At 43.8% G+C, this 115,343-nt stretch carries 102 protein-coding genes and 6 pseudogenes; 54 read left to right on the top strand and 54 right to left on the bottom strand.

Annotation, left to right across the window (positions count from 1 at the left end; genetic code table 11):
- Positions 1-291: 291 nt before the first annotated feature.
- Positions 292-1,503: a bifunctional rod-capping linker CpcD/ferredoxin--NADP reductase PetH gene (gene cpcD/petH / locus F6K64_RS06625; protein ID WP_287250785.1), complete on the bottom strand. Its 1,212-nt coding sequence runs from the start codon at positions 1,501-1,503 to the stop codon at positions 292-294.
- Between the two features lie 568 nt (positions 1,504-2,071).
- On the opposite strand from cpcD/petH, the gene F6K64_RS06620 reads away from it, so the two are divergent.
- Both F6K64_RS06620 and F6K64_RS06615 read left to right on the top strand, forming a co-directional pair.
- On the top strand, positions 2,072-3,082 hold the full coding sequence (locus tag F6K64_RS06620) for a phosphoribulokinase (RefSeq protein WP_008179669.1): 1,011 nt from the start codon (positions 2,072-2,074) through the stop codon (positions 3,080-3,082).
- 95 nt (positions 3,083-3,177) lie between these two features.
- A complete protein-coding gene (locus F6K64_RS06615) occupies positions 3,178-3,534 on the top strand; it encodes a hypothetical protein (RefSeq protein WP_287250784.1) in 357 nt (118 codons plus the stop codon).
- Between the two features lie 186 nt (positions 3,535-3,720).
- Here the strand turns inward: F6K64_RS06615 and F6K64_RS06610 are convergent, their stop codons facing one another.
- Positions 3,721-4,308, bottom strand: coding sequence for a TIGR04376 family protein (locus tag F6K64_RS06610; protein ID WP_008179675.1), 588 nt, complete (start codon positions 4,306-4,308; stop codon positions 3,721-3,723).
- 736 nt (positions 4,309-5,044) lie between these two features.
- Here F6K64_RS06610 and F6K64_RS06605 point away from each other — a divergent pair.
- Together F6K64_RS06605 and F6K64_RS06600 are read left to right on the top strand one after the other, a co-directional pair.
- The gene (locus F6K64_RS06605) at positions 5,045-6,553 is read left to right on the top strand and encodes a group II intron reverse transcriptase/maturase (protein ID WP_081431844.1); all 1,509 of its coding nucleotides are present in this window, start codon (positions 5,045-5,047) and stop codon (positions 6,551-6,553) included.
- Positions 6,554-6,597: 44 nt separating this feature from the next.
- Positions 6,598-6,864, top strand: coding sequence for a hypothetical protein (locus F6K64_RS06600; protein ID WP_287265106.1), 267 nt, complete (start codon positions 6,598-6,600; stop codon positions 6,862-6,864).
- Between the two features lie 264 nt (positions 6,865-7,128).
- Here the strand turns inward: F6K64_RS06600 and F6K64_RS06595 are convergent, their stop codons facing one another.
- On the bottom strand, positions 7,129-8,283 hold the full coding sequence (locus F6K64_RS06595; protein ID WP_008179677.1) for a hypothetical protein: 1,155 nt from the start codon (positions 8,281-8,283) through the stop codon (positions 7,129-7,131).
- A 149-nt stretch (positions 8,284-8,432) separates the two neighbouring features.
- Positions 8,433-10,343, bottom strand: a complete 1,911-nt coding sequence (mnmG, locus tag F6K64_RS06590; protein WP_008179680.1) for a tRNA uridine-5-carboxymethylaminomethyl(34) synthesis enzyme MnmG — start codon at positions 10,341-10,343, stop codon at positions 8,433-8,435.
- 243 nt (positions 10,344-10,586) lie between these two features.
- On the opposite strand from mnmG, the gene F6K64_RS06585 reads away from it, so the two are divergent.
- A complete protein-coding gene (locus F6K64_RS06585) occupies positions 10,587-10,763 on the top strand; it encodes a hypothetical protein (protein ID WP_287250779.1) in 177 nt (58 codons plus the stop codon).
- Positions 10,764-10,890: 127 nt separating this feature from the next.
- On the opposite strand, the gene gatC is transcribed toward F6K64_RS06585, so the two are convergent.
- From gatC to map, 4 genes are all read right to left on the bottom strand, one after another.
- On the bottom strand, positions 10,891-11,181 hold the full coding sequence (gene gatC, locus F6K64_RS06580) for an Asp-tRNA(Asn)/Glu-tRNA(Gln) amidotransferase subunit GatC (protein ID WP_008179681.1): 291 nt from the start codon (positions 11,179-11,181) through the stop codon (positions 10,891-10,893).
- Positions 11,182-11,568: 387 nt separating this feature from the next.
- Positions 11,569-12,090, bottom strand: a complete 522-nt coding sequence (locus F6K64_RS06575) for a photosystem I assembly protein Ycf3 (protein WP_287250777.1) — start codon at positions 12,088-12,090, stop codon at positions 11,569-11,571.
- A gap of 1,756 nt (positions 12,091-13,846) precedes the next feature.
- Positions 13,847-13,996 (bottom strand): hypothetical protein, encoded by a 150-nt coding sequence (locus F6K64_RS06570; protein ID WP_158026457.1) that lies wholly within the window; start codon positions 13,994-13,996, stop codon positions 13,847-13,849.
- A gap of 576 nt (positions 13,997-14,572) precedes the next feature.
- Positions 14,573-15,409, bottom strand: a complete 837-nt coding sequence (map, locus tag F6K64_RS06565) for a type I methionyl aminopeptidase (RefSeq protein WP_287251945.1) — start codon at positions 15,407-15,409, stop codon at positions 14,573-14,575.
- 252 nt (positions 15,410-15,661) lie between these two features.
- Between map and F6K64_RS06560 the strand changes: the two genes are divergently transcribed.
- Positions 15,662-16,114 (top strand): MerR family transcriptional regulator, encoded by a 453-nt coding sequence (locus F6K64_RS06560; RefSeq protein ID WP_287251943.1) that lies wholly within the window; start codon positions 15,662-15,664, stop codon positions 16,112-16,114.
- Positions 16,115-16,132: 18 nt separating this feature from the next.
- On the opposite strand, the gene F6K64_RS06555 is transcribed toward F6K64_RS06560, so the two are convergent.
- Entirely contained in the window at positions 16,133-16,780 is a 648-nt protein-coding gene (locus F6K64_RS06555; RefSeq protein ID WP_287251941.1) for a hypothetical protein, read from the bottom strand.
- Between the two features lie 193 nt (positions 16,781-16,973).
- Here F6K64_RS06555 and F6K64_RS06550 point away from each other — a divergent pair, with 193 nt between their 5' ends.
- Both F6K64_RS06550 and F6K64_RS06545 read left to right on the top strand, forming a co-directional pair.
- Positions 16,974-18,200: an urease accessory protein UreH domain-containing protein gene (locus tag F6K64_RS06550; protein WP_044492285.1), complete on the top strand. Its 1,227-nt coding sequence runs from the start codon at positions 16,974-16,976 to the stop codon at positions 18,198-18,200.
- Between the two features lie 152 nt (positions 18,201-18,352).
- A complete protein-coding gene (locus F6K64_RS06545) occupies positions 18,353-18,793 on the top strand; it encodes a hypothetical protein (RefSeq protein WP_287251939.1) in 441 nt (146 codons plus the stop codon).
- A gap of 245 nt (positions 18,794-19,038) precedes the next feature.
- Here the strand turns inward: F6K64_RS06545 and F6K64_RS06540 are convergent, their stop codons facing one another.
- The 3 genes from F6K64_RS06540 to upp all read right to left on the bottom strand — a co-directional run bounded on the left by F6K64_RS06540 (position 19,039) and on the right by upp (position 20,698).
- Positions 19,039-19,287, bottom strand: a complete 249-nt coding sequence (locus tag F6K64_RS06540; RefSeq protein WP_008179693.1) for a YggT family protein — start codon at positions 19,285-19,287, stop codon at positions 19,039-19,041.
- 128 nt (positions 19,288-19,415) lie between these two features.
- A complete protein-coding gene (locus tag F6K64_RS06535) occupies positions 19,416-19,751 on the bottom strand; it encodes a ssl2009 family thylakoid membrane protein (RefSeq protein WP_008179694.1) in 336 nt (111 codons plus the stop codon).
- Between the two features lie 296 nt (positions 19,752-20,047).
- Positions 20,048-20,698 carry a uracil phosphoribosyltransferase gene (gene upp / locus F6K64_RS06530; RefSeq protein WP_008179696.1) on the bottom strand — a complete coding sequence of 217 codons (651 nt, stop codon included), beginning with the start codon at positions 20,696-20,698 and terminating at the stop codon, positions 20,048-20,050.
- A 678-nt stretch (positions 20,699-21,376) separates the two neighbouring features.
- Here upp and crtH point away from each other — a divergent pair.
- A complete protein-coding gene (gene crtH / locus F6K64_RS06525) occupies positions 21,377-22,927 on the top strand; it encodes a carotenoid isomerase (RefSeq protein ID WP_287251936.1) in 1,551 nt (516 codons plus the stop codon).
- Between the two features lie 12 nt (positions 22,928-22,939).
- Here the strand turns inward: crtH and F6K64_RS06520 are convergent, their stop codons facing one another.
- Positions 22,940-23,131 carry a hypothetical protein gene (locus tag F6K64_RS06520; RefSeq protein ID WP_131827021.1) on the bottom strand — a complete coding sequence of 64 codons (192 nt, stop codon included), beginning with the start codon at positions 23,129-23,131 and terminating at the stop codon, positions 22,940-22,942.
- Positions 23,132-23,799: 668 nt separating this feature from the next.
- Between F6K64_RS06520 and F6K64_RS06515 the strand changes: the two are divergent.
- The 4 genes and pseudogenes from F6K64_RS06515 to F6K64_RS06500 form a co-directional block, all read left to right on the top strand.
- Positions 23,800-24,288: pseudogene (locus F6K64_RS06515) on the top strand (ISAs1 family transposase); the annotation flags it as partial.
- A gap of 1,142 nt (positions 24,289-25,430) precedes the next feature.
- Positions 25,431-25,595, top strand: a complete 165-nt coding sequence (locus tag F6K64_RS06510; protein ID WP_154659676.1) for a hypothetical protein — start codon at positions 25,431-25,433, stop codon at positions 25,593-25,595.
- Between the two features lie 1,448 nt (positions 25,596-27,043).
- Positions 27,044-27,457, top strand: a complete 414-nt coding sequence (locus F6K64_RS06505; protein WP_008179705.1) for an Hsp20/alpha crystallin family protein — start codon at positions 27,044-27,046, stop codon at positions 27,455-27,457.
- Positions 27,458-27,590: 133 nt separating this feature from the next.
- The gene (locus F6K64_RS06500) at positions 27,591-27,719 is read left to right on the top strand and encodes a hypothetical protein (RefSeq protein WP_287265105.1); all 129 of its coding nucleotides are present in this window, start codon (positions 27,591-27,593) and stop codon (positions 27,717-27,719) included.
- 94 nt (positions 27,720-27,813) lie between these two features.
- Here F6K64_RS06500 and F6K64_RS06495 read toward each other — a convergent pair whose 3' ends face one another.
- Positions 27,814-28,110, bottom strand: a complete 297-nt coding sequence (locus F6K64_RS06495) for a DUF2470 domain-containing protein (protein WP_008179706.1) — start codon at positions 28,108-28,110, stop codon at positions 27,814-27,816.
- Positions 28,111-28,942: 832 nt separating this feature from the next.
- Here F6K64_RS06495 and F6K64_RS06490 point away from each other — a divergent pair.
- Both F6K64_RS06490 and F6K64_RS06485 read left to right on the top strand, forming a co-directional pair.
- The gene (locus tag F6K64_RS06490) at positions 28,943-30,133 is read left to right on the top strand and encodes a HetZ-related protein 2 (RefSeq protein WP_008179707.1); all 1,191 of its coding nucleotides are present in this window, start codon (positions 28,943-28,945) and stop codon (positions 30,131-30,133) included.
- 253 nt (positions 30,134-30,386) lie between these two features.
- On the top strand, positions 30,387-30,836 hold the full coding sequence (locus F6K64_RS06485) for a hypothetical protein (RefSeq protein ID WP_008179708.1): 450 nt from the start codon (positions 30,387-30,389) through the stop codon (positions 30,834-30,836).
- Between the two features lie 27 nt (positions 30,837-30,863).
- On the opposite strand, the gene F6K64_RS06480 is transcribed toward F6K64_RS06485, so the two are convergent.
- A complete protein-coding gene (locus tag F6K64_RS06480) occupies positions 30,864-31,328 on the bottom strand; it encodes a CAAD domain-containing protein (protein WP_008179709.1) in 465 nt (154 codons plus the stop codon).
- Positions 31,329-31,601: 273 nt separating this feature from the next.
- On the opposite strand from F6K64_RS06480, the gene rpe reads away from it, so the two are divergent.
- A complete protein-coding gene (gene rpe, locus F6K64_RS06475) occupies positions 31,602-32,309 on the top strand; it encodes a ribulose-phosphate 3-epimerase (protein ID WP_287250969.1) in 708 nt (235 codons plus the stop codon).
- Positions 32,310-32,538: 229 nt separating this feature from the next.
- Here the strand turns inward: rpe and F6K64_RS06470 are convergent, their stop codons facing one another.
- The 6 genes from F6K64_RS06470 to F6K64_RS06445 form a co-directional block, all read right to left on the bottom strand.
- A complete protein-coding gene (locus tag F6K64_RS06470; protein WP_287250970.1) occupies positions 32,539-34,020 on the bottom strand; it encodes a family 10 glycosylhydrolase in 1,482 nt (493 codons plus the stop codon).
- 656 nt (positions 34,021-34,676) lie between these two features.
- Positions 34,677-35,081, bottom strand: a complete 405-nt coding sequence (gene psb27, locus F6K64_RS06465; protein WP_008179714.1) for a photosystem II protein Psb27 — start codon at positions 35,079-35,081, stop codon at positions 34,677-34,679.
- A gap of 203 nt (positions 35,082-35,284) precedes the next feature.
- Positions 35,285-36,115, bottom strand: a complete 831-nt coding sequence (gene pstB / locus F6K64_RS06460; RefSeq protein WP_044492288.1) for a phosphate ABC transporter ATP-binding protein PstB — start codon at positions 36,113-36,115, stop codon at positions 35,285-35,287.
- A 97-nt stretch (positions 36,116-36,212) separates the two neighbouring features.
- Positions 36,213-37,121: a phosphate ABC transporter permease PstA gene (pstA, locus tag F6K64_RS06455; RefSeq protein ID WP_287265104.1), complete on the bottom strand. Its 909-nt coding sequence runs from the start codon at positions 37,119-37,121 to the stop codon at positions 36,213-36,215.
- Complete coding sequence (gene pstC / locus F6K64_RS06450; protein ID WP_287265103.1) at positions 37,121-38,065, bottom strand: phosphate ABC transporter permease subunit PstC; 945 nt, start codon at positions 38,063-38,065, stop codon at positions 37,121-37,123. The genes pstA and pstC overlap by 1 nt, the downstream gene beginning before the upstream one ends.
- A gap of 310 nt (positions 38,066-38,375) precedes the next feature.
- Complete coding sequence (locus F6K64_RS06445) at positions 38,376-39,371, bottom strand: PstS family phosphate ABC transporter substrate-binding protein (RefSeq protein WP_287265102.1); 996 nt, start codon at positions 39,369-39,371, stop codon at positions 38,376-38,378.
- 306 nt (positions 39,372-39,677) lie between these two features.
- Between F6K64_RS06445 and bioB the strand changes: the two are divergent.
- Positions 39,678-40,703 (top strand): annotated as a pseudogene (gene bioB, locus F6K64_RS06440) (biotin synthase BioB); the annotation flags it as partial.
- Positions 40,704-40,740: 37 nt separating this feature from the next.
- The gene (locus F6K64_RS06435) at positions 40,741-41,325 is read left to right on the top strand and encodes a biotin transporter BioY (protein WP_008179727.1); all 585 of its coding nucleotides are present in this window, start codon (positions 40,741-40,743) and stop codon (positions 41,323-41,325) included.
- Between the two features lie 31 nt (positions 41,326-41,356).
- Here the strand turns inward: F6K64_RS06435 and F6K64_RS06430 are convergent, their stop codons facing one another.
- Positions 41,357-41,485: a hypothetical protein gene (locus F6K64_RS06430; protein WP_287257428.1), complete on the bottom strand. Its 129-nt coding sequence runs from the start codon at positions 41,483-41,485 to the stop codon at positions 41,357-41,359.
- A 12-nt stretch (positions 41,486-41,497) separates the two neighbouring features.
- Here F6K64_RS06430 and lspA point away from each other — a divergent pair, with 12 nt between their 5' ends.
- Together lspA and F6K64_RS06420 are read left to right on the top strand one after the other, a co-directional pair.
- On the top strand, positions 41,498-42,004 hold the full coding sequence (lspA, locus tag F6K64_RS06425) for a signal peptidase II (RefSeq protein ID WP_287255083.1): 507 nt from the start codon (positions 41,498-41,500) through the stop codon (positions 42,002-42,004).
- 313 nt (positions 42,005-42,317) lie between these two features.
- Complete coding sequence (locus tag F6K64_RS06420; RefSeq protein WP_008179729.1) at positions 42,318-42,824, top strand: ferric uptake regulation protein; 507 nt, start codon at positions 42,318-42,320, stop codon at positions 42,822-42,824.
- Between the two features lie 23 nt (positions 42,825-42,847).
- Here F6K64_RS06420 and F6K64_RS06415 read toward each other — a convergent pair whose 3' ends face one another.
- Entirely contained in the window at positions 42,848-43,867 is a 1,020-nt protein-coding gene (locus F6K64_RS06415; RefSeq protein WP_287265100.1) for an ABC transporter ATP-binding protein, read from the bottom strand.
- A gap of 83 nt (positions 43,868-43,950) precedes the next feature.
- Positions 43,951-44,559: a TetR/AcrR family transcriptional regulator gene (locus F6K64_RS06410; RefSeq protein WP_287255085.1), complete on the bottom strand. Its 609-nt coding sequence runs from the start codon at positions 44,557-44,559 to the stop codon at positions 43,951-43,953.
- 237 nt (positions 44,560-44,796) lie between these two features.
- Between F6K64_RS06410 and F6K64_RS06405 the strand changes: the two genes are divergently transcribed.
- The 6 genes from F6K64_RS06405 (at position 44,797) to F6K64_RS06380 (ending at position 52,574) form a co-directional block, all read left to right on the top strand.
- Positions 44,797-45,393, top strand: coding sequence for a hypothetical protein (locus F6K64_RS06405; RefSeq protein WP_008179734.1), 597 nt, complete (start codon positions 44,797-44,799; stop codon positions 45,391-45,393).
- Positions 45,394-45,454: 61 nt separating this feature from the next.
- Positions 45,455-45,973: a DUF8051 family protein gene (locus F6K64_RS06400; protein WP_008179736.1), complete on the top strand. Its 519-nt coding sequence runs from the start codon at positions 45,455-45,457 to the stop codon at positions 45,971-45,973.
- A 45-nt stretch (positions 45,974-46,018) separates the two neighbouring features.
- Complete coding sequence (locus tag F6K64_RS06395) at positions 46,019-46,174, top strand: hypothetical protein (RefSeq protein ID WP_008179738.1); 156 nt, start codon at positions 46,019-46,021, stop codon at positions 46,172-46,174.
- A gap of 411 nt (positions 46,175-46,585) precedes the next feature.
- On the top strand, positions 46,586-48,994 hold the full coding sequence (locus tag F6K64_RS06390) for an ATP-binding cassette domain-containing protein (protein WP_287265229.1): 2,409 nt from the start codon (positions 46,586-46,588) through the stop codon (positions 48,992-48,994).
- Between the two features lie 591 nt (positions 48,995-49,585).
- Positions 49,586-49,819 carry a hypothetical protein gene (locus F6K64_RS06385; protein ID WP_008179742.1) on the top strand — a complete coding sequence of 78 codons (234 nt, stop codon included), beginning with the start codon at positions 49,586-49,588 and terminating at the stop codon, positions 49,817-49,819.
- Positions 49,820-51,506: 1,687 nt separating this feature from the next.
- Positions 51,507-52,574 (top strand): hypothetical protein, encoded by a 1,068-nt coding sequence (locus tag F6K64_RS06380; RefSeq protein ID WP_008179744.1) that lies wholly within the window; start codon positions 51,507-51,509, stop codon positions 52,572-52,574.
- Here F6K64_RS06380 and F6K64_RS06375 read toward each other — a convergent pair.
- A complete protein-coding gene (locus tag F6K64_RS06375) occupies positions 52,493-53,014 on the bottom strand; it encodes a hypothetical protein (RefSeq protein ID WP_287253611.1) in 522 nt (173 codons plus the stop codon). The two genes, F6K64_RS06380 and F6K64_RS06375, sit on opposite strands and share 82 nt — an antisense overlap.
- Entirely contained in the window at positions 52,992-53,813 is an 822-nt protein-coding gene (locus tag F6K64_RS06370) for an Rpn family recombination-promoting nuclease/putative transposase (RefSeq protein WP_287265099.1), read from the bottom strand. Before F6K64_RS06370 ends, F6K64_RS06375 begins: the two co-directional genes overlap by 23 nt.
- Before the next feature lie 124 nt (positions 53,814-53,937).
- Here F6K64_RS06370 and F6K64_RS06365 point away from each other — a divergent pair, with 124 nt between their 5' ends.
- From F6K64_RS06365 to F6K64_RS06350, 4 genes are all read left to right on the top strand, one after another.
- Positions 53,938-54,273 (top strand): hypothetical protein, encoded by a 336-nt coding sequence (locus tag F6K64_RS06365; RefSeq protein ID WP_008179749.1) that lies wholly within the window; start codon positions 53,938-53,940, stop codon positions 54,271-54,273.
- Positions 54,270-54,551 (top strand): type II toxin-antitoxin system RelE/ParE family toxin, encoded by a 282-nt coding sequence (locus F6K64_RS06360; protein WP_008179751.1) that lies wholly within the window; start codon positions 54,270-54,272, stop codon positions 54,549-54,551. The genes F6K64_RS06365 and F6K64_RS06360 overlap by 4 nt, the downstream gene beginning before the upstream one ends.
- Positions 54,552-54,728: 177 nt before the next feature.
- Positions 54,729-55,265, top strand: a complete 537-nt coding sequence (locus F6K64_RS06355; RefSeq protein WP_287253608.1) for a Uma2 family endonuclease — start codon at positions 54,729-54,731, stop codon at positions 55,263-55,265.
- A 68-nt stretch (positions 55,266-55,333) separates the two neighbouring features.
- Entirely contained in the window at positions 55,334-55,486 is a 153-nt protein-coding gene (locus F6K64_RS06350) for a hypothetical protein (protein ID WP_165691842.1), read from the top strand.
- Between the two features lie 28 nt (positions 55,487-55,514).
- Here F6K64_RS06350 and F6K64_RS06345 read toward each other — a convergent pair whose 3' ends face one another.
- Together F6K64_RS06345 and F6K64_RS06340 are read right to left on the bottom strand one after the other, a co-directional pair.
- Positions 55,515-56,306, bottom strand: coding sequence for a DUF4058 family protein (locus F6K64_RS06345; protein ID WP_287253606.1), 792 nt, complete (start codon positions 56,304-56,306; stop codon positions 55,515-55,517).
- A gap of 122 nt (positions 56,307-56,428) precedes the next feature.
- On the bottom strand, positions 56,429-57,016 hold the full coding sequence (locus F6K64_RS06340; RefSeq protein WP_287253604.1) for a Uma2 family endonuclease: 588 nt from the start codon (positions 57,014-57,016) through the stop codon (positions 56,429-56,431).
- Positions 57,017-57,118: 102 nt separating this feature from the next.
- Here F6K64_RS06340 and F6K64_RS06335 point away from each other — a divergent pair, with 102 nt between their 5' ends.
- Positions 57,119-57,265: a hypothetical protein gene (locus F6K64_RS06335; protein ID WP_287253603.1), complete on the top strand. Its 147-nt coding sequence runs from the start codon at positions 57,119-57,121 to the stop codon at positions 57,263-57,265.
- A gap of 126 nt (positions 57,266-57,391) precedes the next feature.
- On the opposite strand, the pseudogene F6K64_RS38755 reads toward F6K64_RS06335, so the two are convergent.
- From F6K64_RS38755 to F6K64_RS06320, 5 genes and pseudogenes are all read right to left on the bottom strand, one after another.
- Positions 57,392-57,469: pseudogene (locus F6K64_RS38755) on the bottom strand (hypothetical protein); the annotation flags it as partial.
- A pseudogene (locus F6K64_RS38100) lies at positions 57,462-57,575 on the bottom strand (hypothetical protein); the annotation flags it as partial. The pseudogenes F6K64_RS38755 and F6K64_RS38100, both read right to left, overlap by 8 nt.
- Complete coding sequence (rsmG, locus tag F6K64_RS06330; protein ID WP_008179760.1) at positions 57,548-58,294, bottom strand: 16S rRNA (guanine(527)-N(7))-methyltransferase RsmG; 747 nt, start codon at positions 58,292-58,294, stop codon at positions 57,548-57,550. The pseudogene F6K64_RS38100 and the gene rsmG, both read right to left, overlap by 28 nt.
- 93 nt (positions 58,295-58,387) lie before the next feature.
- The gene (locus F6K64_RS06325) at positions 58,388-58,663 is read right to left on the bottom strand and encodes a hypothetical protein (RefSeq protein ID WP_131827056.1); all 276 of its coding nucleotides are present in this window, start codon (positions 58,661-58,663) and stop codon (positions 58,388-58,390) included.
- A gap of 3 nt (positions 58,664-58,666) precedes the next feature.
- A complete protein-coding gene (locus F6K64_RS06320) occupies positions 58,667-59,314 on the bottom strand; it encodes an ABC transporter ATP-binding protein (RefSeq protein ID WP_008179764.1) in 648 nt (215 codons plus the stop codon).
- A gap of 35 nt (positions 59,315-59,349) precedes the next feature.
- On the opposite strand from F6K64_RS06320, the gene F6K64_RS06315 reads away from it, so the two are divergent.
- The 9 genes from F6K64_RS06315 to F6K64_RS06275 all read left to right on the top strand — a co-directional run bounded on the left by F6K64_RS06315 (position 59,350) and on the right by F6K64_RS06275 (position 66,158).
- Entirely contained in the window at positions 59,350-59,553 is a 204-nt protein-coding gene (locus F6K64_RS06315) for a hypothetical protein (RefSeq protein WP_008179766.1), read from the top strand.
- Positions 59,554-59,847: 294 nt separating this feature from the next.
- Positions 59,848-60,795: a Sll0314/Alr1548 family TPR repeat-containing protein gene (locus F6K64_RS06310; protein WP_287253390.1), complete on the top strand. Its 948-nt coding sequence runs from the start codon at positions 59,848-59,850 to the stop codon at positions 60,793-60,795.
- A gap of 482 nt (positions 60,796-61,277) precedes the next feature.
- A complete protein-coding gene (locus F6K64_RS06305; protein ID WP_008179770.1) occupies positions 61,278-61,604 on the top strand; it encodes a hypothetical protein in 327 nt (108 codons plus the stop codon).
- 36 nt (positions 61,605-61,640) lie between these two features.
- Positions 61,641-62,183, top strand: a complete 543-nt coding sequence (locus F6K64_RS06300) for a GIY-YIG nuclease family protein (RefSeq protein WP_008179772.1) — start codon at positions 61,641-61,643, stop codon at positions 62,181-62,183.
- A complete protein-coding gene (gene carA, locus F6K64_RS06295; RefSeq protein WP_008179774.1) occupies positions 62,180-63,337 on the top strand; it encodes a glutamine-hydrolyzing carbamoyl-phosphate synthase small subunit in 1,158 nt (385 codons plus the stop codon). The genes F6K64_RS06300 and carA overlap by 4 nt, the downstream gene beginning before the upstream one ends.
- A 364-nt stretch (positions 63,338-63,701) precedes the next feature.
- Positions 63,702-64,070, top strand: a complete 369-nt coding sequence (locus tag F6K64_RS06290) for an STAS domain-containing protein (RefSeq protein ID WP_044492280.1) — start codon at positions 63,702-63,704, stop codon at positions 64,068-64,070.
- Between the two features lie 177 nt (positions 64,071-64,247).
- The gene (locus F6K64_RS06285) at positions 64,248-64,736 is read left to right on the top strand and encodes a Mini-ribonuclease 3 (RefSeq protein ID WP_008179779.1); all 489 of its coding nucleotides are present in this window, start codon (positions 64,248-64,250) and stop codon (positions 64,734-64,736) included.
- Between the two features lie 14 nt (positions 64,737-64,750).
- Positions 64,751-65,794 carry a 23S rRNA (guanosine(2251)-2'-O)-methyltransferase RlmB gene (gene rlmB / locus F6K64_RS06280; RefSeq protein ID WP_008179781.1) on the top strand — a complete coding sequence of 348 codons (1,044 nt, stop codon included), beginning with the start codon at positions 64,751-64,753 and terminating at the stop codon, positions 65,792-65,794.
- Positions 65,795-65,873: 79 nt separating this feature from the next.
- Positions 65,874-66,158 carry a DUF1816 domain-containing protein gene (locus F6K64_RS06275; protein WP_008179783.1) on the top strand — a complete coding sequence of 95 codons (285 nt, stop codon included), beginning with the start codon at positions 65,874-65,876 and terminating at the stop codon, positions 66,156-66,158.
- A gap of 39 nt (positions 66,159-66,197) precedes the next feature.
- On the opposite strand, the gene F6K64_RS06270 is transcribed toward F6K64_RS06275, so the two are convergent.
- Positions 66,198-66,764: a Uma2 family endonuclease gene (locus tag F6K64_RS06270; protein WP_044492281.1), complete on the bottom strand. Its 567-nt coding sequence runs from the start codon at positions 66,762-66,764 to the stop codon at positions 66,198-66,200.
- 266 nt (positions 66,765-67,030) lie between these two features.
- Here F6K64_RS06270 and F6K64_RS06265 point away from each other — a divergent pair, with 266 nt between their 5' ends.
- Positions 67,031-67,225, top strand: a complete 195-nt coding sequence (locus F6K64_RS06265; protein ID WP_008179787.1) for a hypothetical protein — start codon at positions 67,031-67,033, stop codon at positions 67,223-67,225.
- A gap of 240 nt (positions 67,226-67,465) precedes the next feature.
- Here F6K64_RS06265 and F6K64_RS06260 read toward each other — a convergent pair whose 3' ends face one another.
- The 5 genes from F6K64_RS06260 to F6K64_RS06240 all read right to left on the bottom strand — a co-directional run bounded on the left by F6K64_RS06260 (position 67,466) and on the right by F6K64_RS06240 (position 74,525).
- On the bottom strand, positions 67,466-68,953 hold the full coding sequence (locus tag F6K64_RS06260; RefSeq protein ID WP_287265097.1) for a hypothetical protein: 1,488 nt from the start codon (positions 68,951-68,953) through the stop codon (positions 67,466-67,468).
- Positions 68,953-69,309 carry a hypothetical protein gene (locus tag F6K64_RS06255; protein WP_008179790.1) on the bottom strand — a complete coding sequence of 119 codons (357 nt, stop codon included), beginning with the start codon at positions 69,307-69,309 and terminating at the stop codon, positions 68,953-68,955. Before F6K64_RS06255 ends, F6K64_RS06260 begins: the two co-directional genes overlap by 1 nt.
- 11 nt (positions 69,310-69,320) lie before the next feature.
- Complete coding sequence (locus tag F6K64_RS06250; protein ID WP_502708031.1) at positions 69,321-72,476, bottom strand: CHAT domain-containing protein; 3,156 nt, start codon at positions 72,474-72,476, stop codon at positions 69,321-69,323.
- Between the two features lie 397 nt (positions 72,477-72,873).
- Positions 72,874-73,371 carry a hypothetical protein gene (locus F6K64_RS06245; protein ID WP_287265095.1) on the bottom strand — a complete coding sequence of 166 codons (498 nt, stop codon included), beginning with the start codon at positions 73,369-73,371 and terminating at the stop codon, positions 72,874-72,876.
- Positions 73,372-73,601: 230 nt separating this feature from the next.
- Entirely contained in the window at positions 73,602-74,525 is a 924-nt protein-coding gene (locus F6K64_RS06240) for a DUF4351 domain-containing protein (RefSeq protein WP_287265094.1), read from the bottom strand.
- A 467-nt stretch (positions 74,526-74,992) separates the two neighbouring features.
- Here F6K64_RS06240 and F6K64_RS06235 point away from each other — a divergent pair, with 467 nt between their 5' ends.
- Positions 74,993-75,193 carry a hypothetical protein gene (locus tag F6K64_RS06235; RefSeq protein ID WP_008179798.1) on the top strand — a complete coding sequence of 67 codons (201 nt, stop codon included), beginning with the start codon at positions 74,993-74,995 and terminating at the stop codon, positions 75,191-75,193.
- 510 nt (positions 75,194-75,703) lie between these two features.
- Here the strand turns inward: F6K64_RS06235 and F6K64_RS06230 are convergent.
- The 3 genes from F6K64_RS06230 to F6K64_RS06220 form a co-directional block, all read right to left on the bottom strand.
- Positions 75,704-78,088 carry a tetratricopeptide repeat protein gene (locus tag F6K64_RS06230; RefSeq protein ID WP_008179800.1) on the bottom strand — a complete coding sequence of 795 codons (2,385 nt, stop codon included), beginning with the start codon at positions 78,086-78,088 and terminating at the stop codon, positions 75,704-75,706.
- A 172-nt stretch (positions 78,089-78,260) separates the two neighbouring features.
- Positions 78,261-79,475, bottom strand: a complete 1,215-nt coding sequence (locus tag F6K64_RS06225; RefSeq protein ID WP_008179803.1) for a glycosyltransferase — start codon at positions 79,473-79,475, stop codon at positions 78,261-78,263.
- Positions 79,476-80,667: 1,192 nt separating this feature from the next.
- Positions 80,668-81,897, bottom strand: coding sequence for a glycosyltransferase family 4 protein (locus F6K64_RS06220; protein ID WP_008179804.1), 1,230 nt, complete (start codon positions 81,895-81,897; stop codon positions 80,668-80,670).
- Between the two features lie 241 nt (positions 81,898-82,138).
- On the opposite strand from F6K64_RS06220, the gene F6K64_RS06215 reads away from it, so the two are divergent.
- The 3 genes from F6K64_RS06215 to F6K64_RS06205 all read left to right on the top strand — a co-directional run bounded on the left by F6K64_RS06215 (position 82,139) and on the right by F6K64_RS06205 (position 84,734).
- The gene (locus tag F6K64_RS06215; RefSeq protein WP_008179806.1) at positions 82,139-83,098 is read left to right on the top strand and encodes a glycosyltransferase family 2 protein; all 960 of its coding nucleotides are present in this window, start codon (positions 82,139-82,141) and stop codon (positions 83,096-83,098) included.
- 276 nt (positions 83,099-83,374) lie between these two features.
- On the top strand, positions 83,375-83,590 hold the full coding sequence (locus F6K64_RS06210; protein ID WP_131827057.1) for a hypothetical protein: 216 nt from the start codon (positions 83,375-83,377) through the stop codon (positions 83,588-83,590).
- 427 nt (positions 83,591-84,017) lie between these two features.
- Positions 84,018-84,734, top strand: a complete 717-nt coding sequence (locus F6K64_RS06205; RefSeq protein ID WP_008179810.1) for a biliverdin-producing heme oxygenase — start codon at positions 84,018-84,020, stop codon at positions 84,732-84,734.
- Positions 84,735-85,062: 328 nt separating this feature from the next.
- On the opposite strand, the gene F6K64_RS06200 is transcribed toward F6K64_RS06205, so the two are convergent.
- On the bottom strand, positions 85,063-85,419 hold the full coding sequence (locus F6K64_RS06200; RefSeq protein ID WP_008179812.1) for a Mo-dependent nitrogenase C-terminal domain-containing protein: 357 nt from the start codon (positions 85,417-85,419) through the stop codon (positions 85,063-85,065).
- A 1,574-nt stretch (positions 85,420-86,993) separates the two neighbouring features.
- Positions 86,994-90,881: a transcription-repair coupling factor gene (gene mfd, locus F6K64_RS06195; protein ID WP_008179815.1), complete on the bottom strand. Its 3,888-nt coding sequence runs from the start codon at positions 90,879-90,881 to the stop codon at positions 86,994-86,996.
- Positions 90,882-91,358: 477 nt separating this feature from the next.
- Here mfd and F6K64_RS06190 point away from each other — a divergent pair, with 477 nt between their 5' ends.
- Entirely contained in the window at positions 91,359-92,315 is a 957-nt protein-coding gene (locus F6K64_RS06190) for a GGDEF domain-containing response regulator (protein WP_008179817.1), read from the top strand.
- Here the strand turns inward: F6K64_RS06190 and menD are convergent.
- The 4 genes and pseudogenes from menD to F6K64_RS06170 all read right to left on the bottom strand — a co-directional run.
- Positions 92,305-94,422 carry a 2-succinyl-5-enolpyruvyl-6-hydroxy-3-cyclohexene-1-carboxylic-acid synthase gene (gene menD / locus F6K64_RS38750; RefSeq protein WP_008179820.1) on the bottom strand — a complete coding sequence of 706 codons (2,118 nt, stop codon included), beginning with the start codon at positions 94,420-94,422 and terminating at the stop codon, positions 92,305-92,307. The two genes, F6K64_RS06190 and menD, sit on opposite strands and share 11 nt — an antisense overlap.
- Positions 94,423-94,491: 69 nt before the next feature.
- Positions 94,492-95,715, bottom strand: a complete 1,224-nt coding sequence (locus F6K64_RS06180; protein ID WP_044492296.1) for an RNA-guided endonuclease InsQ/TnpB family protein — start codon at positions 95,713-95,715, stop codon at positions 94,492-94,494.
- A 251-nt stretch (positions 95,716-95,966) separates the two neighbouring features.
- Positions 95,967-97,139, bottom strand: a pseudogene (locus tag F6K64_RS06175) (group II intron reverse transcriptase); the annotation flags it as partial.
- Positions 97,140-97,246: 107 nt separating this feature from the next.
- Positions 97,247-97,600, bottom strand: a pseudogene (locus F6K64_RS06170) (reverse transcriptase N-terminal domain-containing protein); the annotation flags it as partial.
- 1,037 nt (positions 97,601-98,637) lie between these two features.
- Between F6K64_RS06170 and F6K64_RS06165 the strand changes: the two are divergent.
- Positions 98,638-100,590: a zinc finger-like domain-containing protein gene (locus F6K64_RS06165; RefSeq protein ID WP_008187015.1), complete on the top strand. Its 1,953-nt coding sequence runs from the start codon at positions 98,638-98,640 to the stop codon at positions 100,588-100,590.
- 176 nt (positions 100,591-100,766) lie between these two features.
- On the opposite strand, the gene F6K64_RS06160 is transcribed toward F6K64_RS06165, so the two are convergent.
- The 5 genes from F6K64_RS06160 to F6K64_RS06140 all read right to left on the bottom strand — a co-directional run bounded on the left by F6K64_RS06160 (position 100,767) and on the right by F6K64_RS06140 (position 105,440).
- Positions 100,767-100,937 carry a hypothetical protein gene (locus tag F6K64_RS06160; protein ID WP_154659859.1) on the bottom strand — a complete coding sequence of 57 codons (171 nt, stop codon included), beginning with the start codon at positions 100,935-100,937 and terminating at the stop codon, positions 100,767-100,769.
- Between the two features lie 207 nt (positions 100,938-101,144).
- The gene (gene menH, locus F6K64_RS06155) at positions 101,145-101,930 is read right to left on the bottom strand and encodes a 2-succinyl-6-hydroxy-2,4-cyclohexadiene-1-carboxylate synthase (RefSeq protein ID WP_008187019.1); all 786 of its coding nucleotides are present in this window, start codon (positions 101,928-101,930) and stop codon (positions 101,145-101,147) included.
- A gap of 190 nt (positions 101,931-102,120) precedes the next feature.
- Positions 102,121-103,569 carry an isochorismate synthase gene (locus F6K64_RS06150; protein WP_008187020.1) on the bottom strand — a complete coding sequence of 483 codons (1,449 nt, stop codon included), beginning with the start codon at positions 103,567-103,569 and terminating at the stop codon, positions 102,121-102,123.
- 424 nt (positions 103,570-103,993) lie between these two features.
- On the bottom strand, positions 103,994-104,185 hold the full coding sequence (locus F6K64_RS06145; RefSeq protein ID WP_154659860.1) for a hypothetical protein: 192 nt from the start codon (positions 104,183-104,185) through the stop codon (positions 103,994-103,996).
- Positions 104,186-104,243: 58 nt separating this feature from the next.
- Positions 104,244-105,440 (bottom strand): methyltransferase family protein, encoded by a 1,197-nt coding sequence (locus F6K64_RS06140; protein ID WP_008187026.1) that lies wholly within the window; start codon positions 105,438-105,440, stop codon positions 104,244-104,246.
- A 333-nt stretch (positions 105,441-105,773) separates the two neighbouring features.
- Here F6K64_RS06140 and menA point away from each other — a divergent pair, with 333 nt between their 5' ends.
- The 7 genes from menA (at position 105,774) to F6K64_RS06105 (ending at position 113,872) form a co-directional block, all read left to right on the top strand.
- A complete protein-coding gene (menA, locus tag F6K64_RS06135; RefSeq protein WP_044494059.1) occupies positions 105,774-106,685 on the top strand; it encodes a 2-carboxy-1,4-naphthoquinone phytyltransferase in 912 nt (303 codons plus the stop codon).
- A gap of 17 nt (positions 106,686-106,702) precedes the next feature.
- Positions 106,703-107,401: a bifunctional demethylmenaquinone methyltransferase/2-methoxy-6-polyprenyl-1,4-benzoquinol methylase UbiE gene (gene ubiE / locus F6K64_RS06130; RefSeq protein WP_008187030.1), complete on the top strand. Its 699-nt coding sequence runs from the start codon at positions 106,703-106,705 to the stop codon at positions 107,399-107,401.
- Between the two features lie 487 nt (positions 107,402-107,888).
- Positions 107,889-108,821: an o-succinylbenzoate synthase gene (locus F6K64_RS06125; protein ID WP_287265093.1), complete on the top strand. Its 933-nt coding sequence runs from the start codon at positions 107,889-107,891 to the stop codon at positions 108,819-108,821.
- Between the two features lie 98 nt (positions 108,822-108,919).
- On the top strand, positions 108,920-110,413 hold the full coding sequence (locus F6K64_RS06120) for a 2-succinylbenzoate--CoA ligase (RefSeq protein WP_008187034.1): 1,494 nt from the start codon (positions 108,920-108,922) through the stop codon (positions 110,411-110,413).
- 187 nt (positions 110,414-110,600) lie between these two features.
- Positions 110,601-111,623, top strand: a complete 1,023-nt coding sequence (gene dusA / locus F6K64_RS06115; RefSeq protein WP_008187036.1) for a tRNA dihydrouridine(20/20a) synthase DusA — start codon at positions 110,601-110,603, stop codon at positions 111,621-111,623.
- A gap of 236 nt (positions 111,624-111,859) precedes the next feature.
- Positions 111,860-112,816 (top strand): Rpn family recombination-promoting nuclease/putative transposase, encoded by a 957-nt coding sequence (locus tag F6K64_RS06110; RefSeq protein WP_008187038.1) that lies wholly within the window; start codon positions 111,860-111,862, stop codon positions 112,814-112,816.
- A 147-nt stretch (positions 112,817-112,963) separates the two neighbouring features.
- Positions 112,964-113,872 carry an Rpn family recombination-promoting nuclease/putative transposase gene (locus tag F6K64_RS06105; protein ID WP_008187040.1) on the top strand — a complete coding sequence of 303 codons (909 nt, stop codon included), beginning with the start codon at positions 112,964-112,966 and terminating at the stop codon, positions 113,870-113,872.
- Positions 113,873-113,981: 109 nt separating this feature from the next.
- On the opposite strand, the gene F6K64_RS06100 is transcribed toward F6K64_RS06105, so the two are convergent.
- Positions 113,982-115,013 carry a hypothetical protein gene (locus F6K64_RS06100; RefSeq protein ID WP_008187042.1) on the bottom strand — a complete coding sequence of 344 codons (1,032 nt, stop codon included), beginning with the start codon at positions 115,011-115,013 and terminating at the stop codon, positions 113,982-113,984.
- Positions 115,014-115,343: the final 330 nt, after the last annotated feature.

Raw genomic sequence — 115,343 nt, 5'->3', positions numbered from 1 at the left:
GTACCCCAGAATTGGGGGATTTAGGGGGCACTTGCGTAATTCCTGAGTATTTTTGTATTTTTGGTCAATACCTTTGAGGGGTATTGCCACATAACTCGTGATAACACAAGTTATTGTAACGTTATTTTAACTAAATTTAACATAAATCTCATTCTGTGAGCAAGGTAGTTAGAATCAACTCAAATAAACAGTAGCGCGCCTGTGTCCCTCAGCCCTATGGCCAAAAGAAACAGACGCGCTAGTTTGCTCTAAATCCTCCTTTTGGAGGATTTACTTTATACCAGCCGTAACCTAGTAGGTTTCAACGTGCCAGCGATGTGCTTTCTTCATTTGCTGTCTGTATGTAGTCCAATCTACATCCTCCTTAGCAGCTGCAGCAGTCAAAGCCTCATCAATACCACCTTCCATACCTTTTAATCCGCAGATGTAGGTATGGGTGTTTGGTTGCTGCATCAGCTTCCACAACTCGTCAGCATGTTCCGCCACCCTGTGCTGGATATACATCTTGCCCCCTTCAGAATTCTTCTGCTCACGGCTAATGGCATAGGTGAGGCGGAAGTTATCTGGGTTATTCTGCTGCATTTCTTCTAAATCATCTTTGTAGAGGATGTTAGGGGTAGTAGAAATACCAAAGATCAGCCAAGCCAAGCCCTTGAACTTGTAATCTTCGTGCTGCTCTTTAAACATCCGCCATAGGAAAGCGCGGAATGGTGCAATACCAGTGCCCGTTGCCATCATGATGATATTGGCATTGGGGTCCGATGGCAGCAACATCTCCTTACCGACCGGTCCAGTGATTTTAACATCATCCCCTGGATTCATATTGCACAGGAAAGTAGAGCAAACACCGTTTACGGTTTCCCCAGTTTCCGGATGTTTGTACTGCAGCTGTCTGACACACAGGGATACTGTCTTATCATCCAGGTCATCGCCGTGACGAGTAGAAGCAATGGAGTACAGACGAAGCTTGTGGGGTTTGCCTTTGTCATCAGTACCCTCGGGAATAATACCAATACTTTGACCTTCGAGATACCGCAGATCACCTCCAGAAAGGTCAAATTTGAGGTGACGGCAATTACCAATACCCCCTTCCCGGACTAGTTGTTCGTTTGATATACACTTACCAATGAAGGGGTTTTTGGGTCGATAGGTATTGACAGGGATATCATCTTTGGCCTTTTTGGGTTTCGCTTGAGTCATAGGCTTAGTTGTGTTTTCTGACTGGGTAGGCTTAGTTGTGTTTTCTGACTGGGTAGGTTGTGTTTGAGCCACTGACCCATTAGCGGCACTACTGGATAAAGGTTTAATGCTTACAATCTTCCCTCCCATGCGAGCAATACGCTGCATTTCCTGCTTCATGCGGTTATAGGGCACCGTCAACAAAACTGTGCCACTCTGACGAATCGGTCCATTTTGACGAAGACCGACTACCTCATAAAGGTAAGTGCGACTACCAAATTCTGTAACAGTGCTGGAATTAGTAGACTCGCTAGGACTGTACATTGCTTCTATTGCTCCAAACCAAACTGACTATGTATTGCTAACTATGTATTGCTAAGACTTGCCTTGGCACCACAAACAGACTCACGGTCGATGGGTGAGCGGCTAGCTAGTAATAACCCCGAATAATGCCTTATTAGCGTAACATTGTAAAGCTATGCCCAGTAATGTTTTTGGTTTATCAGGGAGAGAATTAGTGTAGAGGCACTGGTAGGCACTACTCTCAAGTTACATGATCAGTAACTCAAAAACTGTAAATCCTGAGTCAGTTTAATTTTTTCTTTAAAAAATGCCCAACAAACCTTAGCATAAGTACTAAGCGAGGTAATGCTACTGACAATCAGCCTTGTATAAGCAATCTGGTTTTGGTAGAATCCACTATGAGCAGCTAGTAGTAAATACTTAAGCAGAGCTTGGCTTTGGTCTTCCCTAGTGGTTAGTACTTAAGCGAGTGGATTTATGGTGGCATGTTATCAAGCACCACTATAAGCGTGTGTCAGATTGCTCCCAGGCTTGGGCTTTGGCTTACTGAAAACTGATTTGAGAATATGTTTTACGTTAGAGGGAAGATATGACCACAGATCTGGAGAGGGTGGTAGTTATAGGAGTTGCTGGAGACTCAGGATGCGGGAAATCAACGTTTCTGAAGCGTTTGACCGACCTATTTGGCCAGGAGTTCATGACGGTGATTTGTCTGGATGACTATCACAGTCTGGATCGCAAACAGCGCAAAGAAAAAAGGGTTACTGCCCTTAATCCTAAAGCAAATAACTTTGACTTGATGTATGAGCAAATCAAAGCGCTAAAAGAAGGTCGGGGCATAGACAAACCTATTTACAACCATGAGACCGGTGAAATTGATCCACCAGAACGGGTTGAGCCAAATAAAGTCATAGTCATTGAAGGTCTGCACCCTCTTTATGATGAGCGGGTGCGTGAGCTGGTTGACTTCGGCGTTTACCTAGACATTAGCGATGAAGTCAAAATCCAATGGAAAATCCAGCGGGACATGGCAGAACGGGGCCACCGTTATGAGGATATCCTAGCGTCGATTGAAGCTAGACGTCCAGACTTTGAAGCTTACATTGAAGTCCAGAAGCAATACGCTGATGTGGTCATTCAAATCTTTCCCACACAGCTGCTTCAGGGAGAGGCAGCTAAGGAAAGCAATCTACTGCGGGTGCGCCTACTTCAGAAGGAAGGGGTGGAAAACTTCGACCCAGTTTATCTGTTTGATGAAGGGTCAACCATCGACTGGAGACCTTGTGGTCGCAAGCTAACCTGTGCTTATCCTGGTCTGAAAATGTACTATGGGCCAGACAGCTACATGGGTAACGAAGTCTCTGTACTAGAGGTAGATGGTCAGTTCGATAACCTAGAGGAGATGATTTACATCGAAAGTCACCTCAGCAAGACCTCAACCAAGTACTATGGAGAGATGACCGAGTTATTGCTCAAGCACACCGATTATCCTGGCTCTAACAACGGTTCTGGGTTGTTCCAGGTTCTCGTTGGTCTGAAGATGCGGTCAACTTATGAAAGCTTAGTATCTGGTGAAGCCAAAGTAGCAGCCAAGGTGTAGTATGGTCTACAGGAGCTGATGGATAAATGTTTGCGTGACTCCAATTCCATCAGCTTCCTCAGACGGAACAAACCGAATCAGAGCATAAGATTGGCATGGTATCGGATAGAGTTATAAGAATTTGGATAGCCAGTGTTTTGGTGTTTTTTGTTATGGTGGAAATCTACCAGTGGGTTAGACACGTAACTCTACCACTACCGGTGTTTATCTTAGCAGGAGCCTTATTAGCGATCGCTTCTAACTATGGCAAGCATCCAGGCTGGATTTTTCGCCAGCCTTCCTTCCCATCTGATTCATCTGCTCCTAATCTAAGCCAAGACAGCCAAGACCAAGACATTGCCAATACTGCTAAATTAAACGCTACAAAGCAGTCCTTATTTCCTACCTTGCCTCTCCCACAAAAATCAATTTCTTTTATTATTAATCGTCCTTTTGAAAAAAAGAATGAATGAAGAATTCATGTCATCTTTCAGCCGTTGGGCTTTGTCTCACCCTAAGCGATCAGCTTTGTGGATCAGGCTTCTAGCCTGTGAAATAACTCAGATGAAACGAATGCTTACCTCTTTGATTCAAAAGCTGATAGCTGATAGCTGATAGCTGATAGCTGATAGCTGATAGCTGATAGCTGATAGCTTAGATCAACCGTTCATATTCCGCTTCATTTGCTCCAACTCTTCATCCATTTCCCAGCTTTTAAACTGTTGCTCTAAAGGGTCTACACCAGAAGGGATATTGTATTGGTTACTGTTGGTAGTCTGATTCCAGGCAAATGTCTGGGAGTTCTGCTTAGGCTGAGAACTTGCGCGAGCTGCTGCTGTATCTCTAGCTTTAGCCTGCACTTCAGCGCGATGGTTTTTAATCTGTTCTTGGAGTTCCTTGGCTTTCGTAATTCGCTGTTTAACCCCTTCCATCTGGCCCCAAAGCTGATTGCCTTGACGTAACAGAGCTGCTTCTCGCTCTTGAGCTGCTTTAGCCCAATCAAATCTGTTGTGGGACTTCGCCTTGTCAATACGCTCATGCCAACGTTGAATGTCTTTGGCAACGGCGAGAATTTGGTCTTGCAACCGCTTTTCCTGTTGCTGTAAGTCAATAATTAGCCGCAGTGTGTCTTTTTCTTGCTCGCGCAACTGCTCCTCTAGTGCCTGTAACTCTAGATGAGGATTGTTGCGGAGAAATTCTTCTAGACGACTTTCTAGAAATCGATTCAGGTCTTCAAATAGTCCCACTGCACCACTATCCTATATCCTATTAGATCATATATTTTTAACTCTGTTATATCAACATATCTCAGCTTATCTGAAATAGCTACAGGAATGGTATAGCAGAAGTCAGAAGTCAGAAGTCAGAAGTCAGTGCGGCTTGTTCCTACTAGGAGCCTCTAGAAAATAGAGGGGTATGAGTAGGGGACTTCGCGAGGAATAAAAACCTCAAAAGTCTAACTGTCTAACGGATGCGGGTGAAAACCCCGCCCTTCAGGAGAGAAGTGACTCCTTATCTGGCCACACCGAGCAGGCGGCAACCTCGCAGAGTGAAGCTGGCAGCAGGGCGCAATCAGGACTGAAACAGGTAGGTTCCCCGGCGCTAATAGGGAGGTGACACGGGTAAACAGATTCTAAAAAAGTGTCTCATGACAAAGCCACAGCCTGGGAAATGTGTGGACTTCATCCTCTCATTCTCGCAGCATATTGCTTGATAGCTGCAATCTCCGAGAAGAGGGTAGGCAAACTGAATCACCCTAAATCACCAAAACAATCCAAAGGACGGAACAAGTAAAAACGACAGCAAACGGTGCGACCCCGTAATTTAATTCGTCAGTGGAAAGCGCACCAGCAGAGGTCTGGGGAAGGGTCGAAACCCCGGTAAGTTATGCCAAATCTAATCCCTCCTGTCGGGTAGGATGTGACCGGAAACTGGTCACGGGTATCTAGAAAACACAAATCAATGAAGAGCATAGTTAGACACATGGTAAAACATAGTGAACTCTGGAAAGAACAAAACTGGAAAAAACTCCGGCAAAATTTATTCCGCCTACAGAGACGAGTGTTTAAAGCAGTTCAAGATGGTGACCTCAAGAAAGCTCGGTCATTACAAAAACTGATTCTAAAATCCCGTTCAGCCCAACTTTTGGCCATCCGTCAAGTGACACAGCTCAATAAAGGTAAAAGGACAGCCGGTGTTGATGGAAAGGCATCCCTCTCCTACCGAAAAAGATTCGAGCTTCTTGAGGAACTCAAAGATTATGCTTTTACCTGGAAGCATAATCGACTTAGGGAAATCCCAATACCCAAGAAAAATGGTAAAACTCGAACTCTCAAAGTCCCTACAATTGCCGATAGAGCATGGCAATGTCTAGCCAAATATGCGTTAGAACCAGCACATGAAGCCACGTTCCACGCCCGAAGTTACGGGTTCAGAACCGGAAGAAGTGCTCACGACGCTCAGAAGCTGATATTCCAGAATTTATGCTCAAATAAAAACGGCATCAACAAAAGAATAATTGAGCTAGATATCAAGAAATGTTTTGACCGCATTTCCCATAAATCCATCATGGACGGGATAATTGCACCATCAGGCTTAAAATACGGGATTTTCAAATGCTTAAAAGCAGGAGTCAATCCTGAATTCCCTGAGCAAGGAACCCCACAAGGAGGTGTCGTCAGCCCATTACTTGCCAATATCGCACTTAATGGAATAGAAGATATACACAATAGCATTCGTTACGCGGATGACATGGTAATAATTCTCAAGCCAGAAGACAATGCAGAGGAAATTCTAGATAAAATCAAGAGCTTCCTCGCCGAACGTGGAATGGAAATCAGCGCTCGAAAGACTAAGCTAACTAAAACGACAGACGGATTTGACTTCCTGGGCTGGAATTTTCGAGTCCAGAAAAACGGAAAGTTCAGAAGTTTCCCCTCACCGGAAAACTATAAAACAACCCGAAAGAAAATCAAAGCCGTGGTCAGCAACTCGAATTATGGTGCAAAAGTTAAGGCAAGAAAACTAGCCCCCATTGTTCGGGGCTGGAGAAACTACCACCGGTATGGCAAGATGGACGGCTCCCGAAATAGTTTATGGTTTGCAAATGAATCAGCACGCCGTAAATTCATAAAGGAAAAGAAAATCGACAAACACGAAGCCGTAAGGTTAGTGAACAAAGCATTTCCGGCGGTACCTTATTCAGAGAACAAACATGTCAATGTTAAAGGGACTAAGTCACCCTATGATGGTGACCTAGTTTACTGGAGCAAACGCAATAGCAAGCTCTATGATAATGCTACCTCCAAAGCCTTAACTAAGCAAAACCATTCCTGTGGACAATGTGGACACAAATTCCTAGGGGAAGAAGTCGTACACTTACATCATATTGATGGAAACCACGATAACTGGAAACCAAAGAATTTGCTAGCAGTTCATCACAGCTGCCATCAACTAATCCACGGAAGCAGACCGAAAGGTCAGGATATCTAGGAGCTGGGTGCGGTGAAAGTCGCACGCCCAGATTTGAAGGAGAGGTGCCCTGGGTAATACCAGGCATCGACTCTAACGAAGTCAGAAGTCAGAAGTCAGAAGTCAGATGTCAGAAGTCAGATGTCAGAAGTCAGATGTCAGATGTCAGAAGTCAGATGTCAGAAGTCAGAAGTCAGATGTCAGAAGTCAGAAGTCAGATGTCAGAAGTCAGATGTCAGATGTCAGATGTCAGATGTCAGATGTCAGAAGTCAGAAGTCAGAAGTCAAACTCTTGCGCTTACAAAGGGTGTGAGAATTTTGTCATCTCCTAACTGCCCTGGCGACTGCTATAACTATAGTTAGTTATGAATAGTTAATTTAAAATTGGGCATTGGGATTTGTGCGATCGCGATCGCACAAATCGGGTACGCGATTGGCCTTTGGCCACGCTACGCGTACGCATACATAATATAATCGACTATAAAATACCATTGGCAATTGGCAACCGAGCCATCCTGTTGTTAATTTCCTTAGAGCGTTAGAATTTGTTTTTTAAATTCGATATGGTGATTTATTACAGTCATGATCTTACATAACTAAAAATGTTGTCCAACGTAAATTGAACGAACTTCACCATTGCGTCGAATCACTGCTTCCTGATTATCTACAGAGACTAGAGTCCAACCGCTATTAGCAATTGCTTCCCCCAGCTTAACCCGTTGGGTAACACCATCAATTTTAAACAAAGCAGCAGATTGTTCTCCTAGCTCCAGTAATCCCACCAAGGTATGTTTGATGGCAGGTGATGAGGGTGGGGGAGGTGGGGGCGGAGGGAGTCGGTCAAGAGTAGCGGTGGGCAGGGGGTCTGGGATTGGTGGTGGCGGTAATTCTAGAATAGTTGGTGGTGGTGGTTCTAGAACAGCATTTGACGGTGGTTTCGGGATTGGTGATGGTTTAGGTGTAATTTTAGGGGTGGTAGGAGGGGATGGTTTAACTGGCGCTGATGGCGCTGAGGATGCTATGGCAGGATCAGGGGTTGGAACCTTTTCAATCGGGATGTAATAAACTCGTTCTAAGACACGTTCTTTGACAGCAGTTGGTGGTGCAGTTGGTGCTGAATTATGAGCTACCGGACGATTGGGAGGCGTGGGGTTTGGTAATGATTGGGCGATCACAGGCTTTTTGATAGCTTTTGCTTTGCGGTCAATCACTTCTAGCGATCGCAACATATAGTTAATAAACTGGGCATCAGGTTCTGAGACTTTGCCTTGTTGAACTGATCCCAAAGCCACTAAGTTGTTCAACCATGACCAAGTTAGCTTTCCCTGGCTAGTCAGCCACATCATTGTGATTGCTGATAGGGACAGTAAGGCTAAAGCCCATAGGAGCTTGTCTAAAAACTGACCAGAGTGATCGGCGACAGTACTAGAGTTAGTATCTGCCGTTGTCGTTTGCAACTCACTTGAGGTGGTTTCGGCTAACTCCTGTGTTGAGGGGAGTGGGGATTCCAGAAACGGAATGATTGCCCCTGGTATGGGAATTTTCGGGATTGCTATCGGTTCCAAGGAGACATAGTCTGGCTCAGGGGGTTCTGTCGGCAACTCGCAGCCGTTCTCAATCATTTGGTACAGATCCCCAAATAAATCATCCATTAACCTATCGGCTTCAGCATCTACCGACCATGGCTGAATGGGAAGGGGAGGGTTCAACCGCTCTGTTGATTTTTCTTTGGTAATCACATCCTGAGACATCGATGGTATCTCTCGTTACTATGACTATGACTATATCTTTCAGAAGATTATCTTCCGAGACCCAAAACTAGACTTTTCTATGGGAAAAATCCTCCCATGGTTGGATATCCCGTCTGGTGATCAACCAGGGAGCAATAACGAACCTGAAATTAGGGAGCCACAACAGCAGTGAACTTTCGTTCCCGCACCTCTAGATATACCAGCAAGGCATTGATATCTGCTGGATTAACCCCGCCAACTCTGGATGCCTGACCAATAGTCATAGGTTTGACCTGGCTAAGCTTTTCACGAGACTCCTTGGATAGAGTTTCAATAGCAGCATAATCCAAATCTGGTGGTAACTGCCGATTAGCTTGCCGAGAAACTTGGTCAATTTGCTTTTGCTGACGCTTAAGATAACCATCATATTTTAGATCAATTTCTGCTCCTTCCCGTTCCGACTGATTCAGGTTAGGGTCACCGAGTCCATATTGGTCTAGATTGACATAGTGGAAACCAGGACGACGTAGTAACTCAGCTAAGGTAATCGAGTTTTTGATCTTTTGCTGGGTATCGGATGCGATCGCAATTCCGATTGGATCATGTTCCTTAATCCGTACCGACTGGAGTCGGGCTTTTTCTGTGGTGATGTTTCCCTGTTTTTGTTGATACAGCTGCCACCTACGGTCATCAATCAAACCCAGTTTCCGTCCTAAAGGAGTCATACGGCGGTCAGCGTTATCGGACCGCAATAGTAACCGATACTCCGAACGGCTAGTCAGCATTCGGTAAGGTTCCCGCAGGTCTTTGGTACACAAATCGTCAATTAACGTGCCGATATAGCTTTCTTCCCTAGGAAACACCACCATTTCCTGATGGCCTACATAGCGCACTGCATTAATTCCCGCTACAATCCCCTGAGCTGCTGCTTCTTCGTAGCCAGTGGTACCATTAATTTGTCCAGCGCAGAACAATCCCTCAATTTTTTTAGTCATCAGTGTTGGATAACACTGAGTCGCTGGTAAATAATCATACTCAACCGCATAAGCAGGACGGAGCATAGCGCAATTTTCTAATCCCGGAAGAGTTTGCAATAGCTGCAACTGCAAATTCTCTGGTAATCCAGTAGAAAATCCCTGGATATAGAGTTCTGGAATATCTCGTCCTTCTGGTTCAATAAAAATCTGGTGGCTTTCCTTATCAGCAAAGCGCACAATTTTATCTTCAATACTAGGGCAGGAACGGGGTCCTTTAGCCTCCACCCAGCCTCCATAGATTGGGGATAGATGAAGATTGTCCCGAATCAACCGGTGAGTCTCAGAAGTCGTACGGGTCAGATAGCAATACATCTGCTCTCGTTCGACCCACACATCTGGGTCAAAGCTAAACCAGCGCACCTCCTCATCCCCTGGTTGAGGTTCCAAGTTGCTGTAATCTACGGAGCGCTTATCTACCCGTGCGGGGGTTCCCGTCTTGAGTCGTCCCGTTTCAAAGCCTAAGCGGTTAAGGGTTTCAGTCAACCCAATTGCCGCAAATTCCCCAGCCCGTCCTGCTGACATGGACTTGTTTCCCACCCAGATCCGTCCACCCAGGAAAGTCCCAGTTGTCAAGATTACTGCCGATGCTTGGAAAGCCACACCGAAGTAAGTCTGAACACCTATCACCTGATCATTAGCCCCTAGCACCAAATCCGTGACCATGGCTTCCCGGAGAGTCAAGTTTTCTTGATTTTCTACAATCTCCTTCATCACAGCCGCATATTCTCGCTTATCCGTCTGCGCTCGCAAAGCCCAAACCGCTGGTCCCCGTGAACAGTTCAGTACCCGCTTTTGCAGGTAGGTACGGTCAGCCATTTTGCCAATTTCTCCACCCAAAGCATCTACCTCATGGGTGAGTTGAGACTTGGCCGGTGCTCCCACTGCTGGGTTACAGGGTTGCCAAGCAATTTTGTCTAGGTTGAGGGTAAGTAGGATAGTACGACAGCCCAACCGTGCTGAAGCTAGGGCGGCTTCACAACCAGCGTGTCCCGCGCCAACTACAATCACATCAAAGGCATCTTGGAAATCTACTTGGGAATGCATGGGTCTAAGGAAGGATCAGAAATCAAAGCTGAGGAATTCACTACCATAAAATGGTGTGTTTTTTATAGTTTAATTGAAAAATTTATGGTTTATTTTGATAGTTAACCCTCAACCGTCAACCATCAACCATCAACAACAAACTATTAGTTAACCCTTTCAACCCCAGTTATCCTTCAGTGTAAGCATTCAGCGGTCAGCGGTCAGCGGTCAGCTTAAAATCAACCCAGCGTAGCGAAAAGCTTTGTGGCACAGGCTTTGGCCTTGGCCTTTTGGCCTTTTGGCCACGCTACGCGAACGGCCACGCGTGCGCGTTTGGCCACGCTGTGCGAACGACGCTGTGACTTAACTCAGATTAAACGAATACTTACCTATTGTAGTATTAACGGTTTCCTCCTCAATCATCGTGCCCATAGCACATAAGCTGTTCGCGTAGCGTGCGCGTAGCGCTAATCGCTGTTCGCTGATAACTGATAGCTAATAGCTGATAGCTGATACGCGACACGCTGATAGCTAATAGCTGATAGCTGATACGCGACACGCTGATAGCTTACCCTTCAGTGATAATTTTTGGCACTCTGAAGAAATCACCATCCTGCTCAGGAGCTTCCCTGAACATACAATCCCTGTCAGTATAGGGTTTGAGAGTATCCAGTCGAGTCACATTGCTAATATCAATCGCCCGTGTAGTGGGCGGCACATCCTCAGTATCTAATTCACTCAGCTGTTGAAAATATTCGAAAATACTACTCATCTGAGCTGCCAATTTCTCCTCTTCCTCTGCTTTCAGTTCTAAACGAGCAAGATTGGCAACTTTTTGGACTTGTTCGCGGTCTATCATAATTTGGTTATAAAAAGGCTTAGCCGAAATCAAAAACTATAAAGACTATCGTAAGCATATGCGCTACAGATGGTGCTACTTGAGGTGCGGTCAGCTGTCAGCTATCATGTTTAAAATAAAGCTAGTTCCCGTAGCATGGGCATTGAGCAAACGGGATAATTTAATAGTTCGAGATTAATGATAATTCAAAGTCTGGGGATTTGCCCATCAGCCAAAGACTATGAATCCCTGGCAGTAGAGATAACAAAGATTAAACGAATGCTCATCTGTTTTATTCAAAAGCTTTCCACTTAGCCTGTGCTTAGAGCATTAGCTGATAGCTGATACGCGACACGCTGATAGCTGATAGCTTACAGACTATCAAATTTATTAACTAGAAGCTAGCCGCTAAAAGTAAACATCCATCGTAGAACGACCTGTAGTTTTCAGCCAGTTTTGGGCTTCAATGTAGTTATTAGGAGCAAGGCGAATAGCTCGTTTCCAATAATCAGCCGCTTTGTCATACAAAGCTTCTGCCCCCTCACTATCCCCAGCTTCCTTAGACTGTTCACCTTGATAATGGTAAATTACGGCTACATTATTAAGGGCCTGAGGCATACGGGGGTTGATATCAAGAGCCTGATGATAGAGTTCTAAAGCACGCTCATGCTCACCATTACTGGCTTGAATCAGCCCCATGTTGTAGATAATAAAGCTGCGGTCGTTGGGGTCTTCCTCCAGTTCCAACGCTTTTTTGTAATTATCCATAGCTTCAGCATATTCCCCATCCGCTTGAGCTGACATACCATCTCGGTAATAGACAAAAGCTTCCTTGGCTTGCTTATTGGTAGGCAGAACCTTTAAGAGGATGTCTGCCATCACCGTAAAGGTTTTATCGATAAAGTTATCGTTGCGTTGAGTGCGTGGCATAGTTACGTGGGTCTATAGTCTTCACCTTGTAGATCATCCTATCTCGTCATGTCAGCATTTAGCTATGAACCTCTCAGCAGTTAGCTCAACAATCCAGGAAAACTTAAGCATTGATTGGGCTAACTGCCGCAAGTACATGATTTACCTTGAACACCCCTCAATAAGCTGATATAGCGCGTAGTGCTATAGCTCAAGTCATGCCTGTGTTATAGCAGTCGCCAGGGCAGTTAGGACATCGACATTAGTCTCACACCCTTTGTAAGCGATGCAGAGGTGCGACCCGTGGCGAATTTAATTCGCCAAGGTCAAGCGCACCTAAGCGGTCTTGGGGGTTTCCCCCACTCGCTATTGCATCAAGAAGCGCAAGAGTTTGACTTCTGACAAATGACTTCTGACAAATGACTTCTGCTATACCTAGAGCGTCAACTGACTTACTGTTATAGAACTTCATTAACACATCTATTTATATATGTCAATAAAAATATGTGTTAAAATATCAGTAAAATCACTTAGAATAAAAGCATGGTAGATGAACCCTGATAATTATCCCCGGAGCTCCAGTTTCCGGGGTTTTCTCTAGGGGTCTATTGATAATTAATACAACTTTCGAGGAACGGTCTTGCCGCTAGTCGTCAATCATCCCCTGCTAAACCTTCCGGATAGTGGAGAAGTAACTCAGAAGAAAGAAATGGTAGATGCACCCTAATAATTACCCCCGAAGCTCACGGTTCGGGGGTTTTCTTTGGTAGATGCTGCCATAGACCATAACTTGGCTGTCAGCTAAAAGTAAAGTCCTCTCTAGGTTTAGCAATCATATAGAATCTTTAGCCATACCTTAGCTTCCGGATTTCAGTAACATCACTCAGAAGAAATAAATGGTAGATGCACCCTAATAATTACCCCTGAAGCTCACGGTTCGGGGGATTTTTTTTGGTAGATGTTGCCATCAGCTCCTCAGCTGGCTGTTGGCTAAGAGTAAATTTATCCCGTGGGTTTTGTGATTGATTGACTAGTAAATTGACTAGTAATCCTTCCGGATATCAATCCCATCAATCAGAAGAAAGAAATGGTAGATGCACCCTGATAATTACCCCTGAAGCTCACGGTTCGGGGGATTTTTTTTTAGGTGCGCTTTCCGGATTAAGAATTAAATTCGCCACGGGTCGCACCTGTAGATGTTGTCATCAGCTCCTCAGCTGGCTGTTGGCTAAGAGCAAATTTATCCCGTGGGTTTTGTGATTGATTGACTAGTAAATTGACTAGTAATCCTTCCGGATATCAATCCCATCAATCAGAAGAAAGAAATGGTAGATGCACCCTGATAATTACCCCTGAAGCTCACGGTTCGGGGGATTTTTTTTTTTAGGTGCGCTTGCCGTTGGCGAATTAAATTCGCCACGGGTCGCACCTGTAGATGTTGCCATCACCGCCTCAGCTGGCTGTTGGCTAAGAGCATATTTATCCCGTGGGTTTTGTGATTGATTGACTAGTCAATTTACTAGTAATCCTTCCGGATATCAATCCCATCAATCAGAAGAAATAAATGGTAGATGCACCCTAATAATTACCCCTGAAGCTCACGGTTCGGGGGTTTTCTTTTTTAGGTGCGCTTGCCGTTGGCGAATTAAATTCGCCACGGGTCGCACCTGTAGATGTTGCCATCAGCTTCTCAACTGGCTGTTGGCTAAGAGCAAATTTATCCCGTGGGTTTTGTTAGCCATTTAGTAGTCATCTTTCCGGATATCAATCCCATCAATCAGAAGAAATAAATGGTAGATGCACCCTGATAATTACCCCTAGGCTCAACGGTTTGGGGGTTTTCTTTTGAAACAGCTGTCGAATCCCTATCAAAGCTAATAGTTACCAGAGACATTCCGGCAATTTTTTCGACTATTTGATTGGTCATAGTTCCGGAGATTAGTAAAGTAACTAAGAAGAAAGAAATTAGATGCAACCTGATCAACACCCCTGAGATCTGATCGGGAGTTTTTTAGCAGTAGATAGATTGCGGTCTATGTAACTAGTTACTAGAAGCACCGTCCAACAATATTTTTCACCCATTTACTTTTCTGAGTGGGGTTGCGATGTGGATGCTCTCACCGCCTAGAGGAAACTTCCTTATTATAAGGCTACATTGATTGGGTGATGATGATTGCTCAGAAAAGACTGAGTGCCAAATAAATTAGCGCGTTAATCGTTTTTAATCCCAGCTCTGACGAGACTGGGTTTTAAAACTTCGCGCTTACTTGCGATCAAGTATCCCGGCTGTTAACAGCCAGAAATTTGGTAGTTTTTAGAAATAGTCCCAACCCAATATATCATACCTAATCTGGTAAGCAATAGCTATGGCTTGGGAGAAAATGGTACACCTAGACCATTTCCCCTGGAGTAGGAGATGCTCCTCTATTCACGCATACCGACTACCCACTGATAAGTTCCATGTGCCAGCAAGTCTTTCACTAGTTCATAAGTAACGCTATAGTTAGACCTTGGTACGGTCAGTCAAGATTTCGTAGCCATCAGTTGTTACCAAAACAGTATGTTCAAACTGAGCGGATAGAGAATTATCGACCGTAACGACTGTCCAACGGTCAGATAGGGTGCGTGTGAACTTAGTACCAGCATTCAAAATTGGCTCAATCGCCAAAGTCATCCCAGCACGCAGCTTGACATTCGGCAATTCCCGGGTGCGGAAGTTGAACACTGAGGGGTCTTCGTGTAAATTTCGCCCCACACCATGACCCGTATAATCCTCCACGATACTATAGCCATAAGTTTGGGCATGGTCTTCAATCGCACCAGCAATGTCTAACAAGTACTTCCCTGCTTTAACCTGTTCGATGCCCTTGTAGAGGGTTTCATTTGCCACCCGAATTAATTGACTCGCTTCTGGTTTAACCTCTTCAATCGGAATAGTAATGCATGAGTCTCCGTGAAATCCCTGATAGTAGGCACCTGTATCAACTTTCAACACATCACCACTGCAAATTACTTTCTTGGCACTAGGAATACCATGAACTACTTCGTGATTAAGGCAGCTGCAGATCGACCCAGGAAAGCCGTAGTAGCCTTTGAAACTTGGGGTTGCTCCCATCTGACGGATCCGCTTTTCGGCATAGGTATCTAAATCCGCTGTGCTCATTCCTGGCTCAACCATTTCAGAAATTTCTTTGAGTACTGTTGCCACAATAGTTGCCGCCTGCCGCATGATCTCAATTTCACGCTCAGATTTGATTTCAATCCGTCGGCGTTTTTTCTTGGGACGGGAGGGATTAGAGGGATTAGTGACTCCTGAAAGCAGGTTACTTAGAATGTTCATTTGATAATTATTAGTTAATTAAGAATTATTAAAGAATTATTATATCTTTCGATTTTCTTTCTATTTTCGGTTCCTAGCTCTATTGAGTAAAAATTCCTAGCAGGATGGATCCCAACACTTCACTAAGAATAGGATAAATCCCCTCTTTCAACAAAAAGTTATTCCAGTTAAGCACAACTTGACATTAATGGTCGATTTTCATTATACTACATATGTCGGAATAGTTAATCAAATCAAGTTTAGAGTTAACTGATGAACAAGTGCGTTTGTACTACTGAAGCAGCATCTCTGTTAGGAATATCTTCTAGACGATTGAGACAACTCCTCCAAGACGGTCGCGTCCGGGGTGCCTATAAAAGCGGCAAATTCTGGATTATTCCTCTGTTCAATCATTTACCGCAAATCATCAAGGGCAGCCGTGGCCCAAAGGGCAAGTGGCGTAAAAGTCGTCCTCCGGCTCTAGCTAAGATCAATGTCAATCGCAATCGCATTGGTAGCAACAAAACTAAACGTCCCGAAGAGCGTCAGCCAGTGATTTCAGTGAAACGAAGCGGCAACAATCTATACGGCAACCAGGTCGAAATTCTTGGTCCGTGTCGGATTGTGTATCAACCGGATCACCCTCTTGATTGTGGTGCTCGTCTGTGGATCGAAACCTTTAGTGATATTCACTTTATCGGTGGTAGTTTTCCCGCCACTGCCTAGTAGAAGGTAGGGTTATATTTACTTTTTTCCGGTTGCCTTTTTCCATAACAACACACTTCCTATACCTAGGATGAGTAAGGCAAAAATCCCTATGGGCAACCACCACTGTAATAATTGAGGCTCTGATGGTGCAGTATCCTCGAAGGATTCTGAAAAGGATTCTGAGTGCTGGTTAAATTCAGGTTCAGTGGTAGGACTTGGCACAGTCGCAGTTTTTTTCCCAGGAGTGACTGTAACGTCGTACTTGATCTCAAATGGCTTAAAACTAGCTCCTGATTTAGGAGTACCGCTTAAGACTAACTCATAGACTCCCGCTTTAGGAAAGACTAGATCAGCTCCAGGAATACCAAGGTATTTTTCAGCTGATATAGCTTTGAGCTGTGGCTCAAGGATAGGGGAATTCCCTTGGTCTGATGAGGATTTAGAATAAACCACTAATTGACAGTCACATTGCTCTAGGGGAATGAGTTGTCCCCCTTGGCGAGTAAGGGCAAACCATGCTAGAGCAGGTTCTCTAGCGCGAGGATTGTGATTGGGTTCAATGTGGAAGGTAGCACCGACATCGGCAGAGGTTTTAATGTTGTGAGAAATTATCGGAAAATACTGCTCAGTTCTGAGTGCTGAGTTTTCAGTAGAGGAAATGTGGGATCGCAGTTGAATGGTCATGGGGGTTAACTCTTAATGCTAAGATTTCTTCAAAGATGCTCTTAGCTCCTAACCAGAAAATGCCGGAGATACAGAGGATATCGAAGATCACACATGAATCTTTTGATTATAAATTGCTATAAGTTCACAATAAGGATGAATGGCTGATGATAATATTTACCATAGTCTTATAGCTAAGGAACATAAGCACGGAATGGTTTTAGATTTGCTGCTGGTCATGACCCTAGGGTTTCTGGGCAGTTTTGGTCACTGTGTGGCAATGTGTGGACCTCTGACAGTGGCGTTTTCCCTATCTCAGCAGCAGGAAAAGTCTCCAAAGTGGCTCCATCAGCTGGGTTTTCATAGTCTCCTTAACCTAGGACGAACAATTAGTTATGCTCTTGTCGGAGCTGCACTTGGGGGTATGGGTTCGGTCTTGATTGCTAGTGGTCAGTTGGCTGGGATTGGCAGTGGATTGCGCCAAGCCATGGCAATTCTGACTGGTTTAATGCTTATTTGGTTTGGCTGTGTGCAGCTTAAACCCGATTGGATTCCCCGTCTGCCCCTATTACACCCCCTATCTAAAGGGATTGGGCATCAACGGCTGACGGTCGCGATGACTAAATTGTCTGGGGAATCTCAGTGGTGGACACCAGCCCTTTTAGGAGGAGTCTGGGGTTTGATGCCTTGTGGATTCCTGTATGCTGCTCAGATTAAAGCAGCGGAAATGGGTAATCTTTGGTGGGGAGCAGCAACGATGCTGGCCTTTGGACTGGGAACGATGCCCATGATGCTAGGAGTGGGTGTATCTGCATCTAGACTCAGTGTTAGCAAGCGCAGCCAGCTGTTTCGCCTAGGAGGCTGGGTTACCCTCACGATTGGTATTTTAACCCTTCTCCGTACCGATGCTATGGTGGATTACACCGGTCATGGGGCGCTGCTGTTACTGATGTTAGCTTTGATTGCTCGTCCGATTAGTCGTTTGTGGGCTGGGCTGTTACGCTATCGTCGGGCTTTAGGAGTGGGGGCATTTGTGTTGGCGATCGCTCATACATTTTTTAGGCTAGACCATGCCTTGAACTGGAAGTTAGATGCTATGGGGTTTATGCTACCGCAGCATAAGTGGGGTCTGTTAGCAGGAATTTTAGCCCTCGTGTTGATTACCCCAGCGGCTCTCACGAGTTTTGACCACTTACAGAAGGGTTTGGGCAAGCTTTGGCGACGGATTCATTTATTGAGTATCCCTGCTTTAGTCCTAGCTGCAATTCATGCCGTGATGATTGGTTCGAGCTACCTGGGACAGTTAGCTTTGACTGGAAACAACCATCTCAGAGCTGTCAGTTTGGGAATAATTACCTTAGGAGTTTTGCTAGTGCGATCGCGTATTGTTTGGTCAGGGTTATCCCTAGAAAAGTTCTACCTTCCCCCCAAATCTTGGTAATGGTTACTGATTTTACACTGAGCTTTTGACCCATCCACTTCAGTGTTAGCTATTCAGTATTACCTATAGTTAACAATATTTTCTCTGCTTCAAGCTAAACCCTATCCAATTTACATGTAAAGTAGCTATAAGGTTGATTTTTTGTTGGCTTTATGGGATTTCGAAATTGGTTAACTGCTACTGCTGTAGCTTGTCTGATTTGGGTGATCAGCTCGGCATTTGCTCCCCCTGCGTTGGCTGTGATCCGCATTAAACTCTCCAACTTGTCTTCCCAGGAGTGTCCCTTAGAAATTGGGAAAGGCAGGGTGATCAGTGGTGGGGGTTCGGCTAGGCAGGCTAGTTGCTATCTGATCAAGGGTAAAGCCAAGAATCCCACTGGCAGAAAGGTGTTTGATGCTGATGTTTTTGGTCGTATCTTGGATGCCAATGGCAATAATACCTTCCCAAATCGGGGTCGCGTGGGGTTAATTGATGAAGTGGAACCAGGAACCAGTGATTTTGAAATCCAGGTTACGGTTCCTGCTAATGTAAAAACGCCTCTGATCCTTAAGGGTTTTAAGGCATCCGGTTTTAGGAACAGAATTGGTCGTTGACTGGTTCAGGATTAAGTGCTGTCGCCCCTGTCTTGATGCAGCGCCATCTTGGTAAGGTCACCTCACCAAGACGGCTTAGGTGCGCCTGACCCGTAATTTAATTCGCCACGGGTCGCACCTATGCATCGTTTTCCCATTTATCCTTTACCTATTCTAGATAAGCTAAATTTAGAGCACGCTAATTTGATACTGTGAACAAGGATTAGAACTTACTATTCTGATTACAGCTGTTGATCACGGCTATGCTAAAACAGCCCAGCTACAATTTGTAGAAGAAAAATCGCCACTATGGGGGAAAAATCTATACCTCCAAGGGGTGGAATGAAGGAACGGAAAATATTCAGGTAAGGGTCAGTAATTGGACTTAAGACAGAAGCGACCTGATTCGCCCAATCCATTGTTTGAAACCAAGTTAACAGAATTCGGACAATTAATAGAACTAGATAGATTTGGATAAAGCTCTGGAGAGTGCTGGTGAGCAGTTCTGTAGCCATAGATTTATAAGCTTTCTTAGTAAGTTTGTATGAGTGTTATGCCTTGATGTTAAGTTTAACGGATTTAGATCACCCTGTGCCTGAAGACCAATGCAGTACAGCTTTAAAATGCCTAAAACAGAATTATTTCATGGCTCAAGCACCCGTTCATGTGTATTTGCCTCAGCTGTACCTTTCACTGTGCTGACTTGTTGACGTACATCGTCAATGGCTGAATTGAGCTGGGCAATTTTGTCTTCCAAACTCTGACGTGCCGCTTCAATGCTTGCTTCTGCCTTTAGTTCGCGCTTTCTAGCCCTAATTGCCTTAGGGTCTGAGCGCTCAGAATTTAACATAGACCGATCTTCCTCATCCTTTTGATTACTTTTACCAGCAGTAACCAAAGCGCCGATTAATCCACCTATCAATCCCCCGACTACTGCTCCAGTCAGGAATCCACTTGCAAAACCATCTTGCTGACTCATGTTGCTCTGTTGCCCTTGATTTGAAAAATGCAGCTTTTATCCAGATTAACCCATCAAGTTTGAGAGGATCTTGCTGATTAGACAAGGGGTTTGCTACCAGCCCTTAATTCATAATATCGTATCGGAAGCGTTTTAGACAAAGCTTTGAAAGCCCGGTCTGGTGAGCGAACCGGGAATGTGAACCTTGGAACCATGATCAGGAAGTCTAGGTAGAGGTGTTCCAGGCAACACCTCTACTATCAATTGGATTTGCTGTCTAAGTCTGTCAGGGTAATAGGGGCTTGTCGCGGTTTCGGTCAAGTTCCAAAAGCGCGATCGCCTGCATCACCCAAGCCTGGTACTATATATCCCTTACCATTGACTTCCTCATCAATCATGCCAGTGTAGATGGTCAAACTAGGATAATCTGCCCCCAACTTTTGTAAGGCTGGTGGTGCTGCTACCACGCTAATAATCCGTGTTAAATCTGGTGTTGCGCCTCGTTTTTTAAGTTCTGACATTGCCAACATCATTGTGCCACCAGTAGCCAGCATCGGGTCGAGAACTAGGACTCGTGTATTTGGGTCAAACTGATTGGGTAAGGTGTTCAGGTAAAAATTGGCTTGTAAGGTTTCCTCATTTCTGACCAGACCAAGGTGATAAACCGATGCCAAGGGCAGCAAAGTTTGGGCTCCATCTAAGAGCGCTAGTCCAGCCCGCAAAATTGGCACAACTACTATGGGTACTTCTGGATTCACCATAGTTACCTTGCACGGAGCTAGGGGAGTTTGCACTGTTAGTTCTTCATTCGGCAACCAATCCCGCATTGCTTCATAGGTCAACCAGCGTCCCAACTCGGTCATAGCGCTTTTGAACAATGGAGGTGGTGTCGAGGCATCACGGGCAACCCCTAGCCAGTGCTTAACTAGGGGATGGGGTGGAACATAGACACGTAGTTGGAGAGTCATAACAGCTAGTAACTATAAGAATTAGTGATAAACAAATTAGGTAGTGTTAGAGGAATTGGGCAGTAGGGTTTTTCGGAATAACCACAAGTCTTAATCTAGTTGATGATAGTTTCAAGTTTTACATTGATGAACACAGTATTAAGGAGTGTTTGCTTGATTCAAGCAAACCCTATACAAGTTGTCAAAATAGAGACAGCACTCAAAGGGTTTGCTGATCCTTGTAACTATGCCAATAATACTGTTAAGTCGTCAATTACAAGCAAAAAAACCCCGTCAGCTCAGATATACATCTGAGGGGGTCACCGGGTGTGGGCTGGGGCGGGGGACCCTGGTGTAATGATTGCCTTAGTTCCCAAAAAGTTTTCCTTACAGGTTCGCCCACACCCAGTAAGGCTAACAAGGCTGCTTGTTAGCCTCCCCGGTGGATGGTTACCTAACACTCCCGACACTCCCGACACTCCCCTTTTCGGGAAAATGGCTCCCTAAATGTTGACATTTTTTATCAACAAGCTTATAGTAGTAATAAGTGTTCTCCTCTCATTAAGGATAGGCGGGTGGGACCGGTACGCAGCAGCAGGCTGGTGCCCACTTTTTTTTTTGCATTGGTAATGAACTCCTATCTCAACAAGAAACGCTAAACTCAGATCCATCAGTTAATCTATTTAAATTGCTAATTCCATGACTGCTGGATCCCAACCTTGCCCATCAAGCAATCAATCCCATACCATTTCCAATCAATCGGTATTTGATACTATTGTGATTGGCTCTGGTATTGGGGGGCTAGTAACCGCAACTCAGTTGGCAGCAAAGGGAGCGAGTGTGCTGGTGCTAGAAAGCTATATCATTCCTGGTGGTAGTTCGGGTTACTTCGAGCGAGAGGGGTATCGCTTTGATGTGGGAGCATCAATGATTTTTGGGTTTGGCACCAAGGGGACAACCAATCTACTTACCCGAGCCCTTGAGGCTGTCAATGTCAGTCTGGAAACAATTCCAGATCCAGTACAGATTCACTATCATCTCCCTGGTGGTCTAGAGCTAAAAGTCCATCGAGAGTATGAGAATTTTTTGCAAGAACTTACTGCTCACTTCCCTGACCAACGCCAAGGGATTCGCAAATTTTACGATGAATGCTGGAAGGTCTTTAATTGCCTGAATGCGATGGACTTACTGTCCTTGGAAGAACTTGGCTATTTGACCAGAGTATTTTTCCAGCATCCCTTGGCTTGTTTGGGTTTAGTGAAGTACCTACCCCAAAATGTGGGAGACATTGCTCGTAAGTATATTAGCGACCTTGAGTTGCTGAAATTTATAGACATGGAATGTTATTGCTGGTCTGTGGTACCTGCTGACAAAACACCGATGATTAATGCTGGTATGGTGTTTTCTGACCGACATTACGGTGGGATTAATTATCCGGTAGGAGGTGTAGGAAAAATCGCCCAAAAACTAGTGGAGGGATTGGAGAAAGCTGGAGGTCAGATTCTTTATAAAGCTCGAGTGGGGAAAATTCTGCTGGAAAAGGGCAAGGCAGTGGGTGTCCAGCTAGTCAATGGTAAAGAGTATCGAGCAAAACGAATTGTTTCCAATGCTACCCGTTGGGATACATTTGAGAAATTGCTGCCAGCTGACCAAATGCCAAGAGTTGAGCGGAAATGGCAACAGCGTTATCAGAAATCACCGGGTTTCTTGAGTTTACATTTAGGGGTAAAGGCAGATGTTTTACCACCTGGTACAGAGTGTCACCATATTGTCCTAGAAGACTGGGAAAATATGGAGGATGCGGAGGGGACTATTTTTGTTTCGATTCCTACCTTGCTTGATCCCAATTTAGCGCCAGAAGGCTATCATGTTTTCCACACCTTTACCCCGAGCTGGATGGAAGATTGGCAAGGGTTATCCCCTCGTCAGTACGAACATAAGAAGGAAGAGGCAGCTGGAGGCTTAATTGAGCGACTGGAGAGGATTTTTCCTGGCTTAGATGCTGGATTGGATTACATGGAGGTGGGAACACCACGCAGTCATCGACGATTTTTGAACCGTATGGATGGAACCTATGGGCCAATTCCCCGCCGCAAATTAATGGGATTGTTGGGAATGCCGTTTAATCGGACTGCGATTCCAGGGCTTTATTGTGTTGGGGATAGCACCTTTCCGGGGCAAGGTTTAAATGCAGTAGCGTTTTCGGGATTTGCTTGTGCTCACCGTATTGCTGTGGATTTGGGATTCTAGGTAGAATGCTTCTTAGGGAACAGCGGGGGAATAGGCAATAGGGAACAGGCAAGCTAGCAATAGGCAAGCTAGCAATAGGCAATAGGGAACAGGCAAGCTAGCAATAGGCAAGCTAGCAATAGGCAATAGGGAAAAAATCCTGTGTACGTCATTAATATGAGAATCGCTATAAAATATAGCGGTTTGCGACTTTGTTAAGTACATATTTATGGTTTTTTATAGAACAGGGAACAGCGGTTCACCGGAACAGGGAATAGAGCAATTGGCATCCAATCTAAGTTATTTATTATTGCCAATTAAGAAGTGGAATTTATCTTTTTTGTCCCATTTTCATAATTAACTTATCTGCAAAGGGCTATAAGTATTCAAACGCCAATCAGATCACACTCGCCACAGTTCCCAAACCTCCTTCTGTTTCCCTATTCCCTGGGTGCATCTCACTTGTGCAAAAACACTCTTCGGCAATAGAAAGCTAATATCATTTTATGACAATTACCTTTAATAAAAATCTCCCCCATCTCCCCACCCTCCCAGGGTTATTTCATTCTGGATCTAGGTAACGAGTTTACAGTCTTTCAGCCATCACTAACCGGAATTATCGAAGGCTGAAAAGACGTATCCTCGTAAATGCATAAAATATTGCAATTTAGAATGAAACAGCCCTGCCACCCTCCCCACACTTACCACCCTCCCCACACTTCTTTTAGTTATAGATTTACAAATATGAGATGCACCCTATTACCTCAGGGTAAGCTCATATAATTTTGTATAAAATGTACTTTACAAAACTATTCAAGTATCCTCCTAGACCAAAAATTAAAGTCAAACTATAATCAAGTTTTAATCTGAGTTTAAAAACGGATAAATAGCAAATGATTAAGGGTTTTGTTTCTCAATTAAAAACCCAAATAAACTTTGAATGTAAACAAGTAAAAAGCCAACAGTTAAACTCCATCAATGCTATCGAATCTAACTTATTAAGTTATGTCGAATATATCGAAGAGCCTAGAGTCCAAAGAACTCAAAAACACCTCCTAAAAGATATTTTAGTAATCGCTATTTTAGCCGTCATTGGAGGTGCAGAGGGCTGGGAGGACATGGAAAATTATGGGATTGCCAAACAACAATGGTTAGAATAATTCTTAGACTTACCCAATGGTATCCCCAGTGATGATACTTTTCGACGAGTTTTTGTTCGCGCAGCGTCTCCGAAGGAGAAAAGAATTCATCCCGATGCTTTAGAACAATGTTTGGCTAAATGGCTTCAAAGTATGCTCGGTTCGATTGCTGGATAGATTGTTCCTATAGATGGGAAAAGTCTCAGAGGTTCTTATGACCGTAATCAAGGAGTAAAAGCCCTGGGGGGGCGACAAGCGCCCTGTAACCCTTGATATATCTGAAATTGAGCGAATTATGGTAAAAAAAGATAGGCCATAACTTGTCAATACGACCAATAAGATTGAAAATGCTACCATAATTATATCAAAAACATCTAAAAAATCTACTTTCTAAATCTCAATTATTGTTTTTTTACCTTATAATAAGAATTAGACAAGACCCCAAAAATATCAAAATTAAAAAAATTGCAGAGTCACTCCCTTTACCCATTCAATTTAACTCACGACGTAAAAAACTACAGAGATTTTTATCTTTGCAAGTATTTGAGGTCAAATATTTGTGGTTTCCAATTATTCGAGAATGGATAAATCAAACATGTACGTGCATAGCAAAAAATCTATTTAGCTATCGATAGAACTAATTGGTTTGAAGTTACCGTAAGACAGTTGAGCCTTTAATGTCGGCAGGCTATGAGTAAAAGGGTTAAATCTTGTAAATAAGGCTCAACGTAATCAGGTTTCGTCCGGAAAAACTATAATTTGTTAATGATTAGTATCATTTATAAAAACCGAGCAATTCCTAAGGTGCGCTTGACCTTGGCGAATTAAATTCGCCACGGGTCGCACCTGTTTATTTTGAACTTCTATCAAAGTTGGTATCAAGCAATATTTCAGAGACGAAACCTTGAACAGGGTCGCCTTATTACAAAAGAGTTAACCCTTTTATGCATAACCGATTACCCATAAATGCTCCACTGTTCTACGGTAACTTCAAGAGCAAAAACAAATAATTTTAAATATTATAGGGCTATTTTATAACTATCAAATTCTGGTTTTAGGAGACCGAGATTTTTGTTCGGTTAAATTGGCTCAATGGCTAGATACACAAGGGTTGATTTTTTTTTATACTAAAATAATCGTGATTGAACTAAAAAATTCTGGTTTGTTTTCCTTAAATAATTGTGGATAAAAACCGGTAATATCTTTATTTATTGAAAATGTAAAAGTTACAAATGCCAAAAAAGTTAAAGGATTTAGTGTCGCCTGTAAATGGAAAAAGAGTTATCGAAAATATGTGACAAAAGAAGGTTGGTTTATCCTAACAAACATGAACAGTAATTGTGAGGCGATTGCTGCCTATAAAAAGCGATGCAGAGGTGCGACCCGTGGCGAATTTAATTCGCCTACGGAAAACGCACCATTACGGTCTTGGGGGTCTCCACGGGGCAAACAGCGGTGCGGACGCAGGTTCCGCACACAGACCCAAAACCATGAGCGACTGCCGTGGTTCCCCCCACTCGCTATTGCATCAAGACAGGTATGAGAGCTAGGTCGCTTATACAGTCTACTTTTTAGCTCTAATGTCGCCCCCCCAAGATGTCTACAGACCTACTTTTTTTAACCATAAAATGGTACAACCTTTACATAGCAAGCATTTGAGCCTGTTTCGTCACCCCGTCAGCGATTTTCCCAGATGATTCCGATGAATGTCATGATTTTCGGGATTTTCGGGATTCTCAGCCTGAAGAGTTTCAAAAGCTTTGGTGAACCGAGTTTGGGAAGATTCCTGGCTGGTTGGAGAAGTCGGGAATCTCAACCAGGGTAAACGCCTATAATTTGGTATAAATTGTAACATAAAAAATTTAATTAACTCAATTTTTTTTTAAGTCGAATAAATCGAATCCTAAAGCAGTTTTTTTGTTCTATTTCAACGAATTTTCCGCTGACTTTGAACAAAAATCACAGGAGCATTTGCTTACGCAACGAGGGAGCATCCCATTTTGGAAACAATATTACCCAAAGCAACGATATTTCAAGGGTTTCAGCCCCCTAAAAAGAGCTAACGTGCCAAATTGGGATGCTCCCCGCAACGAGAATTTCCAGATCTCTCAAATCCACCAAGGATAACACGGCAAATAATTGAGCAATGTTTCGGGCTTGTTGACAATCAACCGATCGATTATAGATTTTTGATACTATTGTTTATTTTTTTGATGTAATTTTTGATACAAATTTTGAGGCGTTTACCCGGGAATCTCAACCCTAGTTGCGAACGCGCCCCGCTTGACCTACGGTCAATCGCTTTTAGCGTGGCCTACGGCCAATCGCGCAGCGGCTTGGAGCATCGCATTTCTCTAGTTTTATCTGCCACAGACAAGTGACAGGATCCGCAATTTTAGGCATTTGGGGAAATCTTTGAGTATTTCATTTAGCGGTTCTCATATTAATGCGGTACACAGGATTTTTTTACCTATTCCCTATGGCGTATTCCCTATGGCGTATTCCCAACCCATGCCAAGTTACCTGATCCGAAGTTCCTTATGCCCTGTCTTGATGCATCAATAGCTAATTAGGCCATGATAGAGTGTTTGATCAAGGCTCTGATTATTAAAAATATTAAATTAGTATTAAAAATATTAAACAACTTTGCCAAAGCGTCCAGCAGTTTTCATAAGATTAAGTTATAATAGAGATATTATAAATAAATACTCATAATTAGATCTCAAAAAATAGATCTCAAAAATAGATAGATCTCAAAAAAGTAGATCTCAAAAGAGTAAAATCTGCTCACCGCAGCCCAAACAGTAAAATCAGATACTAAAATCAGCACCCCGGTTGTGCATAGACGGGGCTTCCAAACATCCCAAGATTTTCTGTGAATCAATTCCTGCCAGTCTGGAACTTTCTTCTATCTAGAGTGTGGCTAGTTGGGCAACAATAAACTGGGCGGAAATTAGAAGTGAAGGTTAAAAAAACTGGATAGTTGGAGATAACCATGATGGCTATTACTCGTTCGGAACATCTGCCAGATCTAGAAAGTGTGCATCGGGAACTCAACCGCCGACTCACCCATTTCATGAATAGCGGCGAGGGAGGATTTCCAGGGATGACGTTTATGCCCTATGCAGAGATCGAGGAAACTCCTAAAGCGGTTTACCTGACACTAGAAATTCCAGGCATGGAAGCCAAAGACCTTGATGTTGAACTGACCGAAGACTCTGTTTGCATCAGTGGCGAGCGCAAGTCAGCAGCTAGGACTAAAGGAATAGGTATGGTACGCTCGGAACTACGCTATGGGAAATTCAAACGGGTTATTCCAATACCAGCCAAGATTAACAGAAATCAGGTTGAAGCTGAATATCACAACGGCATGCTGAAACTCACCCTGCCTAAAGGGTTAGTAAACAGCTAGAGAAAATGTTGCAGAGTCTACCAAAAACTCTTATTATTTGTTAGAATTAAATTAGGGTAACACCGACAGGGATTATTATGTAACTTAAATTAAACCCGAAAACCAAGGGTTTAATAGTTGCGCTGTAATCCCGGTGGAACGAACTTTTTTGACATTTTTATGGCGCTCGCGGGATATTCCTGAGGGCTTTGGGAGATACCCCCTGGATGCGATCGCATCTTGCATTGGCGAGCTAGAGTTTACCTTTGGTAGATTATGGTAGCTAAAAAGTATCGGTAAGCGTAAATCTTCAACCTTTTCAGGGAGTGAAAGTCAGTGACCTGAGGGGGTGAAAACAAGCCTAACAATGGTGCTTGTCACCCCTTCAGGTTGCTTATTGACTGCCTTGCCTGTTTGATCATGTCAATTAAGGTGTAGTGAGCATCTTCAGAATCTTTAAGTACATGATCAAACGTAATGCGCACAGTGGAAGACTCCCCCTTAACTTTTGTGATGATCGTCATGCCTTGAGCATCAATGGAAACCATTTCTGCTTCTTCTGTATCAGGGGAATTACCGAAAGTCTGAGCATACAGTGCCACAGCATCAGCATGATCATCGTTCATGTGCTTACAAATGCGATCGCTTACCTCAGGAGACAATGGGTCAGACATGATTAACTGAACAAGTATAGTGATCAAAACAAGTATCTTTATCAAGATATCAGGTTTCCCTTCTCAAAACAGTCAGGAATTACCCAGCTGAAACGAAAAATTAAGGTTTTAGGCAATAGGTAACCGCCAACGGCGAACGGGGATATCAGAATTACAGACCTTTGACAGGTCTGGGTGGATATACTGTCTATGGGGAACTCCTGATTTCCTTATTAGCAGTTGACTAGCTTGGAGGATAGAATTCATAGGCACAGCGGTAATTCCAACCTGTGTAAAATTCCGAGGGTGCCTGTTTCAGCATCAAGTTAGCTGATCTGATGGGTGTTTTCTGATATATTCATTATTAGGTATGAGCATTTCCTCTGATTCAAGAAGGTATGTTAAATAGTAATCCCTAAGGTCAAGAGCTACCGGGATATCGGGTGTACTCAGCTAAATCGTCAGGGTTAGATTATCAGGGTAGACGACTCAGTTAAACACCTTTACACTAAAAGCTTGATAAATACTTATGAAGATACTGTGACGGTATATCAATTGGCTGCTATCAGCATAATTCATATCATTCTCAGTGATATCTAAATAGTGGTGCTTACCCTAGTTTACGAAGGTAAAACTTGCTGGGTGTCCCAGAAGTATATTTAGGGCTTGTGATCTAGAACACATCTAAAAGACGATCTAGATCTCCAGACAGGCGTGCTATCTATCATCCTACTGGTGTGACTTTTGTAAGCGTATTTATGGGAGTTTGATCACTTCCAATACCTAGGAATTAGTGGTCAAATAGAAAGCAGTCACTACCCACTTCGAGTGAGTAGAAACAGGGAGGGTTGTCATGCAAACTTTAAAACAGGGATCCAAGGAGTGCAATGTCATGGCAAAGTTGGCGGACAAACTGGAAAGAGAATGGCAGTCGCGCTTGTTGAGTGACTGTCCAAACCAAAATCCAGCCATCAGCTCCAGTATTGTACAGTGGTTAATTGGAGAAGATAAAGAGGGGTTTGACACTCTCACTCAGAGCAAACTGGCAATCGCTGTCCAAGCCATGGAGTATCGTTACAGAATTTTGCAACAGCGTTACTTGGGGGTGCCACCAGAACGTTCCTATCGCAATTTGACCACCCGCTTAGCCAGTCTAGTTACCTTACGCAATAAAATCCGCACTTGGGTGTCCCTAAGTCGCGATCGCCAAAGGGCTGTGGTGGATGTTCTCCAAGAAGTGATTCAGGAATTATTAAATAGCGATCGCTATATCCAAAAGCAAATTGCCTGGATTAGACAATGTACCTTCGAAGAACCGCTGCGCAATGCTTTATTATTAACTACTCTTGAAGAGTATTGTCTGCGCCCGATTCGCAACCAGCCCTTAGTTGTCTATCGGTTTGTCAACTTTCTGCGTCGGTCTCAACGTGGCGGTATGACCCATGTGCCGGAAGGAGACATGGTACGTTTAGTGTCAGAGTCAATCAATCCGGAAGGGGAAACCGATGCCCCAGTGAGTCTATTGGATAACCAAGCCATTACTAATTATCAACATAAGCAGGCTTGGGAAGAGAAACAAAGCCTAAGGATGTCCGTATCTAAGGAATTTGAGGCTTACTTAGAGAAAAACTTAGGGTCTGAGGCGGCCCTTTGGCTGCGACTTTACTTGCAAGGTCAATCTCAAGAGGCGATCGCTCGTCGCCTAAATTGGCCGATCAAGAAGGTCTATCGTCTACGGGAAAAAATTAGTTACCATGCCATTCGTGTCTTTTCCATCAATGGGGTAAAAGGCAAACCAGACTTAGTAGCAAGTTGGCTGGAAACATCCTATACTGAGCACAGTTTTGGACTAACCCCAAGGCAATGGCAAGAATATCAGCAAAAACTGACCCCTGAGCAACAGCAGTTGCTGGATAAGTTGAAAGCTGGTCATACCTTCGAAGCGATCGCTAACGATCTTAACTGGAGAAGTAACCAGGTGATGGGTGAATGGAACAAACTCTATCTAGCAGCTCAAGCCCTGCGCAGTGCTTCGGCAAGTTGAGGTTTGAATTTTATTATCCAATAAATCGCGCTAATTTATAAATAAGTGATAGGTATTAATTAGTATAGCTACAAGGAGCTACAGCCAAAAAACACTAATTTACTGTCATCAAAAAAAATGGGTCTGAAACCCCGTCCTTCTAGGAGACGAAACCTTAGGGAGTGGAGCCTTATTACAAAAGACTTAACCCTTTTACCCATAGCAGACTAACCATAAAGGCTCAACTCCCTTACGGTAACTTCAACGGACGGCTTTGTGCTATAATAGCAGAAGACGCAATGACCCGAAAAGGAAGGGTGAAACTCCCAGCAGTGGGACGCCTTGGTTAAATGGTAGTTACTCGAAATGGGGACTCGGTCTAAGACTCCAATTCCAGCCCAATGCCACGCAAGAGGCGCGACCCCGTAATTTAATTCGCCTAGGAGGCGTGCGCCTGAGTCTTTTTGGAAAGCGAATCAAAGTACTTAAAAAAAAAGTAGACTCAATGACATTTCTGTCGGAGAGAGTAGAGGCAATTGGCACCGCCAATTGGACTATCAACCCCATGTTGGTAGTTGTTACGAGCAATGCCCCAAAAGGGTACCTCCGCGCTTTGAATCCTCGCGCCTTTAGGCCGGGGAGTGTCAAACTAATTTACTGCAATAGGGTATGGAAACCAATTGAGACGATTGTCCATGCCCTATTTTTTTTACTCCTCACCTGACAAGGGCTAATGCCACCACACTAGTTATCACTTTTTAGCTATAAACTGACCTTTAAGGGATTGAATCTCCCCTGATAATTCTTGGCGTGTTTCGACTTTGAGTAGATAACGAGCTACAAACCAGATAGTATAGCCAATACCCACTAATTCAAACAACGGTGCCATCAGGGGAATATCGTTAATTGCATCCAGCACCGCCAAAGTGATCTTAACAGTCATGAACCCAGCGAGCAAAAGACCAATGGTAAGCAAGGGTTTTTGGTAATTGCTAACAAATCCGCCGATATATTCCGGCAATTGTGACAAAATGTCTGTAAGAGTTTGCAACCATTCCTGCCACGGTTGGGTGAGTTCTGGCTCAGGAGCAGTGAGTTTGGCTATAGCACCAGGTTGATCAACTTTGAGGTCTACTTTCAGCTGTTTTTCATCCTCAAGGGTAGTTTCATTGGTGCTGCTTTGAGTATATGCAGATGCTTGGGGATTTGACGTCATATTTCCTCCAAAATTCTATTAAAGCAGGATATTCTATCGTTTGAGTAAGGCAGCTGCATAAGAGTACAGACTGACTAACTGTTGCCCATGTTATCAAAAGTTTCATAATGACCTGCTAGAGGTAAGCATCCGTAGGTATGGGGTGATTTATAGCCAACTGGTCACCATCCCACTGGTCCCCAAATAGCTCAGCAGCACAACAACTGGTTAGGGAAAATCTAAAGATTTTGTTAAAATACTGAAAAATAAGCTTCCAGGAGAACACCTCCAATCATGAGCAACACCCTATCCCAAAAGCAAGTTGTTATTTCCCCTTCTATCCTGTCAGCTGATTTTAGCCGACTGGGAGAAGAAATTAAGGCTGTGGATGCCGCAGGCGCTGATTGGATTCATGTTGATGTCATGGATGGTAGATTTGTCCCTAACATCACCATTGGTCCTCTAGTTGTTAAAGCCATTCGCCCGATTACCGAAAAGCCACTGGATGTCCACTTGATGATTGTGGAACCAGAAAAGTATGTGGCAGACTTTGCTCAGGCAGGCGCTGACATTATATCTGTTCATGCTGAACACAATGCTTCACCCCATCTGCACCGCACTCTGTGTCAGATTAAAGAATTGGGTAAGCAAGCAGGTGTTGTACTTAACCCCTCCTCATCCTTGGATTTAATTGAGTACGTCCTAGAAGTCTGTGACTTGATCCTGATTATGAGCGTCAATCCTGGCTTTGGTGGTCAAAGCTTTATCAAAGAAGTTGTGCCAAAAATCCGCAAACTGCGTCAGATGTGTGATGAGCGTGGTCTTTCTCCCTGGATTGAAGTTGATGGGGGACTCAAGGTTAACAATACCTGGCAAGTGCTAGAAGCCGGAGCGAATGCGATTGTGGCTGGCTCGGCTGTATTCAAGGCACCAGATTACGCAGAGGCAATTAGCGGTATTCGTAACAGCAAGCGTCCTGAACCCGAGTTAGTAATTGCCTAATCGGAACGATCCCGATTAGGCAAATCTTAATCAGAGGTCGAGGGGCTGATAAGAGTAGGTTTTTAACAAAGACTTGAGTATAGGGTGTAGGGTGTGTCGAAGCGATTCAGCGCCTTCATGAGGGGGTTGGGGTTGGGTTTGACCCTGATCTAAAAAACCTACTCCCCACTCCCTACTCCCTACTCCCTACTCCCCTAAGGTCATAAGTACCTCAGCCAATTGAGAACTGCTATAATCTGCAAAACTTTCGCTCGCGGTCAAATTCTGGATTTTGCCAAGAGAAGGCAAAATGGCTGACTGAGTTAATTTGTGGTGTCACTCGGCGCAATGCCTGCATCTGGTTTTCTAGGGAAGGACGATTTTTTATAGATCTTCCCCAAGTTCCTGCTAATGCTGGTTTTACGTCTGTTTCCGACGATGCCCACTTAAACACCCGTTTGACTAAATTAGCAATACAACCGGTGTGACCACAAACACCATAAGACATGGGATGCCATTCCAGGGAACGAGGAAAATGTTCCCAAGGCTGTAGTCGGGAATCATAACCCATGCGACCTACAACTTGGTTGCCATCGGGGAAAAACACTGCACCGGCTTGTACCCCAGCTCGCTCTGCTGCTAATTCGCCTAATTTGAGAAAGTCTAATATCCCCTGAGCCGCGTGAGCAACACTTAGTTGCCACAACTGCCATTGTATAGTTCGAGTACTCTCTCTTGGGGAAGGAGTGCGACCTTGCCAGAGGGGGGTTTGTTCATCAGGGTAGAGCTTTTTGACAGCTTTTATATCCCTAGTGCTAATGGAACCCTTACTCAGATAGCGCCGAATTAGCTCCTTACCTTGATTGTTACCAGCCCGTTGATATAGGGCTTGCTTAGCTGCATCACTGTAAATCCAAAGATCCTTGACACTGCTGGCCACAGACTGGGAACCTGAACCACGGGGATAGCGAATGTAGTCGAATAAAATCCCATCGGGGCGTCGCTTTAATACACCCTTAAGCATCTCATAGTAGTCTACCTGGGCTTGTCGGTTGTAAGGGTCGATAAATACTTGAGAGCCATCCTTAACTACAGACAAACTTGTCTCTCCTCGACCATTGCGGGCAAGAATCTGTTGGCGCTCGGCACGATGACCGTAGGTATAACCAAAATTCATCGTAAACATCCAGGCATATACCTGCAAACCCCGTTCACGACCTTTTTGAATCGCCTGGGCTAATAAATCTACGTTCTCAGTCCCCGGTTGTTGTATGACTGACGGCCAAGGAGTACGATTATCTGCCTTTGGTAACAGGACGCGACCATCGTAAAATACTTCAACGTAGACTTGATTGTAGCCTTGGTTCACAATACGGTCTAGGGTTTCCTCAAGGGCTCCAGGACGAGCATCACAGGGATATAAGCGCACCCAAATTGCTTGATTTTGCGGCCAGGTTTGGGAACGACACTGCTGTAAGAAACTGGCGTGTGCCTGGATAATGGTTTGGTAGCTGATTTTAGAGTCTGAGTTATTCTTTAAGGAATTAACTCTTAAGCTTTCTTTTTGAGCGATCGCTTCCTGAGTAAAGTGGCAATAAGCTTTTGTTTTTGCCTCAGCTGTTGGTACCAACCAACACTGACTCAACAGACTACTTCCTACTGCAAGGGCGGCAATCAAGCTACGATGTAGACCTTGCCGGTGTTGCCTCCGTTTACCAAAACTGTTATACATTCCTAGAAACACTACAAAAGAACAGAAAGTTAGCCAAAAGCCAGCTAACTCATCCCCGATTGGTTCAATATCTTTGACATCTCCCCCAGGTGCAGCATCAGGGATTCTAAACGGATACTACGAGAGGGTCAGCAAGTCACTAACTCGTTTTCATCCCCGCCGTTATTGCACAGGGGTTTTTAACTATGATTTTTTCTAAAATTAGCTTTAGCTAGTTATGATCTAGTTTAGGGATAGAAAGGGAAACACCAAGGGAGGGGGTAGAGGTAAATCTATAAGTAAATCTATATCGTTTTATTTGATGCATATATCATTAAATTTGTCAACTTTAGATTATACTCCATTAATTATTAGTTAACTAAAGCCCTAGTAGTGATCAACCCTATAATAATTAGTCTAACCCCTAACCGCTAACGGCTGGCATTACCTTTAAAGGTTTTCAGCTCTCTTAGCAACTGTTCCGGAAAATTCTTACTGATTACGAGAGTTAGGGTAGGAGCAGGGAAAGAATTGGCCAATAGTTTTAGATCATCGATAATCCTACCCTCCCTTGCCTGGGATGTTCTCAAGAAACCTGAAGATAGGACAGGTTTATACTGGCAATTTTTTGTTCACCCGGCTTATGCCTCGCCTACAATAGGCGAGGTGTGGACAGCTTAAGCGCCCCGTTTGAGAGAACGCTCGACTTGGGAAAATTCCTGCTCTAGACGATCCTTCACCTTTTTCGGTAAAGGGCGATTGGGATAGGAACTGTAGTAACCAGCCAAGGAATTGACAGCAGTTCGCATGGTAGTGAAGGAATTGAGGGTAGACACAGATCTATCTCTGCGGTAGCGCGAGGCATAGTCATTCATCAGTAGAGTGGCTTTTTCACGAATTGCCGTCTTATCTGGTGAATCTTCTGGTAATTCAAGGGCTTGTCTTAATTCTTGTAGAGCAGTTATTGTATCCTGACGGTAATCTCCTGTTAAGCCTGTACCACTTGAGGCACAACCAGTTAAACCGATAACCATAACCAGTACCAGGGCAATAAAACCTGATAAGTAGCGCTTTATTAGCATGATTGACATCAAATCCAATTTTATAATCAGATTTGATCCTATCTTGAATTGGTACTGGGGGGAGCATCCCCATCAGAAAAAAAAATCCCACGGGCGTGTTGCCATGGAATGTGTAGTCTCAGATCAAATCTGCCACGAGTTGGGTTTGAAACACAAGGTTTCGCTACATTTCGCCCCATTTTAGGGCAAAATGTGAGGGGGATTTAGCCGAAACGCCCACTAACATAGTCCCTGGTGGCTTCCTGCTGAGGATTTTGGAAGATGACTTCAGTTCTATTGAACTCTACTAAATAGCCTTGTTTACCACCTGTTTCCGTTGCCCTAGCGTTATAGAAAGCTGTCATGTCTGCTACTCGGGTAGCTTGTTGCATGTTGTGGGTAACGATAACAATGGTGTATTTTTCTTTCAGCTCGTGCATTAGTTCTTCCACTTTGAGGGTGGAGATGGGGTCAAGAGCGGAGCAAGGTTCATCCATCAACAACACTTCTGGCTTAATGGCTAAGGCGCGAGCAATACACAAACGCTGTTGTTGACCGCCAGATAGAGACAGACCACTCTGTCTTAGTTTATCTTTGACTTCATCCCAGAGGGCAGCTTGTCGGAGACTGCGCTCCACTAATTCATCCATGTCCCCTTGATAGCCATTAATCCGGGCTCCGAAGGCAATATTTTCATAAATGGATTTGGGAAAAGGGTTTGGCTTTTGGAATACCATGCCAATGCGGCGACGTACTTCTTCAATGCTGTTGTCAAACTTTTTATCATAGAGATTTTCCCCATGGAAGGTTATTCTACCTGTCACCCTTGCTCCCGGAATCAGGTCGTTTAAGCGATTAAAACACCGCAACAAGGTGCTTTTTCCACAACCGGAAGGTCCGATAAAGGCAGTAACTTGGTTTTTCGGAATATCTAAATAGACATCTTTGACTGCTAAAAATGATCCATAGTAGACGGAAACTTTTTCAGCCCGTAAAACCGGTTCTTCTACTTCTAAATAAGAACTTGTGGACTCGATAACTTGGTTGGTATTCATAGTTAAATCATCTGTGTAATTGTTAACTTTTGAAATCAAAACTGAAAACTTTTCCATTCCTTTGAATCGGTATTTTAATAGTGGGTATTGTAAATTACTATCTATTGGTTTGAAATTTATTGCGCAGGAAAATTGCTCCGGCATTCATGACCAACAGCACTACCATCAACATCACAATTGCCGCCGCCGCGTTAGTGTGAAAGGCTTGTTGGGGACGGGAGATCCAGTTGTAAATTTGAATTGGCAGTGCAGTAAATGGATCTTGTGGGTTCATTGGCGGCCTGGTAATGAAGCTCAAAGCTCCGATAGTAATCAAAGGAGCAGTTTCCCCAATTGCCCTTGACAGTGCCAAAATCGTTCCTGTCAGGATACCAGGTAAAGCCAGAGGAAAAATATGCTCTCGAATCACTTGCCAGCGAGTTGCTCCTAAGGCATAACCCGCTTGACGCAAACTATTGGGAATTGCCCGTAGACTTTCACGGGTGGCAACAATAATGATGGGCAGAATTAACAACGACAGGGTTAGCGCACCAGTTAGTATGCTCCTACCATTAGTAATGGGAGCCAACCACCGGACAAACACTTGTAAACCCAACAAGCCGTAAATAATTGAAGGTACAGCAGCTAGGTTAGCGATGTTGATTTCAATAATCTGGGTCAACAGGTTGTCAGTGGCATATTCTTCTAAGAAAATCCCTGCCCCTACTCCCAAGGGAAAAGAGACCATTGCTGTTATCACCAACAGCCATACACTACCGATTAAGGGAGGAAAAATACCAGCTTGGTCTGGTTTACGGGAGGGAGGACTGCTGATAAATTGTCCATTAAGCCGGGGCAGACCATCGAGAAAAACATCAATCAGCAATACTGCCAGTATCACTAGCCCAAAAAAGATGGCAACCCAGGCAGCAATGGCGAAGATTTTATCAAAGTTATAGCGCTTGGGTAGCGCCAGGTTGAAGTAACCTGGGGAATCGTCTCCTAGAGGTTTTAGGTCTTGTGCCATTAGTCGTATTTCTCCCGAAAGCGGCGGACAAACCAAAAGCTAAAGATATTTAGGGCTAAGGTAAGTAAGAACAGGGTCATGCCTACAGAAAAAATAGTTTTGTAGGCTAGGGAACCTGCTGGTGTATCTCCTAAGCTGACCTGAACAATATAGGCTGTCATGGTCATCACTGGTACTAGGGGATTTACTCCTAAGGTGGGATTTTGACCAGCAGCAATGCTAACAATCATGGTTTCACCCACAGCACGAGAAACCGCTAGTACGAAGGAAGCAACAATTCCAGATAATGCTGCTGGTATGACTACTCCGATGATGGTTTCTCGTTTAGTTGCCCCCAAGGCATAAGCACCTTGTCTTAAACTATTGGGTACAGCATAGATGGCATCTTCACTGAGGGAAGCTATCATAGGAATAATGGCTATTCCTAAAACAATTCCAGCACTTAAGGCATTGAATCCTTGTAACCCGGGAATCAAATAATCTCTTAAGAAGGGGCTAACTAGCATCAGGGCAAAGTAACCAAATACCACCGTAGGAACCCCTGCTAATATTTCTAGGGCAGGTTTGAGCCAGCGACGGACACCACTAGATGCATATTCACTCAAGCAGATAGCTGCAAGCAATCCCAGGGGTAATGCCACCATCAGCGCGATTACAGAGGTCAGGAAGGTGGCACTAATCAACACGAAAATGCCAAACTGGGGATTAGCAAACAAAGGAGTCCATGCTGTATCAGTCAGGAATTTCCAGAGTGATACTTCTTGGAAAAATCCTACTGTTTCAAATATTAGGGTTAGAACAATGCCGATGGTAGTTGCGACAGAAACAAAGGCAAAGGTAGCAAAAAGTATTTTTACTACCATTTCTACCCGCTTGTTTAACTGCCGGTTTGGTCGAAACATCTCAGAGTCTGATGACTCAAAAGATGACGGAGTGGTAGTCATCAGTAAAGTATTACTTGTGAAGGATCAAGTGTGAAGGATCAAGTGTGTTCGCTTGATAGCGTTCTGTAAGGGTAGGATGCAGTGCGAAGGATAAAGGATAAAGGATGAAGGATAAAGGCTAAAGGATGAAGGCTCAATTGTGAGAAATTAAGTGTGAGGAATCAAGTGTGAGGAATGAAATAATTCTACTTATAGATGTACTGCTGATATCTATTAAGGTGACTGACAACGTTACTTAGCCACTTTGTTTTTTCCACCCTTCAGCCTTCATCTTTCATCCTTAAGTCTTTAAGACATCCTTTACTATTGTTTACTTCTCTAATAGCTGTTTCACTTTGGAGCCTTTAGGAGCATTAGCAAAGACTGAACCAACTGTACCTTCGCTAAAACGCTTTCTCACCAGCATCATAATGTCTTCTGGCATGGGAACATAGCCAACTTCGGAGATTAATTTGGAATTTGCTGCTGCCAACTGATAGTCTACAAAGGCTTTAACTTCAGGTCGAGTTGCCGCCTCTTTCTTGACGTAGATAAACTCTGGGCGAGATAGAGGTTTGTAAGTCCCATCGGCAATAGTTGCTGTGCTAGGGGCAACGCAACCACTTCCTCCATCAATCTTTACCAGTTTGAGTTTATCTTTGTTTTCTTCGTAGTAGGCGTAACCAAAGAAGCCTAGTCCACCCTTATCAGTAGATACCCCTTGCACAATCAAATTGTCATCTTCACTAGCGGTATAGTCGCCCCGAGAGCCAACTTTTTTACCAACTATGTTTTCCATAAAGTAGTCATAGGTTCCCGAGTCAGTTCCTGGACCATAAAGTCCTAGTTTGAGATTGGGGAACTTAGGATTAATTTGCTTCCAGTTCTTGACTTTGTCTTGAGCTGCTGGCTCCCAGATTTTTTTGAGTTCAGCGGTTTTTAGGCAGCTAGCAAAGTTATTTTCTTTGTTAACTACTACAGAAAGTCCATCAAAGGCGATGGGTAATTCGATATACTCAATTCCTCCCTTCTTGCAAAGTTCTATTTCTGATTCTTTGATCGGACGGGAGCCGTTGGAAATATCCGTTTCTCCAGCACAAAACTTCTTGAATCCACCACCAGTACCAGAGACACCGACAGTAACTTGGATTTCCGGATTGGCTTTCTGGAACTCTTCCGCCATTGCCTCAGAGATGGGAAATACTGTACTGGAACCATCTACCTTAACTTGAGCTGTGGGGGCTGAACCACTACCACAGGATGTAATGCCCACGGCTAAGGTGGTGATCAATGCTATTGACAATAAAGAATTCTTTTGAGACAACATGGAATTGGCTTAATTTTTTTAGGCGTCACAGCCGGAGTGTAGCGCTCTATCCTAAAGACTAGGTTAAGCATTAGGTTAAAATTTAATTAAGAAAAGGTTAAATTTATAGTTGGTGTAGTAGGTTTCACTAGCTAACTTACTCTAAGGTGGTATAGTGAGGGGTGCCTTTAAAGCTGATATTATGTGGGAGATACTGTGGTTCAAGCACCTTTGTCAACTGCTGTAGGTCTATCTGTAGATTTATCAACTACACCAGCAAGTACACTAGCAAGTACACCAGAACAATGCTTAACATCCCCAGCATCCCTGAATCAGTGGCTACAAAAGCTAACTGAGGGGATTATTGCAGGCGATCGCATTACTAGAGAGCAAGCCTTAGCCCTGACCAAACTCGAAGGGCAGGATAATATATTGCTGCTGTGCCAAGCAGCTGACAAAGTGCGCCAAGCCTGCTGTGGTAATACCGTGGATTTGTGTAGTATCGTCAATGTCAAATCTGGCGGCTGCTCAGAAAACTGTGGCTTCTGTGCCCAGTCGGCTCACCATCCTGGCGTTGATTCCCCGATTTATGGTCTTAAGTCTAAGCAAGAGATTATGGCTCAAGCTAAGGCAGCTGAAGCGGCTGGAGCCAAACGTTTTTGCCTAGTGAGTCAGGGACGTGGACCAAAGTACAGTAGTCCTAAATCGAAAGAGTTTGAACAAATTCTGGAAACGGTACGGGAGATTATTGCCGAAACCAGCATAAAGCCTTGCTGTGCTTTGGGAGAAGTGACCTCGGAACAAGCCCAAGCCCTGAAAGAAGCTGGGGTAACTCGCTACAACCACAACTTAGAAACCTCAGAGCGGTTTTTCCCAGAAATTGTCACTACTCACAGCTGGCGCGATCGCGTCGAGACGATCCAGAACTTGAAAGCCGTGGGGATTCAAGCTTGCACTGGTGGGATTATGGGCATGGGAGAAAGCTGGGAAGACCGAGTGGATTTAGCTCTATCCCTGCGGGAGTTAAAGGTGGAGTCAGTACCCCTGAACTTGCTCAATCCTCGGTCTGGAACCCCTTTGGGAGAATCTGGCAAGCTAGATACCTATGAAGCACTAAAAGCGATCGCAATTTTCCGGATGATCCTACCTGAGCAAATCCTGCGCTATGCTGGTGGGCGAGAAGCCGTGATGGGCCAATTGCAGGCACAAGGGCTAAAATCCGGAATCAATGCTATGCTGATTGGACACTACCTCACCACTCTGGGACAGCCACCAGAGCAAGACCACGCTATGCTGGACTCTTTGGGTCTAACCGGTGGTGAAGCTCCGATTCCCGGAGAATATAACTCTTAGAATAAATAGCCAGAATAAATAGATTATCGATGTAACTGTGTCTGCTCCCAATGAGATTTTGTGGGCCATAATTGGTTTGCTGCTGACAATCGGCGGCACGTTTCTAGAAGCCTTCTTTGTCTCCAATCCACCCTGGGATTGGTCAACTCAAGGTGTTCAAACTATATCCTTAGGGGTTACCTATCAGATTGGAGCAGTCCTACTAGCTGCTTGTTTAGGAGGCAGAAATGCTGGTGCTCTTTCTCAAATTGCCTATGTTGTGATCGGGTTGAACCTGCCAGTCTTTACTCAAGGTGGAGGTATTGGCTATATCAAGGAACCCAGCTTTGGATACATACTAGGCTTTATTGCCGGAGCCTGGGTGTGTGGTTTTTTAGCCTTTCGCGTACAACCACGAGTCGAAACATTGGCATTTAGCTGCCTATGTGGTTTACTAACCATCCATGCCTATGGTGTCGGCTATTTGATGATTTTCCACGGCATCAATTGGTCAGTGCTTGGGGCTGAGCCTCTCATGGAAGCCATCATGAAATATACCATTTCACCTTTACCGAGTCAGCTAGTGGTAATTTGTTCTGTCACCGTTGTGGCATTTGCTCTACGGCAGTTGATGTTTTATTGATAGTCATTGGTCAAAATAAATTTGTTAATTGCTAAGGTTTAATTAACAAAAGACTAATCACTAGATGTGTAAAACGGCTTTGACACTCCCGACTCCCGACTCCCGACTCCCGACTCCCGACTCCTAGTAAGTCCCTCACCCAATCAATAAATGCTATCATGACTAATGACTAATGAAAAAAAACCGCCTGTGTTGGTTTGCTGCTGCTATTGGTCTGATTCTGGATCAGCTGACTAAATATTGGGTGGTGCAGAATTTTGAATTGAAAGAGACTCTACCCCTGTGGCAAGGGGTGTTTCACTTTACCTATGTCACTAATACTGGTGCCGCTTTCAGTCTCTTTAGTGAAGACGGCAGCTGGTTGCGCTGGCTGTCCTTAGCTGTGAGTCTTGGTTTAATCGCCCTAGCTTGGTTTGGACCAAAGCTGATTAGGTTGGAACAGCTTGGTTATGGCTTCATATTGGGAGGAGCATTGGGTAATGGCATAGACCGTTTTTTCAACAGTTGTTTGGTAGATAACCAGACAGTAACGGGTTGCGTTGTGGATTTCCTCGATTTTCGGTTGATTAACTTCCCGGTATTTAATGTGGCCGATGTGTGTATCAACGTAGGTATTGTGTGCTTGCTTATTGCAAGTTTTAAGCATCAATCACCAAAATCTAGGGAGAGGGGGCAATAACATAGTCATAACTTACAAGCCACAAGGCACAAGGGTTATGGCCAATCTGCTTCCATAAGCCTGTTCCCTGTCTTCCCTCTGTGCCCCGTCTTTCCATTATTCGCCCTTTTCCTAACTTATTTGCCAAATCCGGATCGTGCTGGATTTGGTATTTTCGGCGTATCCCTGTATCCGAGCTCGATCCGTGCCTGCCCTATTCTCAAAAGTAACCAATAATCCTTTACTATTTATTCTCAATTAGAAAATTTTCTTGCAAGTGAGAGAAATAATTATTTAATATTGTCAATAATGGCTCGTTTTTGAGAGGGTTACCATGGCTAACTATACAGCTGCTTCACTCAAGGCCGAACTCAATGCTCGAGGTTGGCGTATGACACCACAACGGGAGACCATTCTCCACGTTTTCCAAAATTTACCGAGAGGAACCCATCTCAGTGCTGAGGAACTTCACGAATTGCTCGAGCAACGAGCAGAAGGAATCAGCTTATCTACTATTTACCGTAGCGTTAAGTTAATGTCACGGATGGGCATCCTGCGGGAATTGGAGTTGGCAGAAGGGCATAAACATTATGAACTCAATCAGCCTTTTCCCCATCATCACCATCATCTGGTGTGTATTCAGTGTAACCAGACCGTTGAATTCAAGAATGACTCAATCTTGAAACAAGGGATGAAGCAGGTGGAAAAAGAAGGCTTGCAGCTGATTGATTGCCAGCTGACCATTCATACCATTTGCCCAGAAGCCCTGCGCATGGGATGGCCTTCGGCTCTACCGAGTAATTGGCGTTGCTCTCGATCCATTGCGATGCACGAACATTAGTTTTGTGAGTGGTTGTCGTTTTGTCAATGAACTAAATGACAAGCAACATAATGTCCTCTACCTGCATCTTTAAACTCTGGTTCTGGGTCTTGCCGACAAGTATCCATTACCATAGGACAGCGAGTGTGAAACCGACAACCTTTGGGGGGATTGCTGGGGCTGGGTACATCACCTGTTAGGATAATACGTTCCCGTTGACGCTCAAGTTCAGGGTCAGGAATTGGTACGGCTGAGATTAATGCTTGGGTATAGGGATGCAAGGGGTTCTCATATAAACAGACGCGATCTGCGAGTTCTACTATTTTGCCTAGGTACATTACTGCCACCCGGTCAGAAATGTGGCGCACTATACTTAAATCGTGAGCAATAAATAGATAAGTTAAACCAAATTCTGCTTGCAACGACTGCATCAAGTTAACGACTTGGGCTTGAATGGATACATCTAAAGCAGCAATCGGTTCATCACATACTATAAAGTCAGGGTTTAAAGCTAAGGCGCGAGCAATCACAATCCGCTGACGCTGACCCCCAGAGAATTCGTGGGGATAGCGATTGATAAACTGGGGATTGAGTCCTACCACCTCTAGTAAGGACTGGACTCGTTCTTGTTTTTGTTTACCGATGGCTAACCCATGGATTTGCAGGGGTTCACCGACAATACTTCCTACGGTCATCCTGGGATTGAGAGAAGCATAGGGGTCTTGAAAAATCATTTGCATCCGGCGGCGCATCTGGCGCAGGGATTCAGCCTCTAGCTGGGTTAGGTCGATATTTTCAAAGTAAACATGACCAGCTGTCGGACGGTATAGTTGTAGGATCGCTCGTCCGGTGGTACTTTTGCCACAGCCAGATTCTCCTACTAAGCCTAAAGTTTCGCCACGGTTGATATCGAAGTTGAGTCCATCAACAGCTTTGATGGAGCCAATTTGCTTTTGCCAGATGATTCCTTGGGTGATGGGGAAGTGCATCTGTAGGTTTTCTATGTGTAAGAGACTTTTGTTTTGTGGGTTGGGCTTGGGGTTGTCTAGCTGTGGTGCTGTCATGTGATTGTTTAATGCTTAATCGCAATCATATTAGCCGTTCACATGCCATTGCTTTAATGTTTGACAACACCAACTTGTCTTGATTAAGGATTACCGGAGCCAGGGATAGGATGGGTAGACAGTAACTCGTTAACGTAGCGCCGAATTACAATCTGCTGCTGGTCAGGGCTAAGGCGTTTGGCTTGAATCAGGGAGTCGAGGCTAACCCCATTGACCAGGGCTAACAGGGCGTTGGCTTCTAACTCTGGCTCTATGTTAGGTCGAATCAGTTTGGCTGACTGTAGAGCTTTCAACTCTTGAATAATCACCTGACGGAGCTGAGCAGCACTATGTTGATGCTCAGCCATCAGGGATTCTCGTCCAATGGCATACCCCAAAAAGGCCACCCAGACCTTGAGAATATCTTGCCGTTCAGTGTCTAGTGGCAAAAACGCAGATAGCATTTCTACCAGTCGATCGACTCCCCTAGCGTGCTCTGTTGCAGCCTGCATGGTTTTTTGCAGACGCTGAGTTACTTGATTAAGGGCAAACAGAATAAGCTCCTGCTTATCTCGAAAGTGGTGAGTAACAACTCCGGTGGTGCAACCCAGCTCTTGGGCGATCGCGCGCATACTGGTGCGATCTAACCCCTCTCGGACAATAACTCGCCAGGCGGCTTCAGAAACTTCAAGGCGGCGATCCTGTTGGGACATGAGCATTAAAGGGAACTATAGCAGAAGTCAGAAGTCAGAAGTCAGAAGTCAGAAGTAAAACTATTGCGCTTACAAAGGGTGTGAGACTAATGTCGATGTCCTAACTGCCCTGGCGACTGCTATAACCAGATAACACCAGATATAAAGTGGGACATAAACAAAGTCTCAATGCCTATTGACAGCTTATCATAACAGTTGTTATATTATTAGCATAACAACTGTTATGAGGTTAAGCTAATGCACTCTGAGCTGACTTGTCCCTCCCCTCGCTCTGGTCTCAAAGGTTGGCTTGATCGCTTCACCGGACCAGGGGCAACCCAAGCTGAGTTGCTGATACAATTTGTGCCGTCGCTGGTGGCTTTGGTAGCAGCTCCAACCTACGCGCTGACCCTCCCAATACAGTGGAGCCCGTTGCAATTAGGACTGATTGCTGTTCTTGGCCTTGATTTAGTGGGGGGTCTCCTCACCAATGCCACTTCCACCGCTAAGGGTTGGTATCACCGACCGGAACAGGGTTGGCAGCAGCATTTAGGATTTGTGTCTGTTCATGTGATCCATGTCTTGTTAGTGGCGCTGCTCTTTCGTGGGGGAGATTGGGGGTTCTTGATCGGTGTGTCCAGCTACCTGTTGGGGGCATCAGTGTTGATTTTGCGGTCTCCCCTCTATCTTCAACGTCCAGTAGCCCTAGGGCTTTACGGGTTAGGGCTGTTGGGCGATCGCTATCTATTTTCCCCAATGCCTGGTTTGGAATGGTTTCTCCCTTTGTTTTTTCTAAAAATATTAGTCAGTCATTTGCTTAAGGAAACCCCTTATCGCCCTAGGGAAACGCGATAAGATTTTCTGGTACTGATTTGTGGTGTTTGACAGGAATAATTCTAGTTGTGAGGTAATTACAATGACAATAACTATTAGACATCTGGTATCTGCACTCTTGGTTTTATCTTTTGGATTGTTGGGGTCTCTAATTCCTGGTGGTTCAATTGAAACAAGGAGTTTCTCACACATTGACCCCTTGATATTGGGGGCATTTAATACCTTCTTAACTTCCCTAGAGATAGTCAGCCTTTTAATTATTTACTTTATCTTCAAAGATTTAAAGTGGGCGTTCATTGTGTCTAGCTTATGTGCTATGTCCTATTTTATCGTATACGCCCTAGACTTAGGAACACTCTTTCCAGTTTCGCCAGATCCCATGCCTCAGGCGCTATTTGTAATTGAAGTATTGGGAATGATTGTTTCTCTTCCTTTACTATTTCTTTCTGTTCGCGGAGCTATGACGAGTAACACTAGTGGCAAGGAGCAAGTAATAGAAAGCAAACCCTATTCAAAGACGTTTGTATATTTCGCTTTCTTTTTGGTTATTGTTGGTGTTGGCATTATTACCTTTGCTACGAAATCTGCTATAGGTAGCTAACAGTGCCTAACATTCGTAAGTATTCAGCTGTCAGCTATCAGCTTTGTGGCACAGCGTCGAAGCCTGTACCAGGCTACGGTAACAGCTATCGTAAGCTATCAGCTATCAGCTATCAGCTATCAGCTATCAGCTTATGGCTTAGATCACAGCGTCGAAGCCTGTGCCACCCTACTTGAGGTGTTTTTGAATAAAATCAGCTGACCACTGACCACTGACGGCTGACGGCTGAATGCTTACCAGGTATCAGCTTATGGGCATAGGGCAAGCTACACCGAACAGCTTTTGAATAACAAAAATAACCATTAGTTTAATCTGAGTTAAGGAAAGCTGACCGCTGACTGCTGACCGCTGAATGCTTAAGAATTAGAAGGAATATGTTTGCTTTTTATATCAATCCTATGTTTACATCTCAAATAAAAATTATATAGCGTTTATCATAGCTATGAGGTACATTCAAGGTTCTTACCGCTGCTCCGTTCGCGTTTGGCCGTAGGCCACGCGGGGCGCGTTCGCGCAGCGTCTGGCAAAGCCAGTAAGCGTGGCCCACGGCCTTAGCTCCCTAAAACCCTAAGGGCGAGGTACCTCATCCGATTGAGAGTGCTATATATGACAATGATATATCTAGAGCTAAACAATCAAGGTCAAGTACTTCGTTTTTCTCTTGAGAAAGGATTTTATCGATTAGGACGCGATCGCACTTGGTCAGATTTCGATATTCCTGAAACAGGCTGGACTATTGTCTCCCAACGCCATGCTTTTCTGCTTCAAGAGGGAGAGGATTATCGGATTTTTGATGGTGATGGGGCAAATCCAAGTACTAATGGACTATTTGTTAACCACACTCGCATCACTGATGGGTATCTTCTGAAACATGGCTTAGAGTTGACCATTGGACAAAATCCTCGGGATTACATTCGCCTCACTTACTTTAATCCTGCCCATAGTCAACCAAGGGTGACGCCAAATAAACGGCAGCTTTCCTTGGCAAGTGTGCAAAATTGGCCACTGCAATTGGGTCGTTCTCCTAATCCTGAACTTTCCCACTGTTGGCCATTAGATGCACCGACAGTTTCTTCCCTTCACGCTACCCTGATCAAGATTTCCGAAGGCAATTATCAGATTAATAATTATAGCAGAAATGGTACCTTTATTAATGACAAATTAATCCATAAACCAGTTTTACTTAAGGATGGGGATACGATTCGGATTGGTCCGTTTATATTACTGTTGAGGCAGGATACTTTAGAATTAGTTGACCAAGGTAATCAAATTCGGATTGATGCTGATAAATTGCTGCGCGAGGTTAATTATAAATTAGGCAAAAAACGCACTATCCTGAATCAGGTTTCTATGCCGATTGAACCAGGTCAGTTAGTGGCTTTGGTAGGAGGTAGTGGCACTGGGAAATCTACGTTACTGAAAACTCTATTAGGAATTGCACCAATTACTAAAGGTACTGTATTTATCAATGGCCAAGATTTGCGACAGCATTTTAATCAGTACCGCTCACAAATTGGCTATGTTCCCCAAGATGATATTGTGCATCGGGATTTAACTGTAAAAGAAGTATTAACCTATGCCTGTGAATTACGATTACCACCAGATACTGATGTGAAACAGGTGGTGAAGCAAACTTTGTCACAAGTCAAACTGGATTTTGTGAGAAACACGGTTGTGGGTAATCTGAGTGGGGGACAACGGAAACGAGTCAGTATTGCTGTGGAATTATTGGCTGATCCGAAACTGTTCTTTCTGGATGAACCTACTTCTGGTCTAGATCCAGGACTGGATAAGGAAATGATGCAGCTATTGCGAGAATTAGCGAATCAGGGACGAACTGTGGTGCTGGTGACTCATGCTACTGCGAATATTGACGTATGCGATCGCATTGCCTTTATGGGTCGGGGTGGACGGTTGTGTTACTTTGGTCCTCCCACAGAAGCGATGGACTTTTTTAAGATGCCATCTCCAGACTTAAGATACTTCCCTGATATTTACCTGAAGCTAGAGCAAGGGGAAACACCGGAGGAACTTGAGCAGAATAGTGAACACTGGCATCAGCGGTTTCTCAGCTCACCTGGTTACAAGACCTACATTTCAGCACACCTCAGTCCTGGTCAAAGGTTGCTATCGACCTCAATCCCTAGCAAAAGTGCTGGTATTCCTGTTTTCAAGCAACTCAAGCAACTGCTGTTGCTCAGTCAGCGCTATCTACAACTAGTAGTGCGGGATATGCGAAGTCTTGCCCTAGCCTTACTAACTGCTCCGATTGGGATTAGTTTGATTATTCTGACGTTGTCAGGGAAAGACCCCTTAGCTCAACTGAAGTCTCCAGAGATAACCCAAGCACCTCTAGCGCTACGAGTATTGTTTATTTTTACCTGTGCTGCCCTGTGGGTTGGACTATCTAGTTCACTGCAAGAAATTGTGAAAGAGTCCAGTATTTATGCGAGAGAGCGACTGGTTAATTTAGGGTTATTTCCCTATCTCGGTTCCAAAGTACTGATTCGGTCTGGCTTAGCTATTTTACAAACTATCTTGATTGTTACTATTGTGCTCTATGGGTTTAAGCCACCTACCTCTGAACTACTGGATTGGAAAATTGGCTTGGGAATCACTACTTTTTTAACCATTATCGCTGCTACCAGTTTAGGTCTGATGGTATCGACATTGGTTAAAAATGAAAGTGAAGCCAATAATACTATACCATTGATTTTGCTACCCCAGATTATTTTTTCTGGAGTTATTTTTAAACTAAAAGGATTAGCCAGTACACTATCTTGGCTGATGGTAAGTCGTTGGTCAATGGGAGCTTACGGTGCCCTGGTAAATGTGAATAGCATGGTACCAGAACAGTCTTCCAGGTTTGGATTGAAGCTTCCTCCTCCTCCCTTTGAAGCAACACCCGTTTATGATGCCACCTGGCAAAATTTGATTCTTAACTGGCTACTACTGTGCTTACACACCGGGGTTTATTTAATAATCGCCTTTAAATTACAGAAGCGGAAGGATATTTTATAGGAAATATGTAGGGTGGGCAGTGCTTACTTTGATCATTGTCAGGTTTTAAATTAGTCTGAGGCACTGCCCACCAGAGAATTAATTTTATAGTTAATTTACTGTCGGTGGGCAGAGAAATATAGAGTAGATGTAGGGTGGGCAGTGCTTACTTTTAGGATAGTCAGGTTTTAAATTAGTCGGATGCACTGCCCACCCTACTATTAATCTGTCGGTGGGCAGTGCTTACTTTTAGGATAGTCAGGTTTTAAATTAGTCGGATGCACTGCCCACCCTACTATTAATCTGTCGGTGGGCAGTGCTTACTTTTAGGATTATCAGCTTTTCAATTGGTTTTATGCACTGCCCACCCTACTATTAATCTGTCGGTGGGCAGTGCTTACTTTTAGGATTATCAGCTTTTCAATTGGTTTTATGCACTGCCCACCCTACTATTAATCTCTGATATTAACACAAAAAATCATCGGATATCTTTTCTTTCTAACCTCTCCACAATCTCCATATTTCGTAATAAAAAAAATTACTAAACCCCTTGACAATAAATTAATTTATAAATATATTAATAATATAAGCAGTTTCAAGGAGTCATTACTGATGACTAAAAACTTTCCACCTAACTCTGATGACAATATCACCCCTGAAAACGAAGGTCGTAAACGGAAGAAAGCCAAGCTCGTTTTGATCGGTTCTCCTGAAAAGGTTCGCAAAACAATTAATGCCATTTATTCCCTTAAGTATGCTTACCCAGACGAGTGGAGCACTCCCGAGCCTACTGGAAAACCGGGTGAGGTTATGACCTTTTTGATTCGATATTTTTACGTAGACTAGGATAGTAAATTGCCAGGGCAAAGCCCTGGCGACTATGAATGGTGAACGTTTTTTGTGGAGGGATATAAATCAGGATGAAGGATGAGTTAGAATGTGGTTGCTTTCGAGCAGTTGCTGACTAATTCGATAAGAATGTATTAGTTCATCAGTAGCGATGCAGCGCGGTCTTGGGGAGGCAGCGCGGTCTTGGGGGTTTCCCCCATGAGCGACTGCCGTGGTCCCCCCCATGAGCGACTGCATCAAGACAGTGATTTAGAGTTGAGTTGAGCTCAGCTTTACAAAAGAATTCGGTCAAGACTTGGGGTTAACCAGAGCTTGACCGATTTTTTTTTGTTATAGTTAGAGGAATTATTAATTGGGTGAGTTCGTAGGGTGCGTTAGGGACGGGCTTGCACTCATTTTATCGGTCGTCAATGTTGGGAAAGTCCGTCCCGTAACGCACCACCGGGTCAAACAGTAAAAATGAGATGCACCCGAGCAGCAACGCCTCTTAAGTTGTCTCATCTCAGCCGTCCCAATTTGCCCACCCATTAGCAGGATATCCCTTTCAAATGGGGAGAGATGGAATTAGCGACAAAGTTCAGCCAAGGCAGATGTATCGGAGCCAAATTATGTAACGCTTTGTGGATTTTTTTAACCTTCTATGTACTTTTATAAATAGTTACAAACTGGCTCGATTTCTTGTAACAGATAACTATAATTACTATGATACCAGTTGGTTAAAGTTTGGGGTGCCATGTCGCGCTCCTAGAAGACGGTGGGATCGAGTGCATCTCATTTTTGCCGTTTGGGTGGTGCGTTACGGGACGGATTGTCCTAACACTGGCTACCAAGAAAATAAGGGCTCCCCCGTCCCTAACGCACCCTACGAACATTTACAAAAGTGAGATGCACCCATGTGATCGACTGGTATTGTTTTCTTCAAGGGTACAAGGTAAATAGAACTAGCTATGCGGACTCATACCTATAAACCGAAATATTCTAACTCTACCTCTAGGACAATAGCTCAAAAAAAGAAAGACTCCAGAGTGATTGGTTCTAGAAGAAGATTGGATGCAGGTGCGGCTCGTTCCAGCTAGGAGCCTCTAGAAACTAGAGGGGTATGAGCTGGGGGAATCGCGAGGGTTAGTAAACCGCTAGAGAAAATGTTGCAGAGTATACCAAAAACTTTTATTATTTGTTAGAATTAAATTAGGGTAACACCGACAGAGATTATTATGTAACTTAAATTAAAACCGAAAACCAAGGGTTTAATAGTTGCACTGTCTATCCCGGTGGAACCAAATTTGTTGACATTTTTATGGCGCTCGCGGGATATTCCGTAAGAGCTTTGGGAGATACCCCCTGGATGTGAAAGCATCTTGCATTGGCGAGCCAGAATTTGCTTTTGGTAGATTTTGGTAGCTAAAAAGTATCGGATACACCCTCAAAATTTCTAACTATCTTTTGGATGTGGGTGAAAACCCCACCCCTGAGGAGACAGGTGACTCCCTACCTGGCCACACCGGGTGCATCTCATATTTGTAAAAAAGATCTCAAGTGTGGGGCCCGGGCGCGGGGAGTGTGGGGCCCGGGCGCGAGGAGTGTGGGAATTTTATGCCGAATTTTTGCCTAATTGCAAAACTGAGATGCACCAGGCAAGCAATGCTTCTCCTTCATACTTTTATTGTTCATCAGGATTAAGCTGATGTTGAAAATAACAAAATATATTTTTACCCTCGTTGTTGTAGTTTTGTTTACTGCATTCTACGCAGTCGGGAATGCTCAGGTTGACACACTTGAATGGGGATTTATACCTCCTGGGACAGCAGAAACTTGTAAAGCTATTTCTAGAATTGGTACGATTGAACCATTTTCGGGAACGTATCAACAGTGTGGTGATCGATGTGCTGCAATTGTGAACTGCGGAGCTTGGAATTTGGATTCGGTAAATCAAAAATGCCGTGTATACACGTCAGAATGTTCTGAACCAGACCCCTCCGGTGGATGGGGATTTATACCTCCTGGGACCGCAGAAACTTGTAAAGCTATTTCTAGAATTCGTACGATTGAACCATTTTCGGGAACCTATGAACAGTGTGGTGATCGATGTGCTGCAATTGTGAACTGCGGAGCTTGGAATTTGGATTCGGTAAATCAAAAATGCCGTGTATACACGTCAAAATGTTCTGAACCAGACTCCATTACTGAAGATTTCACCGGTGGGACCTTTGATTCAGCAAATTTCGAGATCGGAGGTGGAACCGGGAATGCCACTGATGCTGGTTGGGCAAGTGTGACTAATCGCGGAACCCTTCGTACTGTAGCATCTAATCTCAAACCGAGTATTGACAATCCACTCACAATTGAGGCAGACATTACTTTCACTCCGGCTAACGAAATTGCTTTTCTTCAAGTTCGTGGTGACGGACTTCCTTCTGGTTCCTTTGACGAACCAAGTAACGGAATATACCTGCGATTGCATAACTTCCAAAATGGCCATACTGGAGTCTCATTCGGTGGCCCCTTCATGGAGTTTTTCCGTAAAGATCCACCGGGAGGAGATAGTTTTTGGGACGACCCAGTCCACCTGCTTCTCACCGATGACGGCTCTACAATTTCAGTAACTTTGACAAACACAGTCACCAATGTTGTTAACGCCTTCAGTATCAATGATATGCGTAGCTCTGGGGGTTATGTTGCCTTCTCCACATCGGCCAATGGTGCCCGTTGGGACAACATCTCTATCACCCACAATAACCTGACTGGCAAGTAGACTCGGTTACCGAACTTCTGACAATTTTGGTGCGAGCAGGTTTTCTGTAGTGCGATCGCATAATATACTATATGTAGTGCGATCGCTCTGATATTGTAGGGTGGGCAAATCGACAGGATAACTGATGAAATTGCCAAACTTTCATTATTTGCCCACCCTACCCTACGGCATGCGATCGCCTCTGTTGTTTGTTGGGTAAAAGTGCGATCGCTCTTGTGGGGTGGGCAAATCGACAGGATAACTGATGAAATTGCCAAACTTTCATTATTTGCCCACCCTACCCTACGGCATGCGATCGCCTCTGTTGTTTGTTGGGTAAAAGTGCGATCGCTCTTGTGGGGTGGGCAAATCGACAGGATAACTGATGAAATTGCCAAACTTTCATTATTTGCCCACCCTACCCCTGATAGCTTACCCTTAGCCTTCTCGCAGCTTCTCAATTTCCTCTACAGGTAAGCCAGTAGTCTGACTAATTGTTTCATTATCTAACAAAGGCAAAAGCTGCTGTGCTATTTCTTGCTTAGCTTGTTTCTCAGCAAAAATCACTAGCCCTTGTTGGTCATGAATAAACATCTCTCTTTTTCCTAATTCCTCCAAATCCTTCCTGCTTAAATTCGCCTCAGAAGCAATCCCAAATGCCTGTTGAAACTCCGGTATTTCCGCCATTTGCGGTGGCACCGTCTCTAAGGAAGGCGCATTTTTTAAAAAATACATCCACAACTCATCGAGTTGCTCTAAATCCTCCAAGTGCTTCTCAAACTTCGGTAGTTCCACAAACACTAACTCTAAGTGATTTTCGATGTAGTTGATGTTGGTAGTCTCTTCTCGTAACTTGAAATTAGAAATTACCTGATTATGCTCAGGAAACATGACAAAATCCGTAATCGTCAGAGCAATCACTGGCTTGAGATAACGATAGCCTTCTCCTTTACCTAACTGTAGAGAGTAAGCTTTAGTAGCATTGTATAAAACTCGTCTAGCAAAGGATTCTACCTGCAAAACCTGCATTTCAATAATCACCAAAGAACCATTACTCAGTTTGGCCTTCACATCGAGGAAAGAGTCTTTGAGGATTGGAAGAGGAGAAGACTGATAAGGGTCAATAATTTCCAAATCTTGGATCAGAGGTTGATTGTGGTAGACAAGAGCATTGAGAAAGCTAATCAGAATCGGTTTACTTTCCTGGGAGGCAAAGATTTTTTTGAAGGCAAAGTCGGTTTTAGGGCTGATAAATGTCATTACTTAGCTCTCCACTAAAAGTGGTATACTCTAAGTATATAGCAATCCTATCTGATTCATGAAAGAAATGGGCTGCTTTAAGTGCGATCGCTCTTGTAGTAGGGTGGGCAAAGGGACATGATTCGTGATCAAATGGCCTTTCTTTAATTATTTGCCCACCCTACCCCACATTCATTATTTGCCCACCCTACTCCCTGCTGATTTTGATAAAATAGAAAAAACCGGAAATCATCTTGAAAGTATGCTCAAAACCTCAGCCTTTCAGCAAGCGATTGAAACCGTTGAAAAATTGTCCTTAGAAGAGCAAGAGATATTACTCGATACTCTTCTCAAAAGATTCCATCTACAACGGAGAGAAATACTATTGCAAGAAATCAAAGAAATTCGCCAAGAATTAGCGGAAGGTAAAGTAAAATTTGGCTCAGTTGATCAATTCTTAGAAGAACTCGATCAACCATGAAAATTGCTTGGACACCCCAATCACTAAGAGGTTTAAAGCGAATACTTCGTAAAAGACCAGATTTTAGACCACTAATTGAGAAAACCGTGCGTCAGTTAGCAGAAGATCCATTTCATCCTAGCTTACACACCCACAAACTTAAAGGCGATTTATCCAATATCTGGTCATGTTCAATTGACTACAGCTACCGTATTTTATTTGAATTTATCGAAAATCCTGAAGATTCTGAAGAAGCTATTTTGTTGCTTAATTTAGGTTCTCATGATGAAGTATATTAGCTGACGGCGAGCTTGTAGAGTAGTGCCTACGCTCTTGTCGGGTGGGCAAATGGACATGATAAGTGATCAAATGGTGTTTCAAAGATTATTTGCCCACCCTACCCCTCGAAGCGCAAGACGAGCCATGAAATATTTGTTGGATAGGGATCATTTAAGCATTATTCAGCTAACTTAATTATGCAATCACCTAGCATTACTAACTCCTTAGACGCTTTTCTCCAACAACCCAACATAGAAGCTTCTCCTGCTTGGGAATTCATCCATGGACACCCGAAGCAAAAACCGATGCCAACATTGTTTCATTCCCGCCTCCAGCGTAACCTTGTAAACGCCATCAACAATCAAACCCATGCTTGCGTTGCGATTCAAGAACTCCGGTGCATCATTCCTCCCTTATCCCCTGTACCAGATATTGTGGTTGTTAAACGCGATCGCATCCGGGATCAAGATCGCCCCCTGCAAGGTTCACCAGACTGGTTAATTGAAATTCGCTCCCCTGACCAAAGCACATTAGACCTACAGAACAAAATTCTGCACTGCTTAAGCAACGGGACTAAGCTGGCTTGGCTAATCGATATTCAGCGACAGCAAATCTGGGTTTGGGAAAACCAGGAACTACCACTGGTGTTTGCCGGAACTGATATACTCCCCACCCTTGACACTATCTCAGACTTTACAGTGGAAGCAGTAATTGCCATGACCCGACAGCGATAACTGAGGGGGATTATTCGCTCTTGTAGTGCGATCGCTGATCTTGTCGGGTGGGCAAATGGACATGATAAGTGATCAAATGGTGTTTCAAAGATTATTTGCCCACCCTACGCCTGACTGCTGACCACTCTTGTAGTGCGATCGCTGATCTTGTCGGGTGGGCAAATGGACATGATAACGGATCAAATGGTGTTTCAAAGATTATTTGCCCACCCTACGCCTGACTGCTGACCGCTGAATGCTTACCCCACCCTAGTGCGATCGCAATTCTCGCTCCGTTAACCATGTATTAACCCAAACCCGATCCTCTTCCGACAATTGCGGTAGTGGTTCTTGATTATAATCTATGAGTAAATCATAACTGGCTTGATCGTAGATATTATTCAATAATAACTGTAAATCTACTAATGGTTCTGTATCTCCAGACTTCAGCGGTAACGGAAATGAGGGGATAGGAGCTGGTAAATTAAATCCATACAAATCAGCTTGAGGACGACGGTCTCCTCGACTGACTAAAATTCGATAATGGGTTTCAATATTGCTGTGATAAACTGGCATTGGTTGTCCCTTACGCAGTAAATCAATTTCTACTAAATGAGTGAAACTGCCTAAGACTTTATTTCGTTTACTTTCATATTGCTTGCGTCCTTCTCCAGAACGTTTATTAATGGGAGAGAGTATTTCAATAGCTGTTACTACTTCCTTGGTAGCTACCTCTCGCACTTCTAAATAACCTTGTTTAATAGTTTCAGGTACAGGAACTTGTACCGTTTGGGGTTGAGTTGGAGCTTGTGCAACTGCAACATTAGTTATTAGTTGTTTAGTTGTCACCTGTGAACCTTTGACAGTTAAATCCGGAATGCCAACGAGCAATGATTGTTCACCAATAGTTTCATACATGCGCACTTCAACACCAACTCTGTATTTTGGACGCAGTTGAGGAGAAAGGAATTTAGCCAGCTCGCCAATAAGTAACAAATGTATTCCTGGCCAAACTTCTGGATGTTCTAGGTAAGGGTTCATCCCTGGAAAAGGGGAAGGCATAAAATTTCCTCCTCGGTGGTTAGAGGGTTGAACTTAGAGCATTCAGCATTCAGCTTTTAGAACTTAGCTGACAGCTGATAGCTAACGGCTGATGGCTAAAAGTCTATGACTTATTACTTATTCTAAAGCGCACCATTCAACACTTGCTGTGCCGAAAGCTGCAACCCCGGAAAAATAGTTGATTCAATCAACTCATCCCCCACAAAAACCGTTTCCTCATAAAGATCATCCACCAACTGCAACACCACAACCTGCTTTTTGAGGGGATCGACAATCCAATATTCGCGAATCCCCAGCAAGTTATACTCCACTCGTTTACTGCGATAATCCGTCGTCCGAGTCGAATCGCTAACCACTTCAACCACCAAAAAAGGTGGCGATTCGTTGAGACGAATGATCGCCTCTCGATCCAGCATTCCCTCCCATTGCTCCAGTGTTGCCACCGTCACATCTGGAATCCGCGCTGTATCCCAACGTCCCCCACGGGGCGACTCGATTGCAATAAACCCTTGCTTAGAAACCCAGGCTAACCCCTGAACCTGAATTTCAGCCCGATATTGATCGTTGAGAAACTCAGTAATTGCACCATGTTTTCCTTTGGGTTGAGACATGGCAATCAGTTCCCCATTCACCAGTTCATAACGCCGATCAGTGCCATCGTTGTAGCTTAAGTAGTCTTCGAGGCTAAGCAGTGCAGTAGTGGCAGTCATCGGAGTTTTCCTAAGAAGCCATTTTTTTGATAATTCTAGTGTAAGCATTCAGCCGTCAGCCGTCAGCCGTGAGCTAAAAGCTCACGCTACTTGAGGTGCCTTGTGGCACAGGCTTTGGCCTTGGCCTTTCGGCCACGCTACGCGAATGGCCACGCTGTGCGAACGACCCTGGGAGGTAACTCAGCATTATTCCAATGCTTACTTGTTTTATTCCAAAGCTATTCCCGTAGCGTAGCCGTAGGCCTTTAGCTGAGAGCTCTCAGCTCTCAGCTCTCAGCTCTCAGCTAATGCGGTACAGATGGTGCTTTTGAATAAAACAAATAAGCATTGGTTTAATCTCTGTTACATCAGCTGACGGTTCCATAGCGTGAGCTTTTAGCTGAAGGCTGACCGCTGACCGCTGACCGCTGACCGCTGACCGCTGACCGCTGACCGCTGACCGCTGACCGCTGACCGCTGACCGCTGACCGCTGACCGCTGACCGCTGACCGCTGACCGCTGACCGCTGACCGCTTACAAAAAATCTATCTTCTAATTCAAAGGGTCTTGTGCTGGTAATCCTACAGCACGGGGAAACTTAGCTACTGTTGGTGATAATACTTTCAAAAACAAACAATGACGAACACTATCACTCAAAGGCGTAGTAAATTTTTCAACTGATTCAATTCTTCCACCTAACTTTTTTACCGCTGGCTGTAAAGCTTCGGTTTCTTCATCTGTCCAATGACCACGATAGAGAATCGCCAAACCTCCCTGTTTCAGAAGTGGTAGAGCATATTCAGCACAAACAGAAGGGGCACTAACAGCACGAACTAGAGCAATATCGTAGGAGTGTCGATGCTGCTGCTTCTGTCCAATAGCTTCTGCTCTGCCAACTAAGGTTGTAACATTATTGATTTCCAACTGGGGGATTAAGGTTTGAAGAAAAGTAATTTTTTTGCGAGTGGAATCGAGTAAAGTAATAGCAGTATTAGGAAATGCGATCGCAACTGGTAATCCCGGAAATCCCGCCCCCGTTCCAATATCAATAATTCTCTGTCCTGGAGTTATAGACTGCCATATTGGAGCCAATCCTACCAAAGAATCCCACAGGTGCTTTTCCCAAAACTCCTCGGGAGCCGTAATCCGAGTTAAATTCAACTGGCGATTGCCTGACAAAATCCCTTCATATAGTTTCTGAAACAACTGTTGTTGTTCTGGAGCTGGCTGCCAATTTAGAGTTTCTTGCCAAACCTCTGTCATCTGTGGCAGCAATAAAACATTTTGGTCATTTGTCATTTTTTACTTTTAAAACTACTCAACACGTAAGCTTTCAGCTTTCAGTTATCAGCTTTCAGCTTTCAGCTTTCAGTTATCAGCTTATGGGTTAAGTCACAGCGTCGAAGCCTGTGCCACGCTACTTGAGGTGCTTTTGAATAAGCGATGCAGAGGTGCGACCCGTGGCGAATTTAATTCGACGACTGTAAACGCACCATTACGGTCTTGGGAGTTTCCCCCATGAGCGACTGCATCAAGACAACAGGTAAACATTCGTTTAATCTGAGTTACGTCTACTGACCGCTGACCGCTGACCGCTGACCGCTGACCGCTGACCGCTGACCGCTGACCGCTGACCGCTGACCGCTGACCGCTGATAGCTGTTGGCAACACTCATAACTCAGCACTAGCTAAATCAACAGCTTTTAATTCCCCTTGCTTAAGAGTCCAGCAGCGGTCAGCAATAGGCAGTAAATCCCTAGCATCGTGAGTCACCACTAGCAGTGTCCAGTGGGTTTTGAGTTTTGCCAGCAGATTAACTAACTGTCTTCGCATAGACCAGTCTAATCCAGCTGTTGGTTCATCCAACATCAGTATATGGGGTTGACGAATCAGTTGTACTGCCAGAGCAAGGCGTCGCTGCTGACCACCACTCATAGCATGGGGTGAAGTATGCAGGGGGAAATCAGCCAGTCCCACTTCCCCCAAAGCATCATAAACCCTCTGTGACCCCAACTCTGGATGTCCCATCCGCAATTCTTCCAGGATAGTCTTACCACAGAAATGCCGTTCTGGAAACTGAAACACTAATCCTGCCAGTTGGGGTAGGTGGTCGTTGGTGAGTTCAGTTTCTCCCCAAAAGATTTTTCCTGCCGTCGGCTGGGCTAATCCTGCCAAAATTTCCAATAATGTGCTTTTACCAGAACCACTAACACCAATCACTAGTCCTAATTCTTGTGGTGCTAGCTCTAGATTCAGACCCTTCAAGATCGGGGTGGAGCTAGCTGGTGGATGATAGGTTAAGTCTCTAAGATATAGCATTCCGTTCTGCCCACTCTTTCCCTTCTCCCAAAATTTTGGAGGTTTCAAAATTTCATAAACATTACTATCCTAACCACTCAGCTATCAGCTATCAGCTATCAGCTATCAGCTATCAGCTATCAGCTATCAGCTATCAGCTATCAGCTATCAGCTATCAGCTATCAGCTATTAGCTATCAGCTATTAGCCTTTGGCCTTTGGGGCACGCTACGGGAATGGCCACGCTACGGGAATGGCTGACGGCTGACTGCTGACTGCTGTTCGCGTAGCGTGCGCGTAGCGCATATGCTTACTTAGGGAGTAGCCAAAAAATAAAATACCAGATTTTAGCTTGTAGGGTGGGCAAAAACATTTTGGTTCAAATGAGTCTTATAGATAAGATAACTTTGCCCACCCTACTTTAATTGGTATTTTTTTTACATGCAAGTCCCTTACTATCTTATGCCCCAACTTCCGGTACCATGGAACCTGGCATCAAGTGCAACGTCAGTACTGAGGTTAGTAGCATATATTTTTAATATTGCCAGAATGACGATGAACCAACGGTTTCGAGCACCAAAACAGATAGTTAAAGCCTGCGTCAGCACAGCAGTTGTATTAATCGGTTTATGGGGAATGCCCACCTTGGCAGCTGATCCCTTTCGCGACAGTAATCCTCGGGACATTGATAACACTGTTCAAGATGCTTTTGACTTCTTCTTCAAGGAGGGAAACTATAAAGAGGCCGAAGCTTATCTAAAAAAATCGGAATCTAGGCAGTCTAAAGAACCCATGACCTATGCTATGCTATCATCTCTAGCTTACTTAGATCAAGATTGGGAAACCTTCAAGAGCTACGGAACTAAAACTCTTAATAAGGCTAAGGAAATGATTGCCTCTGATCCCTTGCGAGGTAATCTTTACACAGCAGTAGGTTATTTTTTGGAAGGGGCTTACGATTTTGAAAAAGAAGGTCCCATCAGCGCCTTGACTAAATTGCAGAAAGTTTTTGAATATCTGGATGAAGCCAAAGAAATTGATCCTAATGATCCAGAGCTAAACTTGATTACAGGCTATATGGATTTAATGTTAGCAGTTAATTTACCATTTTCTGACCCATCTCAAGCCATTGACAAGTTAGAAACCTATGCTTTTCCTTCTTATTTAGCCTATCGAGGCATTGCTGTAGGATATCGAGATTTAAAGCAATATTCTAAGGCAATAGACTATGTAGACCGGTCAATGGAAACAACACCAAGCAACCCAGATGTACTTTACCTTAAAGCACAAATTTTGCGAAAACTGGGGCAGGAAGAAAAAAGTTTATATTTTTTTAACAAAGCTTTAGAAAAACAGAATCAACTCCCAAAACGTCACGCTGCCCAAATTACTTACGAGCAGTGCAAACTTGAAAATAAACTCACAGATGGGAATAGGAATTGCTCGAAGGAACGGAATCGGATCCGGAAGCGGGGAACAGACGTGGCTCACAAGGATGACTAAGTTTACTGTTGAAGGTTTAAGGTTTAGAGGTTGAAGGTTGAAGGTTGAAGGTTGAAGGTTGACTAAGTTGAAGGTTGAAGGTTGAAGGTTGAAGGTTGAAGGTTGAACGCGATGGACGAAGTCCCGCTTTCAGCGAACCCGTGGCCTATTGGCCAAGGTTGTTCGCCTTTAGGGTTCGGTATAGGGTAGGTTGAAGGTTAACTAAGTTGAAGGTTGAACGCGATGGACGAAGTCCCGCTTTCAGCGAACCCGTGGCCTATTGGCCAAGGTTAAAAGTAAACTGTAAATAGTTAACTGCATTTTTTTCAAAAAAACAGTAGGGGCATTCGTTGTGGGTGCTCCTATGGCAATCCTATAGGATTAGTGAACAGTGACAGGTCTTACTCAGAACTCAGCAGTATATTTAAGGGAAGTCTTGTTCACGAGTGAATCTTGATCAGGTATAATCCCTGTGTTAAAGAATTCGGGATTGTCCTTGACTTATGGTTCGCCTCAAGATAATTAACAAGTTCGATAGCAGTTTTGTCCTAGCTCCAGAAGCCCGAGACCAGTTATTTGCTTTACTAACCGGGGAAAACTTCTTGGCTCAAGTAGCTGAAGCGGCTCAAGCTGAAAGGGTTGAGTTTACTGAATTACTGTTTAAACCAGTTCCCTACACCACTTCAACCCCTAAGGGAATGCCAGCGGAATATGAGCAGTATCAAGAATCTGATGATTATATCATCATTAATGTACCTCCTAACTTCATGTTCAAAGCCAAAATCTTTAATCCCAGTCGCCTGTGTGGGATTTATCGCAAATTTCAATAAAATTTAGTTTTTAATCTTATTTTTTAATCCCATCCCATGCTCACCTCTGATAATCAAATTCCATCTCTGAAGGATTTAGAATTTATTCCCTATCTGGATGAAACGGGAAATATACCAGAATTTTTACAAAAAAAGATTGGTGTATACGCAATTTTTGACCAAGATAAAACGCTGAAATTTGTGAATTATTCCCGAGATGTATATATCAGCATCAAACAACATTTAGTTCGTCAGCATCACTCCTGCTATTGGCTAAAAGTAGAAACGATTGAAAAACCTGACCGGAGTCGATTAGAAACGATTCGTAAGGCATGGATTGAAGATAATGGTGTGATCCCGGTGGGAAATGGAGAGCAGGAAAATCTGTGGATCCAGCCCATTGATGCTAAAGTGACAATGACTGAAGCAGAGCAATTAGACTATGAGCAAAGTGAGGAATTAGCAAAAATTAAGATTCTCAAGAAAATTGCTCGGAGAGTTGAAGCTAAAATTAAAGATGAGCTAGAATCCCGAGGGGTAAAGACTGAAATTCGCTTCAATCCTAAGCTTAAAGAAAAGGGTTTACTTGACATAAAATGACTATCTCAACGGCTCATCCAGCTCTGCTAGTTCTCGCTGATGGCACAACTTACCAAGGCTGGTCTTTCGGAGCGACTGGTACAACCATTGGTGAAGTAGTGTTTAACACTGCCATGACGGGTTATCAAGAGGTGGTGACAGACCCCAGCTACTGCGGTCAAATTGTGACCTTCACCTATCCAGAATTAGGCAATACTGGTGTTAACCCCTCCGATCAAGAATCTGCTCATCCTCAAATCCGAGGGGCAATTGCCCGTAACATCTGCTACCGGCCCAGTAACTGGCGCTCTACCCAGTCCTTGCCCGATTATCTTGCGGAACACAACATCCCAGGAATTTACGGCATAGATACAAGGGCATTAACCCGCAAAATACGCTCCATTGGTGCGATAAACGGTGCCATTTCCACAGAAATCCTTGACTCCGCTGAATTATTGTCCGAAGTGCAAGGGGCTCCGAGTATGGCAGGATTAAATCTAGTTAAAGAAGTGAGCACTCACAAGGTTTACCAATGGTCTGATCCTACGGAAGCCAATTGGGAGTTCGGTCCTGGGGTTGATGGAGTGGAAAAGGACAAGCCTTTGACAGTTGTTGCGATCGATTTTGGGATTAAACGTAATATTCTCAAGCGTCTAGCGAGCTACAATTGTCGGGTAATTGTCGTCCCTGCTAATACACCGCCAGAAGAAATTGCTAAGTATAATCCCGATGGGATATTTCTGTCCAATGGACCAGGGGATCCGGCGGTAGTACTCGAAGGCATCTCAACCACCAAAGCCTTATTGGAGCGTCAGCAACCTATTTTTGGCATCTGCATGGGACATCAGATTCTTGGTCTTGCCCTAGGAGCCCAGACCTTTAAACTTAAATTTGGTCACCGAGGTTTGAATCACCCAGCCGGTTTGCAGCAAATGGTGGAAATTACTAGCCAAAACCATGGTTTTGCTATTGATCCCGATACCTTAGGCACGGAGGTGGAAGTTACTCACCTAAATCTCAATGACCGCACTGTGGCAGGGTTGCGTCACAAATCCTTACCGTTCTTCTCAGTACAGTATCACCCAGAGGCTAGTCCTGGTCCTCACGATGCTGACTATTTATTTCAGCAGTTTGTCGAGCTGATGCGTTCGCGTAGCGGCGACCCAGGAGCATAGCGCCCAATAGTCAATGCCAAACCCCAACTGTAGGGTGAGCGGGTGTGGGGCTATAGAATAACCCCTGCATTGCCAGCAAACCAAGAAATCTGCTTCAGTTATAATTAATCGGTTACAATTGCGGCTGGCTTAATTTTACCCTACCGCTACACCCGGTTACCCTACCCCCATTACTCTGATACTGTTGTATAATCTAATATTGACGTTGTTTTAGCCCCTTGAGGTGCTAACCAACAAAAAAAGGTATGGTGATAGGGCGCGTGTATCAACGGTAGCCAAGTCATCAATCTACTGTCACAGTAGTCAACTTGACAGTAGAAGTATTAAATTATTGATATTTATCAGCTATATCTAGGAGGGTGTTATTCCTGAACAACTAACCCTTACAGTCAGTTTAAGGGGCACTCGCCAAGTCGAGTCAAATTATCAAATTTTCCGCCTTACTGGATTGCTAGATGCCTTTTCGGAATCTACTCTCCGTAACGTTATTGGCAAATGTATTGATGAAGGTCCAGCGCATATTATTCTGGACTTATCTAAAATTGATTTTGTCGATAGCTCTGGTTTGGGTGCTTTGGTGCAGCTAGTAAAGAAAGCTCAAACTGCTAAAGGAAGTCTACAAGTCGTGACCAATCCCCGGGTGACTCAAACTGTGAAACTAGTGCGCCTAGAAAAATTTCTCTCCCTGCAAGATTCTCTGGCGGTAGCTGAGGAGAACGTCAAGGGTAAATGACAAAATCGTTGGTGATGGCGGGGACAAAACCCGCCATCACTTTCTCAGCAGTGGGGAATCGGTGAGAGTTGAGTGTGATTAACTTGCCTTTTAGTCAATGTATTGAATACTCGAAGCAGAAATTGTGGAAGGATGTCAAATTTGCTCTAATAAACAAAAGACCGTGATACCCCAAAGATGGCTCAAACAGATGCACAATTAGACCCCTTGGAAGAGGATAGCCATGGCGGTGGAACTGACTCTATAGTATTGTGGACAGAGTTTCGATTTAGGCAATTCATGGCGAAAGTTGATCAAATTGCCAAAATTCAACAGATTTCCCCAGCATCCTTGGCATATATAGGAGATGCTGTTTATGAACTTTACATCCGAACCCACTATCTGCTACCACCGAGGCGAATCTGTGACTATCATAACCAGGTAGTGGCTCATGTGAGAGCAGAAAGCCAAGCTAAGATTTTGCGATCGCTTGAACCTTACCTAACTGCTTCTGAAAAAGACGTTTTACGGCGCGGACGGAATGCTGCCACAAAGACCCCCCGGCGTCTCAATCGAGAAATCTATCAACAAGCTAGTAGCTTAGAAACCTTACTGGGATACCTCTACCTTACTGATACTCAACGGTTGACCCAGTTATTGGCTCATCTAAAACTCGACAGCCCATAAACCCTTATTCTATTATGGCTAATCAAAACCCCTCCTCTGATTCCTCCTCTGATGCTTCTGGCCAGATCAAGTTAGGGAAGTCCTCTGATCGGCAAGGTGAGAATAAAAAATTATCTCCTTCGACCCCAGGCAATTCTCAAAAGAACGGGAAACCCCCTCGAAAGAACTACCACTCTAGAAAGCCACGGGCAAAACATTCCCATCACTCCGAGGAAACTCAGCCGAAGCAGCATGGGTACCCTAAGTCAAAACTTGTAAGTAGCACAGAAGAAGAGAGTGACTTAATCTACGGGCGTCATTCAGTTATAGCAGCTCTCCAAAACCAGCACCAGCTAAACCGAGTTTGGATTATTTCCCAGCTGCGTTACGATCCTCGCTTTCACTCCTTACTGGTTCAAGCCAAGGCCAACGGTACAGTAATTGATGAAGTAGCACCAAAACGCCTGAGCCAAATTACTAAAGGTGGTAACCATCAGGGTGTGGCAGCTCAAATAGCATCTTACAACTACATAGATTTAAATGACTTAATTGACAAAGCAAAATGGGCAACTGAGCAGCCAGTTTTATTGGCTTGTGATGGCATTAATGATCCTCAAAATTTAGGGGCGATTATTCGTACGGCAGAAGCTCTAGGGGCTCAAGGCTTAGTAATACCCCAACGTCGAGCTGTTGGTGTCACCTCAACTGTGAGGAAAGTGGCAGCAGGAGCTCTAGAAACCTTTCCTATTGCCAGAGTTGTCAATCTCAGTAATGCCCTAGAGCAGTTGAAAACTGCGGGCTTTTGGATTTACGGAACTGCTGCTGGCACTGGTAAACTTTTACACAAAGTTGATTTGACTGGTTCAGTAGTATTAGTAATAGGTTCAGAGGGGAATGGTTTAAGCCTAAGGTCACAAAGCTGCTGTGACATGTTAATTTCAATTCCATTACAGGGTAAGACCCCTAGCCTCAATGCCTCAGCAGCAACTGCTATGGTGTTATATGAAACCTATCGGCAGCGTTGGTCAGATTTACTGTATATCGATAGTACTTCCAATGAACAGATTGTAAAACAATAAAACTAAAGTAAATGGAGGATAAAAAGGTTTAAAAGCCGATTAAATTAACAGAGATTATCCTTGAAACTAGGTAGATTTCATGAAAGAAGCCTTAATCAAAATCTTCGACGTCTTAGGGTTAGCGTTTTGGGTGGAAATCATCACCGAAACCCCCAAGTGTACCTACTACTTTGGACCCTTTGTTAACCAGCAGGAGGCTCAGGCTGCCAAATATGGATACATTGAAGACTTAGAAGATGAAGGAGCTCAAGGCATTATAGTAACTCTCAAACGCTGCAAACCCACTAGACTAACAATTTTTGATGAGTTGCCAGAACAAACTGAGCTAGACGATTTGTCTAGCTTGAGTAAGCCGATTGTTTGAGAAAGGATGATTCCGCAGTTACTAACCTACTGAGGTCATTTAAAGCGGCAAAGCTAACTCAAAGTTAGGCAGAATAGTTTCCCCTGACAAAGTAACAGGAAATTTAGCAGTTTCAACAGCTTGATTGGGACGATATATTTCAACCTCTTTGCTCTGGGGGTTAATTAACCAGCCTAAACATAAACCACTGTTCAAATATTCTTGCATCTTTTCCTGTAGAGGCTTGAGGGAATCAGTGCGAGACCGTAGTTCAATTACAAAGTCCGGACAAATGGGGGGAAATCCCTCCTGTTGTTCAGGGGTTAAACTTTCCCAACGGTCTAGCCTGATCCAAGCAGCATCAGGGGATCGATCTCCTCCATTGGGTAAGCGAAAAATAGTTGAGGAGCTAAACACTTGACCTAGTTTGGTTTGATTATTCCATAACCACAACAGACTGATTAGACTTGCTTCTCGATTTCCGCTACATCCGCCTACAGGTGGCATGATGATTAGCTCTCCTTTGGCATTACGCTCAAGTTGTAGATTTTGATTCGCCTGACATAGATTGTGGAATTGTTGATCGCTTAGGTTGACTCTCTCTAGGTTAAGAACAACAGGCTGCATCATGACTGTCTCCTTAGTGGAATGATTAATATCAAGTCAGGTTGAATACCCATAATTACAGGGAGGCTGGGAAGTGTGGGGAGATGGGGAGATCTCATAAGGGTAGGTTTTTTACAAAGACCTCAGGTGTGGGGCGTGGGGTGTAGGGTGTGGGGTGTGGGGGTTCCAAGTATAGTTAGCATGTGATGGAAATTTGGTATACAATTACGTGGAGTTTTTAGCAAGCAAAAATACTTAGTATAAAGATGTTAACTTCTTCCGATCATATGACAGATTTATCCAATGCCCACTGGCAGAGCAATTCCCGTTCTGTTGTCACTGCTGACCCCCAGGTGAAGAAATTGATGACATCAGTTTATGGGGTTGACCAGCAAGTAAAGTACCTTCACTTACAGGCAGAAGTTGAATCCCTCTGGCAGCAGCAGCAACTACTTAAGCAACAACGGTTGGTTTTGAGTTGAACAAACTTCGCGGCATTTGCCCACCAGATCTAAAAGTAGGGTGGGCAAAGTTAATGGCTCTAGAATTCTCACAATAACCAAAGGGCATTTGCCCACCAGATCTAAAAGTAGGGTGGGCAAAGTTAATGGCTCTAGAATTCTCACAAGAACCAAACGGTTTTTGCCCACCCTACAAGCTAAAAACTTTCTGTTTATTGAGCAAGAAAAACTCCCTGCTCCCTGCTCCCTGCTCCCTGCTCCCTATTCCCTGTTCCCTCCTCCCCGATGCATAATTCGACCCAAAATTAACGCAGTGACCGCACCAAATCCAACACCAACCAAAACATGAAATAGCACAAACCAGAAAGTGTAAGTCAAGCAAGGCTGGAGTTCAGCTCTAGGGCACTTTTCTATCGATACATTGGGGTTTAGTTTAATCAAGATCGCTTCTAGAGGTTTAGCATCGGTTTGGGAAGAAATACCACTGACCGCTAAACCAATACCGACCGAAGCAATCCAACGTTCTAAACTTTTTTCTCGGGCTTGATCAGCCTTCTCCTTATCTCTTAAGGCTTTTTCCAAAGCGCGATCCCTTTCTGCCTGGTCAATTTCTACAATGCCTCGGATACTACCAAGCATCTGGTCAAATAGTTGCTGACCCGGTTTGAGATAATTGAGGTTGGTTTGAATCTGATTTTGAAACTGCTTGGTTCTTTGATGGAGGAAGTCTTCTAAAAACTCGATATTATCGTCTTCGAGACTATATTCACTGATTTTTTTCAGCCATGTGTCATAGTTGCTGGCATTGGTAGCGATCGCAGTTTTGTGATCCTCCATGTCTCGCAGATAACCAGCATAGTCAAAGGTCTTTAGTGGCATCTCAGTCAGTTTCTGCTTCAGTTGCTCTAGCCTTGTTTCTGGATCCCTTGGCAATTCCTTGAAGCCTTTAACCTCTTCTTCGAGTTGCCCATAGAGTCCTCTAGTTTGACGATAACACCAACGGGCTTGATCATAAGCAAACAGGATTTTACTGCGACAGCACAATAGATTGAACAATGACAAAGACGTCTTTTCAACCAGGTTTAAGGTTTCTGGGTGACGGTTTAACCAGACCAGAAGGTGACATTGCTCCGTTGGTTTCTCTTTACCGTTGTCATAGGCAAAAATTGGGCTACCAAATAAGTGCCCAGATGCGCTAAGTTCGGGTTTTTGGTCGGTTCCCTGGAAAAAAGCATCCACACAGGCATCGGCTAACTTTCTATCCTCCTCGGGAGTGCCCACTGGTTCCCCATAGAGCACTAAGGTTTGTCCCAAAGAAGGTTGAATATTGCTGGCTAGGAGGCACCCTTGGGGATTTAACCGACTAAATTGACTGGCTGGAACGGTGACATTTTGGTAATACAGAGTTAGGTCAAGGGCATAGGTGTCATGAATTTTAACGGGATAGACCTCTACTGTTAGGGCAGAGCCTTCTATTTGCAGTGGTGCAGTATAGGTTAAGCGACCATGATCAGGTAATAGTTCTATGTAACGGCTTGCGATCGCGGTTTGGCTGGGAGGGGATTGTAATTTTTCAGGTAAAGATTTCAGGTCTGGGATAGCTAGGGGTTCGCTGAGCTGAGCACAGTGTTGCCACAACTGATCCGCATCCTGTCGGAACTTTCCCGGTTCTTGACTTAAGTCTTGGCACAGATGGAAGGCATAAAGGGTGACGCTGGGGTTTTTGATTCGCAAGGCGCTGTCAGTCATCAGCCTTTGGGAGTGTTGGGTTTTTCGGTTTCTTCCGTAGAACTCTTGCGGAGGGCATTGAGTAGTTCTTCTTTCACGTTCTTTTCATAGTCAGCTTTGGCTTCAGGAGTGGCGACAGTGCCTCCAATTCCTTTTTCACGAATTGGTTGACTACCCACTAAAACATTTAGAGCATCGTCAATAACTGGATTAGATTTACACCAGTTCTCAATCTTATCTAATAGTCCCTCCACATCATGATTAGATAGCGGAGTAATTATCGCTTCCAGTTCATTACGATCCTGTTCAGAAAAAATATCTGGTTGGCTGTTGATTAGCTTGATAAAATTTCCTATTTCTTGAATCTCAGGTTTCATAGTTTTAACTCCTATTGACCAATTGCACAAAATGCTGCCCAATGGTAAGGTTTTTCAAAAGGCTTATCGCTGGGTCTTAGATACTTAAAATCATCATTCTTCAAAAGGGGAGCACTCAAACGCCGCTTTTGATAACTCTTTATAGATAAGCTTTCAATCCAGAGTAATAAATTTTCCTTTGTTACATCCCGCAGCCAGAGTTGGGCTTGGTTAAGAGCAACTGCTAAGGACATTTGGGAGTTTAGCAAATTATCATAAAATTTAATCATTAACAATGCTGTCGATAAATCGTTTACCTTCCACAAGCTACTAACCACTGCTGGACTCCCCGCCACTAGGAAACCACTGGGTAACCCAATGTATTCATCGCTGATGTTGGTGTAATCAATCAATCCTGTTTCACAAGCAGAAAGGGTGACCAGGCGACATTGTTTTAATTGTAGGTCAAAGACTTGATCGATAGTCAGACATTTCTCTAGGTCAAATACTTCCTCCTCACTTATCCGTAAATAGCGCTCCGAATTGGGTTCAGCAGAGGTCGATTTATGGGCATTGGCCAGAATTAGAGCGGATTTTCGTGGTTCTTGGTAATTAAAGTAACCGTGACAGCTAAAATGTAAACAGTGGTAACTGTTGAAAGCTTTGCTATCTATAGCAGCTTTGGTAGCAGCGTTTTCCACAAGAATTTCTGTATCTGGTGGGGGATTGAAGTAGCCTTTAACTACGTCTACCTCGATAGGAGTGTAATCTAAATCACCACTGGGGTTTTGAACCGCAAACAGGTGGGTAAACTCTTCTGGGCGTTTTCTGGTTTGAACAAGTTGCAGTAGTTGACAGCTAGGGGCGTAACTTACCCCTGCTGGAAACCGCTCCATGATAATTTTAGGGTTACCTTCTCCCTGCTGACTGGTAATCGGTAAGGCATGAAGGGGGAATAAATGTAAAAACCGATGGGGGATTAAAATTAAGCGATCGCACTCTGGGGGGATTTGCTGAATGATGTCATCAATGAGTAAAATTTGTGCCAGGGAATGTAGACGGGTAGTAAGGTGCTTTTCGTAATGGTATTTTTTGGTGGAGTAGGCTTTTAAATATCCATTTGCCCAATCTACCAATTTATCTAAGTCTTTTAACTGAGAATACCAAACTAGATTACGGGTGAAGACGAACGTGACCAGCTTATTCCGTGTAATGTAAAACTCGACAATGGCAGTGTGGTGATCCAACTTGTTCTGAAATTGCTCAAACTGAAAGCCAGAAGCAATGGGGAAATAGCGGTTTTTTAATTCATTATGCTGCTGTCGCAATCCTTGAATACGTTTTGCTAAAGCTGTTGTTTTTTTAGCTTTGCCATTGTGAATTTGCTTTTGACCTCTGGCTATTTTATTTCTGTATTTTTTTAGTTTAGTGACAACATTTGCAGGAAAGATGCTTTTCAATTCACGGCTGATAATCTCTTCAACTATATAGCGATTTTTGCTTTGTTCAGCATAATCCAGTGCTTCAGTAATCTTACCTAAGTCTACGCAAACTTCTACCATTATCCTATAAAGTTTGTTCCATTTTTCACGGTGTCTGCGCTTGCTTTCCTCTCCAGAAACCATTTCCTCCTGCAAAGATTCTACCGTAGCAATGGCAGAGTTAAAGGTTGTGTAAGCTAAGAGAGACTGCTGACTGTCTTGGTAAGCTATCCCTAGTTGGAACAAAGTGTCAGCATGGTCTTCGGGAAAAGCCTCACGGGTGCGTACTTCTAAAGCCAATTGGTAGCAAGCGATGGCTTTTTCTAGGTTTTGTGCCTTATGACCTATGATTCTGTCACCGTAAGCATTACCGAGATTATATTGTGTCGTTGCCCAATCATAAGGAAATGCCTCAAAGGTTCTGACTCTTAGAGCCTGTTGTAAACAAGCGATGGCTTCTTCTATATTCTCTGCTTTCTCACCTTTGATTCGCTCACCGTAAGCAGCACCGAGATTAGTTTGTGTCAATGCCCATTTTTCAGGAAATGCCTCAAAGGTGCTGACTCTTAGAGCTTCTTGGAAACAAGCGATGGCCTCTTCTATATTCTGTGCTTTCTGACCTTTTATTCGGTTCTTGTAAGCAACACCGAGATTATTTTGTGTGGATGCCCAATCATAAGGAAATGCCTCAAAGGTTCTGACTCTTAGAGCCTGTTGGAAACAAGCGATCTCTTCTTCAATATTCTGTGCTTTATCCCCTTTTATTCGGTCTTTATAAGTAAGACCGAGATTAGTTTGTGTCGATGCCCATTTTTCAGGAAAAGCCTCACGGGTGAAAACTCTAAGAGCCTGTTGTAAACAAGCGATCGCTTTTTCTATATTCTGTGTTTTATCCCATTTTATTCGGTTACAGTAAGCATTACCGAGATTATTTTGTGTCAATGCCCAATCATAAGGAAATGCCTCAAAGGTTCTGACTCTTAGAGCCTGTTGGTAACAAGCGATCGCTTCTTCTATATTCTGTGCTTTCTCTCCTTTTATTCTGTAATAGTAAGCAAGCCCAAGGTGGAATTTAGTATTTGCCCAATATTCAGGAAAACCTTCACGGGTGCATACTCCTAAAGCTAATTTGTAGCAAGCGATCTCTTCTTCTATGTTTTCTGCCTTCTGACCTTTTATTCTGTAATAGTAAGCAATACCAAGGCTGAATTGAGTCATTGCCCAATCAATAGGAAAAGCTTCACGGGTGCGTACTTCTAAAGCTAATTGATAGCAAGCGATCGCTTGTTCTATATTCTGTGCTTTCTCTCCTTTTATTCGGTTACGGTAAGTAATACCGAGATTATATTGTGTATTTGCCCAATTACTAGGAAATGCTTCACGGCTGAAAACAGTTAGTGCGACTTCATAGCCAGTAATGGCAATTTCAATAGTGCTGGCTTTTTCACCCAAGGGGAATTGCTGAATTAGATTGCTGAAAAGGAAAATAACTGCTGCTACGTATTTTGCTTGATCTGCTTCCGCTTCCACCAGCTTACTTGTTGCCCAAGCCCGCAATTTTTCTGCTAAAGTCTGATTAAGTTTGTCGATATTTGCTTCCAGTAATTTCTCAACTACCTGCTGATCACCATTACTGTCTGCAATTGCTTGTAGCACCTCTAAGAGAAAGTCAACTTGGCTATCAGATGTATTGTCAGCCATTGCCATCCACTGCTCTACAATAGTTATTCAAAAAATAGACTTATTTAAAGCACCCTGGATTTATCAATCTTCATATAAAACCTCATAGATTATAGCATTTCTAAGAAGTCAGAAGTCTGAAGTTAGAAGTCAGAAGTTAGAAGTAGAGTGGGCATCCTGCCCGCCCGTCTATTCCATATCAGTAGAGTCGGCATCCTGCCCACAGCTCTATTCCATATTCAGTAGAGTGGGCATCCTGCCCGCAGCTCTATTCCATCTCAGTAGAGTCGGCATCCTGCCCGCAGCTCTATTCCATCTCAGTAGAGTGGGCATCCTGCCCGCAGCTCTATTCCATCTCAGTAGAGTCGGCATCCTGCCCGCCCGTCTATTCCATCTCAGTAGAGTCGGCATCCTGCCCGCAGCTCTATTCCATATTCAGTACAGTGGGCATCCTGCCCGCCCGTGTGATCAATATCAGTAGAGTAGGCATCCTGCCCGCAGCTCTATTCCATCTCAGTAGAGTCGGCATCCTGCCCGCAGCTCTATTCAATATCAGTAGAGTGGGCATCCTGCCCGCCCGTCTATTCCATATCAGTAGAGTGGGCATCCTGCCCGCAGCTCTATTCCATCTCAGTAGGGAGCAGGGGAGAGGTTTGTTCACGAGGCTCTGAGGCTCAACCACCAGACTCAAATACTCAACGTTGAGACTCTGAGACTCGTCCACGATATTCAAATACTCGTCCACGATATTCAAATACTCGTCCACGATATTCAAATACTCGACCACGAGACTCAAATACTCAACGTTGAGACTCTGATATTCGTTCACGAGGCTCTGAGACTCAACCACGGTATTCAAATACTCACGGTCGAAGTTCAGATACTCGTCCACAAGGTCCAGATACTCAAGGTTTATATTCAAATACTCAAGGGAGAGGTTCAGAAGCCACTCGATCAGGTCTTGATAGCATGGCTTTTGAATGCAACACCTAACCGGATGTTACTTATTTGTTATAGCACTACCCATTAAAGTTAAGACATTGATACAAGCTGAAAAAGGTGCGACCCGTAGCGAATTAAATTCTTAATGGTAAGAGCGCACCTATTTTTTAGTAAACTTTTGCCTCTTGCCTCTTGCCCTTGCGCGTAGCGCTATAACTGGTTCAACCAATTGGTCAAATCCACTTCGGTTTCAAAATCTAACAACGCTTCTCCTAAATCTTCCAACTGCTGAAAGGATAATTCCTCAATTTTATTTTGTAATTGGGGATTGATTTCACCTAGGCGACGGCTAATTTGACGCTTAATTAAATTAAGCTCATTGCGCTTTCCTTGTTCTAATCCCTGTCCTAATCCTTGCTCTAATCCTTGCTCTAATCCTTGTTTTAATCCTTGTTTTAATCCCTGTTCTAATCCCTGTTCTAATCCCTGTTCTAATCCTTGGCGAATAATTCGTTGATAAACGACTGACTCTTGCATCATATCCTCCCGAAAATAAGCTTGAATTAACTGCTCATCAAATTTCACCCCAGCCAACAGTTGCACGCAAGCAGATAAATTACGCTGCTGTTGTCTATCTTCAATCATATCTATTCTGGCTGCTACTTGGGATAGCAGGTTTTCTGGCACTTCCGCTTGTGCTAATACTGCCAAGGGTAGTAACCCCGGTGTTGTTAGTAAAGGTTGTGGATCACATTCCCAAATCCGAATCACCCGGTAGCGGAAGGATAGGTTCCTATCGGTAAATTGATTTACAAATACTCCGGCTAATCGGGTTGGTTTCAGGAATATTATTACCTGTTCAATATCACAGCGATACTGACGATATAACCTTACCCAATAATCCAGCATCCGCAGGGGTAACGGAGGTTCAGATTGGGGTAAGGTTTGAAATTCCAGATGCAATATAGCATCAGCAACTCGCACAAAAAACAAGGCATCTGCCCGAATTGGTTCTGTGCTTAATTCGGTGTTGAGAATTTCGATATCCTCTGCTGGTTCTTGGTTAAACAACCAACGAGTAAAGGCTTGGGGATATTTTTCAACTAAATATTTGAGGGTACTGTCGTAAGTCATTAGACATCTGAAGCAACTAAGTAAATTCTGGTGAACTAATCGAAAAGAGGGTTAAGAGCCACAAATTCGACGACTCGAACCTATCCCAAATCATCTTTAAGAAAGTCATGGGAAGGTCTGTCGGAAATATTGGCCACTTAACTAACTCTTGAAATTCCCAGTAAACCCCGACAATCATTAACGGTAGCTCGGGTGATAAAAACCAGGTAAAATGAGTGCTATTGTTGGTTAATATAATTAATATTATCACATTTTAGCCATATTATTGCTCGAATTTTTAACTACAAATTAATTTAAACAAGTTAATATTTGTCTACAATTAACGTTAAATTATGCTTTGTAAAGCCTATGCAATAGCTTTTTTATACAAACCCTAAAATTTCCCAAAAAAAATTTTAAAAACCCTTGACAATTAAAATAATAATCATTATAATAAGCAATGTAAACCCAAGTTAATTTTTTTCACAATGTCAGAAAAATTTACTCGCAATTTCAAGAAACAACCGACTCAACACACTCTCAAAGGTACTCGTGAATCAGTAATTTATAGTATGCAAATGTTTTATTCCCTAGGCTATGCCGAAATCGCGGAGTGGACCCCTCTAGAACCGACCGATATTCCAGGTGAAGTAATTACTACTATGACCAAGTATTGGTTGTTGCCATAACACCTTAAATTTTGGGGGGGTTTCCCCCCCTTGGCCTTGGGTTTCGGAAATTTCTGACATATGTGATTGACATAGCCGTGGATAGTATTTCTACGGCTATTTTTTTGGCGTTCCTGAATAATAGAATGAATGTGCGATAATTTGGTTTTATTAAAGCCCCCTAAATCCCCCGAGCGAGCAATCCCTCGCTCGGGGGACTTGTCTTGATGCAGTCGCTCATGGGGGAAACCCCCAAGACCGCGCTGCATCGCTTCATAGTTTTGTTCCCCCCAGAATTGGGGGGCTAGGGGGGCAAAACCATACGCATAATCAGGAACGCCATTAAATTGGTGTTGCTGAATAATAGAATGATGTTAAGAGTAGGTGCGCGCCTCCAAGGGCGCGAGGCATTGCTCGCGCCCTTGGGTCGCACCTGTAGAATGGGCATCTTGCCCGTTCGAGATCTGGTAGAGCGAGCAGAATGCCCACTCTACTGCTATCCATTACTTGACTGACGCAACGCCTATTTAATTATTCAAAACGCTGATGCTTGGCTGACCAACGCTTAAAGCTATAGTTATTCGGTTCATCAATGACTATAGCCGCAGGACCGCCATCCCCTAAATCCGCGATCGCAGTCATGGAAGTGTTGGCATCTTGGGAAAATTCGCTGTAGAGTAAGGCTCCTGCGTCAGAAAAAATCATGGTGCGGGGTTTGTAGATAGTAGTTGCCCTTTCTGTATCTATCCCGTCATTATTACTATCCGATAGACCGACCTCGCTAGATTCTGAGGTAACTGATATTTCTTGATATAAGGTTATGACCGCTTCTGGCTGGTTGTTGCCAGTCAGCTCGATCGGTCTAACTGACCAATGCCCAATCTCCTGAAGCATCATTGGTAAGCTAGGAATGGGTCCTGAGGAGAATTGACCACTGTTGATTAACTCCTGCCAGAGTACTGGCAGCATGGCTGACACCGACTCAGGGTTAAGGTGGTAGAGTGCTGACAAAGTGATCGCACTTGGGTCTAACCAGCGCAGTCCCGTATCGGTGTGTGCTAGCAGGTGCTGATTAGAGCCATCAACAGCTAGGGCTTCACTAGGGAATTTCCCACCTGCTGCCAACAGCTTAATCACCCCTTTCTGGTAGGAAACCCCCTTGACCGTAGCTGTAGTTGATTGCTGGATACCATTCTCACTCCAAAGGCTAATCCGAATCTGGGGGTCAACGTCTAAGCCCAAATATCGCCACAATCGCTTTCCCTTGGTCAAAGTGGGCAGCCGTAAATCAGAAAAGGGCATCCACCGCCAACCCTGACCATCGTGAAATGCTTTTACCTGTACTTGATACCAAACTTCCTCGGGGTTTTTTTGTAGAGTGACGGAGACAGATGGACAAGGGGACAGGGGTGAAACTGCTATACTCTCTTCCTCTGCTACAGAAACCAATTCAGTACTTTCCTGTTGCCTTTGGCAGTGCTGTTCTCCTATTCCCCCATCTCCATCTTCCGGTTGCAACCAATCCGTTGCGTTGACAGTTTGAATTATTTCTGAATTGCCAACCAGTTGACTGAAGTGCCTGACAATAGCTGGAACTGGGTTTAAGGCATTTTCCATATGGTTGAGGAGTTGGTAAACCTGGGGATTAGTTTGGGGTAATTCCTTCACCCATGCGATCGCTTTTTGAGGGTCTTCCTGGGCTGCCAAAATCAACCCTCCCCAAGCTTGTACATTGCTGTCATCAGGATTGACCTCTAGTGCTGCTTCCACCCGCTGCCACAATCCCCCAGAATCGCTCTTTAGCATGGTGATAATATCCCCCAACTGAGCACCATCCACTGCCGTCTGAAACACTGTTTTTGCCTCCCCCCAGCGACCATCCAGGAGATAGGCAAAGATAGCGGCACTGGCACTTGCCCAAATTTGATTTGCCTGAGACTCGGTGACCTGAGCGTGCAGTTTAACCAAATCCATTTGGGCTTGAGCCTCTGCTGACCAGTGTTTTGGTTTCTGTTGGTTCAACCATTGCCAAGCATCAGACCACAAACCATGACGGGCTAGGCTTAAACCATTGCGATAGAGTTTAGTATCTATCGCTGTTTGGGTCAGGGAAATTTCCTCTAGATAAATCGGGTTGGGAACAAAAGACCGAGGTTGAATTTGGTAAACCTTGAACTGGGGTTCCAAGCCTACAGTATGATTAACCACTAATTCTGGACTAGCACCACCGGTCACTTCCTGCCAATAGGGAGGACCTTCATTAGGGCTTGTCCACTCCAACATCATACTCAGGTGTGTCTGGTCTGGATTGTAGTGAATAATTTGTCCATAGCTCTCTGGTGTATTTTCTGAGACCACGTTACCCGAGAGGTTGAACCAAAACCCTTCCTCTAGAGCTTGTTCATCGAAACGATCGAGTTTGGTTAAAGGTAGTGAACGGGAGACACTAGCATCATCCGATCCTGTGTTCACTTGGGTAGACAGCACAAAATATTCGACCGGGGCAGTGATAGGCAGCTGACTAACTAGCTGATAATACTGCTGTTCGCTGTTGCTTTGTTCAAGGGGCTGATAGACTCTGAGTTCCACGATCTGGTCACAATTACTTTGGCATGATGGTGGTGATGCCAAAATCGGTAGCAGCAACTCAGAGTGAAGGGCAAGGGGTGTGCTCGCCGTTAGTCCATTTTCACGAATCTCCCCTTGAATTTGGGCAAATGTCTTGGCAGATGAGGGAACAATCTGGGGGATACGAGCCCAACTCGGCAAAATGTGATTGATCCATACAATCGAATCAGGATCAATTATTAACATAACCGCCACCCAGATACTACCGGCAATGATACCGCTAGTGGTGATTAAGGCAGCGATCGCGCCCAAGGTTGTTAACCAACCACCTCTACTAGACTTTTGCACTGATGTTTTAATGGTTTATCTTTCCAGTTTTTTCCTAGTTTGAAAAAAATCTTGGGGGCAATAGATAGATAGTAATTAGCCAAATAGTACAGATTTTTGGACTTAAAGGCTAATTTTCCATGTCTTTGTCATTCCCCCTTGCTCAATCTAAAACAAGTGCACCCTAAACCCTTCAATCTGTGATTACCTGCTCATACAGCTCACCAGCACGTTCCCAAGTATATTTCTGTTCAATATACGCTCGCCCATTTTCCGACAGTTGCTTACGGAGCTGGCGGTCTTCAAATAACCGACTAATGCCATAAACATATTCTGTTGTATCATTTGCTCGCAATGCCCGCAAAGGGACATCCCCGCCATCAACTATCAAGCCCTCCAAACCGCGATCGCTTCCCACGACCGGTACTCCTGCTGCCATCGCTTCCAGAGTTTTATTTTTTACGCCAAATCCACTTTGCATTGGCACCACAAATATGGTTGCCTTATGAAGGTGGTCTACTAAAGAAGGCACCGTGCCAGTTACACTAATCCCTGGTATATCTTCTAACTCTAGCACCGCCTGCACCGGTTTGGGTCCGACTAATTCTAGCTTGGTATCAGCATAGCGCTCTGTAATTGCTGGGAACACGTCTAGGCTAAAATAACGAGCTGCTTTGATGTTTAGTGGGTTATCCATCGCCCCAGTAAATACTAATCTGTGTCCACCAGGATCAGAGATGCGCCGGGGAAATGTATTAACATCAACCCCATTAGAAATCAATGTAATTTTACTGTCTAGCTCAAATGATTCTATTTGCCGTCTATCTTCTGCTGTTGTGACTACAATGTCTGTAAACTTAGCACAATATTGCTCTTCATAGCGACGTAATAGGGGCAAATTCAACTGGTCTTTCAGCTGATTGTCTGATGTTTTGGTTTCCAGCTTGTCCAGAGATTTCCGGTATACAGAATGATGAATATTCACCACAGTTCGCAGCTGCTCCCGCCACTCTGGTCGCACATAAATCTCATTGGTACTGTGTTCACAGGTAATCAGGTCAAATTGTCCCCCCTCTACAGCCTGATCCAGCCATTGCTGCATTGGAGTTGAGTAGAGTTGGAGTACTTTCTGGGGGGTTCCCTGTTGCAAAATGGTACTCCAGCGCTGTAATTTCTCCTTTATGCCTTTCTCTTGTTCTGATGGCTGCGGTTGGGGAAACATCACCAGTTCTTCCACCCACTGCTGCAATTTTTCTACCTCGATGTCCTTGATCTCCTCAGAACGTTGAGTAACCAAGGTTATAGCATGACGCTTACTCAGGTACTTGAGTAAATTAAACGTCCTGACCTGAGTTGCCCCCCGCGTTGGCGGATAGGGAAAGGTTGTGGAGATCATTAGAATCTTCATAGGACGTTACTACTTTGAGCAATAAGTGACCACAAGGAAAGGACAGGCAATAATTCATGCTTATAGCAGTCGCCAGCGATGCAGCGCGGTCTTGGGGAGGCAGCGCGGTCTTGGGGAGGCAGCGCGGTCTTGGGGGTTCCCCCCATGAGCGACTGCCGTGGTCCCCCCCATGAGCGACTGCCGTGGTTTCCCCCATGAGCGACTGCATCAAGACAGGGCAGTTAGGACATGACAAAAGTCTCAAACCCTTTGTAAGCGCAAGAGTTTGACTTCTGACAAATGACTTGTGACTTCTGACTTCTGCTATATCTCACTTTTTACATGAGTTAAGGATTAATTTATTTATACTTTTTGAAAAAAATCTAAACTTTTATTAACATTTCGTAATTTTAATTTACTCCAACTTCTTATTGTATAAAATACGTGATAATCGATATTGCCAAGGTTGGGGTTTTTGATAATTCTGATTACTGCAGAGTAATTCCCGATTACCTATTACCCAAAACCCAAAAAACAACGACAAATAACACTACCGAAAAAATCGGACAGTATAAATGTATTATATCTTCATTCCAATACATTTATACTAATTGTGAATTTTCCTCTAGAAAATATAGTTAAAAATTCAAATTTCCCGATTTACCAAACACCAGGTATCCTAATCTCTCTATGACTTCCAGTCACAGTGATTTATAGGGGTTTGCCACCGTTATAGCAGAAGTCAAAAGTCAGAAGTCATTTGTCAGAAGTCAAACTCTTGCGCTTACAAAGGGTTTGAGACTTTTGTCATGTCCTAACTGCCCTGGCGACTGCTATACGGAGTTTCCCTACTCTCGGAGGTTTTAGCTGTCCGGCAAAAGAAGCCCCACACCTAATGCGTAGCATAGGTGTGGGATGAATTTTGCACAGGGTATTATAAAATTGCTATAATATATGTACTGATAAACAAAGCCGTTCGCGTAGCGTGGCCTACGGCCTTAAATGCTGGTTTGTCAGCCACTTACGTGCCTAAAAAATAGAACTCATTGTATTGTTCCGGTGGGTCGGGGCATCCCGTGTCGTTAATAAAGTAACCCGTGTATCCGTTCGCGCCCCGCGTCGGCGAAAGCCGATAGTGATGGCTGGAGTTGGTAAGAAGCCCACACTGTAATCTTCGATTCAGTGTGGGAGTATGTCACATGAACAGATTTCACTAACCCCTAACCACTGACTGAGTTAAGGCTTGTTCGTAGCATTGACCAGCCCGATCCCAGGTGTATTCATTCTCGATCAATGAACGCGCGTTTTGAGACAACTTTGCTCGCAGCTGTGGGTCTTCAAACAAACGAGTGATGGCACTAAGATACTCATTAACATGATTTGCCCGCAATGCTCGCAGGGGTGTATTGGCACCATCAACCGCCAGTCCCTCCAAACCGCGATCGCTTCCCACTACAGGTACCCCAGCCGCCATTGCTTCCAGGGTCTTGTTTTTAATGCCAAAGCCAGTCCGCATCGGTACCACACAGATAGTTGCTTGATGGAGATACTCTACCATTGATGGCACACGACCGGTGACCGTAATTCCCGACAATTCTGCCAACGACCACACCGAAGGTACTGGTCTTGCTCCTACCAGGTCCAGCTTAGCATCTTGATAGCGTTCTTTAATGGCTGGAAAGACCTCCAAGCTGAAAAAGCTTACAGCATCAATGTTGGCTCGGTTATCCATAGCTCCAATAAAAACTATGCGATGTCCCCCTGGGTCAGCAGTGCGTTCGGTAAATTGAGTCAAATCTACCCCATTTGGAATCACCACCATTTTACCCGATGGCTTGTAGGCAGCTATCTGGCTTTGATCCTCCGGTGTTGTGACCACAAGACCAGTAAATTTGGCACAGTATCGTTCCTCATAGCGGCGCAACAGGGGTAAATTTAACTGGTCTCTCAGCTGATTTTCCGAGGTTCCTGTTTCCAACTGATTACGGAACGTACCATACACAGAACTGTGAATATTCACCACCGTTCCCAGCTGCTGTCGCCATTCTGGTCGTACATATATTTCATTTACACTATGTTCACAGGTAATAATGTCAAACCTTCCAGCCGCCACAGCTTCATCCACCCATTGCTGAATGTCCGGGGAGTAGAGATGTAGCACACTGGGGGGGATGCCTTGGCGAATAAAATTACTAAATCGCTTTACTTTGCCCCAGATTCCTCCTGAGGGATCACAAGGCTTTGGTTGGGGGAAAACCACCAATTCATCTACCCATTTCCCTAGTTTTTCCACTTCCTGATCCGTGACATCTTCTGAACGTTGAGTAATCATGGTGATATCATGACTTAACTTAAGATGTTTTAGTAAATTAAATGTCCGAACCTGAGTTCCTCCCCTAGTGGGGGGATAAGGAAAGGTGGCAGATAGCATGAGAATTTTCATCATATCTTCAGGTTAGGTAAGAAAGCGATGCAGCGCGGTCTTGGGGGTTCCCACGGGGCTTACAAGGTGCGGACGCAGGTTCCGCACACAGCCCCTCCCCATGAGCGACTGCATCAAGACATTGCTATAAGTCATATCTAGTTCGTTGTAACCGGACTTGATATCAGGTATCCAAGAGGATAATTTAATGTCAAAGAACCAATGAATTGAGTGGCTTGATAGTTTCATCTATAACAATACAATGATTCAACGAGTCCCCAAGGTGAGTGTGTGTATTCCTACATTCAATCGCGTGAATTTACTTCCTTATGCGATTGACAGTGTTATTAAACAAACGTATCAAGACTGGGAATTAATTGTCTGTGATGATGGTTCAACTGATGACACTCCTGAGTTAATGTCCCAGTATCAGGATAGCCGAATTAACTACATCCGTCACCCCAAAAATATTGGCAAAAGTAATAATATGCGCTCTGGATTTGATGCCGCATTGGGGGAATATTTTATTAAATTTGATGATGATGACCGGCTGACACCTGAATTTTTATCCAAAACAACGGCTATTTTAGAGCTAGACCATAGTCTTGATTTTGTTGGGACAGATCATTGGGTAATTAATATTAATAATACTAGGGATGAATCAGCTACAAAATTCAACTCTCAGAGGTGGGGAAGAACTAATTTAATCGAAGGTATTGTTGATAATTTAATTGAGGTTGTTTTTATTCAGCAGAGCTTTCAAATTGGCGCTACATTATTTCGAATGCAGGCGTTTAAAGACTTGGAATTTATGCGTCCTAATATCCAAAATTGTGAAGATAATGATTTATTTGTTCGGCTGGCTATTGCGGGAAAGAAAGCCTATTATTTACCCGAATTATTAATGGAATATCGATTCCATGCCCAACAGCAAGGGATTAGTCGAGCAATTCCGTATTTAAAGGATAAACTGCATTATCTAGAAAGTTATAACTTTGAGTCAGAAATGTTGGAGACAGTTAGGCGATCGCGCCTGACGGAAACTAAGCTACTACTAGGATTGCGGCTGATTGAAATTGGACAAACATCAACCGGACGTGAATTAGTTTGGTCAGGAAAAGCTTGCTCCCCCTCAAAAGCTTGGGTTGCTTTGGTGTTGTCCCTATTGCCAGAAGGGTGGCGTTCTCAGGCGTTTAGTGTGTTGCGTCAATTCAAGGAATAGACTCTCTGGGAATTCGGGGCTAGAAAAAATCTGATTAAACTGCCAAGGCATTGGCAGCCTCACCATGGTGAAACAAATTTCCACTCTCTTGGTGCCCGTTCCCTTGGCGAGGTTCCCTTACGCCTTGTCGCACCCCCTTTCACAAGACTGCTTGTAAGCATATGCGCTACGCGCACGCTACGCGAACAGCAGTCAGCAGTCAGGCGTCAGCTTATTTTATTCAAAGCACCTCAAGTAGCGATGCAGTCAGCCAAAGGGGAGGCAGAGGTGCGACCCGTGGCGAATTTAATTCGCCTACGGAAAACGCACCATTACGGTCTTGGGGAGGCAGAGGTGCGACCCGTGGCGAATTTAATTACGGGTCAAGCGCACCATTACGGTCTTGGGGAGACAGTGCCGACCTGCGGGGGTTCCCCCCATGAGCAACTGCCGTGGTTTTGGGTCTGTAGACCCAAAACCACTCGCTTTTGGATCAAGACAGCGTGCCCGTAGCGCATAAACACCTCAAGTAGCGTGGCCACAGCCCAATCGCTGAGAGCTCAGAGCTCTCAGCTGATGGCTGATGGCTGATGGCTGAGAGCTGATGGCTGACGACTGCCTAAGTATTTTTACTTAAATAATCCTGGTGTCTTGCTAGTTTCTAGAGTTTTTTGGATGGTTGCGACAGTTGAGCCTTTGAATCTAGCATACAACTTCTCCCTTCCCCCCTCTGTGTACTGATCAAACCGTTGCTAAACTGATCAGTTTCAGGATCTATGAACTTGCTCTCTGACCGTGGGGGAGATAGAATCTCGGCTTGACGTAAGAATTCTTAACAAAATTTTTCATTAAATCAGTTTACTCTAATAATTTGGAAAGATATTCGCTTGTCTGTAAGTAGTAATACAAATACCGTCAACTTTAGGAACAAAAATAAAGAATGAGTACCAATTTAGCCACCAAGTTACGTGAGGGGACAAAAAAATCCCATACCATGGCAGAGAATGTGGGTTTTGTCAAGTGCTTTTTGAAAGGAACCGTTGAAAAAACCTCCTACCGGAAATTAGTATCCAACCTTTACTTCGTCTATTCCACGATGGAAGAAGAGATGGAGCGCCATCGGGAACACCCCATTGTTTCAAAAATCTACTTCCAAGAGCTTGATCGGAAAAAGAGCCTAGAGCAAGACCTATGCTATTACTTCGGTTCTAACTGGCAACAGCAAGTAGTACCCTCAGTGGCCACTAAAGAGTATGTCCAAAGAATTAAAGATATCTCTGAGAAGGAACCAGAACTATTGGTTGCTCACTCCTACACCCGCTATTTAGGGGACTTATCTGGTGGACAGATTCTCAAAAAGATTGCCCAGCGGGGGATGAATTTATCAGATGGGCAAGGTACTGCTTTTTATGAATTCAAGCAAATCTCTGATGAGAAGGGATTCAAAGCCACGTATCGGCAAGCCATGGATGAGCTACCCATTGATGATGCCACAGCGGATCGGATTGTGGAAGAAGCTAATGCTGCGTTTGGCATGAATATGAAGATGTTCCAGGAACTAGAGGGTAATCTGATTAAAGCCATTGGTATAATGCTATACAACACCCTGACCCGTCGTCGCGTTCGTGGCAGCACAGAACTGGCTACAGCTGAGTAAGCTTATTGCACAAACTGCGATTAGCACCAAAGATGGGTGGCGACTAATCACCTTAACTAGAAATCAAGGCGATTAGCTTTCGTCTCCTGTGATTAGTTATTAGTAGTTAGTAGTTTTGAGGTAAGCATTCAGCCTATCGCTATCAGCGATTAGCTTATGCGCTAGGTTGAATGCTTACGTTTTGAGTACTAACTACTAAGCACCGATAGCAGAATTAATTACCTAGTCCCAATCTCTGTAACCCTGACATTGTAAGCCTTTGAGTTTTGTGAAATGTGTAATCAACTTTGTGTATTTGCTTAGCCGAAACAGAGAAGGTATACCCCTCTCAAGCGTAAAATTCAATATCCTCTCCACACTGATCCACTAGGTAACACAGAGCCCGAAAACGTAGGCTAGCTAATTGCTCGTAGAGAGGGTTGAGCTTACATAGGGGAGGGATGTGTAGTACTAAGTGACCGAAAAGTTTTAAATCCCGCTCAAAGGGACATTGACCAGGAATAATTTTGGAGAGGAATCTAGCTAGGGTTTGATCTGTAATTTCTATTTGATCCAGCCATCGGCGCACAGGTTTTAGTAAATCAACACGTTTGTTGGGCAGTGGATCACGCGGAGTTAGACTGGTATTGAGATCAGCTACCTGTGAGAGGGATGGATTGGTACTTTGCTTGTTAGTTCTGAACATGGCTATACATCTCTAAATTTAATCAATAAAGTCCTCAGCTAAGGCATTCCTATAGGTGCCCTTGACCTTGGCGAATTAAATTCGCCACGGGTCGCACCTGTGGAATGGCTTTTGCAGAGTTCTAATTAAGTAGGTAGACATCAAGTAATCAAACACGATTACTATTGAGCTGTATTGCCATATTGGCGGTAATTTATAAAAATTTATATAGCTATAATTCATAGCATGTCCGGTCGCCTAGGTATTGTAAAGCTTGTGTAATTAGTAATAGGTAATTGGGATTACTCCCGAGTTATTACCTATTACCACAAATAACAACTATAAACACTACCAAAACAACCGGACATGAGCTCAATTGTTACCACTTAACTTATTAGGTAAGCTTTCATCATTCAGCATTCAGCTATCAGCCATTCTTAATCAGCTTTCAGCTCAAAGCCATAATAAATAAGCTTCTTGAACGCGCACGCGTGGCCTTTTGGCCAGGGTTTTCCATTCTTAAAAAGCTGATATATTACCTTATTTCAAGCATAAAAATACAATGGAAAAGTTTGGTAAAGGTTAAAAGAAGAAAGACCAATCAAACTATGAAATTTTGATAAAACTAATTGGTTGACTGTTGGCTGTTGCTGGTGAACACTCAACAGCCAACATCTTATGACACTACCAAAACAACTGCACAGGAGCTCAAGTGTTACCACTTAACTGATGAGCTAAGACTTCAGCATTCAGACTTGGCTAAAAGCCACGCTACTTGAGGTGTTATCAGCCATTCTTAATCAGCTTTCAGCTCAAAGCCATAATAAATAAGCTTCTTGAACGCGCACGCGTGGCCTTTTGGCCAGGGTTTTCCACTCTTAAAAAGCTGACATTACCCTGGGTAAGCTCATCTAAATTTGTATCAAAAACTACAGATAAAGGTTTAAAGATGGTATTATAATTATAATTTAATTTTAATTAATGTTAACAAACTGCCTATATTCTCAATAATCCTGTTATTTCTTCTGTGATTTGAGAAAGCTGGAAATTTTAATTGCGATTCGACATTACCGACGCGGGGCGCGTGCCCGACGACTTCTTTTTTTCTTGCTCAAAGTAAGCCAAGATATTGGACTCGATAGGACTAATATACTGGTTTTTACCGACGCTTTTACCAACTTCAATGAAAATAGGTTAACTGCTTATTTTCAGTTACAATTTATACTAAATTCTATGAGCTGACCATCACAGCTTACCTGATTTCAAGGACAAAAATACACAACAAAGGTTTGGTAAAGTTTTAAAGAAGAAAGACCAATCAAACTATGAATTTTTGATAAAACTAATTGGTTGATTGTTGACTTTTGCTGGTGAACACTCAACAGCCATCATCTTATATGATCTCATACCAAGTTGCGCTCAAACGTACAACTTTCTCTTCCCCCAATCTTCCCATCTCCCCATCTCCGGATCTACTATCTTTGAATGCAACTCGGTATCAGGATAATTACCCTTAATAAAAACCTCCCCCATCTCCCCATCTCCCCATCTCCCCACACTCCCCAGTTACCAATTACTGATTAGGGAGTGTGGGATTAGGAATTAGGGATTGGGGATTGGGGTAACCCAACCACAGTCGGTTCTGGCAGTGCGCCTTGCATCTTGCCTAACCAGTCAATCAGGCTCTCTAGCTGTTTATTCGTCTTGAGCAGACCTAAACCACGAACCGTAACTTTACCAGGAGAATAGACAAAACGCGATCGCAAATGTTGGGGCAGGTTCTCTTGCAGTAACTTCCAGGCTGGTTCCTCCATGGGTGTTTCTAGGAGAATGTGTTGTTTACCCTCAGGTCGAATTCGGGAAAATCCCAAAGACTTCCCTAACTGTTTTAGCTCCATCACCCGCAGTAATTGCTCTGCCACGGAGGGAATTGGACCATAGCGATCGCTCCAATCTGCTGCGATCTGTGCTAACTCCTTTTGGGAGGCTGCTGCAGCTACTCCTCGATAAGCACTGATTTTTTGGTCTATATCTGGAATATAGTCAGCGGGAATAAAGGCTGTAATCTGAAGGTCAATCTGAGTATCATCTACTTGGGGAATTTCTTGCCCTTGAATTTCCTTAATCGCTTCTTGCAGCATTTCCATGTAGAGGTCAAAGCCAATGGCTTCCATCTGACCGGATTGTTCTACACCTAGGAGATTCCCCACCCCTCGAATTTCCATATCCCGGGTTGCTAACAGATAACCTGACCCGAGTTGAGTGAACTCCTGAATTGCTCGTAAGCGTTTCTTGGCTGCTTCTGAGAGTACCTTCTGGTTAGGATAAAGTAACCAAGCGTGGGCTTGAATCCCCGCCCGACCTACTCGTCCTCGCAATTGGTAGAGTTGGGCAAGACCAAATTTGTGAGCATCTTCGATCACAATGGTGTTGACTCTAGGAATATCTAGCCCAGATTCAATAATCGTAGTACACACTAGGATATCTGCCTCACCGTTGCTAAAGGTGAGCATAATTGACTCTAATTCTGCTGGGTCGAGCTGACCGTGAGCAATGGCGATTCTGGCCTCAAGGATCATTTCCCTGAGTTCCGCAGCAACTTCTTCAATCCCTTCAACGCGAGGTACGACATAGAATACCTGACCGCCTCGGTCAAGTTCCATACGAATGGCGGTGCGGACAGCTTCTGGTTTATAGGGAGATAAGTGGGTTTTAATGGGACGCCGTAAGGGTGGTGGTGTAGTAATTAAACTCATTTCTCGTACCCCCGATAAGGACATATAGAGGGTACGGGGAATGGGAGTAGCGCTGAGGGTCAATACATCTACCTGAGTTTTGAAAGATTTAATTTTTTCCTTCTGGTTGACACCAAACCGCTGTTCTTCATCTATCACCAGCAGCCCTAACTCTCGAAACGTTACACTTTTCCCTAGCAACTGATGGGTACCTACCACCACATCTAACTCCCCAGTTTTAAGGCGTTGAAGAATATCACGCTTTTCCTGGGGGCTACGAAAGCGGTTGAGTAGACCGACATTGATGGGGTAGGGAGAAAACCGTTCTTTGATGGTATGATAATGCTGCTGAGTAAGGATAGTGGTTGGGGCAAGGAAAGCTACTTGCTTGTTAGAGGTCACAGCTTTAAAAATAGCCCGAATTGCCACTTCTGTTTTACCAAACCCCACATCCCCACAAACTAAGCGATCCATAGGGCGATCGCTCTCTAAATCCCGTTTCACATCCTGTATCGCCTTGAGTTGGTCAGGAGTAGGTTGGTAGGGGAAAGAATCTTCTAATTCCTGCTGCCAAGGGGAATCCGCTGGAAAGCAATAACCAGACTGCTGTGCTCGCTGGGCATAGAGCTTCAGCAAATCCACCGCTACTTTCTTAATACTTTTACGGACACGATTTTTGGTTTTCTCCCAGGTTTTACCAGACATCTTGTGGAGTTGAGGCAAACCCGTACCTGTATGTCGAAACCGAGATAGTACTCCCAACTGATCCGCTGCCACCCGGAGCAAACCATCAGCGTACTTGATCACCAAATACTCACGAGTTTCATTATTTATGCTTAATTTTTCCAGCTTGAGGAACTGACCGATCCCATGATTCTTGTGAACCACATAATCCCCTGGACGTAGCTTATTGGGGTCAACCTGTTGGGAGGCAGCACGGCGGCGCTTACGGATATAACTGGGAGTTGCCAAGGTATGCTGCCCAAAGAACTCCCGGTCAGTCACAACCACGATGCGGTAAGTAGGGAGGATAAATCCCTCTAGTTCGGCTAAGCCCGAATACTTGACCGCTACCGCTGTCCTCTGGATATTTAATTTTTCAATAGCTGGGTAATCCCGAGGGTTGGGGACAAACTGGGCAGGACAATCATGTTCTTGGAGCAGGGCAACGGAACGACTAGGTTGGGCAGAAACCAGCCAAATAGAGAAACGGCGATCGCTCTGCTCTCGGAGTACTTCTGCTAGTTTGGCAAACTGGTGGGGTGTTACTGGTACAGAGCGGCTAGCCAGATTAACGGCATTTTGGGTAGTTTCTTCCACCAATTCTGATAAATACAGGATTGGTGGAAGGTTAGTAGGTTGTTCGCGTAGCGTGGCCTTTTGGCCAAGGTTGGCTGGTGGAAGGTTAGTAGGTTGTTCGCGTAGCGTGGCCTTTTGGCCAAGGTTGGCTGGTTGAAGGTTATTAGATTGTTCGCGTAACGTGGCCTTTTGGCCAAGGTTCGAACCTTCAACCTGAAACTGGTTAACCTTCAACGGTGGTGAACCTTCAACCTGAAACTGGTTAACCTTCAACGGTGGTGAACCTTCAACCTGAAACTGGTTAACCTTCAACGGTGGTGAACCTTCAACCTGAAACTGGTTAACATTCAACGGTGGTGAACCTTCAACCTGAAACTGGTTAACCTTCAACTCTAGAGCATGATCAAAATAACGATGGAGACAGGGCAGGGAATGATTCAGTTCCTCTAATTGTTCTTCGGCATGTTCCACCCAGCGATCGCAATGGGCAGCACACTGTTCTGGTTCATCAATGACAATTAAAGTATTTTCTGGCAGGTAATCTAGTAGAGAGGCTGGCTGGTCAAAGGCAATACCCAAGAAACGGCGGCTACCCTCTAAAGACTGACCTTCCTCGAAAGATTCTTGCTCCTGAGGTGAGAGATAAGATTGGATTAGTTCAGCCTTTGAGGTTCTCAGCACTTGGCTAATAATGTGACCAAAATCCGTGGGGGTCAGCACGATGCCGTCAATTTTATCCAGGGAACGCTGGGTTGCGGGGTCAAACTCCCGCAACTGCTCTAACTCATCCCCGAACCATTCCAGTCGCACTGGCAATTCTAAGGCTACCGGGAAAACATCTACAATATCACCCCGCCGACTCCACTGACCTTCTGTTTCCACTAGGGGAACCCGTTCATAACCCAGCTGTGCCAACTTTTGATCAAGGTTTTTGCCATCCCAAGTCATGCCCTGGTTAAGGGTAAGGCAGTAGGGCTTAAAGGCATCGACAGGGGGCAAGTGGGGTTGGAGTGCTGCTTGAGTGGCAACAATAGCCATCCCATGAGTTGAACGTTGAACCAATGAAGGTTGTAAGTCCGAACTTTCAACTGGCAACCTGTCAACCTTCAACCTTTCGACCAAATCTGCCAATACTTGCATTTGTCCCCAGGTCATTTCCGACTCTGGGTCAAAGGGTTCATAGGGGGATGCTTCTGAGGTGGGGTATAAGTGGACTGTATCCCAACCCATGGCTTCCAGTTGGGTTGCCCAGCGACTTGCTTCTTCTAGGGTGCTACAGACTACGAATAGCAGACGTTGGTCTGCCTTGGCCAGGGCTGATGCTACTAATCCCTTTGGCAAACGGGGAATACCATTCAGAGATAGAGACTGTTGGCGATTGAGTTTCGTGAGTAGTTCACTGGTGAGAGGGGAGTGCTCTAGTGTCCGAATGATCGAGGAAAGTGCCATTAGTTCAGTGGGTACTTGACAATAGGGCTTCCAGGATAGCTGTTTCTCTCATTTTACTAGGAATAGCAATGCCTGGGGCAAATTGACTGTTGTTGAATAGGTTAACTTATCTCACCACTGGCATTACCACTGGATGCAGGAGTGTTTCCAAGTCCGTCGGTCTACATTAATTTATTAGGACTTACGCAAATACCTCAATTTTACTCTACCTGTAGGGTGGGCAATGTTTTGCCCACCCTACAGGTAGAGTCTGTGCGTAAATCCTGTTTATCTTGAATAAGGCGAAATCCTTTTTAGGTCAAGGATTCGGCTATAACAGTTTCAGGGGTTACGACTTGATTGTTGACTAATCTTTAGAAGATTTAATCCTCTTAGGTTAGATTAAACAGATATTACCGATCAAAATTTCAATTAATTTCTAGCCAAGATAACCAAGAGCTATCGATAAGAAATACATTACTGACTCAAGCAGCAATAATGGATAATACTGACTTGAATAACTTTAATAATAAAACTCCTCAGGTTCTCGTGGTTGATGATGAGAAGATCCTACGCTTGGTGCTACGTCGTAGCTTGACAAAGGAAGGATATAAAGTCATTGAAGCTAGCAACGGTGAGCAATGTCTGAATATCTGTGAGCAAAAATTGCCAGACATTGTGCTGTTAGATGCCAGAATGCCCATACTTGATGGGTTTACCTGCTGTGCTAAATTGAAGGATAACTTTGGTTCCGAATGTCCTCCTATACTAATGATTACAGCACTCTATGATGAGCAATCTGTAGAACGAGCGTTTGAAGCCGGTGCGACGGATTATATAACTAAGCCAATTCACTGGCCAGTTTTGCGACGAAGAGTACGTCGTTTGATTGAATCAAGTTGGACAATGATACAGTTAAAAATCGCCAATAAAGAGTTGGAACGCCTCGCTACTATCGATGGCTTAACCCAAGTTGCCAACCGCCGAGCCTTTGACAAATATTTTAACAACGAATGGTATCGACTGGCACGGGAAGAAAACCCCTTGTCTTTAGTATTGTGTGACATTGATTTTTTTAAGCGTTACAATGACACTTATGGACACCAATCAGGAGATGAGTGTCTTAAACAAGTTGCTCAAATCCTTGGTGAAGCAGCAAAGCGTCCAGGGGATCTGGTGGCTCGCTATGGGGGTGAGGAATTTGTGGTAATTTTGCCGAGTACTGATATACAAGGCGCTATTCAGGTAGCAGAGACAATTGAAACTAAACTCTACAAAAAGGCGATCCCTCATTCTGGTTCTCTGGTGAGTGACATTGTTACCGTCAGCCTGGGGGGTGCCAGTACGATTCCCTCAGTAAAATCATCCCCAGATAATTTATTTTACGAGGCTGATAAAGCACTATATAAGGCAAAAACTGCCGGTAGAAATCGCCTGGTTCATGTTAGTTACTAATGAAAAAATCAGTAGTCATTAGACTTAAAATATTTTGACGCCAACTAGCATCTTTTCTACGGTCAGTAGGCAATTCTAACACTCTAATGCCTTGGCTAGGAAGTGGGTTTAAACCTTGCTTGAGCTGCTGCAATGATTCAATCAGCTGGTGCTCTACTCCATAAGTCAGACACAACTGTGAAAAATTGACATCTTGGGGTGTGGCAAAGAATTCTTCAAAGGGTGGGTCAAATTTGGCAATGGGCAACATCTCGAAAATGCCACCACCATTGTTATTAATTAATATAATGGTTAAATGACCAACAAACTTGTTTTTAATTAGGAAACCATTGCTGTCATGCAAAAATGCTAAGTCACCCGTTAGCATCACACTACTTTGATTACGATGAGCAATACCTAAAGCTGTTGATAAGGTACCATCAATCCCATTAGCGCCCCGATTAAACCAAGGTCGAATCCTCCTGTTACCAGGTTTCCAAAAGAACTCCACATCTCTGACTGGCATGCTGTTAGCAATAAATAGAGGTGTTTCCGGTGGTAGACATTGGGACAGTAACCAAGCCGCTTTCCCTTCAAACAACTGACTCATTTTAGTCATTGTTTGGTCAACCTTTGCCCTGACCTTCGCTTCAGCCTCACACCACTTTTTTAGGTAAGGTTGCAGGTTATCAGGTTGCAGGTTATCAGGTTGCAGGTTATCAGGTTGCAGGTTATCAGGTTGCAGGTTATCAGGTTGCAGGTTATCAGGTTGCAGGTCATCAGGTTGCAGGTTATCAGGTTGCAGGTTATCAGGTTGCAGGTTATCAGGTTGCAGGTTATCAGGTTGCAGGTTATCAGGTTGGAGGTTATCAGGTTGCAGGTTAGAATCGTCAACCTTCAACCTTTCAACCTTCAACCTGTCAACCGTCAACGATGGTGAACCTTCAACCGTCAACCTGTCAACCGTCAACCTGTCAACCGTCAACTTGTCAACCTTCAACTGGTTAACTTTCAACTCCTTTACCCATATCCCCAGTTGTTCTACACTCATCCGCAGATGAGTTGTTTTGCCATGGAGGGGGTCGAGGTTGTGGTGGCTAGGGTCAATCACCCAACGTCGCGGTTGACATTTATCCAACCAAGCACGCAGTTCTTTGCTAATCGGTAGTTCACCAATGTGAATAACCATTGTGGGTTTTAGCTGTTGCGCTAATCGTGGATTACGCAGGATCAAGTCATAGGTGGAAATTAGATTGGGGTTGAGGTCGCAATAGTTTCTTACCGGTGAGAGCCCTTCTGCTAGTACAGGCCATCTTAAGGTTTTGGACAAGGATGCGATCGCATTACAATAGTCTTTGGGATTTTGGGGTTGAGCTGGACCAGCGATAATTATTCCTTGCTGGGATTCTTGCCACTGTTGTATGACTTTCGCGGTTGCAGGTTGCAGGTTGTCAGTTACAGCTTGCAGGTTGTCAGTTACAGCTTGCTGCTGACAGTGAGCGAAGAATTCTTCTGGTTGTAATTGGGATTTTAATGGGTTAGTGGTTGTGTCGGGAATGGGTGGGAGGGGGTCACGGAAGGGTAGATTTAGGTGTACTGGACCAGGGGTAGGAAAATGTGTTAGCGGAGTGCTGCCAAAGGAGGCTCGCTCCCAAGCATGAACTACGGTTTGCCGTAGATAACGGAGCATACTGATATCAGCTTTAGGGACCGCTAGGGTACTTTGCCAGTTGGGATAGTTGCCGTATAATTTGATTTGGTCAATGGTTTGTCCGGAATGACAATCTTGGAGTTCTGGGGGACGGTCAGCAGTCAAAACTAATAGTGGTACTCGGCTTTCTCTGGCTTCAATCACAGCGGGATAGAAATTAGCCCCAGCCGTGCCAGAGGTACAAACCAGGACAACTGGTTTTCCTGATTGTCGAGCAATGCCTAAGGCGAAAAAGCTGGCTGAACGTTCATCTAGAACTGGAATCGCCTCGATCTGTGGGTGTTGAGCAAACGCAACAGTTAGAGGGGTTGAGCGTGACCCTGGACAGATGATTGCTGTGGTCAATCCCAAGCGCTGTAGGGTTTCTACCAGGATGGAAGCCCAGAGGCTATTGGTGTTGCGAAAATCAATAGGCATTCAATTATGTTAATCAACATTTAATTCGAATATTGTGAACTACCCCAACCTACTTGGCCTATGGCCACGCTACGCGAATGTAGAGGTTGGGGCTTCCAGCTTCACGGAAGAATGCCTCAACTTGGACGGACGTCCACGTCTTGGTCTTACTTCTTCTCCACTGGCGTTAACCTCCCCCGTCCCAGAGGAGGATAGCATTCTGATACCTTCTGCTCTGATATTATTTGCCGCATTACCATCTCTGTCGTGATGAGTTCCACAACTTGGACAAGTCCAAGCCCTTACATCAAGCGGTAACTCCTTGATTTGATAATGACAATTAGAGCAGGTTTTAGAGCTGGGGAACCACCGGTTTATCTCAACCAATACCTTTCCTTCTTTTTCACACTTATAAGAAAGGAAATTGACAAAGATTCCCCAACCCAGGTCAGATATTGCTTTAGCTAGTTTATGGTTACGAACCATGCCCTTGACATTTAGGTTTTCGACTACCACTACTTGATTCTGATCAACTATTTTTCTGGATAGCTTATGCAGGTAGTCTTGGCGGACATTTCCAATCCGTTCGTATACTTTAGCTACAATTTTTCTGGCTTTTTTTCGCCCGTTACTGCTCTTCTTCTTTCGAGCAGCGATACGTTGCTTTTTGGCTAATTTTTTTTCGTATTTAGCTAGATGCTTGGGATTACCAAATTTAGAGGTCTTTTCGCCGTCGTAGGTGATCGCAAAATCTTTGATGCCCAAATCAATCCCGATAACCTTTCCTTCTGTGGAAGGCTGCCTGTCCTCTGATTCATACTCCATCAGCACAGAAGCATAGTATTTCCCAGACGGAGTCCTGCTGACGGTAACAGTCTTGATTTCTCCATCTAATGGTCGGTGTATTATTGCCTTGACAGTTCCCAGTTTTCCAGGAAACTTAAGGCAATCTCCTACGCGGCATACGCGCTGTGGATATTGGATTGATTGGCGATGATGATATGACTTGAATCTAGGATATTTTGCTCTACCCTCAAAAAAATTTTGATATGCACGGCTAAGATTTAGACTCACAGCTTGCAACACCTGAGAGTAGCAATCTTTTAGCCATTCAGTTTCTTTATCTTTTTTGAGTTTTGGCAACATAGCATTGAGGGCAGCGCGAGACAACCCTTTACCGGTTTCTTTGTAGGTTTCTATGCACTGATTCAATGCATAATTCCACCACCAGCGGGCACAGCCAAAGTGCTGAGCAAGTATATGAACTTGTTCTTGAGTTGGATAGATCCTGACCTTGACTGCTTGATGTCTTATTGCTTTGACCTCATTTATCGACATATGTACCATTATATATATTTTGTGGTACATCGTCAACCCATCGCTAAAAGTTTTTGTTCGCTTAGCGTGGCCTACGGCCAAGGGGCTATCCATCCCCACCCGTCGCAGGGATGGGGAATTTCGCCCCCTCAAACTCCCCTGTTACGGTCGATGCCTGGTATTACCCAGGGCACCTCCGCTTCAGAACTGGACGTGAAACTTTCGCCTCATCCAGCTCCTGAATATCCTCAACCTTTCGGTTTGCCTTTCGGCTTGCTCCAGTGGATTTCTTGGTGGCAGCTTTGATGGACTGCCATTAGATTCTTGCGTTTCCAGTTGGCGTGGTTTCCATCGACGTGATGAAGGTGTACAACCTGGTCGTTCAAGAATTTGTGTCCGCAATGTCCACAGGAATGGTTTTGCCTTTTTAAAGCCTTGGCGGTAGCATCATCGTATAGTACGGAGTTTCGCATGCTCCAGTAGACTAAGTCTCCGTCATAAGGGGACTTGGTTCCTTTTACGTTTACGTGTTGGTTTTGTTTATACCCGACTGCTGGGAAGCTTTTCTTGCATAGTTCGTTGGCTTTGTACCGGTTTACTTTCTTTTCCTTGCGGAACTTACGGTTTGCGGTCTTATTCAAGAACCATAAACTATCTCGGGAACTGCTCATGTCACAGCTTTTGTGGTAGTTTCTCCAACCACGTACGATGGGGGCTAATTTTTGGGCTTTTATTTTGGCACCATAATTCGAGTTGTTGACCACGGTTTTTATCTTCTTCCGGAAGTTTCTATGGTTTTCCTCTGAGGGAGTGCATCGGAACTTTCCGTTTTTCTGGACTCGGAATTTCCAACCCAGGAAGTCAAACCCGTCTGTCGTATTGGTTAGTTTGGTCTTTTCTTGATTTACTTCTAAGCCGCGTTGAGCTAGGAAGTTCCTCACTTTTTCTAGAATTTTCTCAGCATTATCTTTTGGCTTAAGAATAAATACCATGTCATCCGCATATCGGATGCTAGAGTGTATATTCTCTATTCCGTCAAGTGCAATGTTGGCTAGGAGTGGGCTGACTACACCGCCTTGGGGCGTTCCTTGCTCCGGGAATTCCGGATTGATGCCTGCTTTTAGACATCTGAATATCCCCATCTTCAGACTTGCAGGAGCTAGCAATCTATCCATTATGGAGCTGTGGGAGATGCGGTCGAAACACTTTTTGATGTCTAGTTCTATTACTCTTTTTGTGATGCCGTTAGAGTTTGATTTTAGATGTAGGAACAGGCGTTTTTGTGCGTCTTGGGCACATCTGCCTGTTCTGAATCCGTAACTATCGGCACTGAACGTAGCTTCATGGGCTGGTTCGAGAGCATATTTTGCTAAACATTGCCATGCTCTATCTTGGATTGTTGGTACTTTTAACATTCTTGTACTCCCGGAGACGAAACCTTAGAATAGGGCAGCCTTTATGGTTGGTCGGCTATGGGCAAAAGGGTCAAAACTTTATGATTAAGGCTGCCCTATTCTTGCGGTAACTTCTGACCGTTTTTATTAGGTATTGGTATTTCCCTCAACCCTTGATGCGTCCAATTTTCCGCACGGTCGTTTAGTTTTCCTAGTACCTCGAACCGTTCTTTGTAGCTTAGGGACTTTTTCCCATCTACTCCGGCGGTTTTCTTTCCTTGATTAAGCTGTGTCACTTGGCGGATTGCCATTAATTGAGCTGAGCGGGATTTCAGAATCAGTTTTTGTAAAGACCGCGCCTTTCTCAGGTCACCATCTCGAACCGCTTTGTACACTCGCTTCTGTAGGCGGAAAAGGTTCCGGCGGAGTTGTTTCCACTTTTGGCTTTTCCATAGGTCACTATATCTATTTGACATGTGTCTACCCATGCTCTCCATTAGTTTTGTGTATTCTGGATACCCGCCACCAGTTTTGGGTGGCATCCTACCCGACAGTGGGGATTAAGTCGGCATAACTTACCGAGGTTCGACTATTCCTCAGACCCATACTTGCTGTCGTTTTTACTCGTTCCGTCTGTCAGATTGTTTTGGTGATTTAGGGCAGTCCAATTTGCCTACCCTCTTCTCAGAGATTACAGCTATCACGAAAAGAATGCTGTGAGAATGAGAGGGTCAAGTCGCACACTATTTACATCTCAGATTGTGGCTTCATTCTTAGACACTTTTCTAGGACTAGTTTTACCCTTGTCACCTCCCCGTTAGCGCCAGTGATACCTATCTGCTTTGGTTCTGCTTGCGCCCTGTTGCCAGCTTCACTCTGTGGAGTTGCCGCCCACTCGGTGTGGCCAGGTAGGGAGTCACTTATCTCTTCAAGGGGTGGGTTTTCACCACCATCCGAAAGACAGTTAAGAATCTTTGAGGGTGTTTCCTCGCGATTCTCCTAACTCTTACCCCTCTAGAAACTAGAGGCTCTTAGTTAGAACGAGCCGCACCTTCGTTAAATGTTGATTTGATTTTGTTGACCGTTGAGGGTTGAGAGTTGACAACCGAGGTTTTACTGCCCTAATGTAACTTAAACATAAATATGAGTTAAAATCGGATATAATCTATGTATAGAAGCTATTTCAGGTTAAAATATTCGTCTCTAAGACAGACAACTCCTGACTCAGAAGGAAGAAGGTAAATTTTAGGTAAGCATTCAGCTGACCACTGACCGCTGACCGCTGAATGCTTACTGGTCTTGAAAGTTTCCTGCATCATTCTTGGTGATTAGCCCAATAAGTATATAGATACTTAAAAATCAGCTATTAGCACTCAGCATTCAGCAGGTAGTGCCTTAGCTGAATGCTTACAATTTTAGATGGGGCCCTTATCCCCATCTAAAATGCAGCCACCCAGAATTTGTGGGGGATTCTTTCACGATCACAAACATGGAACATTTAAGGATTGAATACATCGCCAGGGTCATGAATTGGGAAGCTAATTCTATGCTTGAAGCAACGCTATGGATACTTACCACGCTTTTTATAGGAACTCTTATATCTAGTCTTTTTCATCGCTTCAGGTTTGGTGCAACAGTTGAGCAACTAATCGAGACAAGATTTTACGAGGTTTTACCAGTACGTAGCCTTTTTTGGGCTTTATTTTGTGCTTTTGGTTACGGACTAGCTTTTACCTCGTTCGCTGCTTTGACAAATATTTTTCAATTAGTTTTTAATGAATCACGATCATCTGAAACCGCATGTAAATTACTTTTAAGCGGAGGATTGGCATTTTTATTTGCTATTACACTTAAATCTTTAAAGTATGCTCTTCTGAGAATTCCAAATCAGAAGCCTCTACCTGTCAAAACAGATGGAGTATCAGTTCGTTATGGAATTCATCCTCGCTTGTTAAAAACTTTGGGTTTTGAACGATTTCCTAATGAAAAATCTCCCAAAAATGTTGAAGAGCGGATAGTTAGATATTTAATTGCTGTGATAGGTGTAACATGTATAGGATTGATCTTTTTTATCCTATTCAAAAATAATGAATACAATTTTGAAATAGATTTTACCACTTCAATACAGGATGTTTTATCGCAAATACCTTCTATTCAGACATCTTTTATATTAACCACTATTGCCATTATTCCTACGCTAATTGTGTTGATAATATTCAACAATAGGGATTACACATTCCTGAATTTAAATCAATCTTTGCTTGTTAAAGTTGGGATTGTTTTTTTGAGTATCTTTTGCCTTAGGTATTTAAATTTAAAATTCTACACGACTGTAGTTATAGTTGCAATAATCTTGTCTTTATATGGGCTGCGAATGATAGCAGACTTAATCTTAGAATCGTCGTATACAAGAGTTAAGCGAGTATATAATCCCATTGCAGAAAAAATTAAGCATTACACCTCATATCTTGAGCAAATTTATATTGACCCACAACTAAAACTAGGTTCACTACAGAAAAATCAACTGGCAGATCGTATCAGCAGGGGTTGTAAGAATTTAGAAGAGCGAGGAATCTTTGTTGTTCGGAACTTGGCAAGATTCTTGAACTTGGTTGAGGTTCAATATGAGGAATTTGCCGTTGCTATGCTACGTTACCTCACTGTACGGCGGTATATCACTCTTGGTGGTGCTTCTGGCACCTATCGCCCACTTCAGCGTCCTGCTGTACCCATGTGGGATTATGACCTATTTCCTCTTCATCCTCCCAATGGCTATGTGAATTGGATTGATCCGCTCTGGCTTCCTAGCCAATGGGACGTTGTAGAAACATGCTGGAGGTGTGGAGGAACAGGGCAAGTTATGACAACTGTTACTGAAACTGATTCAGAAGGTAATACAAAAACCCGTAGAGAATATGAAACTTGTGGTACATGTAGTGGCAGTGGGCGGTTAAAGCACACTCAAATTCTTAATACCCAATGGCAAAGGATGATGCCCCTAGTTACATATCCTAGTATTCCTATACCTGAACTGGTTGAGGATGCAGAAGAGAAAGTTTTCTACCGTCAACCAATCACAGAAAACTTTGTTGCAGCAACTGAACAGGCAAGAGCAGCAAATGCCAACAATCTTATCCTACAGAAAATGTATCAAACTGGAAGTGAGCTTAAACAGCTTCACAAGCTTCATAAATCAGAGGTAGAAAACTTGCATAATGGCTATCTCTATCGTGCAGATTTTCAAATTGCTTCTTTTCGGATGATAATGATTGAGTTTGTGAATTTAGGTAGACGTTTTGGATGGTTCTTTGGACGACGACCTGAATTTTACTTCCCTCAACTACCGCTCTCTTATAGTGCGGTTTTTACCTTGATGTTGCTGCCTCCTCTTGGGTTGGCTCTCTCGATATTTCTTTTTAGATTTTCAACAAAAATTTTTCCTTTGCTAATTTCATGTATTAAGGTAGCTTTATCTTGAATCCCCAACGTGGTTTTACCTTGGCGATCGCTACTTACCGAAAGTCTCCAAATGCCGATATGCCCTTAAATAGCATGAGCAGACCACTTATTAAGATAGCAATCGCCAGCCCACCAGCCACTAAATCCAATAAGTTAGTATTTTCCAATTAAGGAGCCTCTCACCTTGATCAAATGCTAACCCAAAAGTCCCCAGTCCAAGTCATCTCTCATGCTGTCACTGAAGCAGGCATCTACCAAGTACAGCAGGGCTACCGAGTAGAAGTCAGCAGCACCGAGACTTAGTTTTACTGGCATCCAGGTATCTTTCGGGTTGTGCAAGAACTCAGGGAGTGGTTGCGACCTCAAGTCCACGTTTGTGGAAACGTTGGAGGCTTTTCGGACAGCAATGTCTTTTGGTTTTTGGCGATGGATCCAAACACAAACGAACGTATTGGCAGCTTAAATCAAGGATTTAGGCTTTGTTTGGGGCTAATTTCTTTTAAGTCCCGCTAATGCTTAATCCCTAATTCCTACTCCCAGATCCGCTGTTACCTTTGCTATAATTCCTAATCCCTAAAAAAATTGTCTAACATTTTTAACAAATTCATTGACGTTCTCAAAATGGATGTTATGTCCACAATCAGCAATGACGTTTAAATTAGCTTCTGTACAAAGTGTTACTATTTCTGAGTTAATCGATTTAAATTTATGATCATACTCTCCAACTAGCAAAAGCAAAGGAACTTGATTATGTTGGAGTGATTCCCACAGAGATGGTTGGCATCCTGTACTGATATGACGCAGAGATTTAGCTAATTCCAGAGGATTATTTTGTTGTCGAATCTTGATCATCTGTTCAAATTTAGGATGCTGCTTGAGGGAGCTGAACAGAGGCTGATTGTACCAATTTGATAAGAAGGTCAATAAATCCCCAGTTTCCAATTTTTCGGCAATTTGCAAATCTCGCTGACGGCGCTTTAATTGTTCTGCTTGAGTCTTTAGCCCTGGAGATGCTGATTCGAGTACTACTTTACTAAAACATTCGGGGAAATGAAGGGTCATGTAGAGAGCCAATCGACCTCCCATAGAATAGCCAACTAAAAAGCATGGTTCAAAGTTTAACTGCTCTAGTAATTCCTTTAAGGCGTGAGCAGTGTTTGGCATAGTGTAGCACTCATCCCCACCTAAAACTTTGGTCTTACCATGACCAGGTAAATCAACAGCTAGACAACAAAATTCCTCACAGAGTAATGATATTGCTTCATCAAATTCCTGGCTGCTACCCATGAATCCATGGCAAAAAAGAATCCGTGGTTGCTCTCGATTTCCTCTTAACTCATAGTGAAACTTATATAGCATTTATCAAATATAAGCGCGTTAATTGCAGTTATGAGGTACGCTTTTTAACCTCAAAGTCCCCCTTTTTAAGGGGGATTTAGGGGGATCGCTTTGTACCTCATAGCTATAAGAATTGCTATAATTGTTACAATTCATGATATCGAAATTATTTTAACTGATTATCCAACAGCAACGACCAATGAACACAGGGTTAAACTAAGGCTTTAAGAAGCACCATTAGCTTCAGGTTAATTTCCGCCAGTTCTTTATTGGGATCAGAACCAGCAACAATTCCAGCACCAGCGTAGAGTCGAGCATGATTACCTGCTATCAAAGCAGACCGAATCCCAACGATAAATTCACTATTGCCTTGATAATCTATCCATCCGAGGGGAGCAGCATACAGAGAACGGTCAAAGGTTTCGTAGTGTCGGATTTGCTCACAAGCAATTTTGGTAGGAACACCAGCCACTGCTGGAGTAGGATGCAGTTTCGCTATAATCTCTAGGGGATTGACATGAGCTGGTAATGCTGCTTTAATCGGAGTCCATAAATGCTGGATATTCGACAGTTTCAGCAGTTGGGGAGATGGCGAAAAATCCAGTTCCAAACCCAGTTGACAAAGACGTTGGATAATAAATTCACTCACTGCGTTATGTTCACGTCTCTCTTTTTCACTACTAAGTAATTGGTTCGCCAAATCCGCATCTTCAGCTGGGGTTTGACCTCGTGGAGCAGACCCTGCTAAAGCATCCGTCACTAACTGATGGTCGTAAATACTAATCAGACGTTCAGGACTAGCGCCAATAAAGTTTTTGCCTTTGCCGTTACTGATCGAAAAAATATAGCAATCTGGATAGTTATGGCGCAAATTGTCCAGAGAATCTACCAGATTAAACGGTATTGGTGAGACGACATCGACGGCTTGGGAAAGGACAATTTTGCTAAATTGATTGGCTTGGATAGATTTTAAGGCTGATGAAACCGATAATTTGAAGTCTTTGGCTTTTTTTGAATCTTGCTTGAGAAATTCATGATGGTTAGCCTTACCAGTAAAACAGTAGAGCAGACGACCAGAAGAGGTGATTAGATTGAACTGCCGACCTACGCTTTCGACCAGCCAATCCAGATTAACTTGAGAGTTGATTTCAAGATTAGCCACTACTACACATCGGCTTTGACAAAGTGAAATTTGCCAGCGAGGTAGAAAAATAGTGGCAGATGGGAAAGGGTTGTTACTATTAAACTTGTCAGCAAAAAACGTAAAACTACAGAAGAAATGAGGTCCAGCCAATCGCTGCTCTATTTCACCACTAATTATGGTGTTAGCTAAACATGAGTCGATAAATTGTTGTGCTTTATAGAACCGTTGTTCACCAGCTAACTTAAGGGATACAGCCGCATCAATAGCAACAATTGATTCTTGATTACTTATATTTTCAAAATAGAAGTGTAGGGGCTCGGGGGTGGCGGCAAAAGGGGCGGCTCTATCCCGAATTGCCTGAAAAACCGCCAGTGGGTCGAGGGGTGAAATTTCTTGAGAAATACTGGCAATTTTGGCAATACCTTGTTTTTGAGATTTTTTCTGGCAGGCTAAGAGAAACTGATGTAACTCTTTAGGCTCATGAAAGAGGTTAGCAGGGCAGGGAATGACTAACATATATAGGCTTTCTTGAATTACAGGAGTGTTTACCTCAATGAACAACAACACAAACGCGATTGGCCGTAGGCCACGCTGCGCTAACGCTCTTTACTACATAGTTCTTAACTTGTTTTTACATAACTTTTTAACTTACAGAATTTATAGTTACTAATGATCAATTATCAGCATGTTTGGCAATTAAGAAAAGCAGGGTAAGGGCAAAAATCAATAAATAGGGGGTATTCTCCAAACTATTGATAATTAATTTCAATAATTATGATAATCAAGGCTTACTATGGTCATAATCCTTGCTCTATTCTTGATGCAAAGCGCGAGTGGGGGGAACCACGGCAGTCGCTCATGGGGGAAACCCCCAAGACCGCGCTGCCTCCCCAAGACCGCGCTGCATCGCTATCACATTTTGGTTTGATTTTTCTTGCGCTTACCCTAGAATTATATAATTGCTCACCATCATTTCTTGATGCAGTCGCTCATGGGGGGAACCACGGCAGTCGCTCATGGGGGAAACCCCCAAGACCGCGCTGCCTCCCCAAGACCGCGCTGCATCGCTTTTTAATTTTAATGATGAGCAATAGTTTTGGTAGTAAAAATTTTGGTTTTGATGACCAATCATTTATTTGGTCACTAATCAAGACGGAAATCAAGGGGATATTAGTATAAACAATCCCTGATTAATTTTTCCAACCTACTACAAATAAAAAGCTGCCCTTTTGAGTAGACACCACTTCAGTTTTAATGAAGCCTACTTCTCTTAAGAGGTTAACAATTTTATCGGTGGAGTAAAGCGGGGGAGCTTTGACTCCGCCAATCAATAAATCCATTATTTCTAATTCTGGCAAAAATGATGGTGAAGGAACCAAACTGTCAGTGGTAGGTTCCAGGATAATCACCATACCCTTTGGTCTTAAAACCTGAAAAGATTTTTTGATAAACTGGCTACCATAATCGCTGTAGGACAATTTTCTAAATAAGAATACAATATCATACTCTTCATTAGCACCCCACTGGTCAGACAAAGCGTTTCCCTCGGGAGATATAATAATCTCTTCCGGAGATTTAGGTAAAGGATACTTGCTTAAAAGTCGCTCTAAAAAATTAATTTGATTTTCCAAGCCTGCCAGCACAAAGTCTACATCGGGTTTGCGTTCCAGTAGCTTGCCTATAAAGGTAATACCCACTTCGCCAGTAATAATTCTCTTAACCTGATCAATAGGAATTTTAGTGAACAATTCTCGGGACGGTTCTTTCAGATATTCGTTAGCAAATGCATAGTACTCATAAAGGGTTTCATCATTACCATTAAACAAATCCATCTGCTGATTTGAGCTGCCAGTTTGGATAGTTAAATTTAATGATAACCAGGATGACCATGTCTGAGAGACTAGATTGTAATAATCACCCAAATAACTTGGACTTTCTTTAACCAAATAATTCTTAGTTATTTTGGTGTTAACATAGCCAACACCTTGATCATGATTAGTTTGGCTACTTTGGCTACTGTTGAGATAACCGAGACTCTCCAAAACCCTAAGCAATCGCTCGGTTGATATCAAATTAAGATTCAAGTCCCTGGCTACTAAATTAGCAGAAACTCCGGGATGCTTGTGCAGATAATCAAAAACACCAAGTTTCACGGCTGACATAATAATTGCAGTACGTTGGAAACTGGTAGCATCTGCCAGCATCTCTGCTCTTTCTAAGAGTCTGATTCGATTACCAATAACTTTCGTTAAGCTATTGATAGCTTCTGGGAAATACTTTTTGATCGCCAAGACTAAACCTACCAATTTAGATGGCAGTCCAAATCTTTGCTGTTTCGACTTTATCTCTAGAGTATCCCGTGCTAGCACTTTGACATTACTGGTCATACTTTTGAGTCATACTTTTTAGGATTGCTTACAAGACTTACAGGGTGCGTTAATAACGCACCCTACTACTTATATAGTTTAGGGTTCAATTTTTCGTAAGTCTTATATTAATAGTTGTTATTTTACAACTTTAGTTAATATTTTTTAAATAAAATTTACAAAATATTAACCTATAATCAATTCACGACCTTGATTGGGATTAATGGTATTCTGCTAGTCAGCCCCTTAACACCGTTGAAGACCGTTGACCCAAAGCTTGAACAGTCCCAGCAGTATTGGTTTATGGTTTGACGGTCACTCTAGCACGACTGGCATTCATATTCCGTGACTATTTTGACAACAAACACAATTAATGCTCCTAGCTCCAAACAGAAACTGTGGCTAGCAGCCATCAAGCCCCCCATGTATAGCGTGGCAATTATCTATGTTTGGGTAGCAGCTGCTGTGGCATGGTTTGAGACCAATCACCTCAATTGGACGATATTTTTGACCTTTGTCAGTGCTTCGATTCTGATTCTGGCTTGGGAGAATCTGAGTAACGATGTGTTTGACTCTGAGACTGGGATTGATAAAAACAAAGCTCACTCGATAGTGAACCTGACGGGAAACAAATCGTTAATTTTTTGGCTAGGGAACCTGTGTTTAGGACTGGCTATCCTTGGCATGCTACTGATCTGCTGGTGGCAGCAAGACTTAACATTGATGGCGTTAGTACTCCTATGCTGCAGCCTTGGCTATATGTACCAAGGACCTCCCTTCCGCCTGGGCTACCAAGGTCTAGGAGAGATTCTGGCCTTTTTGAGCTTTGGTCCGTTAGGCATGTCAGCTGCCTACTACAGTCAAACCCAGAGTTGGTCTGTGACTAACCTGGCGGCATCGATAATTGTGGGTCTTGGGACTATGTTAATTCTATTTTGCTCCCATTTTCACCAAGTAAAGGATGATATAGCAGCTGGGAAGCGATCGCCTATTGTTTGCCTTGGCACCAAACGAGGTGCTCAACTGTTGCCCTGGATTTGTGGTAGCCTATTCGCTGCTACTGGTGGGTTTGTGCTCATGGGGCTATTCCCCATATGGACATTACTCACTTTGGTGGGATTGCCCTTTGCTATCAAGCTTTGCCGCCATGTTAACGCTCATTACAACCAACCGGAAAAGGTGAGTAATTGTAAGTTTATTGCCGTAGCGCTACATTTTTGGAGTGGACTCTTGTTGGGTGTCGGTTTCGTAATTAACCTTAATTAACCTTCATTGAATGAATCATGTCAGAGCAATCCCAGGAGATTCAGGGAATTTTTGATAACATCTCTTCTAACTATGACCAGCTTAATGACTGGATCAGTTGGGGTCAGCATCGCATTTGGAAGCTGATGACGGTTAAATGGGCTGAGCCTAAGCCAGGAGATACCTGTGTTGACCTTTGTTGTGGCAGTGGAGACCTGACTCGACTATTAGCGGAGAAAGTAGGCACTCAAGGAAAGGTGTATGGAGTAGATTTTGCGCCCCAGATGTTAGCGATCGCAAAACAAAAATCCTCTGAACCACACATTGAGTGGGTAGAGGCGGATGTTTTAGATTTACCATTTGCTGACAATACCTTTGACGGAGCAACTATGGGATATGGATTACGTAATGTCGTAGATATCCCCAAAAGCCTAAAGGAGATTTACCGTATTGTTAAACCAGGCGCTAAAGCAGCAATTCTTGACTTTCACTTACCCTCTCAGCCACTGTTTCGGCAGTTTGAACAGTGGTATATGGAAACGATTGTTGTTCCCCTAGCCCGTCAGCAAGGACTTGAGGAAGAGTATGCCTATATCTGGCCGAGTATACAGCGATTTCCCCGTGGTCCGGAGCAAGAATCTTTAGCAGAGCAAGTAGGCTTTCGTGCAACTCACTACCCGATTGTTGGCGGAACATTAGGAGTATTGGTATTGACTAAACCTAGAAGTGTTGAATAGGAAATAGGGAATCGGGAATCGGGAATCGGGAATCGGGAATCGGGAATCGGGATGTAAGCATTCAGCCGTCAGCGGTCAGCCGTCAGCGGTCAGCCGTCAGTGGTTAGCTCTCAACCGTTAGCGGTCAGCTTATTTTATTCAAAAGCACCATCTGCGTGGTACAGGCTTTGGCCTTGGCCGTTGGCCACGCTACGCGAATGGCCACGCTGTGCGAACGACGCTGTGAATAACCCTGCAGGCTTCGATGCTGTGATATAGCGCTACGCGCAAGTCAGAAGTCAGAAGTAAGCTATGACTAAGTTTCGGAGTTTAGGAATTGTCTTACATCTGAATGCGTAGTGCTATAACCCATAAGCTGATCACTGAAAGCTGAAAGCTGAAAGCTGAAAGCTGATAGCTGATAGCTGATAGCTGATAGCTGATAGCTGATAGCTTACATAGGGATGCAGCGCAATAGCAATTAAAAATAGCAATTAGCAATTCATCAATGACGAACTATCAGTTCAAGTTTCACCCATACCAGCGTCCCTTTAAGCATCCGTTGTCTACTAGTCATGGCAAATGGACAGTCAGAGAAGGTATCATTCTTAGCCTTAGTGATGAAATAGGGAACATTGGCTGGGGTGAAATTGCTCCTATCCCTTGGTTTGGTTCGGAAACTCTGGAACAAGCCTTTAATTTTTGCGAGCAATTACCTCAGGAGATTACTACAGAGGAGATTTTCGCTATTCCTGGTGAACTCCCTTGCTGTCAATTTGGGTTTGAATCGGCTTGGGAGCTAGTAATTGGCAAAGGACTTTCTACAAAGGACTTTGAACAAAGTAAACAACACTACAGTTACTTGTTGCCGAGTAATCAAGCAGCCAAACAGTCCTGGAAAGCCCCCTGGAATCAGGGATACCGAACCTTTAAATGGAAAATTGGTATTGCTCCGATTGAGGATGAAATCAAGATAGTTAAGGAGTTGCTTGAAGCAATACCAGCTTCTGGCCAATTGCGTTTGGATGCCAATGGGGGATTGACTCAACCAGAAGCTGAGCAGTGGCTGATAGTATGTGAAACTATGGGAGCCGTTGAGTTTATCGAACAGCCCCTACCTCCAGAGCAGTTCGATGTGATGTTGGAGATGAGCCACAACTATTCCACTGCGATCGCATTGGATGAATCTGTGGCAACCCTTGACCAACTTGAACAGTGTTACCAGCGGGGATGGCGAGGAATTTTTGTGATTAAAGCTGCGATCGCAGGTTCTCGGAAACGACTACGGCAGTTTTGCCAAACCTATCCGATTGATACCGTGTTTTCATCCGCCTTGGAAACTACAATTGGTCAACAAGCGGTTCTCCAGTTAGCAGCAGAACTCTCTGACTTCAAGCGCGCTGTAGGTTTTGGTGTCAACCATTGGTTTAATCAAGGTTGAAAGCGATGGACGTTCGCGTAGCGTGACCTTTTGGCCAAGGTTAGATGGTTAAAGGTTGGAATGTTTAAGGTTATTGGGTGTTAAGGTGATTTGGTTAGATGGTTGAAGCGTTAAAGAGTAAATGTGGGGAAGATTCATACGTACAACAGCCCCTAAGCTATGTCCAACACCGTTCTGGTGAACAATGGCTGATTGGCTATGATAGCCAGCAAGTTCAGCAAATTATTGAGCAATACTATCAGCAATTCTCCCAACTTTACCAGGAAAAAGCACCGAAAATCCTTTTAGTAGAGCAAAATCCTCTTAAATTTATCGCCGCTTTCCTAGCTGCTGTTGCTAGTAATTGTCATATATTCTTAGGCAATCCCCACTGGGTAAAACCAGAATGGCAACAAGTCCTTAACCAAATCCATCCCGATATAATTATCGGAGAATTAGCCAGGATTATTGAGCCATCAATACTCAATAATCAATACTCAAGGCTCAATAATCAATATTCAATCATCAATATTAACCCCTCAGCACTCATTATGATTCCCACAGGGGGGTCATCTGGCAAAATCCGCTTTGCCATTCACACTTGGGAAACCTTGATGGCATCAGTAGCAGGGTTTCATCAGTATTTTGGGAACAAGCCAGTGAATTCCTTTTGTGTGTTGCCTCTGTATCATGTCAGTGGTTTGATGCAGTTTATGCGATCGCTAACCACCGGTGGACGTATGGTGATTTTGCCCTTTAAAGCCCTCAAAGCTGGCAAAGGACGAGATATTGATCCCAAAGAATTTTTTATCTCTCTGGTACCGACTCAACTAGCCAAGCTGATCAACCAAGATGCGGTTGACTGGTTATCCCGCTTTCGGACAGTGTTGTTAGGGGGTGCTCCGGCTTGGGAATCCCTATTAACACAAGCAAGACAAGATCGTATTCCTTTAGCTCTCACCTATGGCATGACCGAAACCGCTTCTGGTGTAGTGACCCTTAAACCTGAAGATTTCCTCAGTGGTAACAGTGCTAACAGTGCTAACAATAGTTGTGGTCAGGTGTTACCCCATGCCAAGGTGACAATTCGCAATGGTACTGGGGAAATCGTGGAGGCGCTCTCTACCGGTGTGATTACTATTGAGGCAAAGTCCTTATTCCATGGCTACTATAGCGCTAGTAAAAATATCGCCCTAGAGTCTGAGCTAAGTAAATTTCCCAACAGAGTCCAAACGCTACAATCCGACGATTTAGGATATTTCGATCAACAGGGTTACTTATATACTGTTGGGCGTCGCAGTAACAAAATTATTACCGGTGGTGAAAATGTGTTTCCCGCTGAGGTAGAACAGGTAATTCGTGGCACAGGGCTCGTCAGTGATGTTTGTGTGATTGGCTTACCCGATGACTATTGGGGTCAAGTAGTAACCGCTGTTTTTGTACCTAGTTCCGATCAGGTTTCTGTTGCGATGGTGCAACAGAACGTAGAGGGGAATTTGAGTAAATTCAAGTGTCCTAAGGATTGGGTGGCGGTAGAATCTTTACCGCGCAATGGTCAAGGGAAATTGAATTATGAACAGGTGAAAGTTATTGCGCGAGACTGTTTAAGTTAATCTAAATTGTTAAGCTGGGGATAAATGCGATTGGCCTACGGCCACGCTGCGCGAACGCTTCTTGATAGTATAGCACTACCCATTCAGATGTTTGACATTCATAAACTCCAAAACTTAGTCATAGCTTACTTCTGACTTCTGACTTCTAACTTCTGACTTGCGTGTAGCGCTATAACTGCCTCGACCCATGACTCCCCTGAGTAGAGCTATTTCACCCGAATCACTTCCAACGGAATCCAAAATTATTAGTAGCGGTTATCCCTTAAGTATTGCGCCAATGATGGATCGCACTGACCGCCACTATCGCTATTTCATGCGCCAGATTACAGGACGGACCTTACTCTACACCGAAATGGTCACCAGTGCAGCAATTCTTCATGGCGATCGCGAACGCTTGCTAGGGTTTTCCCCACAGGAGAAACCCCTAGTCTTACAAGTTGGTGGTGACACTCCCAGTGACTTAGCTGAATGTGCCCGAATTGCTGAAGCTATGGACTATGACCAGATTAATCTCAACGTTGGTTGTCCCAGTAGTCGGGTGCAAAATGGCAATTTTGGAGCTTGTTTGATGGCGCAGCCTGACCAGGTCGCACGCTGTGTAGAGGATATGGTTAAAGTAGTGAACATACCCGTTACTGTCAAGCACCGTATCGGTATTGATGACCTTGACCGCTATGAAGACATGGCTAACTTTGTGCGCATTGTCTCAGAGGCCGGTTGTCAGCATTTTACTGTACATGCTCGCAAGGCTTGGCTACAGGGTTTGAGTCCAAAAGAGAATCGCAACGTCCCACCCTTACGTTACAGTGACGTCCATCGTCTCAAGCAGGAGTTACCTGACTTATTCGTGGAAATTAATGGTGGATTCACTAGTCTTGAACAAGTGCGAGAACAACGGAAGTATGTCGATGGGGTAATGATTGGGCGTGCAGCTTACGACAATCCCTATCTGTTTGCCAAAGCTGATTGTGATATCTATAGCGATACAGTTATACCCCCAACTCGCCATCAGGTGGTCGAAGCCATGTTTTCCTATATTGATCACTGGGTAGGCAAAGGTATTAAGCTGAATAAAATTACCAGACATATGCTGCAATTATTTGCAGGGCAACCAGGTAGTAGAGCCTGGAAACGTCATCTAACTGAAAATTCATGCCTAGTTGGTGTTGGTTCTGATGTCGTTCGCGAAGCTTTAGCTAAAATTCCTTAGGGTAAGCATACAGCGGTCAGCGGTCAGCGATCAGCGGTCAGCTTTGTAGTAAGCATATGCTGACGGTTTTTTATTGCTATATACCCCGTTATATATTATTAAGTATATTTGTACTATTATAAGATATAATAATCATAAACATAATAGTGGTAGTGGCGAATTTAGCGAAAAAATACTGCTCTAATCCAGATTTTATGCTTCAAAAACCGCTCCCCATCATCCATCAATAATTAACCATGAGATTTATCAGCCCCAAAACCGATTTTGCTTTTAAGAAAATCTTTGGTTCTTCTGAGAGTAAAGAAGTTCTGATCAGCTTTCTAGATGCTTTAATCTATCAAGGAGAATCTAGGATAAATAACTTAGAGATTATTGACCCATACAATGCTGGCTATACTACGGAGTTAAAGGATACCTACCTGGATGTCAAGGCGATTCTAAATGACGGCTCGACAGTAATTATTGAAATGCAAGTGTTAAATGTTCCAGCTTTTGATAAACGAGTAATCTATAATCTCGCCAAAACCTATAGCACTCAATTAAAATATGGAGAAGGATATTCTAAACTGAAGCCGGTGATTGCTTTAACAATTACAGACTTCACCATGTTTGAGCAAACCGACCGATACCTAACTCGATTTGTATTTAAAGAAGACCAAGATAACTTTATCTACCGAAACCAACACCTAAGCATGGTGTTTGTGGAATTGCCGAAATTTTCCCGGTCTTTAGAAGAGTTAGAAACGGCATCGGAGAAATGGATATATTTTATGAAAGAAGCCCCAAATTTAGAAGCAATTCCCGATACCTTATCAGAAATCCCGGAAATTGCTCAGGCGCTAACCATAGCTAATCAGGCGAATATGAGTAGAAAAGACTTGGAGGAATTACACAAACGAGAAGTGTTTATGGAAGACCGTAAAGGTGAAATTCGTCAAGCTCTGGAAGAAGGGAAACAAGAAGGTCGGGAACAAGGCCGAGAAGAAGGTAAACAAGAAGGCCGGGAAGAAGCGAGATTATTAATGCAGGGATTGATATCCCGTCAACTAGAAGGCAAACTTGGTGCAATACCTTCAGAAATTCTAGATAAAATTCAACAATTATCTCTAGACCAATTAGAAGGTTTAGGAGTTGCTATGGCAGATTTTACCACCAGCGTAGATTTGTCGAATTGGTTGCGGGATAACCAATGATATAGCTATTAAGTAGGGTGGGCAAAATTATAGAATCTAGAATTATCAAAAGAACTAAACGGTTTTTGCCCACCCTACAAGCCTATTAAGTAGTAGTGTTGTACCAGTGAAATTCATTAATCAACAATCACCAATCAATAATTAACCATGAGATTTATCAGCCCCAAAACCGACTTTGCTTTTAAGAAAATCTTTGGTTCCTCTGAAAGTAAAGAAGTCCTGATTAGCTTTCTAAATGCTCTGATATATCAAGGAGAATCTCGGATAAATAACTTAGAGATTATTGACCCATATAATGCTGGCCATACTACGGAGTTAAAGGATACATACCTGGATGTCAAGGCGATTCTAAATGACGGCTCGACGGTAATTATTGAAATGCAAGTGTTAAATGTTCCAGCTTTTGATAAACGAGTAATCTATAATCTCGCCAAAACCTATAGCACTCAATTAAAATATGGAGAAGGATATTCTAAACTTAAGCCGGTGATTGCTTTAACAATTACAGACTTCACCATGTTTGAGCAAACCGACCGATACCTAACTCGATTTCTATTTCAAGAAGAGCAAGAGAAGTTTATCTACCGAAACCAACACCTAAGCATGGTGTTTGTGGAACTGCCGAAATTTTCCCGGTCTTTAGAAGAGTTAGAAACGGCATCGGAGAAATGGATATATTTTATGAAGGAAGCCCCAAATTTAGAAGCAATTCCCGATACCTTATCAGAAATCCCGGAAATTGCTCAGGCGCTAACCATAGCTAATCAAGCCAATATGAGTAGAAAAGACTTGGAAGAATTACACAAACGAGAAGTGTTTATGGAAGACCGCAAAGGTGAAATTCGTCAAGCTCTCGAACAAGGTCGGGAAGAAGGGAGATTATTAATGCAGGGATTGATATCCCGTCAACTAGAAGGCAAAATTGGTGCAATTCCCTCAGAAATTCTAGAGGAAATTCAACAATTATCTCTAGACCAATTAGAAGGTTTAGGAGTTGCTATGGCAGATTTTACCACCAGCGTCGATTTGTCGAATTGGTTGCGGGATAACCAATGATATAGCCATTAAGTAGGGTGGGCAAAATTATAGCTTCTAGAATTCTCAAAAGAACTAAACGGTTTTTGCCCACCCTACTATTCTATTCCTGTTCCCTATTCCCTGTTCCCTATTCCCTTTTTGATACCAGATTGATAATTCCATTTAAAATAAACGCAGCGATCGCACCAACTCCAACATGAAATAGCACAAACACGACACTGTAAGTCAAGCAAGGTGTAACACCAGTCTTGGGGCAATCTAAGGATTGTTTCGGGTAGATAATAGACTCTAGCGGTTTACCAGCGGTTTGGGAAGAAATACCACTGACCGCTAAACCAGTACCCACCAGGGCAATCCAACGTTCTAATCTTTTCTCCCTTTCTGCCTGGTCAATGTCTACTCGGGCTCGGATCGCACTTAGGGCTTGTTCCAGTAGTGCAGCACCATTCCCAAAATAGCCCAAATCTGATTGGATTTGTTCTTGAAAGAGGCGGCAATCATTGAAAAATGTTTGTAGAAAGCTCAGGTCATCTTGGGGGAGTTTGCCAGATATATCCCTCAGTTCTCGCTTATAGTTTTCAGCGTTAATAGTAATTGTTAGTCGATAATGGTCTAAATCTCGGAGTAAGCGAGAGTAGTCTAATGCCTTTTGGGAAACTGATTTGATATCTTCCTTGAATTTATTTAACTCTGCTTGACTCAAGCTTTGACTAGCTGGCCAGTGTTTAAAGGTTTCGTCAAAATACTGCTCAATGGTTTGATACTCCTTTTTAATTACCTGATAAATCTGACGATTAAGCTCATAAGCACGGATGACTTTATTTCGATAACAAAATAAGTTAATAAAATTGGAATAGTAATCGATAAACTTATCACTGGCTTCTGGTTCCCAAAAAATCCAAACCAGGATATGACAGTATTTTTCTGGTTGATTAGGAACTCCGTATTCAAAAATCGGACTGCCGAATAATTCCCCTTCTTGATTGAAGTTAGGACAGGGAATTTGAGCAGGAATGAAGGCTCGCAAACACTCGTCAGCCAGTTGTCTTAATTCCTGGCGATTTTGCAGTAACTTCCAGGGAATAAAGCGTTTTTGTTCTGTATACCAAACTGTTAAGACCAGAGTTTGACCAATGGAACTGCCGATTTGGTCAGGCATCAAGCAGCCTGCTGGGTTCAATTGTTCTAGAAAGCTGGAGGGGACTGGTTGGGTGCGTTGGGTCTGATTTTGCTCTAGTTCAGGACGGCGGAGGTTTAGGGCTAAGGCATAGGTATCTTGAATTCTGAGGGGAGTTGCAACTCCGCTAACATCCAGAGAAGTATTATCTAGGGTAACATTAAGCTGTTCGGCATTTAAATTGGTATAATAAAAATTAATAAATAACCCAATAATAGGAAATATGCCAGCAAAAAATTATCTGACAGCAAAAAACAATACTTCAAAAAGCCTTAAAAATAGAAGAAAATGGAAATATTAGAGAACGTATTT

It is taken from the genome of Moorena sp. SIO3A2, assembly GCF_010672265.1.
GTDB classification, from domain to species: Bacteria; Cyanobacteriota; Cyanobacteriia; order Cyanobacteriales; family Coleofasciculaceae; genus Moorena; species Moorena producens.
Note: the sequence above shows the minus strand (reverse complement) of the source record. Positions and strands in the feature narration are given on the sequence as shown.

Coding starts and splice junctions, on each gene's coding strand:
- cpcD/petH (WP_287250785.1), bottom strand. CDS start 1,503: ATGTACAGTCCTAGCGAGTCTACTAATTCCAGCACTGTTACAGAATTT.
- F6K64_RS06620 (WP_008179669.1), top strand. CDS start 2,072: ATGACCACAGATCTGGAGAGGGTGGTAGTTATAGGAGTTGCTGGAGAC.
- F6K64_RS06615 (WP_287250784.1), top strand. CDS start 3,178: ATGGTATCGGATAGAGTTATAAGAATTTGGATAGCCAGTGTTTTGGTG.
- F6K64_RS06605 (WP_081431844.1), top strand. CDS start 5,045: ATGGTAAAACATAGTGAACTCTGGAAAGAACAAAACTGGAAAAAACTC.
- F6K64_RS06595 (WP_008179677.1), bottom strand. CDS start 8,283: ATGTCTCAGGATGTGATTACCAAAGAAAAATCAACAGAGCGGTTGAAC.
- mnmG (WP_008179680.1), bottom strand. CDS start 10,343: ATGCATTCCCAAGTAGATTTCCAAGATGCCTTTGATGTGATTGTAGTT.
- gatC (WP_008179681.1), bottom strand. CDS start 11,181: ATGATAGACCGCGAACAAGTCCAAAAAGTTGCCAATCTTGCTCGTTTA.
- F6K64_RS06575 (WP_287250777.1), bottom strand. CDS start 12,090: ATGCCACGCACTCAACGCAACGATAACTTTATCGATAAAACCTTTACG.
- F6K64_RS06570 (WP_158026457.1), bottom strand. CDS start 13,996: ATGACCAATCAAATAGTCGAAAAAATTGCCGGAATGTCTCTGGTAACT.
- map (WP_287251945.1), bottom strand. CDS start 15,409: ATGAACATTCTAAGTAACCTGCTTTCAGGAGTCACTAATCCCTCTAAT.
- F6K64_RS06560 (WP_287251943.1), top strand. CDS start 15,662: ATGAACAAGTGCGTTTGTACTACTGAAGCAGCATCTCTGTTAGGAATA.
- F6K64_RS06555 (WP_287251941.1), bottom strand. CDS start 16,780: ATGACCATTCAACTGCGATCCCACATTTCCTCTACTGAAAACTCAGCA.
- F6K64_RS06550 (WP_044492285.1), top strand. CDS start 16,974: ATGGTTTTAGATTTGCTGCTGGTCATGACCCTAGGGTTTCTGGGCAGT.
- F6K64_RS06545 (WP_287251939.1), top strand. CDS start 18,353: ATGGGATTTCGAAATTGGTTAACTGCTACTGCTGTAGCTTGTCTGATT.
- F6K64_RS06540 (WP_008179693.1), bottom strand. CDS start 19,287: ATGGCTACAGAACTGCTCACCAGCACTCTCCAGAGCTTTATCCAAATC.
- F6K64_RS06535 (WP_008179694.1), bottom strand. CDS start 19,751: ATGAGTCAGCAAGATGGTTTTGCAAGTGGATTCCTGACTGGAGCAGTA.
- upp (WP_008179696.1), bottom strand. CDS start 20,698: ATGACTCTCCAACTACGTGTCTATGTTCCACCCCATCCCCTAGTTAAG.
- crtH (WP_287251936.1), top strand. CDS start 21,377: ATGACTGCTGGATCCCAACCTTGCCCATCAAGCAATCAATCCCATACC.
- F6K64_RS06520 (WP_131827021.1), bottom strand. CDS start 23,131: ATGTACTTAACAAAGTCGCAAACCGCTATATTTTATAGCGATTCTCAT.
- F6K64_RS06505 (WP_008179705.1), top strand. CDS start 27,044: ATGGCTATTACTCGTTCGGAACATCTGCCAGATCTAGAAAGTGTGCAT.
- F6K64_RS06495 (WP_008179706.1), bottom strand. CDS start 28,110: ATGTCTGACCCATTGTCTCCTGAGGTAAGCGATCGCATTTGTAAGCAC.
- F6K64_RS06490 (WP_008179707.1), top strand. CDS start 28,943: ATGCAAACTTTAAAACAGGGATCCAAGGAGTGCAATGTCATGGCAAAG.
- F6K64_RS06480 (WP_008179709.1), bottom strand. CDS start 31,328: ATGACGTCAAATCCCCAAGCATCTGCATATACTCAAAGCAGCACCAAT.
- rpe (WP_287250969.1), top strand. CDS start 31,602: ATGAGCAACACCCTATCCCAAAAGCAAGTTGTTATTTCCCCTTCTATC.
- F6K64_RS06470 (WP_287250970.1), bottom strand. CDS start 34,020: ATGTATAACAGTTTTGGTAAACGGAGGCAACACCGGCAAGGTCTACAT.
- psb27 (WP_008179714.1), bottom strand. CDS start 35,081: ATGCTAATAAAGCGCTACTTATCAGGTTTTATTGCCCTGGTACTGGTT.
- pstB (WP_044492288.1), bottom strand. CDS start 36,115: ATGAATACCAACCAAGTTATCGAGTCCACAAGTTCTTATTTAGAAGTA.
- pstA (WP_287265104.1), bottom strand. CDS start 37,121: ATGGCACAAGACCTAAAACCTCTAGGAGACGATTCCCCAGGTTACTTC.
- pstC (WP_287265103.1), bottom strand. CDS start 38,065: ATGACTACCACTCCGTCATCTTTTGAGTCATCAGACTCTGAGATGTTT.
- F6K64_RS06445 (WP_287265102.1), bottom strand. CDS start 39,371: ATGTTGTCTCAAAAGAATTCTTTATTGTCAATAGCATTGATCACCACC.
- F6K64_RS06430 (WP_287257428.1), bottom strand. CDS start 41,485: ATGATAGCATTTATTGATTGGGTGAGGGACTTACTAGGAGTCGGGAGT.
- lspA (WP_287255083.1), top strand. CDS start 41,498: ATGAAAAAAAACCGCCTGTGTTGGTTTGCTGCTGCTATTGGTCTGATT.
- F6K64_RS06420 (WP_008179729.1), top strand. CDS start 42,318: ATGGCTAACTATACAGCTGCTTCACTCAAGGCCGAACTCAATGCTCGA.
- F6K64_RS06415 (WP_287265100.1), bottom strand. CDS start 43,867: ATGACAGCACCACAGCTAGACAACCCCAAGCCCAACCCACAAAACAAA.
- F6K64_RS06410 (WP_287255085.1), bottom strand. CDS start 44,559: ATGTCCCAACAGGATCGCCGCCTTGAAGTTTCTGAAGCCGCCTGGCGA.
- F6K64_RS06405 (WP_008179734.1), top strand. CDS start 44,797: ATGCACTCTGAGCTGACTTGTCCCTCCCCTCGCTCTGGTCTCAAAGGT.
- F6K64_RS06400 (WP_008179736.1), top strand. CDS start 45,455: ATGACAATAACTATTAGACATCTGGTATCTGCACTCTTGGTTTTATCT.
- F6K64_RS06390 (WP_287265229.1), top strand. CDS start 46,586: ATGATATATCTAGAGCTAAACAATCAAGGTCAAGTACTTCGTTTTTCT.
- F6K64_RS06385 (WP_008179742.1), top strand. CDS start 49,586: ATGACTAAAAACTTTCCACCTAACTCTGATGACAATATCACCCCTGAA.
- F6K64_RS06380 (WP_008179744.1), top strand. CDS start 51,507: ATGTTGAAAATAACAAAATATATTTTTACCCTCGTTGTTGTAGTTTTG.
- F6K64_RS06370 (WP_287265099.1), bottom strand. CDS start 53,813: ATGACATTTATCAGCCCTAAAACCGACTTTGCCTTCAAAAAAATCTTT.
- F6K64_RS06360 (WP_008179751.1), top strand. CDS start 54,270: ATGAAAATTGCTTGGACACCCCAATCACTAAGAGGTTTAAAGCGAATA.
- F6K64_RS06355 (WP_287253608.1), top strand. CDS start 54,729: ATGCAATCACCTAGCATTACTAACTCCTTAGACGCTTTTCTCCAACAA.
- F6K64_RS06345 (WP_287253606.1), bottom strand. CDS start 56,306: ATGCCTTCCCCTTTTCCAGGGATGAACCCTTACCTAGAACATCCAGAA.
- F6K64_RS06340 (WP_287253604.1), bottom strand. CDS start 57,016: ATGACTGCCACTACTGCACTGCTTAGCCTCGAAGACTACTTAAGCTAC.
- rsmG (WP_008179760.1), bottom strand. CDS start 58,294: ATGACAAATGACCAAAATGTTTTATTGCTGCCACAGATGACAGAGGTT.
- F6K64_RS06320 (WP_008179764.1), bottom strand. CDS start 59,314: ATGCTATATCTTAGAGACTTAACCTATCATCCACCAGCTAGCTCCACC.
- F6K64_RS06310 (WP_287253390.1), top strand. CDS start 59,848: ATGAACCAACGGTTTCGAGCACCAAAACAGATAGTTAAAGCCTGCGTC.
- F6K64_RS06305 (WP_008179770.1), top strand. CDS start 61,278: ATGGTTCGCCTCAAGATAATTAACAAGTTCGATAGCAGTTTTGTCCTA.
- F6K64_RS06300 (WP_008179772.1), top strand. CDS start 61,641: ATGCTCACCTCTGATAATCAAATTCCATCTCTGAAGGATTTAGAATTT.
- carA (WP_008179774.1), top strand. CDS start 62,180: ATGACTATCTCAACGGCTCATCCAGCTCTGCTAGTTCTCGCTGATGGC.
- F6K64_RS06285 (WP_008179779.1), top strand. CDS start 64,248: ATGGCTCAAACAGATGCACAATTAGACCCCTTGGAAGAGGATAGCCAT.
- rlmB (WP_008179781.1), top strand. CDS start 64,751: ATGGCTAATCAAAACCCCTCCTCTGATTCCTCCTCTGATGCTTCTGGC.
- F6K64_RS06275 (WP_008179783.1), top strand. CDS start 65,874: ATGAAAGAAGCCTTAATCAAAATCTTCGACGTCTTAGGGTTAGCGTTT.
- F6K64_RS06270 (WP_044492281.1), bottom strand. CDS start 66,764: ATGCAGCCTGTTGTTCTTAACCTAGAGAGAGTCAACCTAAGCGATCAA.
- F6K64_RS06265 (WP_008179787.1), top strand. CDS start 67,031: ATGACAGATTTATCCAATGCCCACTGGCAGAGCAATTCCCGTTCTGTT.
- F6K64_RS06260 (WP_287265097.1), bottom strand. CDS start 68,953: ATGACTGACAGCGCCTTGCGAATCAAAAACCCCAGCGTCACCCTTTAT.
- F6K64_RS06255 (WP_008179790.1), bottom strand. CDS start 69,309: ATGAAACCTGAGATTCAAGAAATAGGAAATTTTATCAAGCTAATCAAC.
- F6K64_RS06250 (WP_502708031.1), bottom strand. CDS start 72,476: ATGGCAATGGCTGACAATACATCTGATAGCCAAGTTGACTTTCTCTTA.
- F6K64_RS06240 (WP_287265094.1), bottom strand. CDS start 74,525: ATGACTTACGACAGTACCCTCAAATATTTAGTTGAAAAATATCCCCAA.
- F6K64_RS06235 (WP_008179798.1), top strand. CDS start 74,993: ATGTCAGAAAAATTTACTCGCAATTTCAAGAAACAACCGACTCAACAC.
- F6K64_RS06225 (WP_008179803.1), bottom strand. CDS start 79,475: ATGAAGATTCTAATGATCTCCACAACCTTTCCCTATCCGCCAACGCGG.
- F6K64_RS06220 (WP_008179804.1), bottom strand. CDS start 81,897: ATGAAAATTCTCATGCTATCTGCCACCTTTCCTTATCCCCCCACTAGG.
- F6K64_RS06215 (WP_008179806.1), top strand. CDS start 82,139: ATGATTCAACGAGTCCCCAAGGTGAGTGTGTGTATTCCTACATTCAAT.
- F6K64_RS06205 (WP_008179810.1), top strand. CDS start 84,018: ATGAGTACCAATTTAGCCACCAAGTTACGTGAGGGGACAAAAAAATCC.
- F6K64_RS06200 (WP_008179812.1), bottom strand. CDS start 85,419: ATGTTCAGAACTAACAAGCAAAGTACCAATCCATCCCTCTCACAGGTA.
- mfd (WP_008179815.1), bottom strand. CDS start 90,881: ATGGCACTTTCCTCGATCATTCGGACACTAGAGCACTCCCCTCTCACC.
- F6K64_RS06190 (WP_008179817.1), top strand. CDS start 91,359: ATGGATAATACTGACTTGAATAACTTTAATAATAAAACTCCTCAGGTT.
- menD (WP_008179820.1), bottom strand. CDS start 94,422: ATGCCTATTGATTTTCGCAACACCAATAGCCTCTGGGCTTCCATCCTG.
- F6K64_RS06165 (WP_008187015.1), top strand. CDS start 98,638: ATGAATTGGGAAGCTAATTCTATGCTTGAAGCAACGCTATGGATACTT.
- menH (WP_008187019.1), bottom strand. CDS start 101,930: ATGCTATATAAGTTTCACTATGAGTTAAGAGGAAATCGAGAGCAACCA.
- F6K64_RS06150 (WP_008187020.1), bottom strand. CDS start 103,569: ATGTTAGTCATTCCCTGCCCTGCTAACCTCTTTCATGAGCCTAAAGAG.
- F6K64_RS06145 (WP_154659860.1), bottom strand. CDS start 104,185: ATGATTGGTCATCAAAACCAAAATTTTTACTACCAAAACTATTGCTCA.
- F6K64_RS06140 (WP_008187026.1), bottom strand. CDS start 105,440: ATGACCAGTAATGTCAAAGTGCTAGCACGGGATACTCTAGAGATAAAG.
- ubiE (WP_008187030.1), top strand. CDS start 106,703: ATGTCAGAGCAATCCCAGGAGATTCAGGGAATTTTTGATAACATCTCT.
- F6K64_RS06125 (WP_287265093.1), top strand. CDS start 107,889: ATGACGAACTATCAGTTCAAGTTTCACCCATACCAGCGTCCCTTTAAG.
- F6K64_RS06120 (WP_008187034.1), top strand. CDS start 108,920: ATGGTTGAAGCGTTAAAGAGTAAATGTGGGGAAGATTCATACGTACAA.
- dusA (WP_008187036.1), top strand. CDS start 110,601: ATGACTCCCCTGAGTAGAGCTATTTCACCCGAATCACTTCCAACGGAA.
- F6K64_RS06110 (WP_008187038.1), top strand. CDS start 111,860: ATGAGATTTATCAGCCCCAAAACCGATTTTGCTTTTAAGAAAATCTTT.
- F6K64_RS06105 (WP_008187040.1), top strand. CDS start 112,964: ATGAGATTTATCAGCCCCAAAACCGACTTTGCTTTTAAGAAAATCTTT.
- F6K64_RS06100 (WP_008187042.1), bottom strand. CDS start 115,013: ATGCCTGACCAAATCGGCAGTTCCATTGGTCAAACTCTGGTCTTAACA.